We start from the raw sequence: 82345 nt of genomic DNA on the forward strand, positions 1-82345 counted from the left end.
GTGATGGCGGGCAGCGTCGCCCGGGGCAGCTACGTGCCCCCGGCCCTGGTCACCGAACCCGTCCCCGCCGGCACGGACCGCGCCCCGCAGCAGCTCGACGCCGGTGTGGTGGACCAGCTGCGCACCCTCATGGGGCGGGTCGTGAGCGACGGCACGGCGACGGTGCTGAAGGGCACCCCCGGCGGCACGGTGCGGGGCAAGACCGGCACGGCCGAGTTCGGTACCAAGAACCCGCCGCAGACGCACGCCTGGTTCATCGGCTACCAGGGCGACCTCGCCTTCGCCGTCCTCGTGGAGGATGGCCGCAGCGGCGGCGAGGTCGCCGCGCCCGTCGCCAAGGCGTTCCTCACCGACCTCGCGTCGCGGTAGACCACGGAACGGCGCACGACACGGCGCACGACACGGCGCCGGGGGCAAGGGTGCCCGGACCCGCGACGAGGCCCCTCACCGAGTGGTGAGGGGCCTCGTCGTGAAGACTGTGGTTGGGCAGTCCTCGATCAGATCGGGCGAACGGCGTCAGCCTGCGGGCCCTTGGGGCCCTGGGTGACCTCGAACTCCACGCGCTGTGCCTCGTCCAGCGAGCGGTAGCCCGAGGAGTCGATGGCCGAGTAGTGGACGAACACGTCGGGGCCGCCGCCGTCCTGGGCGATGAAGCCGAAGCCCTTCTCAGCGTTGAACCACTTCACGGTTCCCTGTGCCATGGGGTAACTCTTTCCTTCGTAGCCATTGGGAACCCGCACTTTGCAGGGCCCCAGGCTGCCGTACACAACCCCACCCGACGAGATCATGCTCGTCCACAGAAGCGAAAGGCCCGCGCGATGGTGCTGGCGGGCACTTCGTCGACCTGCGAGGAACTGCTTGGTGCAACCGCGAGAGACGCTAGCACGCGACGTGGGCGCCGTGGAGGTGCGGCGGACCAAATTTCGGTCAACCGGGAACTGACCTCCTCATCGGGGTCGGAACCGCCCCACGCGAGGCCAAACCGCCCTCGCCGCAGGCCATCTCATCGGACGTGTCAACCGTTCGGACTGATCCGGCCCAGGTCCCTCACCTGCATCTTTACCGTTCCCTGACCCGGTGCGACAGTTCCGGCCACCCATTCTTCCGGTTGCCCAGGGGACGTCATGCACCTACGCCTTGCCTCTCGAGGAGTCGCCGCGCTCGCGGTCGCCCTCCTCGGAACGTATGCCGCGGGGTCGGCCTACGCCGATTCCATCCCGGTCGTCGACGGCGACACTGCCGCCATGTCCACCACCGACATCGCAGTCTCCGGCTGCACCCTGCCCGTCCAGCGTGACGGGCTCATCACGGTCAAGCGCAACGGCAACGCCCACCTCGCGCCGGGTGCGGACTTCAGCCTGGTCTGGTCCAGCAGCGACACCAACGTCACGGTCCAGCGGACGGACACCACGCAGAAAGTGCCGTCCACCTACGACCAGAACGGCCAGGACTCCTTCCAGGTCGGCATCCGCACGACCATCAAGGCCAGCGCGGCCAGCACCGGGCAGTCCACCGTCTCGGTGAAGGTGACCCAGCCGGGCTACACCACCATGACCGCCGCGTCCTACGCGGTGAGCTGGAGCTGCACCTCCAACACCGCACCGGTGGTCACCATCGGTGGCGTCAGCGACGGTGCCACGTACGAGTACGGCAGCGTGCCGGCGGCCACCTGTGGGTGGACCGACGACCACGACGGCTCCGGCCCGGCGACCCCGACGGTGACCGGCCCGAGCGGCAAGCTCGGCACGCAGACCGTCAGCTGCAGCAAGACCGACTCCGCCGGCCTCGTGGGCTCGGCCTCGGCCAGCTACTCGATCGTCGACACGACCGGTCCGGCCTTCAGCACGGTGGCCGACGTGTCGGCCTCGGCCGTCGACGCCGGCGGCGCGCCCGTGACCTACCCGGCGCCGTCCGCGACCGACGCGGTCGACGGCGACCGCCCGGTGACCTGCGCACCGGCGTCCGGCTCGACCTTCGCGCTCGGCAGCACCCCGGTGACCTGCTCGGCCACCGACCTCAGCGGTAACAAGGGCTCGACCACCTTCGCAGTGAAGGTCGCGGACACCACAGCCCCCGTCGTCACGGTCCCCAACGACGACACCGTCGCCGCCACCAGCCCTGCCGGTGCGGCCTACTCGTACACGGCGACCGCGACGGACGCCGTCGACGGCGACCTCACCCCGGCCTGCGCCCCGGCCTCGGGCAGCACCCTCGCGTTCGGCGCCACCACCGTCACCTGCTCCGCGACCGACAAGGCGGGCAACAAGGGCACCGCCTCCTTCGTCGTCACCGTCCAGGACAGGACGGCTCCGGTCCTCACCGTGCACGAGCCGAAGCCCGTGGAGGCCACCGGCGCCGACGGCGCGGTCGTGGCCTGGGACGCGGCCACCGCGACCGACGACGTCGACGGCACCCGGCCGGTCACGTGTGACCACGCCAGCGGCGCCACCTACCCTGTGGGCAGCACGACCGTCACCTGCTCGGCGGACGACACCCACGGCAACACCGGCTCGGCCACGTTCACGGTGACCGTCACGGACACCACCCCGCCGGCGCTGCACCTGCCCGACGACCTCACCGCGGAGGCGACGAGCCCGGCCGGTGCGGTCGTCGACTGGAAGGCGAGCGCCAAGGACCTGGTCGACGGCGCCGTCGACGTCACCTGCGACCCCGCTTTGGGCACCCAGTTCGCGCTCGACGTGCCCGCCACGGTGACCTGCACCGCGACGGACGCCCACGGCAACAAGGGCATCGGGACCTTCGCCGTCTCCGTCGTGGACACCACCGCGCCGGCCCTGCCGAAGCTGACCGACGTCACGGCCGAGGCCACGAGCGGCAAGGGCGCTGCCGTGGAGTACTCGGTCGACCGGGCCAAGGACCTCGTCGACGGTGACGTGCTGCTCAGCTGCTCGCCCGCCAGTGGCTCCACGTTCGAGCTCGGGAGGAGCACGGTCACCTGCACGGCGACCGATGCCCACGACAACACGGGCACCGGCACCTTCGCGGTGACCGTGCAGGACACCACCCCGCCCGTGTTCGACCCGATCTCGGTCGACACCGTGGAGGCGACCGGCCCGGCCGGTGCCGCCGTCGGCTTCGCGCCGCACGCCAGCGACCTGGTCGACGCGACCCCGGCGGTCGACTGCGACCACGCGTCCGGCTCGACGTTCCCGCTCGGCGCCACGCAGGTCACCTGCACCGCGACCGACTTCTCCGGCAACAAGGCGAAGCAGACCTTCACGGTCAACGTCGCCGACACCACGGCGCCGGTCGTGAGCACCCCGCCGAGCCAGACGGTGGAGGCCACCTCGACGGCCGGAGCGGCCTACACCTGGGTGAAGGCGACGGCGACCGACGTGGTCGACGGCGACCGCCCGGTGACGTGCGACCACGCACAGGGCAGCACCTTCCCGCTCGGTGAGACCGTCGTCACCTGCTCGGCGACCGACCTCAGCGGCAACAAGGGCACGGCCGCCTTCACCGTGACGGTCCAGGACACCACGGCGCCCGCCTTCGGTGCGGTCCAGAACCTCACGGCGACCGCAACGTCCTCGGCCGGTGCCACGGTGACCTACACCAGCCCGACCGCCACCGACCTGGTCGACGGGCAGACGGCGGTCACCTGCGACCGGGCGAGCGGCAGCACCTTCCCGCTGGGCACCACCACGGTGACGTGCAGCTCGACCGACGCCCACGGCAACATCGGGACGACGCACTTCACGGTCGGCGTCACCGTCGCCTGGAGCGGGTTCCTGGCCCCGGTCGTGGACAAGGGCGTCTACAAGCAGGGCAGCACGATCCCGGTCAAGTTCGCCCTCACCGGCGCCTCGGCCGGCGTGACGAACCTGCCGGCCTCCCTCTGGGTGCGCCGCCTGCCGGACGCGGCGGGGACCGGGGCGGTGGCAGCCGTCTCCACCTCGGCCGCCACGACCGGGAACCTGTTCCGGTACACGGACGGGCAGTACCTGTTCAACCTCAACACCAAGCCGCTCGCGGTCGGCAGCTACGAGCTGCGCGTCGACCTCGGTGACGGCGTCGCACGCACCGTGACGATCAGCTTGCGCTGACCCCCTCGGTGGGCGCGGCCCGGGACCTGCTGGTCCCGGGCCGCGTTGCGTCTCCCCTCGGTTCCCGGAGCCCTCAGGTCCCGCGGACCGCGAGCACGGGCGGCCGGTCGCCGCGGATGACGGCCACCATGTCGACGACGCGCCGGGTGGCGCGGACGTCGTGCGCGCGGAACACCGTGGCGCCCAGCCACGCCGCAACGGCCGTGGACGCGAGCGTCCCCTCGAGCCGCTCGTCGGGCTCGAGCCCCAGCGACTCGCCCACGAAGTCCTTGCGCGACAGCGCCTGCAGGATCGGGAATCCGAGGGCCGCGATGTCGGCGGTGTGCCGCAGCACCTCCAGCGAGTGGGCGGTCGTCTTCCCGAAGTCCAGCGTGGGGTCCACGAGGATGCGCTGGGCCGGTATGCCGGCCTGCTGGGCAGTGCGCGCACCGGCAGCCAGGGTGCGCAGCACGTCCCGGACGACGTCGAGCGGGTCGGGTCCGTAGGTCACCTTCACCGGGTCGGTCCGCGGGGGCAGGCCACCGGTGTGGGACACGACGACGCCGGCACCGACCTGCGCGGCAACGCCGACCAGCTCGGGGTCGTGCCCCGCCCAGGTGTCGTTGACGAGGTCGATGCCCACGGTCCCCGCCTCGCGGGCGACCTCCGAGCGCCAGGTGTCCAGCGACAGCACCAGGTCGGGGTAGGTCTCGCGCGCGTGCACGAGGAAGGGCAGGACTCGCTCGACCTCCTGCTCGGCGCTGACCTGCTCACCCTCCTGGCCGGCACGGACCCCGCCGACGTCGACGATGTCGGCCCCGGCTGCGACGTGGGCGTCGAGTGCACGCTTGGCCGAGTCGAGGTCGGCGTGCCGGTTGCCGGCGAAGAACGAGTCGCTGGTGCGGTTGATGATCCCCATGACGGCGGGCCGCGCCGCGTCGAACACCCGCCCGCGCAGGACCAGCGGCGGCGTGCGGGGCAGCGCCAGCGGCTGCGGGTCGGGAGGCGTCACGCCGGCCATCCTCGCACCCACATCCTCGGTGGGTAGGGTCGGCTCGTGGCCTTCGACTTCAGCACCAGCCCCGCCCTGGAGGAGCAGCGCCGCAAGGTCGCCGCCTTCGTCGCGAAGGAGGTGGTCCCGCTGGAGCAGCGGGTGTTCCGCGACGGGATGACCGACGCGCTGCGCCGCGACCTGCAGGGACGGGCCAAGGCGGCGGGCGTGTTCGCCCCGCAGGCGCCGCGCGAGCACGGCGGCGGCGGGTTCCGCTTCGACGAGTCCGCGGTGCTGCTCGAGGAGGCCGGCTACTCCCTCCTCGGCCCGCTCGCGCTCAACTGCGCCGCCCCCGACGAGGGCAACATCCACCTGATCCACCAGACGGGCACCCCCGAGCAGCACGCGGCATACCTGCGCCCGCTCGTGTCGGGGGAGGTGCGCTCCTGCTTCTCGATGACCGAGCCACCGCCCGGCGCGGGGTCCGACCCGTCCGCGCTGCGCACCACCGCGCGGCGGGTCGACGGCGGCTGGGTGCTCGACGGCGACAAGTGGCTGATCACCGGCGCCGACGGCGCGGCGTTCTCGATCGTCATGGCGCGCAACACCGGGGACGACGCCCCCGAGGGCGCCACGATGTTCCTCGTCGACGCCGACAACCCCGGCTTCGTCGTCGGCGACCACATCGACACCATCGACGCGACCGGTGTCGGCGGTCACTGCCGCGTCACGATCCGCGACTGCTTCGTCCCCGACGACCGCGTGCTCGGCGAGCCCGGCCGCGGCTTCCAGAGCGCCCAGGTGCGCCTGGCCCCCGCCCGCCTCACCCACTGCATGCGCTGGCTGGGCGCCGCGCGCCGGGCCCACGACATCGCGCTCGAGCGCGCGGTGGGCCGCGAGCTGTTCGGGTCGCGGCTGGCGGACCTCGGGATGGCGCAGGCGCTCATCGCCGAGAACGAGATCGACCTCGACGCCGCCCGCACCGTCGTCCGGCACGCCGCCTGGCAGATCGCGGAGGGCTCGCGCAGCAGCGAGGAGTCCTCGCGCGCCAAGGTGTTCGTGAGCGAGGCGGTCTGCCGCGTGGTCGACCGCTCGGTCCAGCTGGCCGGCGGCATGGGCACCTCCGAGGAGCTCGTCCTCGGCCGGATCTACCGCGACATCCGCTCGTTCCGGATCTACGACGGCGCCACCGAGGTGCACAAGATGTCGATCGCCCGTCGTGCGGCGAAGCGGGCCGCCGAGCGGCTCGCCGCCCGGGGTGAGGCCGTCGACGGCTCCGGCCGGCACGGCGACGGCGGGCACGACGACGGGGGCCCTGCTGACGGCACCCGCGGCGGGGGCTCCGGCGCGTGAGCGCGCCCGAGGAGGTGCGCGGCATACCCCGCGCGTCGTTCACGGCCTGGGCGGCCGATGCGCTGCCCGGGCTCGGCGAGGACTGGCGTGCGAAGGTCATCTCCGGCGGCCTGTCGAACATCACCTACCGCGTCACCGGGGCCGAGCGGACCGTCATCGTCCGGCGACCCCCGATGGGCAGCCTGCTGCCCAGCGCGCACGACATGGCACGCGAGCACCGGGTGCTGGCGGCCCTGCAGGGCACCGCCGTCCCCGTGCCCGAGGTGCTCGCGCTGTGCGAGGACCCCGAGGTCGTCGGCGCGCCCTTCTACGTCATGGCCGAGGTGACCGGTGACGTGCACCGCGAGCCGGAGGAGGCGGTGGGCCTGACCGAGGAGCAGCGCGACGCCTGGAGCGACGCGCTCGTCGCGGTGCTCGCCGAGATCCACGCGGTCGACCTCGACAGGACCGGGCTGCGCGACTTCGGCCGCCCCTCGGGCTACCTCGAGCGCCAGCTGCGCCGCTGGTCCGGCCAGTGGGAGGCCAGCCGCACCCGCGAGCTGCCCGCCATGGACGAGCTGGTGCGGAGGCTCGAGGCCGGGCGGCCGCAGGAGGGCGAGGTGACGCTCGTCCACGGCGACTACCGGCACGACAACACCCTCGTGCGGGTCGGCCCCGGTGGTCGGCCCGAGGTCGCGGCGGTCGTCGACTGGGAGCTGAGCACGCTCGGCGACCCGCTCGCCGACCTCGCCACCTGGCTGACCTACTGGACCGGCCGCGACGCCGAGGGGCGCCCGCTGATCGTCGGGGCCGGGGTACCGGCGATGCCCGGCTTCCCGTCCGCCGAGGAGCTCGCCCGCCGGTATGCCGTGGCCACCGGCCGCGACGTGTCGCACCTGGACTGGTACCGCGCCTTCACCGACTTCCGCCTCGCCGTCATCGCCGAGGGCGTGCACGCGCGCTACCTGGCGGGCGCGGCGAGCGGACCGGGGTACGACCGCGCGGGCGCCTCGGTGCCGCTGATCGTCGACCGCGCCCTGTCCCACCTGGCCTGACCGGCTTATCAGGAGTCGAAGCCGAGGCCGGCGGCGTCGAGCGCGCGCAGCCACAGGTTGCGCCGGCCCTGTCGCTCGTCGGCGCGGGCGAGCGACCACCGGGTGAGCTCGATCCCCGCCCACGCCAACGGTTCCGGCGGGAACGGCAGCGGCAGCTCGCGCACCATCTGCAGCCGCGTGCGCTCGGTGCTGCGGGCGTCGAGCAGGTCGAGCATGACCTGCGCGCCGAAGCGGGTCGCGCCGACGCCCAGCCCGGTGTAGCCCAGGGCGTAGGCGACCCGGCCGTCGAGGGCCTCGCCGTAGAAGGCGCAGAAGCGGGTGCAGGTGTCGATCGCCCCACCCCAGCGGTGGGTGAACCGCAGGCCCTCGAGCTGCGGGAAGGTCCCGAAGAAGTGCTCGGCCAGCCGGTCGAAGGTCTCGGGCCGCTGGTCGAGCGACGGCCCGAGCCGGCGGCCGTAGTGGTAGATCGCGTCGTAGCCGCCCCACAGGACGCGGTTGTCGTCGGTCAGCCGGTAGTAGTGGAACTGGTTGGTCATGTCGCCGACACCCGCGCGGCTGGCCCACCCGAGCGAGGCCAGCTGGGCGTCGCTGAGCGGCTCGGTCATGAGGACGTAGTCGTAGACGGGCACCGTGTGCAGCCGGACCCGTCGCAGCAGGGACGGGAAGGCGTTGGTGCCCAACGCGACACGGCCCGCGCGCACCATGTGCCCGGTCGAGGTGGCGACCTCGACCCCGGCCCCGTGGCGTCGGAGCCCGGTCGCCCTGGTGCCCTCGACGATGCGGACGCCGAGCGACTCGGCAGCCCGGGCCAGGCCCCAGGCGAGGCGGGCCGGGTCGACCATCGCGGTCTCGTCCCGGTCCCAGACGCCGGCGACGTACCTGGGTGAGTCCAGGTGGGCCCGCACCGCGTCCCGGTCGAGGAACTCCCCCGGCTCGTCGGCCAGCCACTCGACCTGGTGCGGCTCGGTGGCGACCGTCAGCGCGCCCGACCGCCGGAAGTCGCACTCGATGCCGTACCGCGCCACCGTGGCCTCGATGCCGTCGAGGTTCTCCCGGCCGAGGCGGCGCAGCGCATCCATCTCGTCGGGCCACCGGGACCGGCCGTTGGCCTCGCCGTGGGTGAGGCTCGCGGCGCAGAACCCCCCGTTGCGCCCCGAGGCCGCCCAGCCGACCGACCCGGCCTCGAGCACGACGACGTCCCGTGAGGGGTCGGCCTCCTTCGCCAGCACCGCCGTCCACAGGCCGCTGTAGCCCGCGCCGACCACGAGCAGGTCGGTGTCGACCGACGCGTCGAGCGGCGGCCGGGGCGCCGGCCGGTCGGGGCGGTCGAGCCAGAACACCGTCGGCGCCGCGTCGGCGAGGGCAGGGTGCCGTGGCAGCCGAGGACTCGGCAGGCCAGCAGCCGTGCTGGCCCCGGCGTCCCCTGCCGACCGGTGCGTCGCCCTGCGCATCACGCGGCGCCGCCCGCTCAGGCGTCGGCGCCGGTGTAGTGCCAGTCCGCCACGGCGAGCGCCGCGTCGAGGATCGCCAACCCCTCGCGCACCTCGTCCGCCGTCGTCGTGCACGGCGGGACGACGTGGGTCCGGTTGAAGTGGGTGAACGGCCAGAGCCCGCGCTCCTTGCAGGCGGCGGCGAACTCGTTCATCGGCTTGGCGTCGGCCCCACCGGCGTTGAACGGCACGAGCGGCTCCCGGGTGGTGCGGTCGCGCACGAGCTCGACCGCCCAGAACGCGCCGAGGCCGCGGACCTCACCGACCGACGGGTGCCGCTCGGCCAGCTCGCGTAGCCCGGGGCCGATGACGTCCGCGCCCAGGGAGCGCGCGTGCTCGACGATGCCCTCCTCGCGGAAGACCTCGATCGAGGCGACCGCAGAGGCGCAGGCGAGCGGGTGGCCCGAGTACGTGAGGCCACCGGGGAAGGGGCGCGAGTCGAACGTCTGCGCCACACGCTCGGAGATGACCACGCCGCCCAGCGGGACGTACCCGCTGTTGACACCCTTGGCGAAGGTGATGAGGTCAGGCGTGACGCCCCAGTGGTCCACGGCGAACCACTCGCCGCACCGGGCGAACCCGGCCATGACCTCGTCGGCGATCATGACGATCCCGTGCTCGTCGCAGATCTCGCGCACCCCGGCGAGGTACCCCGGCGGCGGCACGAGGATGCCGTTGGTGCCGACCACCGTCTCCAGGATGATCGCGGCCACCGTGTGCGGCCCCTCGACCATGAGCAGGTCGCGCAGGTGCTGCAGCGCCCGCTGCGACTCCTCCTCCTCGGTGCTCGCGTGGAAGCCCGAGCGGTAGAGGTAGGGACCCCAGTAGCGCACCACACCCGGCATACCGGGCTCGGAGGGCCAGCGACGCGGATCCCCGGTCAGGGCAATGGAACCCGCGGTCGCGCCGTGGTAGCTCCGGTAGGCCGCGAGCACCTTGTTGCGGCCGGTGTGCAGGCGGGCCATGCGGAGCGCGTTCTCGTTCGCCTCCGCACCGCCGTTGGTGAAGAACACCCGGTTCAGGTCGCCCGGTGCGATCTCCGCGATGAGGCGGGCCGCCTCGGAGCGGGCGTCGTTGGCGAAGGCCGGGCTGATCGTCGTGAGCCGGGCCGCCTGCTCCTGGATCGCCGCGACGAGCTTGGGGTGCTGATAGCCGATGTTGACGTTGACGAGCTGGCTGGAGAAGTCGAGGTAGCGCTTGCCCGAGTAGTCGGTGAAGTACGACCCCTGCGCCGACGCGATCGGGAGCGGGTCGATCAGCGCCTGCGCCGACCAGGAGTGGAAGACGTGGGCGCGGTCGTCGCGCCGGACGCGCTCCTCCGAGGCCGTGGTGACGACGTCGAGGCTCATCAGCGGGTCCTCGGGAAGCCCAGGTCGACGGACGAGGTCGCCGGGTCGGGCCAGCGCTGCGTGACGACCTTGCCGCGGGTGTAGAAGTTGACGCCCTCCGGGCCGTACATGTGGGTGTCGCCGAACAGCGAGTCCTTCCAGCCACCGAAGGAGTAGTAGGCGACGGGCACGGGGATCGGCACGTTGATGCCGACCATGCCGACCTGCACGTCGTACTGGAACCGGCGGGCCGCGCCGCCGTCGCGGGTGAAGATGGCCGTGCCGTTGGCGTACTGGTTGGAGTTGATGAGCTCCAGGCCCTCATCGTAGGTGTCGACCCGCACCACGGACAGCACCGGCCCGAAGATCTCGTCGGTGTAGACCGTCATCTCGGGCTGCACGTGGTCGAGCAGGGTGGTGCCGAGGAAGAAGCCCTCCTGCGGGTGCTCGCCGGTCCGGCCGTCCACGACGACCGAGGCCCCCGCGGCCTCGCCGGCGTCGACGTAGCCGGCGACCTTGTCGCGGTGCTCGGCGGTGATGAGCGGCCCCATGTCGGTGTCGGGGTCGGCGCCGTCGCCCACGGTCAGCTTGGGCAGCCGCGCCGCGATGGCGTCGACGAGCGGCTGCGCGACGTCGCCGACCGCGACGGCGACGGACAGCGCCATGCACCGCTCGCCGGCCGCGCCGTAGGCCGCCGAGACCACCGCGTCGGCGGCCATGTCGACGTCGGCGTCGGGCAGGACGAGCGCGTGGTTCTTCGCGCCACCGAGGGCCTGCACCCGCTTGCCGTTGGCGGTCCCGCGCTCGTAGATGTACTTCGCGATGGGCGTCGAGCCGACGAAGCTGACGGCCGCCACGTCGGGGTGGTCGAGCAGGGCGTCGACGGCGAGCTTGTCTCCCTGGACCACGGTGAAGACGCCGTCGGGCAGCCCGGCCTCCTTCCACAGCTCGGCGAGGAAGAGGGCGGCCGAGGGGTCCTTCTCGCTGGGCTTGAGGATGAAGGCGTTGCCGCACGCGATCGCGTTGGCGCACATCCACAGCGGCACCATCGCGGGGAAGTTGAACGGCGTGATCCCGGCGACGACCCCGAGCGGCTGGCGGATCGAGTACACGTCGACGCCGGTCGACGCCTGCTCGCTGTGGCCACCCTTGAGCAGGTTCGGCACCCCCGTGGCGAACTCGACGTTCTCGAGCCCGCGTGCGATCTCGCCGGCGGCGTCGGAGACGACCTTGCCGTGCTCGGCCGTGATGATCCGGGCGAGCTCGTCGGTGCGGGAGTGCAGCAGCTCGCGCATCGCGAACAGCACGGCCGAGCGCTGCGACAGCGACGCGTGCCGCCACTCGAGGGCGGCGGCGCGGGCGCTGGCCACCGCGGCGCCGACCTCCTCCACCGAGGCCAGGTCGACCTCGCCGGTCGTCTCGCCGGTGGCCGGGTTGTACACGGGGGAGGTCCGGCCGGAGGTGCCCTCGTGGCGGCGGCCGTCGACCCAGTGGGGGATGCGCGTGGTCATGACGCCCACGATACGAACCAGTCGCTGGTCACACAATACGGGGATTGCTACGGTACAAACCGTGACCGCGATCCTGTCCGCCCTCGAGGAGCGCCTCGAGGAGCCCACCGGCAGGGGGCTGGCCCACGCCGTCTCGGCAGCCGTCCGCGACGGCGTGCTCCGCCCCGGCGACCGGCTCCCACCCATCCGCGTCGTGGCGACCCAGCTGGCCATGTCGCCCACGACCGTCAGTGCCGCCTGGGGGCTGCTGACCCGCTCCGGCACCGTGGCCACGGACGGGAGGCGGGGCACCCGGGTGCTCGACCAGGGGGTCCCCGGCGCCGGGGGCCGGTACCGGACGGCGCTCGACCGGCGCACGGCCTTCGCCCTCGACCTGTCGACCGGCGTCCCGGACCCCGAGCTACTGCCCGACCTCGGCGCAGCCCTGCGCAGCCTGCCGGCCGCACCGGCGACCGGCAGCTACCTCGACGACCCGGTGCTGCCGGACCTCGCCGACCTGCTCCGGACCGACTGGCCCTACGAGGCGGCCGAGCTCACCGTCGCCGACGGCGCCATGGACGCCATCGACCTGGTCGTGCGCACCACGCTGCGCTTCGGCGACCGGGTCGTCGTGGAGGACCCCGGCTTCCCGCCGCTGCTCGACCTGCTGGAGTCCGTCGGCGCACAGGTCGTCGGCGTCCCCGTCGACGACGAGGGCCTGGACCCCGAAGGGCTCGACGGGGCGCTGCGCGAGGGGGTCCGTGCCGTCTTCCTCCAGCCGCGGGCGCAGAACCCCACCGGTGTCGCCACGAGCCAGCGCCGGGCGCGGGCGCTCGCCGGCCTGCTCGAGAGCCACGACGCGCTCGTGGTCGAGGACGACTCGGCATACGGACTGTGCACCGCGCCGCTGGTCAGCCTGGGGCGGTGGCGCGCCTCGCACACCGTCCACGTGCGCTCGTTCTCCAAGGCCTACGGGCCCGACCTGCGGCTCGCGGCGATGAGCGCGCCGCCGGAGGTGCACCGCGCCGTGGCGGCGCGCCGCCAGCTCGGGCAGGGGTGGTCCAGCCGGCTGCTCCAGCAGGTGCTCGTGCGACTGCTCACCGGTGCCGGCGAGGAGGTGGCGCGGGCGTCGAGCGCGTATGCCGAGCGGCGGGCCTCGCTGGTGGCGGCGCTGCGTGAGCGCGGGGTCGAGGTGGGCGGGGTCGAAGGGCTCAATCTCTGGGTGCCGGTCCGCGACGAGACCGCGGCGGTGGTCCGGCTGGCCAGCCAGGGCATCGGCGTCGCCCCGGGACGGCCCTTCCGGGTGGGCGCCGGCGGCGACCCGGGACACGTGCGGGTCACCGTGGGACTGGTCGCGGGCGGCGTGGAGGAGCTGGCCGACGCCCTGGCCGCGGCCGCGCGCTCCGGGGGTTGGGGCGGCGGACGCTGACGCGAGGTCCCGGCGAGACCGGGCCACGCCGCGGTCGGGCGGTCGTGCGGGTCTGGCGGTGGGCCGGGTCTTGCGGTCGAGCGGGTCTTGCGGGTCGGGCAGTCAGGCGGGTCGGGCAGTCAGGCGGGGTGGGGAACCACTCGGCTGCAGACGGCACGAAGGCCGGGCTGCAGGGTTGCCCGGCCTTCGGCCATCCACCCGAAGGTGGACGACTGTGTTAGCCATCCACGCGAAGGCGGACGACTGTGTTCCCCAATCGTCAACGCTAGAGGGCGCCCGGAGGGGACGACTCCCTCAATTGTTGTACCGATGCGACCCCGAACGCACGGAAACGGGCGGATGTGCGCCTGAGGACGGTCCCTCCGCCGGCCCATTCCTGACGGTTCTGCCGCCAACGGCCCTCGCGACCCGACCGCGAGGGCGACTCGTGACGATTCCGGCACGAATCGCCCCGCGGAGTGCGTGGCGCTCCGCGCCCGAACGGGGCCTGGCGGAGGGCGTGGGAACCGTCGCGGCTCGTTCCTCGCCGCTCCTCCCGAATCCCGCATGCTTCATGCGCAGGAACCGGACGGGCCTCGTCCCTCGGCCCGCCCGAACCCTGCGCGCGGAGGGCGTGGGATTCGAACCCACGATGACGTTGCCGCCATAGCGGTTTTCAAGACCGCCGCACTAGGCCACTATGCGAGCCCTCCCTCGAGCCGTCCCGCGCGTTCCGGGCCGACCCGACGTGGCGGCCGGCCGGCGCGCCACCGCCCCGACGGGGCTGCGGCACCGCGAGGACCAGTCGCCGCGCCCAGCCTATCCGCCGACTCCGCCCCTCAGCTTCCGGTCCACGGCCACCACTGCGGCGAGCGCCCTGCCGCCCCTGGGAGCGCGGAACGCGGGGATGCAAACCCGCCGACCCTGCGACCGAGTCGTCAGTGGTTCTCGAAGATCGACAGCAGGGCAGCGACCCGGACGGTCGACTCGGCGGGGTGGCGCAGCCGCATCTCCGGGTCGAGGCGGTAGGTGTTGCGACGCCCGACCCGCTCCTTGCTGATGTACCCGGCGGTCTCCAGGTCGCTGAGGATCGACAGCGTCGCCCGCTCCCCGATCCCCACCTCGGCCGCCAGGTCGCGGACCCGCGCCTCCGGGGACTTGCTGATGGCCACCAGCACGTGGCCGTGGTTGCTCAGAAAGGTCCACTGACGATCCCCTGCCGCGTCCACCAGCCCCACGATAGCCCGAGGTCGCGGCGAAGGGGGCCGACCCGCGCACGCCGCCGGCCCGCTACGGCACAGGCGTCGGCGCGCCGACACCTGCAGTTTGACGCATGCATTGCAATGCATGCATGATTCAGCGCATGTCCTGGTCCTGGTCGACACCGCCCCGCCTCCTCGCTCTGCTCGCCGCGGCCCTCGGCCTGGCCGCCCTGGGCCCCGCCACCGCCGGGCGCCCCTGGTCCGGGGCGTTGGGGCCCGTGGAGGGGGCGGCGTGGCCATGGCGCCTCGACGTCACGGCCAGCCTGCTGCTGGTGTTCGTGGGGGTGCTGACCTGGCTGGTCGCCCGGTTCTGCGCCGTCAACCTGCGGGGGCGAGGCCGGGGCCGGGACGTCGGGATCCTGCTCATTGCCGTGCTGCTCAGCCTGGGGGTCATGGCGGCGAGCGCCAGCATCATCGGCTTCGCCGCAGGCTGGACTACCAGCGGCCTGCTCGTGACCGTCCTCATCGCCCGGGCCGGTACGCCGCGTGCGGGCACCGCCGCGGCCGGCATGCGCCGGTGGCTGCTCGTGGGTGATGCGGCCCTGTGGGCCGGGGTGGGGCTGTGGGCCTGGTGGTTCCCGACCACGCAGCGCGGTTCGCTGGCCACGCCCACGACGGGGTGGCAGGCGACCGTGGTCGCGGCCCTGCTCGCCGTGGCCTGCCTCGCGCGCAGCGGGCTGGTGCCGGCCCACCGCTGGCTCCCGGAGACGGCCGAGGCACCGTCGCCGGTGTCGGCCCTCCTGCACGCCGGCGTGGTCAACGGCGCCGGCCTGTTGGGTGTCGCCGCGTGGCCCGTCTTCGCCGCCAGCCCCGCCGTCCTGGCCTGCCTCCTGGGTGCCGGCCTCCTCACCGTGGTGGTCGGCGCGTGGGCCGGCACCGTGCGCCGCGACGTCAAGGGTCGCCTCGCCTGGTCGACGACCACCCAGATGGGCTACATGGTCGTGCAGCTCGGGCTGGGACTGCCCGGTATGGCGTTCATGCACCTCATCGCCCACGGGTGCTACAAGTCCTGGCTGTTCCTGCGGGCCGGCGGATCGCCCGAACGGCACCGTCACCGGTGGGCGACCAGCCGCCGTCCCCTCCCTCGGTTGGCGGGCGCGCTCGGCGCGGTCGCACTCCTGGGCGCCGCCGGTGCACCGGCGGCAGCGGGGGTGCTGTCCTCCTCGGGACCGACGGCAGTCGTGCCGCTCCTGGTCGCGGCGACCGCCGTCGCCCTGGCCGGGTGGGCCGCGGCCGGCCAGCAGCGCGCCTCCCTGCCGGTGGTGCTCGGGGTGGTGGCCCTCGCCGGGGCGGCCGGCGTGGCATACACGTGGCTCCTGCGGGGGTGGGAGGTCCTGGTGTCGGCCGCCCTGGCGGCGCCGCCCGTCTGGGGCCCCGTCGCCGCCGCCGTGCTGACCGGCGCCTGCGCGGCAGCGGGCCTGGTGCTGGTACGGGGCCGCAGCGCACTGGCGCGGTCCGTGGCGAGCCCCCTCGCCCTGCGGTTGCTCCCGCTGTCCCTCAGCCCCGGCCGCACGCCGCGCGGAACCGTCCCGGACCTCCTCCTCTCGGCGACCCGGCGAGCGGTCACCGTGGAGCCGACCGGCCTCGACCGGTCCCGGCTCGAGGCGGCCGCCGGCAGGGCTGCCGCGACGACCGGGCCTGCCTGGCCGGTGGGGGCGATGGTCGCGGCGAACCCGCTCTCGGCCCTGGAGTCCGTGCCGTTCGCGGACGCGGTGGCGGCCGCCGAGCAGGCCCACGGCAGCCGGGTCCTCCCGGCGCTGGGACGCTACGTCGCCCTGCACGAGTCAGGACGCATCACCGAGGCGCACCTCGACCGCGCCCTTCAGGACCACCCCGACCTGCCGCCGACCGCCGCGGCCCTGGTGGCCGAGACGCGACAGCTGCTCGCCCGGCCCAAGGCCGGGGCGGTCCCGCGACAGCACCGGCGCCTGCGTGAGGTCCTCGCCACCGGGTCGCCGCGTCGGGCGCAGCTCGCCCTCGAGCACGAGGGCGTGTGGACCCAGCTCGCCTGGTCCGACAGTGCTGGCCCGGTGGGCGCGACCGCACCTCGCGGAGCGCGGCGGCCGGACGGGCCCTACGCGCTATGGCGCACCGCGGCCGCGCAGCGGGGCTACGACCGCGTGACCGGGATCCGGGGCGCCTCCGCCTGGGTGCGGTCACTGCCGGAGGACCCCGCGGCCGCCATCCTGGCCCTCGCGACCGTGCTCGGGATCGACGAGCCGGCGCTGGAGGACCACCTGCGGGCCACGGCCACGGATGGCCCCGGCTGGACCGCCCACGCGATGTGGCGCTGTCGTGAGACGGGCCGGACCACGCCACTGCTCGAGCTGCTCGCGCTGCGCCTGGCGCACGACGTCCTCTTCTGCTGGGAGGCGGCGACCGCGCAGGACGACCCCCGCTGGGACGGTGCCGCCCGTGGGGCGGTCCGGGCCCCGGCCCGGGTGGCGGACGCCGACCGGCTCGCCGGGGCGGTCAGGGCGCGGGAGCTGGCCCTGGGCATGGCGTGGCAGCGTGCCCTCGAGGCGGGAGTGCAGGACTGGCTCCTCGACACCATCGACCACGCCCGCCCGCTCGGGGCGGCGCGCACCGGAGCGACCCCCTCCCGCCCGGCCAGCCAGTCGTTGTGGTGCATCGACGTGCGGTCCGAGCGCATCCGCCGCCACCTGGAGTCCATCGGGCGCCACGAGACCTTCGGGGTCGCGGGCTTCTTCGGCGGTGCCGTCCGGCTCACCGACGCCGACGGCAACGTCGAGGACCTCTGCCCGATCCTGCTGCAGCCGGACCACGTCGCCGGCGTGGGCACCCGGACCCTGCGGCTGCGCGAGGCCGTGCACCGGACGGCGACGTCCGTCAGCCGGCACCCCATCGCCGCGCTCGCCGTGGCGGAGGGCGGCGGCTTCCTCTCCGGGGCGACCAGCCTCGCCTCGACGTTGCGGCCGGCGGTGACGCGCAGGGCCGTCCGGACGAGCACGGCGCACGGGGCCCGGGCCGTCGCGCGAGAGCTGCGGCACTCCCCCCTCGCCACCGACCTGACCCTGCACGAGCGGGCCGACCTGGCCCACGGCGCCCTCCTGGCCGTCGGGCTGGTCTCGGACTTCGCACCCGTCCTGCTCGTCTGCGGGCACGGGGCCACCGTCGAGAACAACGCCTTCGCGGCGGCCTACGACTGCGGGGCCTGCGGGGGCCACCCCGGCGTGGTGAACGCGGTCCTCCTGGCGCAGGTGCTCAACGAGCCCGAGGTCCGGGCCGAGCTGGCGCTCCGCGGGGTCCACCTGCCCGACGACACGGTGGCGGTGGCGGCCCTGCACGACACGACCACCGACCGGGTGGAGCTGCTCGGCCCGGTCGAGGACCCCGAGCTCGTGCGCGACCTCGAGGTGGCCGGGGCGCGGGCGGCGCACGAACGGCTGCGCACGCTGCCGCGCCGTCGTCGTGGGGAGACGCCGGGGGCCCTCCCGGCGCGGGCCGCCGACTGGTCCGAACCCGCACCGGAGTGGGGTCTGGCCGGGAACGCCGCGCTGGTGATCGGCCCCCGCTCCCTCACCCGGGGGGCCGGCCTCGACGGGCGCGTGTTCCTCCACTCCTACGACGAGCGCGTCGACCCCGAGCGCACCGTGCTCGAGCAGCTGCTCACCGCACCGCTGGTGGTCGCCCAGTGGATCAACGCGCAGTACTACTTCTCGACCGCTGCGCCGCACCTGTACGGCGCCGGGGACAAGACGACCCACAACGTGGTCGGCGACGTCGGGGTCCTCACCGGCGCCCGCGGGGACCTGCGCACCGGGCTCCCCTGGCAGACCCTCTCCCGCAGCGAGCCCGCGGACGCGGGGCCGGCGCACGACCCGGTCCGGGACCTGGTGCACGAGCCCGTGCGCCTGACGGTCGTCGTCGCGGCCCCGCCACAGGCGGTGGCAGCGATCGTGGAGCGGCACCAGGAGCTGCGCCGGCTCGTGGCCAACGACTGGATCACCCTCCTGGTGGCGACCCCCGAGGGCCGGTACCTCGCCCTCGGCCCGGACCTGCAGTGGCGACACCGCACCACCGGACGGAGCACCCCGGCACCGCACTCACCGGCCGGCCCGTCCCGGACCGCCTCCACGACACCGGCCGGCCCGTCCCGGACCCCCTCCACGACACCGGCCGGGCCCCCGGCACCCGAAGTCACCGACGCCCCCACGCCGGCATCCAACCGGCGCATCCGCACCTCCACCACCCAGGAGTCCTCATGAGCACCACCGCAGTCCCCCACGTCGAGCGCGGCGCCGCCACCCTGACGGCCCCGCCCACCCCGCCCCTCCCTCGGGTCCTCTACTCCGGGCGCCCCGTGGCACTTGCCACCGCCCACGGGAAGGCGTCCGTGCTCGGCGACGTGTTCGCCACGGCCGGGCTGCCCCTGGTGGAGGTCCGGGTCGAGACCGACCGGCTCGGCACCTTCACCGGCGACGTCCCCAGGACGGCCGGCCTCATGGAGACGGCCGTGGCCAAGGCGCGGATGGGGGCGGCCACGAGCGGCCTGGCCCTCAACATCGCGTCCGAGGGCAGCTTCGCGCCCGACCCGGCGACCGGAGCCGTCGTCCAGCGCGAGGTCGTCGCCTGGGTCGACGAGGAGTCGGGGCTGGTCGTGGTCGGGCGGGCGGGCGGGTACGCCCCGTGGGTGCGGAGCTGGACGCTCGCACCCGGCGACGACCCGGGCGTCCTCGCTGCCGACGTCGACCTGGCGTCGCACCGGCTCACGGTCCGGCCGGAACCCCTCGGGCGCGCGGGGGAGGACCGGCCCGACGGTCCGGACCACCAGCGCAGCTCGGACCACCAGCGCAGCTCGGACCACCAGGGCGCCCCGGACCACCACGAAGACCCGGACCACCAGGGCGGCTGGGGCCACCGCGGCGGACCCTCGGCGATCACCAAGGGGATCGCCGACGAGCCGTCGCTGCGGGCCGCCGTGGCGCGGGCGCTGGCCGCGGCGCCCCGGGCGCTCGTCGAGACCGACCTGCGCTCGCACGTCTGCCCCCCGCGCCACCGGGTCATGCGCGAGGCCGCCCTCGACCTGCTGCTGCGGCTGCACACGGACTGCCCCTCGTGCCACCGACCCGGGTTCGGCCCGGAGGAGCGGGTGGGCAGCGCACCGTGCCGCTCGTGCGGGACCCCCACCGACGTTCGCACCGAGGTCGTCGACCGGTGCCCCCACTGCCACCACGCGCAGGGCAGGCCCACAGGAGCCACCAGCGCGGAGCCGTCCCAGTGCCCCTCGTGCAACCCGTGAGGCCGTCGCCCTGAGGCCGTCCGCGTCCCCCGACGTGGACCGCCCGCGGCCGGGGTCCTGCCGGTTGTCGCGGAGGCGGCACCGCAGGGCGGGTAGCGTCGCACCGTGTCCTTGGCCGTCGCCCTGCCCTGCGCAGTCCTGTCCGCGGTCGCGTACGGCACGTCGACCGCGGTCCAGCACCGGGCGGCCCACCGGGGCACCGGCAAGGCGGATGCCCGTGGCGTGGTCCGGCTCCTGCGCGACCCACGCTGGCTGGCCTCGGTCGGTGGGGACACCGTGGGCCTGGTCCTGCAGGTGGTCGCCCTCGCGACGGGGCCGGTCCTCGTCGTGCAGCCGCTGCTCGTGCTCGCCGTCCCCGTCGCCCTGCCCGTGGGCCGGCTGCTGGGCGGTCCTGCCCCCGGCTGGCGCGACTATGCCGCGTGCGCCGGGATCCTCGCCGCCCTGGCCGCGTTCTTCGCGCTCGTCGGCGACCCCGGGCATGCCTCACCCCTGCCCGCCACCGAGGCCGCGTGGGCGCTCGGCGCCGCCATGGTCGCGGGCGGCGCGCTGCTGCTCGCGGTCCGCCGGGGCTCCTCCACGGTCCGGGCCGCCGTCTACGGCGGGGTCGCGGGTGCGGGATTCGGCCTCGTCGGCGTCCTGCTCGACGCGGTCGCCGGCCGGTGGCAGCGGCTGGGGCCGTCCGGCCTCGCCCAGCCCGACGGCTGGGTGCCCCTGCTCGCGCTCGTCCTCGCCGGCGCGGCCGCCCTCGTCCTGACCCAGGTCTCCTTCCAGGTCGGGGCTCTCGGTGCCAGCTTCCCCGCCAGCGAGGTCGCCGCACCGGTCGTGGCGGTCGTCCTGGCTGCCGCCCTCCTGCACGAGCGGCTGCCGGTGTCGCCGGGGCACCTCGCGGCATACCTGCTCTGCGTGGTGGTCCTCACCCTCGGCACCGTGCAGCTGGCCCGGGGGCTCTCCCCGACCGCGCCGGGTGCGGCGGGGGGCCTCCCGCCGCACCCGGCGGCGGGGCCGTCCCACGACCGCCCACCGGCCCCCGGGGACCGCTCGACGAGCCCCTGACCAGCGCCCTTGTTAGGGTCGACGGATCCCCTCAAGGAGGTCGAACCATGGCAAAGCTGTCGTTCATCGCTGGTCTCGCGGCGGGCTACGTGCTCGGCGCCAAGGCCGGCCAGAAGCGCTACCAGCAGATCAAGGGCCGGGCCACGCAGGTGTGGTCCAGCGAGCCCGTCCAGTCCAAGGTCGACACCGTGGTGCAGACGGTCAAGGAGCAGGCACCGGTCGTCGCGGCCAAGGTCGGCGACGCGGCGAAGACCGCCGGCTCGGCCGCGCGCGAGCGCGTGACGGGCGAGCACCTGCCGGAGACGCTGCACCGCGGCACCGACGGCCGGCTGCACGCCGACACCACGGGCTTCGGCCCCGGTCCCGGCAAGCTCCCCTAGCCCCGGGGCACCACCACGCCCCCCACTTGTTGCCAGCAGGTGGTCACGGAGGCGGCCTCAGGCGCCGTCGGTGACCACCACGTGGCAACAAGTGGGGACACCACGACAGACGAGAGCGGCGCGGCCACCCCTGTGGCCGCGCCGCTCCCGTGTCCCCTCACCGCGCGGCCCCCCGACCGCACGTCCTGCCGTTCAGCGGCGCCGCCGGGCGGGTCCGACCGGGCGCGTGCTGGGAACCCCCGACCAGCACCTTCCACGACCGAACCCGCCCGACGACGTGCCCCGAGGGGCGTGGCAGCGACGTGTTCCCAACGCCGGCCGCCGGGACCAGTGGCACCCCTGTTGCCACCGCTCCAGCGTCGGACGACCACCCGGAACCTTCATGCCCCTGCACGACATCCCGGGCGTCCTTCCTGTGTCACCACTACCTCGTCCCCCGACCAGGCTGACGGTGGAAGGAGCACCCGGTCCGGCCCCTGATACCTCCGCTCGAGAAGAAGGTTCGGTGGGCGGCGCGGACGTACCACCCGGTCCTCGGACGTATCACCCGGACCTCGCCGGTTCTCCTGTCAGGTGACGCCAACCTCACTACGCTGACCGATGCACCAGCGCGGTCCGCGCCGAGCCAGGAGAACCGATGACCGCAGACGTCCCACCCCCGCAGGGAGGCCCAGGGCGGATCCCGCGCGTGGCTGTTCCCCGCTCGGCCGAGCGACGGCTCGACGTCCGCGTCCTCGACCCGGCCAAGGCAGTGCGGCTCGACGGCGACGACGCCCTCAGCCCCACGATCTACAGCGGCAACCGGCTGATCGTCCCGGGGCTGCAGACGCGCTCGGCCGACGGGCCCATCCGTGTCCTGTCGCAGATCGCCGAGCGCCTCGGGTACGTCGCGATCCCGCGGGACAACGAGCGGCTCGCCGGGCTGCTCGACCAGTACGAGCTCGGTGCCGAGGTGGACGCGGCAGCCGTGACGGTCGTCGAGTTCCGGCCGCTGCCCGACCGCCCCGTCGAGGCCCCGGACGCCTGGCTCATCCTGCAGACCCTGCGGGCCGAGGACCCGTCCGCCGCCCGGGGGGTCACCCTCAGCCACGTCATGACCGCCTCCGGGTACGGCGACGGGGTGGGCTACGGGGACGGGGTCGGGTACGGCGACGGCGTCGGGTATGGCGACGGGGTTGGCTACGGCGACGGTGTGGGGTACGGCGACGGCGTCGGGTACGGCGACGGCGTCCAGCTCCCCGGCGGCGGCCCCTCCGCCCGGCGGCCGGTGGTGTGGTCCGCCCCCGACCCGCGACCCGCAGACGTCAAGGAGGGACCCGTCGTGGCCCTGCTCGACACCGGCATCGGCGAGCACCCGTGGTTCGAGCACGGTGTGGTCCGGGACGTGGAGGTCGGCGGCCTGCCCATCGGACTGCGCTTCACGCCCGAGGACGACCCGGAGCTCACGGGCTGCACCCTGGACCGGGTCAACGGCGTGCTCGACCGGTGCGCGGGCCACGGCACGTTCATCGCGGGCGTCGTCCGCCAGCACTGCCCGGAGGCGACGCTGCTGGTCGTGCCGGTGATGTACGGCGACGGCGTCGCGGACGAGGCCTTCCTCGTCGAGACGCTCCAGCTGCTCTGGATCCGTCAGCTGCTGGTCCACCGGGGCCGGCACGAGGGGCCGGCCGTCGACGTCCTGTCGCTCTCGCTGGGCTACTACCACGAGACGCCGGGCGCCTTCGACGACGAGCCGGCCTTCGTGTCCGTCCTGCGCGCCCTCGCCGCGACCGGGGTCGCGATCACGGCCGCGGCCGGCAACGGCGGCACCGACCACCCCTTCTACCCCGCAGCGTTCGCGCTGGCCGACGACTTCGACGTCCCGCTGACGAGCGTCGGGGCGCAGAACCCCGACGGGCGGACGGTGGCGGTCTTCTCCAACACCGGGGCGTGGGTGCGGGCCTACCGCCGCGGCACGGCCGTCGTGAGCACCATGCCGGTCACCTTCGACGGGAGCCTGCGGGGCACGCTGTACCACCACCCCTCGCCGAACCCGCCCCGCGGTGCGTCCAAGCCCGACCTCTACTGCGGTGGCTTCGGGCTCTGGAGCGGGACGTCCTTCGCCGCGCCCGCCCTCGCCGGCGAGGTCGCGGCCCACCTGGCCGCCGCACGCTCGGCCGGCGAGGTGGCCGCCCCCGACCCGCAGGAACGCTTGAAGCAGGTCGCCGAGGCGCTCGCCCGGGCCCTCGCCGAGCAGGACGAGAAGGACGGGGGGAGCCGGTGATGCAGGCAGAAGGCGGCACCCGCAGCCTCGCCGAGGAGGCCGCGGCGGCGTTCACGGCATACCGCGACGGGGACCAGGACGCGATGGGCACGCTGGTCGACGCGCTCACGACGCTGCTGTGGCACACGGCGCGGGCCCAGGGCCTCGGGGCCGCCCAGGCCGAGGACGTCGTGCAGAACACCTGGCTGCAGCTGCTCCAGCACGCGCCCTCGATCACCGAGCCGGCCGGCGTGCTGAAGTGGCTGATCACGACCACCCGGCGCGAGGCCTGGGCCAGCGCCCGCAGGTCACGGCGCGAGGACGTCCGCGAAGACCTGACCGACGCGGTGGGGACACCGTCGGCGCACGCCGACGAGACCGTCGAGGTGGTGCTGCGCAGCCAGGAGCAGGGCCTGCTGTGGCGGCACTTCACCGACCTGCCCGAGCGGTGCCAGGCGCTGCTGCGGGTCATCGCGCTGGCCGAGCGCCCGGACTACGCCCAGGTGGCGCAGGCGCTGGGGATGCCGGTCGGCAGCATCGGCCCGACGCGCGGCCGGTGCCTGGCGAAGCTGCGGAGAGCCCTCGTGGGCGACCCGGGATGGGCGGCGTCATGACTTCCGGACCCGACCGGGACGCGGTGACCGGGCCCGTCGAGGGCGAGGACGAGCTCCTCGACGACCTCGACCTGCACGCGCTCGCCACGCTCCGCACACTGTGGCAGGCGAGCGACCCGGTGCCGAGCGGCCTCGCCGACCGGGCCAAGTTCGCGATGAGCGTCGCAGCGCTCGAGGCCGAGGTCGCCGAGATCACGACCACGACGGCCGAGCTCGCCGGGGTGCGCACGACGGCCTACGACCGGGCGGGCACCATCACGTTCTCCAGCGACCGGCTCAGCGCCATGATCACCATCGAGGTGGTCGACGGCACCAGCGCCCGGATCAGCGGGTGGGTGACGACCGGCCCGACTGCCGTCGAGCTGCGCGAGCGCTCGGGCACGCAGGAGACCACCACCGACGAGGCCGGGCGGTTCACCTTCGCCTCGGTCGAGCGGGGGCTCGTGCACCTCGTGATGCGCCGCCTCGACGAACCGACCGGCAAGCCGGTCATCACTCCGGCGATCGAGGTCTAGGAGATGCCATCGAGGTAGTCGATCCCCGGGTGCAGCAGCTGCTGGACCAGGGCCGCCACCTCAACACACTGGGCCGCTTCCGCGAGGCGGAGCGCTGCCTGCGCCGTGCCCTGCGCGTCGCGGACACCCTCACCGGGGCGGACCGCGAGGTCGCGCGGGGCCGAGCCCTCATCACCCTCGCCTGGTCGACGGTGGCCCTGCGCGGTCGCGACCCGGCCCTGGCGATGCTGGCGGAGGTGCGCGGGTCCACCACGTCGCCGAGGCTGCTCGCCCTGACCTGCGTGCAGGAGGCTGTCGTCCAGGTGGCCTGCCAGGACTGGCGGGGGGCCCTCACCGCCCTTGCCGGGCTCGAGCGCCCCACCGAGCTGCTCACGCCGCGCGAGCAGGTGTCGGCGCTGCTCAACGGCGGCCTCGCCCACCTGTCCCTCCTCGAGCTCGAGCCGGCCCGCGCGGAGCTCGAGCAGGCCCTGGCGACCGCCGTCGCCGAGGGGATCCCCGAGCAGGAGTTCAAGGCACGGCACAACCTCGGGTGCCTCGCCTACTACGCCGGCCGGCTGCCCGAGGCGATCACGCTGATGCGCGAGGCCGACGCCATGGAGGCGCCCGTCGGGCGGGTCCGGGCGCAGCACGACCTCGCCCTCGTCCTGCTCGAAGCGGGCCTGCTCGACCAGGCCCGCGAGACCCTCACCCGCGCCCTCGGCGCGGCCCGGTCCGAGGGGCACCGGCTCGAGGAGGCAGACCTGCGGCTCGACCTCGCCATCTGCGCAGTCCTGAGGGGCGAGCCTGCGGCCGCCCGCACCCACCTCGACGCCGCGGTCACGGCCTACCGCGCCCGCGGGGCCCGCGAGCGGCAGCGGTATGCCGCGCTGCTGCGGTCCTCGGTCGCCCTCGCCGAGGGCGTGGCGCCCCGGGGGCTGGACCGCGTGCTCGGACCCTGGCGGGAGGTGGCCCGGCCGGTCCTGCCGGACGAGCGGCTCGCCACCCGCGTCGAGGTGGAGGCCCTGCTGACCCGGGGGGACGTGGCGGGGGCCACCCGGGCGGCGGCACGGCTGGCCGCCCCGGCTCGGCAGGGGCTCGCCGCCGACATGCACGAGCGGCTGCTCGTCGCCCGGGTGGCAGCGGCCCAGGGCGACCGCACCCGCGCCCGGCGCACCGTGCAGGGCGCCCTGCGCCGGCTCACCGACCGGGTCGCCCCCACCCAGAGCATGGAGATCCGCTCCGCGCTGGCCCTGCACGGCCAGCGGCTGGCCGACTTCGACGTCACCGACGCCCTGGCCGACGGCTCGGTCAGCCGCGTGTTCGACTCGGTCGAGCGCTGGCGCGCGGTGTCGCACCGCCTCGCGCCCGTCACCGCACCGGCCGACGCCCGGGTGGGCCAGCTGCTCGCCGAGCTGCGCCAGGCCCGCCGCGACGCGGCGGACCCGGTCGACGGCAGCGACCCGGCCGGTTCGCGGTCGCGGGCCGCCGCCCTGGAGTGGCAGGTCAGCCAGCTCGACTGGGCGACCGCCGAGCGCGGCGACGCGCACGGCGACGGGCGCGGCGACGACCGGCCCACGGCATACCGGACGGTGCGCGGGCTGCTCCGCGACCGGGGCGGGCAGCTGCTCGTGATGTTCGCGCACGACGGCGAGCAGCACGCCCTCGTGGCCACGGGCGCGACCGCCTCGCTGCACCACCTCGGACCCTCGGCGAGGGTCGGGGCGCTGGCCGACCGGCTCTCCCGGGACCTGCGGGCCCACGCGTTCGCCGGCCCCAACCCCGCCCTGCACGCCGCCGTCGGGCGGGCCGTGCAGGAGTCGCTCGGCGCGCTCGGCGCGGCCCTGCTCGACGCCCTCCCGCTGACGGACGCCCCTGTCGTCGTCGTGCCGGGACTCACGCTGCGGTCCGTGCCGTGGGGCATGCTGCCCGGCTTCTCGGGGCGGCCCGTCACGGTGGCGCCGTCGGTGACCCGGTGGTCCGCCCCCCTGCTGCGCGAGGACCGGCCGGCCACCAGGAGCCTCACCGTCACGGCCCTCTCCGGGCCACGGCTGCGGCGGGCCGACCTGGAGGCCGAGCAGGTCGCCGAGCACTGGCGCTCGGCCGGGGTGCCCGCCGGGCTGGTCCGCCAGGCGACCAGCGCGGACGTGCGCGCCGCCCTGGCCGCCGACGGGCTCGTCCACGTCGCGGCCCACGGCACCCACGAGCCGCAGAGCCCGTGGTTCTCCTCGCTGCACCTGGCCGACGGGCCGGTGTTCGCCCACGAGCTGCCGCGCCCGGCGGTGCCCCGTCACGTGGTGCTCTCCGCCTGCGAGGTGGGCCGGATGGACCCCCGACCGGGGGACGAGCCGCTGGGCCTCACCGCCGCGCTGCTCGGCCTCGGGGTGCAGAGCGTGGTCGCGGCCGTGGCGCCGGTGTCCGACGAGGTTGCCGCCGACGCGATGGCCGGCTACCACCGGCGGCTGGCGTCAGGGATGTCCGCGTCGGCCGCGCTGGCCGCCGTGGTGGCGGAGCAGCCCGGGGCCGGGGCGTTCTGCCTCTACGGCACCGACTGGCCGCCGCCGACGCCGCGGTCCCGGCCCGACCGCGGGTCGGTGGACGGGTCGGCGGACGGGTCGGCGGACGGGTCGGTGGAGGCGTCGGTGGACGGCCCGGTGGAGGCGGCGGTGGACGGGCGTGCCGGAGGTCAGATCCAGATCGCCGGGTCGCGGAACATCGCCTCGTAGGGGTCCTCGCGCCCCTGCGGGAAGCGGATCGTCGCCGGCACGCCGGTGGCAATCGCCCCGGACGGGACGTCCTTGACCACCACGGAGTTGGCGCCGATCTGGACGTCATCGCCGATGTAGACCGGCCCGAGGACGCGGGCCCCTGCCCCGATCGTCACGCGCGAGCCGACGGTCGGGTGCCGCTTGACCTTCTCCAGCGAGCGGCCGCCCAGGGTGACCCCGTGGTAGAGCATGACGTCGTCGCCGACCTCCGCGGTCTCGCCGATCACCACCCCCATGCCGTGGTCGATGAAGAACCGGCGGCCGATGACGGCCGCCGGGTGGATCTCCACCCCGGTCACCGAGCGGGTCGCCGTCATGAGCAGCCGGGCCGCGAGCTTCCAGGCGCCACCGCGTAGCCACATCCGGTGCGCGAGGCGGTAGGCCCAGACGGCGTGCAGGCCGGGCGAGTTCAGGGCGAGGTCGAGCCGCGAGGCGGCCGCCGGGTCGCGCGCCACCGCGGCGTCGAGGTCGTCGACGACGCGCAGGCGAGCCCGACGGGCGTAGAGGGCGAGGGTCACGGAGGAAGCGCCGCCGGTCAGTCGAGCAGGTCGGAGAAGAGGATGGTGGACAGGTAGCGCTCGCCGAAGCTGGGGATGATCACGACGATCGTCTTGCCGGCGTTCTCGGGGCGACGCGCCACCTGGTCGGCTGCCGCGAGCGCTGCACCCGAGGACAGCCCGACGAGCAGGCCCTCCTCCGTGGCGGCACGACGGGCCCACGCGACGGAGGTGTCGGCGTCGATGTCGATGACCTCGTCGTAGATGTCGCGGTCGAGGATCTCGGGCACGAAGTTGGCGCCGAGGCCCTGGATCTTGTGCGGGCCGGGCTGGCCGCCGTTGAGGATCGGCGACTCGGCCGGCTCGACGGCGATCATCTGCACCTCGGGCTTGCGGGCCTTGAGCACCTGCCCGACCCCGGTGATGGTGCCGCCGGTGCCGATGCCCGCGACGACGATGTCGACCTGGCCGTCGGTGTCCTTCCAGATCTCCTCCGCCGTGGTCCTGCGGTGGATCTCGGGGTTCGCGGCGTTGGCGAACTGGCGGGCCAGGATGCCGCCCCGCTCGGCGGCGATCTCCTCGGACTTCGCGACGGCCCCCTTCATGCCCAGGGCACCCTCGGTGAGGACGAGCTCGGCGCCGTAGGCCTTCAGCAGGGCCTTGCGCTCCTTGCTCATCGTCTCCGGCATCGCGAGGACGACCTTGTAGCCGCGGGCCGCCCCGACCATCGCCAGCGCGATGCCGGTGTTGCCCGAGGTGGCCTCGACGATCGTGCCGCCCGGCTTCAGCTCCCCCGACGCCTCGGCGGCGTCGATGATCGAGACGCCGATGCGGTCCTTGACCGAGCTCGCCGGGTTGTAGAACTCCAGCTTCGCCGCGACGGTCGCGTCGCTGTCGATGATCCGGTTGATCCGGACCAGCGGGGTGTTGCCGATGAGCTGGGTCACGTCGTCGTAGATGGGCATGGGGCTCCTTGTCGGTATGCCGCGTGCTCCGGGCGCGCCGGAGCGGGGCGTTCGCAGTTCGTCACCCGGTGCAGCGAATCTGGCGTTATGCATATTCCAACAGACGGTTATCCGCCGCCGCAACGCCGGGGAGGCAGCCGCGGACCGCCTGTCACACTTCGGGCGTGGGCGGACAGTACGGGGGCATGGACACCACCACGCCCACCGACGACGACACCCTGGGGGCGCTGCTCACCGCAGCCGCCCCGGCGCTGCCCGAGCTCGACCCCGACCGGACTGCCGGACTGGCCCGGGCCCTCGCGGCCGAGGTCGTCGAGGCCGACCGGACCCTGCGTGGCCGGGTCCGCACCCTCCGACGGCGCCACAAGGTCGCCACCGTGGCGACGGCGGCCGCGATCGTCCTCGTCCCCAGCGGGGCGTGGGCGGCCCAGCACTTCCTCGCCCAGACCGGGACGTACGGCAACCCTGCCGTGAACCCCGACTTCGAGGACGGCTCGGAGATGATCAACCTCTGCGCCAAGGACTTCCCGGAGTTCGTGTCGACGTTGGCTCCCACCAACCTGCCCACGCCTCCCGGGCACTCGTGGGCCGAGTACGCGAAGCGCGTGGCGAAGAACTGGGACGGGGATGGCTCCTGCGCCACGGCGCGCGCGGGCTACGTCCAGGCCACGTCGTTGCAGAGCGACCTCATCACCCAAGCGAACGACGACTGGGGATGTTCCCTCGTGTGGGCCGCTCGGGACGGCGACCCGAAGGGCGCTGCAACCGCCCGAGCCGCGATGCTCGCCCTCGCCGCCGAGGAGGAGCGCATCACCACGATCGAGGGCACCAACGGTATCCAGAGCCCGGACGTCTTCCTGTCCAACTCCCGGCGCCCCGACTTCACGGGCTGCCAGCGATGAGCCGGGCGCCGCGGACACCCGCGGAGCGCCGGCTCGAGGAGCTCGCCGCCGCCCACGGGCCGCGGGTCCTGGCCTACCTCGCCCGGCGCACCACCCCTGCGGAGGACGCCGCCGACGTGCTCCAGGAGGTCCTCACCACCGCGTGGCGGCGGATCTCCGACGCCCCCGACGACCCCGACCACGCCCTCGCCTGGCTGCTGGCGATCGCCCGCCGGACCCTCGCCAACCACCGTCGCGGCCAGGCGCGCCGGCACGACGCGACGGCACGGCTGCGCGTCGAGCTGGCGGGAGGCCCGCGGCCGGGCGCCGAGGACGACGCCGCGGTCGACGGCGTGCGGGGAGCACTGCTCCACCTCGGTCCCGACGACCGGGAGGTGCTCGCGCTGGCGTACTGGCACGGGCTCACCGGCGAGCAGGTCGCCGTCGTGCTGGGGACCACCCCCGCCTCGGCCCGCAAGCGGTTGCAGCGCGCCCGCGAGCGGCTGCGTCAGGTGCTCGACACCGGGCTCGCGGAGTCTCCTGACGGGCGGGTACCGGAGGCGACCGGCACCGGCGTGCGGCACGGGTCACAACGAGGTGAGCGGGCGCTTACCGGCCAGTAGAGTGGCGCGCATGTCTGCCCTCCAGATCGTCGCCCTCGTGGTCTGCGGAGTCGTCACCCTCGTCGCGGTGGCCCTCTTCGCCCGCGTGGTCGGCCAGTTCCTCGCGGTCTTCCGCCTCGGCCAGCCGGCTCCCGGCCGCACCGACGACAAGGCCGCCCGCACCCGCACCCTGCTGCGCGAGTTCCTCGGCCACACGAGGATGTCGCGGCTGCCGGTGGTGGCGGTGGCGCACTGGTTCACGATGATCAGCTTCGGGGTGCTGTTCTTCACCCTGGTCAACGCGTTCGGGCAGCTCGCGAACCCGGAGTTCGCGCTCCCGCTGATCGGGCACTTCTTCCTCTACGAGTGGGTCACCGACGTCTTCGCCTTCGGCGGCTTCATCGGCATCCTCGTGCTCATGGCGATCCGCCAGAAGAACCACCCGCGCAGCGCCGCCGGCGAGGGCGGGCGCCGGTCCCGGTTCTTCGGGTCGACGTTCTGGCAGGCCTACTACGTCGAGCTCACCATCCTCGGCGTCACGATCTGCATCGGCCTGCTCCGCGCCCTGGAGTGGACCCTGGCCCGGCAGCTCGGCACCGGCCAGGACACCGCGCTGCACTTCCCGCTCACCGGCTGGATCGGCAACGCCTTCACCGGCCTGTCCACCGACACCGTGAAGAACCTCATCGTCGTCATCGCGGCGATCAAGATCCTCATCTCGTTCGCGTGGATGATCACGATCTCGCTGCAGCCGACGATGGGCGTGGCCTGGCACCGCTTCCTGGCCTTCTTCAACATCTTCCTCAAGCGGCACGCCGACGGGCGCACCTCCCTCGGCGAGCTCCAGCCGCTGCTGGTCAAGGGCGAGCCGGTCGACTTCGAGAACATCGAGGAGCTCGACGAGGACGCGGCGCTCGGCGTCGGCAAGGTCGAGGACTTCACCTGGAAGGGCCTGCTCGACTTCACGACCTGCACCGAGTGCGGCCGCTGCCAGTCCCAGTGCCCCGCGTGGAACACCGACAAGCCGCTGTCCCCCAAGCTGCTCGTGATGACGCTGCGTGACCACGCGCACGCCAAGGCGCCGTGGCTGCTCGCGTCCGAGGACGCCCGCGGCGAGCTGCCGGAGTCCCTGTCGGCCCTCGCGCAGGTGCCGCTCATCGGTGACACCGGGTATGCCGAGAAGGCCGGCGACGGCGCGCTGGGCACCCACGGCGTGGGGGGCGGCGTCGGCGCGCTCGCGGCATACAACCCGCACGGGCCGGACGCGGTCATCGACCAGGACGTCCTGTGGTCGTGCACCACCTGCGGCGCCTGCGTCGAGCAGTGCCCCGTCGACATCGAGCACGTCGACGCGATCGTCGACATGCGCCGCTACCAGAACCTCATCGAGAGCGCCTTCCCGAACGAGCTCGGCGGCCTGTTCAAGAACCTCGAGAACAAGGGCAACCCGTGGGGCATGGCCGCCCGGGCCCGGCTCGACTGGGCCAAGGACCTGCCGTTCGAGGTCAAGATCCTCGGCCAGGACGTCGAGTCCGCCGACGACGTCGACTACCTGTTCTGGGTGGGCTGCGCGGGCGCGTACGAGGACCGGGCCAAGAAGACCACCCGCGCGGTGGCCGAGCTCCTCGACCAGGCCGGGGTCACCTTCGCGATCCTCGGCGACGGCGAGTCCTGCACCGGCGACTCCGCGCGACGGGCCGGCAACGAGTTCCTCTTCCAGATGCTGGCGCAGCAGAACGTCGAGACCCTCAACGAGGTCGGCGCCACGAAGATCGTCGTCACCTGCGCCCACTGCTTCAACACGATCAAGAACGAGTACCCACAGCTCGGCGGCAAGTACGAGGTCGTCCACCACACCCAGCTGCTCAACCGGCTCGTCCGGGAGAAGAAGCTCGTCCCCGTCGCCCGCCCCGCCGAGGCACCGGCCAAGTCCTCGAACAAGGACGTCGCCTCCACCGCCGCCACGGTCACGTACCACGACCCGTGCTACCTCGGCCGGCACAACGGCGTCTACGCCCCGCCGCGCGAGCTCATCGGCGCCCTGCCCGGCGTCGAGCTCACCGAGATGGAGCGCACCAAGGAGAAGTCGTTCTGCTGCGGCGCCGGCGGTGCACGCATGTGGATGGAGGAGAAGCTCGGCACCCGCATCAACACCAACCGCACCGAGGAGGCCCTCGGCACCGGCGCCCAGCGCATCGCCATCGGCTGCCCGTTCTGCCGGGTCATGATGTCCGACGGCCTCACCGCCGCCCAGGCCGACGGCCGCGGCGAGGACGTCGAGGTCGTCGACGTCGCCCAGATGCTGCTCGCGGCCGTCAAGCGCGGCGACGGCGGCCAGCCCGTCGCGGCCGAGGTGCAGGAGCCCACGCCCGACCCCGAGCCGGAGCCGCAGCCCCAGCCGGCCTGAGGCTCCGCGGGGCAGCCGTCAGCGGCGGCCCCGGCCCGCGTCCGCCCGGAGGCGCGCTTCCTCGTCGAGGAGGCGCCCCTCCTGCGTCGCCGGCGCCGCTCCTCCCCGGGAGGCCGGCCACCACCAGGCGGCCGACAGCTCGGCCGGTGCCTGCGGGTAGGTGTCGAGGAGGTGCTCGACCATCTCGACCAGGGTCGCGTGCCACCGGTCGGTGAGCGACTCGGCGTCCTCGCCGGGCCGTGGGACGAGTGGCTCGCCCACCAGCACCGTCACCGCCGTGCCCCGGCGCAGGCTCCAGCGGCCGCCCACGGTCAGGACGCGGTGCACCCCCCAGTGCGCGACCGGCACGAGAGGGGCGCCGGTCGCGAGCGCGAGGTACGCGGCCCCGCGCTTCACGTCGGCGCGGTCCTTGACGACGAACGCCCGGCCGATCGTGGCCTCGGGGTAGACCCCGACTGCCTCTCCGGCCCACAGTGCACGCAGGGCGTGCCGGCCGGCGACGGCACCGTGGGCCCGGTCGACGGCGATGTGGTGCATGCCGCGCATCAGCCGCCCCGACACCGGCGCGTCGAAGACCGCCTGCTTCGCCATGAACCGCACCAGCCGACCGCGCCTGGTTCCGGCGAGACCGACGACCATGAAGTCGAGGAAGCTGCTGTGGTTGGCCGCGAGGACCACCGGACCCGTGCGCGGGATCCGCCGCGCGCCGACGACCTCGATCCGCAGGCCGAGGGCGCGGAAGAGCCCGTGGCAGGCCGCGATCACGAGGCGGTAGGTCAGGTCGCGCACGCCCGGCATTCGGAGCCGGCGGCAGCCCGGCCTGCCCGGCCTCCCCGGCCTGCTCCGTGGGGACCGCTCAGGCCACCTCGGCCATGAGCGCCGCGAGCTTGGCGCGCGAGGCGATCTCGAGCTTGCGGTAGATGTGCGAGAGGTGGGCGTCGACCGTCCTGGGCGAGACGAACAGCCGGGTGGCGATCTGCCGACTCGTCAGCCCCTCGGCGACCAGCTCGGCCACGGCCCGCTCGGCCTTGGTCAGCGCGTCGAGCGGCGTCACGACGGCGGCGGTCGACTCCGCGAACAGCGCGGTCACCCCGGCGACCCCGTCGGCGGTCAGCTGCCGGTCCACCACCCAACCGGAGGGACAGTCGCGGACGGCGCCCGCGGCGTACGAGACGCCGGGGCGGTCCCGCCCCACGGCCTGCCGGGGCACGCGCAGGGCGGCCGCCGCGCCGGCGACCTGCCGGTGGGCGGGGTTCCCGGCCCGGCGCAGCAGACCGGCGAGGCCGTCGAGGGCGTCGGCAGCGCGCAGCGGCAGGGGCACCTGGCTCGCCCGGCGCAGGGCCGACAGGTACGACGCCCCGGCCTGGCCCGGCTCCCCCAGCTCGACGAGCGCGTCCCCGACGAGCAGCCGGGCCTCGACCGCGTCGCGGCCGAGCTTGCTGCTGTCGGCGAGGACGACGATGTCGGCCGCCAGGCCTGCGGCGCGCGCCGTCTCTCCGGCGGCGAGCAGCTCGCGCGCCTCCTGGAGCTGGACCACGAGGCGCACCGCCCACGGCAGCGCGTCCGACTCCACCTCGGTCCCCGGCTCGCCGGTCACGAGCCGGTGCACGGTGTCGGCGAGCAGGGCGATCCGGTCCTCGTGGATCTCGCGCGCTCCGTCGCGGGCGGCGCGGGCGAGCGACGCGGCCTCCACCAGCCGCCCCTGCTCCCAGGCCACCTTCGCCTGCAGCACCCGAGCGGCCAGCGCGATCCACCGCTCGTCCGGCGGGGGCGCGTCGACGATGAGGCCGGCAAGCCGCTCGGCCTCGTCCCACTCGCCGGTCGAGACGCAGACGTCCATCAGGGTGCGGCGCACCTGGCGCAGGACGTACGGGTCGTCCCGGCCGAGCTCGAGGGTGCGCTCCGCGTCGGCCCGGGCCTGCGCCAGCTTGCCGGCGTCGAGGTGCATCTCGGCGCGGATGGCGGCGGTCCGCGCGATCTCGAGGTCGCGCTGGCGCGGGTCGAGCGCCTCGGCGTGCTGCTCGGCGCGGTCGAGCAGCCGCAGGCCGTCGTAGGTGCCCCGCGCCTCCGAGGCGCAGATGCCGGCGCGCCGGGCGAGCTGGGAGCCGATGAGGGGCGGCCCGTCGCCGCTGTCGAGGACCGACTCGAGCAGGTCCACGGCCTCCCGGACGCGCATCGCGGTGTAGAGGGTGGAGAAGGCGCGGTTGGCCAGGGCGTAGCCGTGCGGTCGCGTCTCGTCCTGGGCGCAGGCGTAGCGCACCGCCATGGCGAGCAGGTCGAGCTCGGCGAGCCACGGCTCGTTGGCCGCGCCGGAGAAGAAGTCGCGGGGCAGCACGCGGTCGGCCCAGGCGACCAGGCCCTCGAACGCGCCGACCTCGTCGTCGGTCTCGGCGGCGAGCGAGCGGCCCACCTCGCGCAGCGGGGCCAGCATCGCGAAGCGCCCGTCGGGGTGGACCTCGACGAGGCTGCGCCGGGACAGCGCCGAGGCGAGCTGGACGGCCTGCGCCCGGGAGACGCCGCAGCCGTGGGCGATGACGTCCAGGCCGACGGGCAGGCCGATCACGGCGAGCCGGCGGAAGCACCGCTGCTGCTCCTCGTCGAGCAGCTCGTAGGACGCCCGCACGGCCTCGTCCATCGAGCCGGCCGGCGCGACGTCGCTGACGCCGACGAGGGCGATCTGCACCGCGAGCTGCTCGATCAGCAGGGGCAGGCCGCCACTGGCCACGAGCAGCCGCCGGATCGTCTCGCCGTGGCTCTCGAGGTCGACGGCGTGGCCCCCGGCGGCCGCCACGCGGGAGAGCAGCAGCTCGACCGCGGGGCCGGCGAGCTCGGCGGAGGGCTCCGGCGCGGGCAGTGGCTGCAGGCGCACGACCCGCTCGTGCGGGCGACCGGCGACGGTCTGGGCCGTGCACAGCAGCCGCCAGGTGTCGGCGTCCTCGACCAGGTCCTGCAACAGCTCGCCCAGCCCGTCCACCGCGTCGACACCGTCGAGCACGAGCAGGACGTCGCGACCGTCGAGGGCGCGCTTGAGCGCCATCGTCTCGGAGTCGCCCGGCGCGACCTCGGCCGCGAGGGCGCTCAGGCAGGCGGCGACCAGGCTCGCGCGGGAGCTGTGCGCGTGCGCCGTCACCCAGGCCGAGCCGGGGACGGCCGCCGCCGCGTGCCGGGCGACCAGCGTCTTGCCGCACCCCGGGGCGCCGGTGAGCGTCACCCAGCGGTGGGTCCCCACGAGCTGGCGGACGTGGTCGATGACCTCGTCACGGCCCATGCAGGGAGTCAGCACCCGTTCAGGCTACCGACGCCGTCGAGCGACATCAGTGGTTTCACCGATGCCCCCGGTCGCCCGGTGCGGGCAGGCTTGGCCGACGCACAGCTCGCGGGACGGGCACGGGAGCGTGGAGGGGCGCATCCCAGGTCGGTCCGGCGCAGGCAGGAGGGGGGTCCTGCCGCGACGAGGCCGGGTGCGGACTCGGGGGGAGTCCGCACCCGGCCTCGTGGTGTGCGCGGGTGCAGGGCGGTCGGATCAGCCCGGGTCGCTCACGTCCGGGTCAGCCCAGGCTGTTCTTGGTGAGGAACTCCTTGGCCACGACGTCGGCGTCCTTCTTGTCGACGACGACCTCCTTGAGCAGGGCAGCCAGGGTGGCGGTGTCGAGCTTGGCCGAGACGGCGTTGAGCGCCCCGGCGATGGTGTCGTTGCTCTTGCTCTTGGTGATGAGCGGGACGACGTTCTGCGCGGCATACATGCTCTTGGGGTCCTCGAGCGCCACCAGGTCGTTGGCCGCGATGTTCGGGTCGGTGGTGAAGAGGTCACCGGCGTCGATCTGGCCGTTCTTGAGCGCGGCCAGGGTGAGCGGGCCACCAGCGTCGAGCGGGCGGAACGACTTGAACTCCAGCCCGTAGATCTTCTTGAAGCCCGGAAGGCCCGTCATGCGGGTCTTCCACTCCGGCGGCCCGCCGACCGTGAGGTCCTGGGCCTTCCCCTTGAGGTCGGCGATCGACTTCACGCCGAGCTGGTCGGCCCTCGACTTCTTCATCACGAGCGCGTCCTTGTCCTCGGCCGCCGACTTGTCGAGGACGGTGAGGGTGGCGGGCAGCGAGGACTTGAGCTCGGCGTAGACCGCGTCGGCGTCGGTCGCCTTGGCGTTCTTGTTGAAGTACTGGGTCAGGACGCCGGTGTACTCGGGGATGAGGTCGATCGAGCCGTCCTGCAGGGCAGGGATGTACGCCTCGCGGGCACCGATGTTGAGCCGCTTGGTGACCTTGACGCCCTTGGCCTCCAGGGCCCCGGCGTAGATCTCGGCGAGCAGCGCGCTCTCGGGGAAGTCGGCGGAGCCGACGGTGACGCCCCCGCCACCCGAGCCCCCGCTCGAGCTGCTGCTGGTCTTGGTCGCGAGCGGGTCGCCACCGGAGCTGCCACAGGCGGCCGTCCCCAGCAGCGCGGCCACGGTGGCCACGGTCACGGTCATTCGGGTCAGCTTCACGGTCGTGCCTCTCGGTTCGGTCGACGGGTCGTCAACTGGATTGCGCGTCCACGGTACGCCGCGCCTCGGGAATCTCTACATCTGAGGGGGTATTTGGTCGCCGAGCCGACGCCCGGCGGCTGTTCGTGCCCCGGCCGGTCAGCCCCGGCGAGACGACGTACCGCTGCACGACGGCCAGGAGCAGGTCGACGACCAGTGCCAGCACCGCCACGAGAAGCGCACCGCCGGCCATCTGCGGGTAGTCGCGGACCTTCTGGCCGTCGATGAGGAAGCGGCCGAGACCACCGGTGCCCGCGACGGCCGCGAGGGTGGCGGTGGCGATCACCTGGAGCGTGGCGGAGCGGAAGCCGGAGAAGATCAGCGGCATCGCGTTGGGGACCTCGACCCTGGCGAGCACCTGCCCGCCGGTCATCCCCATGCCCCGCGCCGCGTCCCGGGCCGCAGGGTCGACACCCTCCACGCCGGCATACGCACCGGCCATGATCGGCGGCACGGCCAGGACGACGAGCACCACGAGGCACGGCACGAGGAACGCGGAGTCGCCCGACAGCCGCGGGAACAGCCACAGCACCATGAGGTAGAGCAGGCCCAGGCTCGGGATCGCCCTGGCCGCGCCCGCGAGGCCGACGACGAGGAACCGGCCGCGACCGGTGTGGCCGACGGCCAGCCCGGCCGGGATCGCGATGAGCGCGGCGACGAGCAGGGACAGCCCGGAGTACCAGAGGTGGGAGAGCGTCTGGGCGGGTATGCCGGTGGGCCCGGACCAGTTCGTCGGGTCCGTGAGCCACGAGAGGAGGTCGTTCATGCGCGCGCCGCCGTCGCCCGGGTCCACGGCGTCAGCAGGCGGGCCGCGGTGACGATGATGCCGTCGAAGAGCAGGGCCAGCGCGACGCAGCCGAGGATGCCCACGACGAGCGGGTCGTAGAAGTCGCGGTTGAAGCCGTCGCTGAAGAGCAGGCCCAGCTGCTGCACGCCGATGATGGTCGCGACGCTGACGATGCTGACGTTGCTGACGGCGGCCACGCGCAGGCCCGCGGCGATCACCGGCACGGCGAGCGGCAGCTCCACGGCGAAGAACCGCTTGCCGCGGGTGTAGCCCATCGCCGTGGCGGCGTTCTCGACGGCCTCGGGCACCGCGCCCAGGCCGTCGGCGACGGTGCGCACGAGCAGGGCCACGGTGTACAGCGACAGGGCGACGATGACGTTGAAGGAGCTGAGGATGTTGTGGCCGGTGAACAACGGCAGGATCACGAAGAGCGCGAGGCTCGGGATCGTGTAGAGCAGCCCGAACCCCGCCGTGAACGGCCCGTAGAGCCACGAGTAGCGGCGGGCGAGCCAGCCCAGCGGCAGGGCCAGCAGCAGCCCCACGACGAGCGGGATCCCGGCGAGGTAGGCGTGCTGGACGCCGAGGTCGAGGACGTCACCGAGGTGGTCGACGAACCAGGTCATGCGACCGGCGCCCCTGGCCGCTCGGGGTCCGCCAGCTCGGGCCGGTCGGTCTCCTCGATCGCGGTCAGCACCTCGTGCGCACGGACGGTGCCGACGAGCGAGCCGGAGTCGTCGACGATGACCCCGCGACGACTGGGGCTCGACAGGGCGGCGTCGAGGGCCGAGCGCAGCGGGCCGCTGGCCCAGGCCACCGTGCCGCCGCGGTGCAGGTGCTCGCTGGTCACCTCGCCGTCGACCCGGCGCGGCTCCACCCAGCCGAGGGGGTGGTTCTGCTCGTCGACGACCAGGGTCCAGTCGGCCTCGAGGCCACGGGTGGACTCGCCGAGGGTGACGGTGCGCTCCGCACTCAGGGGCAGCTTGGGGGTGGGCTGGAAGGACAGGGCGCGGTAGCCCCGGTCACGGCCGACGAAGTCGGCCACGAAGTCGTTGACCGGGTGGGCCAGGAGGTAGGCGGGGTCGGCGATCTGGGCGAGGTGGCCGCCCACCTGGAGCACCGCGACCTGGTCACCGAGCTTGATCGCCTCGTCGATGTCGTGGGTGACGAAGACGATGGTCTTGCCGAGCTCCTCCTGCAGCCGCAGGAACTCGTCCTGCAGCTGCTCGCGCACCACCGGGTCGACGGCGCTGAAGGGCTCGTCCATGAGCATGACGGGCGGGTCGGCGGCGAGCGCCCGGGCGACGCCGACCCGCTGCTGCTGGCCGCCGGACAGCTGCGCCGGGTAGCGCTTGGCGAAGGCCGGGTCGAGGCCGACGCGCTCGAGCAGCTCCATCGAGCGCTTCTCGGTCTCGCGCCTGTCCCGGCCGAGCAGGCGCGGGACGGTGCCGACGTTGTCGAGGACGGTGCGGTGCGGGAAGAGGCCGGCGTGCTGGATGACGTACCCGATGCCGCGACGCAGCTCGGACTCCTTCATCCGGGCCGTGTCGCGGCCGTCGAGGGCGATGGTGCCGGACGTCGGCCGGATCATCCGGTTGATCATCCGCAGCGAGGTCGTCTTGCCACAGCCAGAGGGCCCGACGAGGACGGTGATCTTGCCGGTGGGCGCCTCGAAGCTCAGGTTGTCGACGGCGACGGTGCCATCGGGGTACTCCTTGGTCACGCCGTCGAAGACGATCATGCCGATCAACCTAAACCCTGAGGCGGACAGCCGCCGATCCACGCAGGGGCGCGCGCTGAGGCGCGGGCGGGGCGCGCGCAGGCGGGCGCCGACACCCTGGGCCGGGTGCCCCACCCGAGCGGCGCGGGGCCGCGATACTGGTCGCCGTGGCACCGACCGTCGACCTCACCGGCGCAGACCTCGACCTCGAGGTCCTCGCGCTCGTCGCCGGCGGCGCCACCCTCCGGGCGCACCCGGACGCCGTCGCCGAGGCTGCCCGGGCGCACCGCGACGCCGCCCTCGTCGCCGAGCGTCGGGAGGTCTACGGGCACACGACGGGCGTGGGCGCGGCCCGGGCGCAGCTCACGGGGTCGGACGTCGAGCACGGGGTCCGGCTGCTGCGCTCGCACGCCGCCGGCTGGGGCGAGCCCCTCCCCGAGCCGCTCGTCCGGGCTGCCCTGGCGATCCGCGCGAACCAGCTGCTGGCCGGGGGTTCCGGCGCCAGCCCGGAGCTGGCCGTGGCCCTGGCCGACCTCGCCGGTGGGCCCGCGGACGACCTTCCCGTCGTCCACCGCCACGGCTCGCTCGGCACGGCCGACCTGACCGCACTGGCCGAGGTGGGCCTGACCCTGCTGGGTGAGCGGACCCGGGCCGGCGGCCGGCGGCACCGGGTCCTGGACCTCGCCGCGACCGACGCCCTCCCGCTGCTGTCCTCGAACGCGTTCGCGCTCGCCGAGGCGGCCCTGGCCACGCGCTCGGTGGCGCGCACCGCCCGGGCGGCGAGCACGGTGTGTGGCCTCACCTTCGTCGCGGTGCGGGGCAACCCCGAGGCCTTCAGCGACGCCGCCGCCCGCGCGACCCCGTTCCCCGGCGCCGCGGAGGTCGCCGGGCACGTCCGCGGCCTCGTGGGCGACCAGGGCGTCACACCGGCGCACATCCAGGACTTCTTCGGCCTGCGCACGTGGCCGCAGGTCCACGGCCCCCTCCTCGACTGGTCGGCGAACCTGCGGACCGTCGTCGAGACACTGGTGAACACCGCGTCCGAGAACCCCGTCTTCACACCGGGGCCGGACGGTCCTGAGGTGGCGCACCACGGCGGCTTCCACGCGGCATACCTCGCCCTGGGGGCGGACAGCACGCTGCTGGCCCTCGCGCGGTCCGCCGCCGCCGTCCAGTCGCGCGTCGCGCACCTGCTCACCGGGCGCGAGGGGCTGCCCCTCTTCCTCGCCGACGAGACATCGGGCTCGTCGGGGCTGCTCATCGCCGAGTACGTCGCAGCGTCGGCGGTCGCCGTCGTCCGCCAGGCCGCGGCGACGCCGTCCGCGGTGCAGACCGCGCAGGTCTCGGCCGGCATCGAGGACGACGCGTCGTTCGCCGCCGCCGCCGCCGAGCGGCTCACCCGGGCAGCGGAGGCGTACCGCCGGCTGCTGGCGGTCGAGCTCGTCTGCGCCGTGCGGGCCCTGCGGCAGTCGGGCGTCACTCCCGTGGGACGCCTGGGCGCGGCGCTGGCGCGGTGCGACCAGCTGCCGGTCGACCTGGCGGACCGCGACGTGGCCCAGGACTTCGCCGTCGCGGAGCAGGTCCTCGACGGGTATGCCGCGGAGCCGGTCTAGGCGGACCGCTCCGGCGAGCGGGTCAGGTGGTCGACGAGGAACCGCGCCGACTCGTGGTGCCACCGGCCCGGCTGCCGGAGCATCCCGTGCACGTCGCCGGGCACGGTCCGGTAGGTGACGTCGGCGCCGAGGGCGGCCATCGCGTCCGCCATGGCGCGGGACCGCCGGGGTGAGGTGATGCGGTCCCGGGTGCCGTGCATGAAGAGGACGTGCAGCCCCCGGTGCCAGCGGGCGCGGTCCGTGCCGTCGACCCACGGCGCCAGGGCGGCGATGGCGTGGACCCGCTCGTCGGCGGCGAGGTGCAGGGCCACGCGGCCGCCCATCGAGTGACCCAGCAGGCCGACCGGCACGTCCGGGTGCCGCGCCGCGATCTGCTCGAGGGCCAGCAGGGTGTCGACGAGCGGGCTGGCCTCGTCGTCGTTCCAGCCGCGCACGGCGTACCGGATCGAGGCGACCGCCACCTGCCGCCGGCCAGCTCGGGCCACGGCACGCTCGAACGGCCGCATCCGCCACACCGCGGGCTGCCAGTCGCGGACGGCGTCGTGCCCCCGCTCGCGCCCACCGTGCAGGACGAGGACGACGGCGCGGGGCTGGGCGAGCTCGGTGGGCCAGAGCAGGCGGGAGGCGGGCATGGGACTCCTGGGTCGGGACGGGCACGACGGATTCGCCGTGGCCCGGGCCGGCGGATTGGTCGGCCGGACCCGGGGGTCAGACCTTGCTCGTGTGGAAGTTCTTGAACGAGCGGCTCGCCGTGGGGCCGCGCTGGCCCTGGTAGTGCGAGCCGTACTTGGCCGACCCGTAGGGGTTCTCGACCGGGCTGGAGAGACGGAAGAAGCAGAGCTGGCCGATCTTCATCCCGGGCCAGAGCTTGATCGGCAGGGTGGCGACGTTGCTCAGCTCGAGGGTGACGTGGCCGGTGAAGCCGGGGTCGACGAAGCCGGCCGTGGCGTGGGTGAGCAGGCCGAGCCGACCGAGGCTCGACTTGCCCTCGACCCGGGCGGCGACGTCGTCGGGCAGGGTGACGGTCTCGTAGATCGAGCCGAGGACGAACTCGCCGGGGTGGAGCACGAACGGCTCACCGGCCGCGACCTCGACGAGGCGGGTGAGGTCGGGCTGGTCCTCGGCCGGGTCGATGTAGGGGTACTTGTGGTTGTCGAACAGCCGGAAGAACTTGTCCAGGCGCACGTCGATGCTGCTCGGCTGGACCATCTCGGGGTCCCACGGGTCGAGGACGACCCGTCCGGCGTCGATCTCGGCGATGATGTCGCGGTCGCTCAGCAGCACGGGGAGAGACTAACGCGAGGGCTGTGGCGGGGGCGGTCGGTCCCGCCCGCGGTGTCGGTTAGACTCCTGCCGCACCGCCGGTTCGGCGGTGCGCGCCGATGTAGCTCAATGGTAGAGCGCCAGCTTCCCAAGCTGGACACGCGGGTTCGATTCCCGTCATCGGCTCAGACGCGAAGGACCCCCGAACACGCTTTTCGTTCGGGGGTCCTTCGCGTCTGCACTGGAGGCACGGCGGGAATCGGGAGGAGCCCCTCGGCGCGAAGCGCCCCTCGCGACGGCTCCCGTCATCGGCGGACGCAACGAGCGCGAGGCGGCCCGGGCGAGGGGCGACCTGTTCCAGGTAGCTCCACGACTATGCGTTGCCCCTCAGGACGGGGCAACGCACCGTCCCAGCGACTTGGGCCTGGACGTGGACGGTGCAGGCCCTGGCGACGCCGATGGGCCTACCGGTTGGAGAGGTGCCCCCGATGCCCTGTCCCGCCCTGCCGGGCGGGGACGAGTCCTTCGTGGCCAGTGCGAAGCCGTACTCATCGGACGAAAACGGCCACATCGCCTTGACCTCCGCATTACCTAACGGCTCCTACAGACCATCACAAGATATTCCCCCAGACAGCCGTTCGTCACGCCCCAGATGCCCGAAGACGCAGTGACAAACCCTCCGTACCGTCCAACGCGGGCATCGGGACGCATCCGGCAAGGTCGCCGCCTCCGCCACACGGGCCCGGGACAGAAAGGGAACACGATGTCACGACCCAACTGGCGAGCACCGCTGGTGGTACTCGGCTCGACCGTCCTGCTGGTCGCCGGCGCCCAGGTCGTCGCGGCCCAGCCGTCGGCGGTCTCCGCCACCACCCCGACCGTCATCAACGCCTGCTACCAGAAGAACCAGGGGATGCTGCGGCTGCTGGTCGGCAGCGAGCGGTGCCGTCCTTCCGAGGTCCCCATCAGCTGGAACCAGCAGGGCATCCAGGGGCCCGTCGGTCCCCAGGGCCCAGCCGGACCCAAGGGTGACACGGGCGCCACCGGCGCGACGGGGGCCACCGGCCCGGCCGGTCCCGTCGGACCCGTCGGACCCGTCGGACCCAAGGGCGACACCGGCGCCACCGGACCGCAGGGCCCCTCCGGCATCAGCGGGCTCGCAGGCAAGTCCTGTCCGGCCGGGCAGTTCGTGACCGGCTTCTCGGCCGCGGGAGCGCTCCTCTGCAGCGGGACCACACCTCCGCCGCCCACCTGCTCTGCGGCGACGTTGAGCAACACCATCACGAGCATCAAGGACAACGACTTCGACTCGCACTGGCCCGGTGGGGTCGTCACCCTCGGCACGTCCGCCTGCAACGTCACCCTGGCCCGACCCTCGGGCAGCATCGTGCTCGTCGGCCTGCTCGGCGACGCCTGGCGGATCACCGGGAAGACGGGCTTCGCGAACGCGACGCTGACCGTCAACCTGCCCCAGTGCAACTCCCCGGCGGCCATCCCGAACGTCACGGCCAACCGGCCGTCGTGCTCCTCCGCCTACACCGGCATCCTCGGTGGCAGCCCGTCGACCGCGTCGGTCTCCATCGCGGCCAACTGACCGTTCCCCCGCACGACACGCACCCCCACCCGAGGGGGCCGGTCTCCCCGCCGGCCCCCTCGGCCTTGCGGTCCCCAGGGGGGGCCCGTCACCGGGCGTGCGCCCCGTCAGGACGTGACGGCCCGCACGGTGCCGCGTATGCCGGCCGCCTCCAGCTCCTCGCGCAGGACCTTCCGGAACGTGGCGGCCATCGGCTCCTCGACCGCCCCCTTGCAGTCGACGTACAGCTCGACCCCGTCGGCAGTCACCTTCGGGTCGGAGACGTAGTTGGGCGTGTAGAGGTCGGCCTCGGCGGCCGACTCGAGGGCCGCCTCGTCCTGGTACTCCCTGCCGTGCTCGTCCACCATCATGAAGCGGGCACCGGCTGCGGCGAGCGCCCGGACGACCTTCTCCTCACCGGAGTCGCTGACGACGCGGAGCACTTCGTTCGAGACGCCGACGTCCTCGCGGTAGGCGAAGACGTCCGCGTCGATCGTCAGTCCGTGGCCGCGGTCGGTCTGCACCACCACCGGGGCCGTCCCCTTCGGCTCGGCGAGCAGCCGCACCTGGCAGCCGGACAGGCAGACGACGGCGACGACCAGCAGCGCCGCGAGCCTCACCGGGGCACCGCGCATCAGGCGCCCCCGGCACCCCGCGCGCCGTCACCCAGCACCCCGTCCGCGAGCACCCCGTCACCGAGCGCCCCGTCCGTGAGTGCCCCGGCGACCACGGCGCCCGCCGCGGCACCCGCAGCAGCCTTGGCCGCCGAGCCGTTGCCACCGGCGATCCCGTGCATGAGTCCGTTCAGGTCCACGCCGGTGGCGTCCCGGAGCATCGTCTGCAGCTGGGCGAAGTTGTTGGTCACCGTCTTGGGGAGGGACCCGGCCCCGTCGGTCGACACGACCGTCAGCTTGTCGATGGCCGCCATGGGGGAGGCCAGCTCGCGCGCCACCTGCGGCAGCACCTCGACGAGCATCTGCATCTTGGCCGCCTCGCCGTACTAGCCGAGGGCGTCGGCCTTGGCCTCCATGGTCTTCGCCTCGGCCTGGCCGCGCGCCAGGGTGGCGGCAGCCTCGGCCTCGCCCTCCAGCCTGGTCGCCGCGGCGAGGGCGCCCCGGCGGTCGCGCTCGGCCTCACCGGTGAGCTTCGCGGTCTCGGCCTGGGCCTGCGCCTGGGCGACCTTGGTGTACTTGTCGGCGGCCGCGTTCTGCTCCGTCGTGAACCGGGCGGCCTCCGCGTCCTGCTGCGCGGCATACCGCTTGGCGTCGGCCGGCTTGCGCACCTCGGTGTCGAGCTGGCGCTCGGTGAGCTCGGCCTGGCGCTCGGCGACGAGACTCTGGGCGGTCAGCACCTCCTGCTGCTTGGCGGCTGCGGCGATGGGACCGGCGGCTGCGGCGTTGGCCTGGGCAGCCTCGGTCTCGGCCTTGATCTGGGCCTCGCGCAGCGCGAAGTCACGACGGGAGGCGAGGACCTCCTGCTGGGCGGCGAGCTGGCGCTGCTCGGCGTTGCGCATGGCGTCGGCCTCGGCGATCTTGGCGTCCTGCTCGACCCGCGCGGCCTCGGGCCGGCCGAGGTTGCGCAGGTAGTCGGTGTCGTCGTTGATGTCGAGCACCTGGAAGTTGTCGAGGGTCAGGCCCTGCCCGGTGAGCGCGTGCTCGGTCACCTCGGCGACCTGGGCGCCGAGGGCGGCCCGGTCGCGGATGATCTCCTCGACGGTCAGGGTGCCGACGATGCTGCGCAGGGCGCCGGACAGGGTGCGCTCGGTGAAGGCCGTGATGGCCGCCTGCTGGTTGCCGAACCGCTGCGCGGCGGCCCGGACGGCCTCCTCGGTGCCGCCCACCTTGACGATGGCGATGCCGTCGACCGTGAGCTTGATGTTGTTCTTGGACACCGCGTTCGGCACGCGCAGCTCTATCTCGCGGCTGGACAGGTCCATCACCGACATCTTCTGCACGACCGGCAGGACGAAGACGCCGGCGCCGATCACGACCTTCTGCCCGGCGAGGTCCTCGCCGCTGCTCTTGCGGCCGGTGATGAGCAGGGCCTCGTTGGGCTTGGCGACCTTGTACCGGGACACGACCGCGAGGACCGAGATGATGACGAGCGCGACCAGGGCGACGACGCCGAGGACGACGGGGTTGAGACCGAACACGAGGAGCTCCGTTCTGGGAGGTGACGAGGTCAGAGGGCGCGGACGCGCACGGACGAGCTGGACAGGGAGTCGGTGACAAGCACGTCGGACCCGACCGCGATCGCACCGGACTCCGAGCGGGCGTTGTACTTCTGGCGGTGGCCGCCGATGCGGACCAGCACCTCGCCGTAGGCGCCGTCGCCGATCGCGCTGACGACGACCCCGCGCGCACCGACGAGGTCGTCGGCGCCGGGCGCGCGGTCGGTCGGCGTGTTCGACACGACCTTGGTGGTCAGGCCACCGACCGCTCCCATGGCCGCCCCGGCCACGACGCCGACCACGACCGCGAGCACCAGCGGCGCCCCCATGCTCATGGCGACTGCGCCCGCGATGCCGAAGGCGGCGGCGAAGCCGGCGACCGCTGCGGTCGAGAGGAACCTGCCGGTGAAGTCGACGCCGTCGAGGACCCCGTCGAAGAGGTCCCCGACGACGAAGGTGAGCAGCAGCAGGACGACCCCCAGGCCGCCGACGATCCAGAACGCGAGCACTGTGGTTCCTCACCGGGTCGGGGCCGTCGGCGTCGCGCCCGGGGCCGTGGAGTCGTTGTGACGCCGGGGAAACGGCCCGCGTTCCACGGCAGCGCACCACGGCGCGCCGGCTCGACTCCCCCACGTGTGCCGCCGTTCCTGCCCTTCACCTCAGGCGGCGACGAAGGCGACCGTACGCGGTCGGCCGTCTCCCACGCAGGCAAATGCACACACTCCGGGCAGTGGAGTGCCCACCTGACCCGGCGGGCGCCGAACAATTTGCATTGAGTGCAACTTGGTTCCTACGCTCTCCCGGTGACCGAGATCCCCGTCGACGGGCGCAGCGCCCTGCGGGCGGAGCGCCGCCAGGCGATCCTGGCGGCGACGCGGGAGTTGGCGGCGTCGACCTCGACGACCCGCATCACCGTGGACCAGGTCGCCGACCGCGCCGGGGTGTCGCGACGCACCGTCTTCAACCACTTCGGCTCGTTCGAGGCGCTGCTCGTCGCGGTGTGTGAAGAGGTCCTGGCCCAGGTGACGGCGCAGGTGCTCGACGACATCGCCCGGCGGTCCGGCGCAGGCACGGCCTCGCCGCGCGACCCGGACGCGTCGCTCGACGCCCTCTGCGCCGCCGTGCGCGCCGCCGACCTGCCGACGGCGATGGTCTCGATCGTCCGCCTCATCGCGGGTCTCGGGGGAGACGAGACGAGGGTCGAGGCGATCTCGCAGTCGGCCCTCGACCAGGTCGGTCGCCGGCTCGCCGGACAGGTGCGCGAAGCCGACCCGGGCATCGACGCGCTGAGCCTCGACCTGACCGTCGCGTTCCTCATGAACGGCGTCGGGGTCCTCGCCCACCGTTGGCTCGAGGCCCACGGGGCGCAGCTCACCCCCGCGTCCCGCCGGGCCTGGTCCCGCTCCATGTCCCGGCTGCTCACGCAGGTCCGCACGGGCTACGTCACCACATGACCCAGGGAAAGGAACCGGAGCAGCACCATGGCTGAACTCCTCTACCGCATCGGCCGTTTCGCCGCCCGCCGCCACTGGACCGTCCTGGGGCTGTGGCTGCTGGTGCTCGTGCTGGGCCTCGGCGCCTTCCTCGGCTTCTCGGGCCCGGTCAGCTCCGCCATCACGATCCCGGGCACCCCCACGAGCGCCGTGGCGGCCCAGCTCGCCCGGGACTTCCCCGGCACCAGCGGCGGGTCGGGCAGCCTGGCCTTCACGACGACCGACGGCGCTGCGTTCACCGCCGCCCAGAAGGCGGGGGTGACCCGCCTGCTGCGACAGGTCGACTCCGTCACCGGGGTCCGCGGCACCATCGACCCGTTCGCCACCCAGTCGCAGCTCGAGAGCAGTGCCGGCCAGCTCGAGGCGGGGCGGACCCGGCTGGAGCAGGGACGCACCGCGCTCGCGCAGGCCGAGCAGCAGCTGGCCGCCCAGCAGGCGCAGCTGGACCAGCAGCGCGCCGCCGCCAAGGCGCCCGGCACCCCGGCCGCCGTCACCGCCCGGCTCGAGGCGGCACAGGCGAAGCTCGACGCCGGCCGCAAGCAGCTCGACACCCAGCGGGCCGAGCTCGAGGCCAAGGGCGCGGCGCTCACCGCCGGCCGCAAGGTCGCGGACCTCGCCTCCGGCTTCCGCTTCGTCTCGACGGACGGGACCGCCGCCATCGCCCAGGTGTCCTTCGAGCGCCCGACGAACGAGGTGCCCACGGAGACCAAGACGGCGATCGAGACCCTGGTCGCCCGGGCCGGGATCGACGGCGTCGCCGCGTACCCGTCCCAGGACATCTCGCAGACCGTGCCGTCGGTCCTCGGCCCCGGCGAGGTGGCCGGCGTCCTCGTCGCCGCGCTCGTGCTGGTCCTCATGCTCGGCACGCTCATCGGCGCGGCCCTGCCGCTGGCGAGCGCCCTGCTGGGCGTGGGCGTGGCGACCCTGGCAGCGATGTCGTTCTCCGGCGTCGTGGACTTCCAGTCGGTGACGCCCGTGCTCGGCGTGATGCTCGGGCTGGCCGTCGGCATCGACTACTCGCTCTTCATCCTCAACCGGCACCGCACCCAGCTGCGCCAGGGCATGGGGCTGCACGAGTCGATCGGGCTGGCCAACGGCACCTCGGGGAACGCCGTCGTCTTCGCCGGAGCCACTGTCATGGTGGCGCTGCTGGCCCTCAACATCACCGGCATCCCGTTCCTCGGGCTGATGGGGACCGTCGGTGCGGCGGCCGTGTTCGTGGCCATCGCGGTGGCCACCACCTTCACGCCCGCGATGCTCTCGCTGGTCGGTATGCGGGTCCTGCGCCACCGCGAGCGGGCCCGGCTGACCGGGTCGGCCGGGTCCACCAGCGACGCCGAGCCCACCGGCTCCACCGGCGACGGCGGGACGCACCCGCGGCACGAGGCCAAGGCTGCCGACCGGCCGATGCGCACGAGCCGGGCGGTCGTCACGCTCCTGGTCGGGGTGGCGGCCCTCGCAGTCGTCGCCCTCCCCGCCCTGCAGATGCGGCTGGGCCTGCCCGACGGCTCGAGCCAACCGCGAGAGACCGCGGCCTACCGCGCGTACACGCTGCAGGCGAACCGGTTCGGCGACGGGTACAACGGTCCGCTGCTCGTCGTCGCGGACCTGCCGGCCCCGGTCGCGCAGGCGTCGCTCACGGCCGAGGAGGCCGTCATCGGCACGGCGATCCGTGACACCGGTGACGTCGTCGCGGTCGTGCCGGTCACGGCATCGCGCGCCCGTGACGCCATCGCCTTCCAGGTCATCCCGAAGGAGGGCCCGAACAGCGAGTCGACCGCCGCCCTCGTCCAGTCCCTGCGTGACCTGGAGCCCCGGACGACCGACGGCGGCCGAGTGACGCTGGGGGTCGCGGGCAACGCCAGCGCCAACATCGACGTCTCGCAGAAGCTCAGCGACGCCCTGCCGCTCTACCTCGTCCTGGTGGTCGGGCTGTCGCTGCTCATCCTCGTCGTCGTGTTCCGCTCGCTGCTCGTGCCGGTGACCGCGACGCTCGGCTTCGTCCTGTCACTGCTCGCGTCGTTCGGCGGCCTCACGGCGATCTTCCAGCTGGGGTGGCTGTCGAGCGTCTTCGGCGTGCACGACCCCGGGCCGATCCTGAGCTTCCTGCCGATCATCGAGACGGGGATCCTGTTCGGCCTCGCCATGGACTACCAGCTCTTCCTGGTGTCCGGGATGCGCGAGGCGTATGCCCACGGGGCGCCGGCGCGGGTGGCCGTGCAGCGGGGCCTGCACGCGGGACGGGCCGTGGTCACGGCCGCCGCCATCATCATGACGTCGGTCTTCGCCGGCTTCATCTTCTCCCACGACGCGACCATCAAGCCGATCGGCTTCGGCCTCGCCTTCGGCGTGCTGGTGGACGCCTTCGTCGTCCGCCTGCTCCTCATCCCCACGGTCATGCACCTGCTCGGCGAGCGGGCCTGGTGGCTCCCGCGGTGGCTCGACCGTGCGCTCCCGGACGTCGACGTCGAGGGTGCCCGCCTGGAACGGGAGCACCCCCTCCCGCTGGGCGCACCGACGGACGACGACCCGGATGCCGTGGTGGCCGTGGGTGGCGCGAGTCGCGGCTGAGCCGAGCCGGAAGCCGACCCGGTCGTGCCGGCCCGCCCGTCCTGGCCGGCCTCGGCGCTCACGCCTCGTCGGCACCCCGCACGGCCGACACCGCGAGCAGCGCCAGGGCTGCCGTCCACGCGAGCGGGGCCACCGCCGCGGGACGCCCGTCGTGCAGCACCTTCTCGGGCAGCGACCCCGCTGCGGTCCGGTGCCGGTCGAGCCAGTCCAGCAGGGCAGCCGCCCCCTCGACCTCGCCCGCCTCGGCGTGGGCCAGCGCGAACAGGGCGGTCTGCGGGGTCCAGCTGACCCCGTCCGAGGCCCAGTCCTCCCCCGGAGCGACCCCCCCGGCCGGGCGCCGCAGCACGGCCTGCGCCCGCACGAGGGCGGCGCGGACCGGGGCGGACGGCGGCGCCACGGCATACGGGGGGAAGAGGAAGGCGACCGAGGCGTCGAGCGCCCGGCCGCCCAGCTCCCGGCCGTACCCCGTGACGCCGAACCGTTCGGACACCACGCGGGACACCGCGTCGGCCGCGGCGCCCACCCGCTGGGCGCCCGCGTGGTCGCCGAGGAGCTCGAGCACCCGGAAGCCGTGCGACAGCCCGGCCCACACCGGTGCGGCGATCCCGAGCGTGAGCACGTCCGTCGGCAGCTCCCAGTAGTCCGGGGTCACCGGCGGGAGCCCGTCCGGCCCCAGGTTGTCCACCAGCACGTCGGCGCTGCGGCGCACCAGCGGCTCCAGTTCGTGCAGCACCCGCTCGAGGTCGACGCCCGGCTCGTCGAGCAGCGAGGACACCGCCCACAGCGCCCACGCGGCCCCGTCGAACTGACGGGGCCGGCGGTCCGGCGGTCGACGCGTGACCGGGTCGTAGCGCGCCTCGAACCAGCCGTCCGCCGCCTGCACGTCCTGCAGGAACCGCAGCTGCGCCACCGCCTCCGCGGGGAACCCGCACCGGGCCAGCGCGACCGCGACGTGGGCGCAGTCGCGAGGCCAGACGTACCGCCACGGCGTGGTCCACGCGGCCACCGACGCCGGCAGCCCGTGGGTGAGCACGCGCAGGTCGAGCAGCGCCGTGCGGGTCATCTCGGACCACCGGCCGGTCCCGCGGACCCAGGCGGCGGCCGAGCCGAGGAACTGTGCCTCGGCGTCGACGAGCCGTGCGGCGTCGCGGTCGGTGTGCAGCACCCGGGTGCCCTCGACGAGCAGGTCGGCGCGCCCCACCGCGACGGGCGTCCGGGCGCCCGCGGCACCGAGCGCCACGGCCTCGGAGTACAACGGCAGGTCGCGCCGGCCCGCGCGCTCCCGGGCCGAGAGCACGCCGAGCGAGGCGACGGCCGCTCCACCGAGGCCGCCTGCCACCACGACCCGCCGTGACGGACCCCGTGCAGCACCCACGTGCGCAGGTTATGCCGGACCTCCCGGCTTGTCCGCTGGGTTGTCAGGCGGTGTGGCGCAACGGTGGCGGCGCGACGACCTCCGCCGGCAGCACGAACACGGCAGCGTCGCACGTCGTGCAGCACAGCCCGCCGGGCCGGCCCTCGTCGTCGACGGGCAGGAGCAGCTGCTCGGCGCCGCAGTCCTCGCACCAGGCCTGGACCGCGTGCAGCAACAGCACGTCAGCGAGCGGATCCATGCCACGAGGGTGGCACGGCGCCGGGAGACGCCGGCGGTCCCACGCCGGTCGGCCTCTGCCGGGGTCAGTCCCCTTCGCGCGAGCGCTGGGGGGCCTGCGCCACCCGCTCGGTGACGACCAGGTCGGGCACCACCGGCTCCTCGGCGCCGGGGGGAGGCGGCACCTCCGGTGTCACGGGCGGGAAGGTGGTCCCGTCGGGCTGCAGGTGCGAGTGGTAGGTCTCCATCGGGTTCTCCGTATCCTCGGCTCGCCTTCCACCCTGCCGCGGGGTCACGCCCCGCGCCACCCCTGTGACCCTGCGACGATGCTGTGGATCGGCTCAACCCGGGCCCTCCGCGGCGAGCGCGGACGCAGCCCTCCCGCCGTCGTCGGAACCGTCCGCAGGCACCCGCAGGCAAGGCCTGGTCCGGGCTCGGGTGCGGGCGGCGACCGCCGCGACGAGCTCTGCCCGGCTCAGGGCACCAGCCACACGAGGACCGTGACGAAGCCGATCACGGCGCACACCACGAACAGGCCGGCGAGCACGAGCGCCACGACGACGGCCGCGTCGACACCTCCGGAGCCCTCGCCCGGGGCCACGGCAGCCGCGGACTCGACCGGGGGGATGGCGGCAGCCCGGCGCCGCAGGGCGTCGACCCGCTTGTTGCCCTCGTGCTCGCGCACGGGACCGGGCAGGCTCAGCCACATCTCCGGGAAGTGGTCGGCGTACCGCTCGCGCCAGGCGTCGACCGCGGCGTCGACGTCCTCGCCGCGGCGGCTCGTCCCGAACCAGGCCGCGCCCGCCGCGGGCAGGTCGCGCATCGCGTACTGGACCTCGCCGAGCAGCTCGAGCGCCTCGGTGTCGTAGGCGTCGGCCAGGTGCGCGACGAGCCGCTCGCGGGCCTTCCACTCCCGCCCGTGCGCCAGGTCCGCGCGGGCCTGCGCGACGGCACCCCCGCTCCCGCTTCCCGGGGTCCCGGACGCCTGGTTGCCGGGACCCCGGGGCTGCGCGGCGCGGGCGGGGCGCGGGTCCCCGTCGGCGGCCGTCGCCCGGCCCGGCGTGTCGTCGCTCACCCCCGGAAGTATGCCGCGTGGGGGCGGGTCAGGCGGCCGGCGGCACGGCGTCGGGGTCGGCGAGGTCGACGACCACCTCGTTGCGCCGCAGGAACCACGGCTTGAACGGCGGGTCGTACCGCAGCCAGCGCGGCGCCCCCACCACCGCGAGCCCGGCCTCCTCGACCGACCGCAGCAGGCGGTCGCGGTGCATCTCGAAGGCCGAGCCGCTCCAGCGGCCGGAGTACCGGATCGCCGCCGTGAGGCTGGGGGGCACCGCCCGCAGGCTCACCCGCTGGTCCGTCGGCTCGGGCGCGGTCTGCGCGGTCAGGCTCGAGGGCAGCACGAACCCCACCGTGAAGGAGGAGCCGGTGCCGTCGCGGCCGCTCTCCTGCTGCACCACCGGGGCGGTCATCGCCACCTGCCGACCTCCGGCCTGGCCCGCGCCCGGCCCGCCACGGGCCCGTTCCTGCATCACCGGAGCCGTCATCGCCACGGACGCCCGCCCCCGGTTCTCCCCGCGGATGTACGCGAAGAGCGGGGCGAAGGCGACGTTCCCGGCGCCGCCGAGGGAGCCGCGGATCGTCACCTCCGCCACGGCATACGAGGGATAGCGGCGCAGCTCCACGCCGTCGCCGAGGTGGCCCACCACCTCGTAGGGCAGCTCTTCGGTCACGGTTCGAGGCTACGCGCGGACGGCGGGGCGGCACAGGTCACGGCCCGGCGGGGTTGCATTCGTTACTGGTGAGTAGCACCATGGATGTTACCGGCTGGTACGGGCCGGTGACACCGACGTCCGAGCGTGGAGGTGCCCCGGTATGGGCCACTACAAGAGCAACCTGCGAGACCTCGAGTTCAACCTCTTCGAGGTCTTCGGCCGTGGCGAGGTGCTGGGCAGCGGCCCGTATGCCGAGGTCGACGCCGACACCGCCCGCGAGATGCTCAAGGAGGTGGCCCGGCTCTCGGAGAACGAGCTGGCCGAGTCCTTCGCCGACGCGGACCGCAACCCCCCGGTCTACGACCCCTCGACCTACTCGGTGACGATGCCCGAGTCGTTCACCAAGAGCTACCGGGCCTACGTCGACTCCGGCTTCTGGAACGTCGACGTGCCGGGGGAGCTCGACGGCACCGTGGTCCCGCCCAGCCTGAAGTGGGCCATGAACGAGATGGTCCTGGGCGCCAACCCGGCGATCGCGATGTTCGCCGCGTCCTACTCCTTCGGCAAGCTGCTCTACCTGCTCGGCAACGACGACCAGAAGAAGCTGGCCCGCTGGATCGTCGAGAAGGGCTGGCACTGCACCATGGTGCTCACCGAGCCCGACGCGGGGTCCGACGTCGGCGCCGGCCGCACCAAGGCGGTGCAGAATGCCGACGGCACCTGGAACGTCACCGGTGTCAAGCGGTTCATCACCTCGGCCGAGTCGGACATGACCGACAACGTCGTGCACTTCGTGCTGGCCCGTCCCGAGGGCGCCGGCCCCGGCACCAAGGGCCTGTCGCTGTTCATCGTGCCCAAGTTCCAGGTCGACCTCGAGACCGGCGAGCTGGGCGAGCGCAACGGCGCCTACGTCACCAACGTCGAGCACAAGATGGGCCTGAAGGTCTCGACGACGTGCGAGGTGACCTTCGGCGACAAGGAGCCGGCGATCGGCACCCTGCTCGGCGACACCCACGACGGCATCGCGCAGATGTTCCGGGTCATCGAGCACGCGCGGATGCTGGTGGGCACCAAGGCGATCTCGACGCTGTCCACGGCCTACCTCAACGCGCTCGACTACGCCAAGCAGCGCGTCCAGGGCGCCGACCTGACCCAGCAGGGTGACAAGTCCGCGCCGCGGGTCACCATCACCCACCACCCGGACGTGCGCCGCTCGCTCATGACCCAGAAGGCGTATGCCGAGGGGCTGCGGGCGCTCGTGATGTACACGGCGACGCAGCAGGACCTCGTCGACCAGGCGCTGCTCGAGTCCGGCTCGGACGAGCTCGCCAAGGGCAGCCCGGCCGAGCTGGCCGAGCGCGTCAACGACCTGCTGCTGCCGATCGTCAAGGGCGTCGGCTCGGAGCGGGCCTGGGTGCTCCTCGGGCAGGAGTCGCTGCAGACCCTCGGCGGCTCGGGCTTCCTGCAGGACTACCCGATCGAGCAGTACATCCGTGACGCCAAGATCGACACCCTCTACGAGGGCACGACGGCGATCCAGGGCCTGGACTTCTTCTTCCGCAAGATCATCAAGGACAAGGCCCAGGCGCTCACGTCGATCGCGATGCAGGTGCAGGAGTTCGCCAAGGACCTCGGTGCCGACGGTGGGGCGCTCGACCGCGAGCGCGAGCTGCTCGGCCAGGCGCTCGAGAACGTCCAGGGCATCCTCGGCTTCATGGTCGGCGAGCTGATGAAGTCCGACCCGCGCCAGGAGGGCGGCGACCTCGCCAACCTCTACAAGGTGGGCCAGAACACCACGCGGCTGCTGCTCGGCGCCGGCGACCTCGTGATCGGCTGGCTGCTGCTGCGCCAGGCCGAGGTGGCCACCCGGGCGCTGCAGTCCGGTGAGGCGTCGGCGAAGGACCGCGACTTCTACGAGGGCAAGGTCGCCGCCGCCTCGTTCTTCGCCCGCACGTTCCTGCCCAAGCTCGCGGCCGAGCGCGCCATCGCCGAGGCCACCGACAACGCGCTGATGGACGTGCCCGAGAGCGCCTTCTGACGCACGCACGAGGAAGGGCCGGCTCCCCACGGGAGCCGGCCCTTCCTGCGTGCGGCGCCCCGGCCGTGGGACGCGGCGAGGGCGGCACCACGGCTCGTGGTGCCGCCCTCGGGGAGCGGATCGGGCGCGTCGCCCGGCGGCGTCAGAGCCGGTTGTCGCGGTCCACGTCGACCTCGTCGACGCGGGTCCCTGTGGCCGGGTCCTGGTGGCTCACGCGGCGCGCGGAGTAGCCACCGGCGGCGGTGCGCCGGGTCAGCACGAGCGACAGGAGGATCGCCAGGATGCCCGCGACGATGCAGATCCAGCCGACGGCGTGGACGCTGAGCACCCCGCCCAGGCTGGCGTCACCGGTGTAGGCGAACGTGATGATGGCGCCCACGACGAGCAGGAAGATCCCAAGTCCGATGTACATGTTCACTCCAGGGGTCCGGCGGGTCCAGGGTTGACCCGCTCCTGTCGACTGTAGTGCTCCCGGCCCTGACCTGCAGGGACGCCGAGGCCACCACCCGAGCGCCTGCACGGACGTCTGCTCACGGACGAGGGTGTCACTGCGCGCGGACCCGCTCCCTGCCCAGAGGCACGGGCATCTGTGCGCAGACCTCCGGGCTGCGTCAGGCCGTGCCGCGCAGGTCGAGGGTGAGCGAGCCGGGGGCGCCGTCGACCAGGACGACGGGGATGCCCCAGTCCTGCTGGTACAGGTGGCACGCGGCGTGCTCTGGTCCCTCGCCGGTGACGGGGTCGCCGTCGCACGAGGCCGCCTGCACCGAGATGTGCAGCACCCCGTCGACGACCGAGGGGTCCAGCACGAGGTCGCGGGTCAGGCCCTGCGCGCTCCCGGCTCCCTCGCGCAGCAGCGCCTCGGGCGTCGCCGACACCATGAGCCGGGTCGGGTCGCCCCACCGGTGGTCGAGCTTCTGGCCCGTCGGCGGGGTGAAGGCCACCTCGAGGCGCACCGCGCCGGGCGCCAGCTCGGTGCGCGGCCGCTGCGTCTGGTGGGCGAGGCCGTCTACGCGGGTCGCCCTGTCCGGCAAGGGGATGCGGACCAGCTCGTGGGCCGCCGACTCCACGACGACGAGTCGGGTCTCGCCGTCCTCGGCGCGCTCCACGACGGCGTCGGACGGCTCGCGCAGGCCGGTCGCCAGGGTGCTCACCTCGCCGGCGACGGGGTCGAACCGCCGCACGGCGCCGTTGTACGTGTCGCTCACGGCCACCGAGCCGTCGGGCAGCACCGTGACGCCGAGGGGGTGCTGGAGCAGCGCCTGCGCGGCCGGCCCGTCCCGGTGGCCGAAGTCGAACAGGCCGGTGCCGACGTGGGTCGTGACGGTGAAGCCGTCGTCGGTGACGTCGAGCGAGCGCAGGGCCGACGTCTCGGAGTCGGCCACCCACAGGCGGGTCCCGTCCTCCGACGCGGCCAGGCCCGACGGCTGGGCGAACCACGCCTCGTCCGCCGCGCCGTCGCGGATGCCCTCGGCCGTCGTGCCCGCGAGCACCGCGACCGTGTTGTCCGCGGGGTCGGTGGCCAGGTGCAGCGCCCAGAGCTGGTGGGTGCCGGCCATGGCGACGACGACGCGGTCGAGGAACCACGCGGCGTCCCACGGCGTCGACAGGTCCTGGCGCAGGGCCGGCCCGCTGCCGGAGCGTTCGCGCAGCTGTCTCCCGGTGCCTGCCAGCACCGTCCACGCGCCGTCCGCGAGCCGCAGTCCCTTCACCTGGTGGTGGACCGAGTCCGCGACGACGACGTCGTAGCCGACGCGCTCGGCCACCTCGGCGGGCAGCCGGAGCAGGCCCTGGGGCTCGTCGAGCCGGCCGGGTCCGTCGCCGTCGTGGTCGGCGAACCGCCGGCGCTCGGTCTGCAGGTCGGTCTCGAGGTGGACGACGTCGTGGTGGGTCGTGTCCGAGACGAGGAAGGAGCCGTCGTCGAGGGCGACCGCCTTCCCGGGGAAACGCAGCGCGGTCGAGGCGGCCGGCGGCGGGGCGTACGGCGAGTCGCCCTCGCGCAGCGTGCCCTTGGCGCGGTGCTCCTCGACCAGCTCCTCCACGAGGACGGTGAGCCCGTGCCCGTGCCCCTCGCCGGACATGGAGGCGACGATGTACCCCTCGGGGTCGACGACGACCAGCGTCGGCCAAGCACGAGCGGTGTACGCCTGCCAGGTCACCAGGTCGGGGTCGTCGAGCACCGGGTGGTGCACGGCGTACCGCTCGACGGCGGCCGCGAGGGCGTCCGGGTCGGCCTCGTGCTCGAACTTGGGCGAGTGGACGCCGACGAGCACGAGCGAGTCGGGGAACCGCTCCTCCAGCGGCCGCAGCTCGTCGAGGACGTGCAGGCAGTTCACGCAGCAGAAGGTCCAGAAGTCGAGCACGACGACCCGTCCGCGCAGGTCCGCCAGCGACAGCTCCCGGCCGCCGGTGTTGAGCCAGCCGCGGCCCCGTAGCTCGGGTGCGCGCAGCCGGGTGCGAGTCACCACGCCGGGCTCCTTCGTGTCTCGTCCCAACGGTCGGTCCCCTCCTCACGTGTTCGGTCACGGTCCGGCGCGGCGGACCGACGCTGTCGGTGCGCCGCGGTGTCATGGTGGAGGTGGCACGAGCTGCCGTGGTGACGATTCGGCGACGACGGCAACCCGCCCCGCCCCTGGTTCGTCATCCCAGTCAGGAGGTGTCTTCGATGAAGCACAGGGGGACCAACGCGACGAGGCCGGTCGCGCTCAGCACCGCCGTCGCGGTGCACCGACGAGACCACGTGCACACCGCCGGCCAGGTGTGCCACCCGCACGTCGTCGAGGTGATCGGCCTGGGCCACAGCGCCATGGTGGTGTGCCACGACTGCGGTTCGGACACGGCCTTCATGCACGCGCGCCGCGCCGACCTCGTGGCCGAGCGGCACCGGCGCATGACCGCCTGACCGCACGGACGCCACGGCGACGAGCGCGGCCCTCACCTGTGTCGACCACACCGGCGCCGAGCACACCGACTCAGCCCTCACAGCCGTCGGTCCGCCAGCACCGGGAACTGCTCGCGCCAGGCCGCCACGGCGTCGAGGTCGACCTCGACGCTGAGCACCTGCTCGTCCGTCCCGGCCATGGCGAGCGCCTCGCCGGTGGCGGAGACGACCTGGGAGTGCCCGCCCATCGGGGTGCCGGCGTGCGTGCCCGCCGTGTTGCAGGCGACCACGACGCACTGGTCCTCGACCGCCCGCGCGTGCGCGAGCAGGGTCCAGTGCCGCACCCGGGCCGCCGGCCAGGCGGCGGGCACGACGAACAGGGTCGCTCCTGCGTCGACCTGCCGCCGGTACAGCTCGGGGAAGCGCAGGTCGTAGCAGGTCGACAGCCCGGCCCGGACGCTCCCTCCGTCCGGCAGCGGGACGTCGACCACCACGACGTCCGTGCCCGCGTCCATGAGCCGCGGCTCGCCGGCACCGAAGCCGAAGCGGTGGATCTTGCGGTATGCCGTGAGCAGGCTGCCGTCCGCGGCGTAGACGAGCGAGGTGTTCCAGAGCCCGTGGCCGTCCGGGCCGACCTCGCCGTCGGCCGGGCGCTCGACGATCGACCCGGCGTGGAGCACGACGCCGGCGTCGCGCGCGGCCGCGGACATCGCCCGCCCGACCGGGCCGTCGACCGGCTCGGCGCGCTCCGGCCACTCGCGGTAGGCGAACCCGCCCGGGGCCCACAGCTCGGGCAGGACCACGAGGTCGTGCCCGGCCTGGGCGCGCACCAGGTCCGCGACCCGCTCGACCCGCTCCTGCACCGGCTCGGCGTCGCCGTAACCGACCTGCACCACCGCCACCCGCATCACTGACCTCGTTCCCCACGCCGGCGCAGCTGCGCCAGGTGCGCGTTGTAGGCCGCGAGCTCGGCATCGCCGTCGCGGTCGGCCTGCCGGTCGCGGCGGGTGCTCTCGGCCCGGTCCGAGCGCACCCAGGCGACCGCCACCATGAGGGTCAGCGCCAGGGTCGGCGCCTCGCCGATGCCCCAGGCGATGGCACCCGCGCGGTGCTGGTCGCCCAGCGGGTCGGTCATCCACGGCAGCTTGAGGGTCTCGAAGAAGTCCGGCGCCAGGACCGTGGTGCTGCTCGTCATCACCACGCCGAAGAAGGCGTGGAAGCTCATCGTCGCGAACAGCACGACGAGCAGCATCAGCGGCGGCCACTTCCGCGGGCCGGGGTCGACGCCCACGAGCACCCACACGAAGAGGTACCCGGTGAGCAGGAAGTGCAGCAGCATCAGCACGTGCCCGGTGTGCGTGCGCAGGGCCAGCTCGAACAGCGGCGAGTAGTAGAAGATCGCGAGGCTGAAGAAGAACAGCGCGGCGGCGACGACCGGGTTCGACAGCACCCGCAGGGCCCGGGAGTGCACGACCTGGAGCAGCACCTCGCGCGGGCCCCACGTCCGGTCGTGGCGGGCGGGCAGCGTGCGCAGCGCCAGCAGGATCGGGGCGCCCGGGACGAGCAGTAGCGGCACCAGCATGGCGACGACCATGTGCATGACCATGTGCAGGGAGAAGAGCACGCGGCCGTAGACGCCGGGGGCGCCGCACACGGCATACACGAAGACCAGCCAGCCGAGCACCCACACGATGGTGCGGTGGACCGGCCAGGCGTCGCCGCGGCGGTGCAGCCGGACGACGCCGGCGAGGTAGAGGCCGACCGCGACCGCGGCCACCGCGACCCAGAGCCACTCGGTGGTCCACGTCGTCACCCAGGAGGCGCCCGTGAGGGGCGGTGGCTCGGGGTAGCCGGTGAGGATGAACGAGCGGCTGGCGTCGGGCACCTGGGCGTCGGGGACAGGGGGAGCCGACCGCGACAGCGCGACGGCGGTGCCGAAGGCCACCCCCATGACGACGAGCTCGGCGACCACGAGGCGGATGAACGCCACCGTCGAGCCGGGCCCGGCCAGCCGCGGGAGCAGGGCGCGCCGGTGGCGCCACCCGGCGAGCCCGAGCAGGACGAGGGCGAGCGTCTTGACCAGGACGAGGACGCCGTAGCGGCTCGCCAGGTTGCCGAGGTCGCCCACGCGCAGGTACGCGTTCTGGACGCCGGAGAGCGCGACGGCGACGAAGCACCAGAGCGCCACGGCCGAGAAGCGGGTGGCCGTCGCGGCGAGGTCGCGGCCGAGCAGCGGGCGCAGCAGCGCCAGCCCGAGCAGGCCGCCCACCCAGAGGGTGGCCGCGACCAGGTGCACCGCGAGGGAGTTGACCGCGGTCGAGTGGTCCGTGGCGCCGGCGGCGTGCCCCGCGAGCGCCAGCGGGAGCAGCGCCCCGACGGCGAGCGCGAACAGCCACGCCATGGCCGCACGGCTGGTCGCTAGGAGGGCCCCGACGCTCACGACGACCGCGACCATGGCCGTGATGAGCTCGACCCGCACCGGCAGGAACTGCCAGGCGAAGGTCGTGAACTGCCGGGCGAAGCCGGGGTCGGTGAGCGCGATGCCGATCGAGTCGGCCATCGTCAGGAGCGCACCGGCCACGGACGCCAGCGCCCACACGGCCGCGGCCACGCCGGCCAGCCGGGTGGCCGTCTCGCGCCGGCGTGTGCGGGTGGTGTCGGGGACGAGGAAGGCCGCGTGCAGCAGCAGCCCGACGGTGGCGGCAGCCGCCACGTCGTGCACGACCCGGGCGTAGAGGACACCCCAGCGGACCAGCGGACCGGGGTCCGCCACCGCGGCCGCCACGGCAGCCTGGCCGACCAAGGCCGCGAGCGACGCCGCCACCAGGCCGGCGACCACCAGCACCCACACGGGGAGCCGGGTCGGCACCCGGGCGGGCGTGGTCACGGACGTGCTCATGCCGACAGCCTAAGTAGGGTGGGTCCATGCCATTGCACCCGGCAGCCCCGGAGGACCTCGCCGGCCTCGTCGCCGCGTACGAGCAGGCGGCCCAGGCCGTCGTCGACCTCGGGCGCAGCTGCCGGGACGAGGACTTCCTGCGACCCACCGCCCGCGAGGGCTGGACCGTGCGTGACGAGGTCGCCCACGTGGTCGCGGGAGACCCCGCCCACCGCGCGGGGGTGAGCGCGCCCAAGCTGGTCTCCGAGCTCGAGCTCGTGGCCGAGCGCCGGGTCCGCGGGCTCACCGAGCACCCCGACACGATGGCCGCCCTGCGCCATGACGTCCTCGAGGCGTGGGTGGCCGAGCAGGACATCCGCCAGGCGCTCGGGCGCCCCGGTGACCTCGACTCCCCCGCTGCGGCCCTCTTCATGGAGGAGCTGTTCGCCCGCCTGCCCGACCTCGTGGCCGAGAGGGCAGCCGTCCCGCCCGGCAACGTGGTCATCCTCGAGGTGACCGGCCCCGTGCTCGGCCGCGCCGGCGTGTGGGTGGAGTCCGGCGACGACGGGCAGCCGCGCGGCATACCCCTCTTCTCCGGCGTCGCGCACGACGGCGACCCCCAGGACGTCTTCACCACCATCACCCTGTCGACCGACGCGGTGACGCGGCGCGGCGCGGGTCGCGGCAGCCTCGAGGACGTCCACTACACCGTGCACGGCGACGACGACGTCGCCCGGCGCGTGCTGGAAAACCTTCCCTTCACCTCCTGACGACCGCCCGCCCGGGGTCGGCCGTTCGGGCCCCCCGGTTTTGCACGGTTCCCGGACCGGCGTAATACTTGTATGCCGCAAACAAGTATCCGACCGGAAGTTCCCATGTCCAACCCCAGCCAGCCCCTCGACCGGGCCACCGCCGAACGGGTCAGCCTCGACCTGGTGCGCCTGGTCAAGCTGCTCAAGGCCGTCCGGCAGCACGCCCCCCGCCTGCACCCGGCGGTCGACACGATGGCCTACCCCGTGCTGTTCAACCTCGCCGCCGAGGAACGTCGGGTCTCGGCCCTCGCGGAGTGCGTGCACTCCGACATCTCCACCACCAGCCGCCAGGTCAGCACCCTGGTGAGCCACGGCCTGCTCGAGAAGGTCAGCGACCCGGAGGATGGCCGGGCGCAGGTGGTCCGGCTGAGCCCCGCGGGGCACGACCTGCTGGACCGGATCACCGAGCAGCGCAGCGCCTGGTTCGAGCACCTCCTCGAGGGGTGGACGGCGCGGGAGGCAAGCGATTTCGCCGACCACCTCGAACGCTTCACGGCTGCCCTCGAGCGGTCGTACCTGTCCTCACCCACATCCACCACGTCCCCGACGGAGCACTGACACCATGGCAGCAACCGCCAGCGCGCAACCGGAGCACGGCGCCCTCACCCACCGGCAGATCGTCACGATCCTCGTCGGCCTGATGATGGGCATGTTCCTCGCCGCGCTCGACCAGACCATCGTCGCGACCGCCATCCGCACCATCGCCGACGACCTCAAGGGCCTCGACCAGCAGGCGTGGGCCACGACGGCCTACCTCATCACCTCGACCATCGTGACGCCGCTCTACGGCAAGCTCTCCGACATCTACGGCCGCAAGAAGTTCTTCTCCACGGCCATCACGATCTTCGTCATCGGCTCGGTGCTGTGCACCCTGTCGCAGTCGATGCTCGAGCTCGCGTTCTTCCGCGCGATCCAGGGCCTCGGCGCCGGCGGGCTCTTCTCCCTGGCCCTGGCCATCATCGGCGACATCGTGCCGCCGCGGGAGCGGGCCAAGTACCAGGGCTACTTCCTCGCGGTCTTCGGCACCTCGAGCGTCCTCGGCCCCGTCATCGGCGGGTTCTTCGCCGGCCAGAGCACCCTGCTCGGCGTGGACGGCTGGCGCTGGGTGTTCCTCGTGAACGTCCCGATCGGCATCGCCGCCCTGGTCGTCGTCGCCCGCACCCTGCACCTGCGCCACACCCGCCTCGACCACCGCATCGACTGGTGGGGTGCGGTCACGCTCTCCCTCGGCCTCGTCCCGCTGCTGCTGGTCGCCGAGCAGGGCCGTGACTGGGGCTGGGGCTCGGGTCGCTCGGTCGCGTGCTTCGTCGTCGGCGCCGTCGGGATCGTGTCGTTCCTGCTCGTCGAGCGGGCCATGAAGGAGGAGGCGCTGCTGCCCCTCACGCTGTTCACGAACCGCACCGTCGCGGTCGCCTCCGGCGCCTCGGTCCTCATCGGCATGGCGATGTTCGGTGGCCTGGCGTGCCTGCCGCTCTACCTGCAGATCGTCAAGGGCGCGTCCCCGACCGAGGCCGGCCTGCAGCTGCTGCCGCTGACCCTGGGCATCATGAGCGGGTCGATCCTGTCGGGCCAGCTCATCAGCCGCACGGGGCGCTACCGCCGGTTCCCCATCATCGGCGCGGGCCTGCTCACCGTGTCGCTGTTCGTCTTCCACTACGTCCACGCCGACACCCCGCTGTGGCAGACCATGATCGTGATGGTCTTCTTCGGCGTCGGCCTGGGCTTCAACTTCCAGCCGCTCACCCTGGCCGTCCAGAACGCCGTGTCGCCGCGGATGATCGGGGTGGCCACCTCCTCGGCCACCTTCACCCGCCAGATCGGCGGCACGCTCGGCACCGCGGTCTTCCTGTCGATCCTGTTCTCGACGGTGGGCGACAAGATCGCGATCGCCCTGAAGCAGGCGATCCCCACGCCCGAGTTCCAGACGGCGCTCAAGGACCCGGCGAACGCGGCCTTCGCCAAGCAGCTGCAGGCGTCGCAGGCCTCCGGCGGCGGGGGCGGGTCGAGCACCGGCGTGCTCAAGGACTCCTCGTTCCTCACCAACCTCGACCACCGGCTCGCCAAGCCGTTCCTCGAGGGGTTCTCCAACTCGATGGACATGGTGTTCCTGGTCGGGTCGGGTGTGATGGTCGTCGGGTTCCTCGTGATGCTGTTCCTGCCGCACGTCGAGCTGCGTGGCGGGTCGGCGTACTCCGAGCGAGGCGCCTCCGACAAGGCGGACGCCGAGCGCGCCGCCGCGGGACACGAGGCCACGGTCGCCCCGCCTGCGATGGGTCACTGACGGCGATCGGTCACTGACGGCGTCACCGCCCGCCACCGCAGGACGAAGGCCCCGCCCGCTCCCGAGGGAGCGGCGGGGCCTTCGTCCTTTGCGGGATCGTCGCCCGGGGGTCAGCCCCAGACGAGCCCGCGGGCCGGGTCGGCGAGGATGGCGCCGACGTCGGCGATGAACCTGCTGCCGAGCTCGCCGTCGACGAGCCGGTGGTCGAACGACAGCGCCAGCTGGGTCACCCAGCGCGGCTCGATCGTCTCGGTGCCGTCCGGGGCGGTGACCACCCACGGCTGGCGCCGGATCGCACCGAACGCCAGGATCGCCGACTCACCCGGGTTGATGATCGGCGTGCCGGTGTCGACGCCGAAGACGCCGACGTTGGTGATGGTGATCGTGCCGCCGGACATCTCGGCCGGCTGGGTGCGCCCCTCGCGCGCGGTGGCGGTGAGCGCGCCGATCGCCTCGGCCAGCTGCCGCATCGACATCTGGTCGGCGTCCTTGATGTTCGGGACGATCAGGCCCCGCGGGGTCGCGGCGGCGATGCCCAGGTTGACGTAGTGCTTGACCACGATCTCCTGGGCGGCCTCGTCCCACGTCGCGTTGATCTCGGGGTTGCGCCGGATCGCCACGGTCATCGCCTTGGCCAGCACGAGCAGCGGCGTGACCTTCACGTCCCTGAACTCGCGGTCCGCCTTGAGCCGCTCGACGAGCTCCATCGTGGCGGTCGCGTCGATGGTGACCCACTCGGTGACGTGCGGCGCCGTGAACGCGCTGCCCACCATCGCCTGCGCCGTCATCTTGCGGACGCCCTTGATCGGGATCCGCGTCTCGCGTATGCCGCGTGCGGCCTGGGCGCGCGCGCCGGCTGCCGTGGACGGGTCGTTGGCGTCGCCGTCGGCGTAGCCCATGTAGCTGTCGTCCTGCACGGCCGGAGCCACGGTCCCGGCACCCGAGGCGTGGGCCTCGACGTCGGCGCGGGTGATGATCCCGCCGTCACCCGATCCGGCCACGGAGGCCAGGTCGACGCCGAGGTCCTTGGCGTACTTGCGCACGGGCGGCTTGGCCAGGGCGCGGCCGCCACCGGCGCGGGCAGCCGGGACCTCCGGCGCGGTGGCCGGCGCAGCTGTGGCCGCCGCGGCGGGGGCCACCGGGGCGGAGACGACCGCGGCCGGGGCGGGCGCAGCGAGGCCGGGGGCCGTGCTGGTCAGCCCGGTCGGCGCAGGGGCGCCTGCACCGGGCTTGCGCGGGCGACGCTTGGCCTCGGTCTGCTTGACGCCGTAGCCGACGAGGACGGCGGTGCGACCGGTGGACGTCGTCCCGCCGATCTTGCCCTCCTCGATCTCCTCCTCCTCGGCCTGTGCGGCCGCGACCTCGGCGGCCAGTTTCGGGGCCGGGCTGCCCTCGAGCCCGGGCTCGACCGGTCCCTCGGCGGGCGCGTCCTGCACCGACGTCGGGGCACCGGCACCGGCGCCACCGGCGGTGTCGACGGCGATGATCGGCGTGCCGACCTCGACGGTCGAGCCCTCCTCCACGAGCAGGGCGGTGACGGTGCCGGCGAACGGCACGGGCAGCTCGACCAGCGACTTGGCGGTCTCGATCTCGACCACGATGTCGTTGACCTTGACCGTGTCGCCGACCTTGACGTTCCAGGTGACGATCTCGGCCTCGGTCAGGCCCTCGCCGGGGTCGGGAAGCTTGAACTCACGAACGGACATGGGTGTGCGCGCCCCTCTCAGAAGGCCAGCGAGCGGTCGACGGCGTCGAGCACCCGGTCGAGGTCGGGGAGGAACTCCTCCTCGAGCTTGCTGGGCGGGTAGGGCAGGTTGTACCCACCGACCCGGAGCACGGGCGCCTCGAGGTGGTAGAAGCACTCCTGCTGCAGGGTCGCGGCGATCTCCGCCCCCATGCCGAGGAAGGTCGAGGCCTCGTGCACGACGACGGCCCGGCCGGTCTTCTCGACCGACGCCGTCAGCGCGGGGACGTCCAGCGGGGACAGCGAGCGCAGGTCGATGACCTCCAGGTTCTTGCCCTCCGCCGCGGCGGCCTCGGCGGCCTGCAGGCAGGTCTTGACCATGGGGCCGTACGCGACGAGCGTCGCGTCGGTGCCCTCGCGGACGACGTTGGCGCGCAGCAGCTCGCGCGGTGCGCCGTCCTCGGCGACCTCGCCCTTGTCCCAGTACCGCCGCTTGGGCTCGTAGAACAGCACCGGGTCGTCGGTCTCGATCGCCTGCTGGATCATCCAGTAGGCGTCCTCGGCGTTGGAGCAGCAGACCACCTTGAGGCCCGCGGTGTGCGCGAAGTACGCCTCGTTGGATTCCGAGTGGTGCTCCACCGCGCCGATGCCGCCGCCGACGGGGATGCGGATCACCATCGGCAGCTTGACCTTGCCGAGCGAGCGGGCCCGCATCTTGGCGACCTGGCTGACGATGTGGTCGAACGCGGGGTAGACGAAGCCGTCGAACTGGATCTCGACGACGGGCCGGTAGCCGCGCAGGGCCATGCCGATCGCGGTGCCGACGATGCCGGCCTCCGCGAGCGGGGTGTCGATGACGCGGTCCTCGCCGAAGTCCTTCTGCAGGCCCTCGGTGACCCGGAAGACGCCGCCGAGCTTGCCGATGTCCTCGCCCATGAGGACGACCTTGGGGTCGCGCTCCATGGCGGCGCGCAGGCCCGAGTTGATCCCCTTGGCGATGGTCATGGTGCCCATCAGTGGCCCCCCTCCTGCTCGAAGCCGGCGTGGTAGGCGGCGAACTCCCTGCGCTCTGCCTCGACGACCGGGTGCTGCTCGACGTAGATGTGGTCGAACATCGAGTCCCCGGTGGGGTCCTGCATGCTCAGGCACCCCTCGCGGACGTGCGCGGCGAGCTCGTCGGCCTCGCGGTCGACCTCGTCGAAGAACGCCTGGTCGGCCTTCTTCTCGTGCACGAGGTAGGACTTGAGCCGCTCGATCGGGTCGCGGTGCTTCCACACCTCGACCTCGGCGGAGACGCGGTACTTGGTCGGGTCGTCCGAGGTGGTGTGGGCGCCCATGCGGTAGGTGAACGCCTCGACGAAGGTCGGGCCCTGGCCCGACCGGGCGGCGTTGAGCGCCTGCTGCGTCACGGCATACACGGCGAGGACGTCGTTGCCGTCCACCCGGACGCCCGGGAAGCCGAAGCCCCGCGCGCGCTGGTAGAGCGGGATGCGCGTCTGCCGCTCGTTGGGCTCGGAGATGGCCCACTGGTTGTTCTGGCAGAAGAACACCACGGGGGCGTTGTTGACCGCGGCGTAGACGAACGACTCGTTGACGTCGCCCTGCGCGGTGGCGCCGTCGCCGAAGTAGGCGATGACGGCGGCGTCGCGGTCCTCGTCGCCGGTGCCCACGGCACCGTCGCGCTGGATGCCCATGGCGTACCCGGTCGCGTGCAGCGTCTGCGCCCCGATGACGATCGTGTAGAGGTGGAAGTTCTTCTCGTTCGGGTCCCAGCCACCGTGGTTGACCCCGCGGAAGAGGCCCAGGAGGTTGAGCGGGTCGACCCCGCGGCACCAGGCGACGCCGTGCTCGCGGTAGGTCGGGAAGGCGTAGTCCTGCGGGCGCAGCGCGCGGCCTGAGCCGACCTGGGCGGCCTCCTGGCCGAGCAGGGAGGCCCAGATGCCGAGCTCGCCCTGGCGCTGGAGCGCGGTGGCCTCGGCGTCGACGCGCCGGATGAGGACGAGGTCGCGGTAGAAGCCGCGGAGGTCCTCGTCGCGCAGGTCCTTGACGTACTCGTCGTACTCGGTGTTCTCGACCCGCTGGCCCTCGGGCGTGAGCAGCTGGACCATCTCGGGCCCGCCGTCACCCACCTCGGGCACGGGTGCGGTCAGCTCGGCGATCACGTCGCCCTCATGGTCGACGCTGGTGGCGTCGGCGACAGCGTTGTCGCTCACAGGCACTCCTTCTTCACCCTGGCGGGGTCCCCGCCGGTGTCTGGCGGCATGGTGGTGTGGCACTGCTTGTGGCGGCGCTCACATGTGGCCCTTGCACGGCCAAGATATCCGCAGCAGCCGGGAATCTCAGAATCCGGACCGGGACCCTGCCCGGCCGCGGCATCTGGGCCGTGCTCCGCGGGGAGGCGGCCGCCGGGGGACGGGGAGGCGCCGGGCCGCGGAGGAGCAGGCGACCGGCCCGTGCCGGGGTGGCGGCCGGGCCGCGGAGGTCAGCCGGACTGGCCCAGCAGGGTCGCCTCGGCCGCGGTTGCCGAGGAGGTGGACGGCACCGGCGTGCTCGTGGGGGCGGCCGTCGTCGTGCAGGACGAGGTGGGCGTCGGCGAGGCGGTCCCGGCCGACGAGGGGGTCGTCGTGCCCGAGCTGGTCGGGCTGGTCGTCGACCCGGACGGGCACGCGGCGGTCGTCGTCGAGGAAGACGGCGTGGTCGTGGCCGTGGCCGAGGTCGTGGGGTCCGTCGTCGAGGTCGTGCTCGAGCTCGTGGTGGTGCTCGTGGTCGACGGAGAGGTGGTGCTGGTCGGCGACGAGCTCGTGTGCGACGAGGTGGTGCTCGTCGCGGTCGCCGAGGTCGTCGCGGCCGTCGTGGGGGGCGCGGTCCGCGTGCGCGAGGCGGTCCTCGGCGTGCCCGTCGGGGACGAGGCGGCGGAGCTGGTGCTCGGGCGGGTGGTCGGGGCCGAGGGTGACGCGGACGGCGGCGGCGCGAGCGGCGCGGGCTGGACCGACGGCGGACCCACGAGGAGCGCGGCCGAGATGGCGACGCCGCCGCCGGTGGTGCCGAGCGCGTTCGGGGTCATCCTCGGCACCAGCGCCAGGACGGTGGCCAGGTAGGCGGTCGAGTGGTTGTAGGACAGGATCGCCGCGCGCAGGTCGGCGGGGGCCGACAGGTCGCGGCCGCCGGCGCAGAGGTAGTCCGCAGCGCTCTGCGACGCGTCCACGATGTCCTGGGGGTCGGCGACGCCGTCGCCGTCCGCGTCGACGCCCCAGCGCGCCCAGGTGGAGGGGATGAACTGCATCGGCCCGACGGCACGGTCCCAGACGGGGTCGCCGTCCCACCGCCCGTGGTCGGTGTCGGGGATCCGCGCGAACCCGTTGCCGTCGAGGACCGGCCCGAGGACCGGCGGGACGGCCCGGTGGCGCGAGTCGAGGGTGCGGCCGGCCAGCGACCCGGACTCGACCTGGCCGATCGCCGCCAGCAGCCTGGGGTCCAGGTGGCACGACGCCGGGACGGCGGCGGCCGCGGAGCGGTAGGCGGCCCAGAGGTCCGAGCCGACACCGACGGAGGAGCCGGGAGCGACGGGGAGTCCCACCAGCACGACCGGCGAGAGGGGCAGCACGACCGGGGACGGGGCGACCGCCGCGGTCGCCGGGGCGACGGCAGTCCCGGGGGTGCGTGGGTCGGCCTCCTGCTGCCAGCCGGGAACCTGGGGCGCGGACGCGGCACCACCCGTCCCCGGGGTGCCGGCGTGCGCACCGGCTGCGTCGGCCTCCTGGCCGGGCGGCGCGGAGGCCGCCCCCACCAGCAGGGCGAGGAGCAGGAGAGTCGGGCCGGGGCGCAGCAGCCGGCGCAGGGAGGGGAGCCGGATCACCCGCGGGTCAGGCGTCCGGCCCGGCATCTGCACGTCCTGCGTCGAGGTCACGTCACGCTCCCACCCCGTCGAGCCTGGCCACGGTCGTCCTTCGACCATGCCCCGCCCCTGCGCGGCCCAAACACCTGCCGATGACGTAGACGAGCCGACCCGGTCAGCCCACCCCGGTCAGCTGAGCTGGGACTGGGTGCGCCAGAGGTCGATGCCCGCCTCCACGGCGTCGCGGTCGATCTCCTCGAGCTCGGCGTCGCTGAACCGCAGGTTCGCCACGGCGGCCGCCGAGTCCTCGAGCTGGGCGACGCTGGACGCCCCGATGAGCACCGAGGTGACCCGCTCGTCGCGCAGCACCCACGACAGCGCCATCTGGGCGAGCGACTGGCCGCGCTCCTGGGCGAGGTCGTTGAGCTTGCGGACGTGGGCGAGCGCCTCGTCGGTGAGCAGGTCCGGCGACAGCGACTTGCCCTGGCTGGCGCGGGAGCCCTCGGGGATGCCGCCGAGGTACTTGTCCGTCAGCATGCCCTGCGCGAGCGGGCTGAACGCGATGCAGCCGACCCCGCGCTCGCCGAGGGTGTCGAGCAGGCCCCCCTCGACCCAGCGGTTCAGCATCGAGTAGCTGGGCTGGTGGATCGTCAGCGGCACGCCAATCTCGCGCAGGAGGTCAGCCGCCTGGGCGGTGAGCTCCGGGCCGTAGCTCGAGATGCCGGCATACAGCGCCTTGCCCTGCTGGACGATCGAGGCGAGCGCCCCCATGGTCTCCTCGAGCGGGGTGTCGGCGTCGGGGCGGTGGCTGTAGAAGATGTCGACGTAGTCGAGGCCGGTGCGCTTGAGGGTCTGGTCGAGGCTGGCGACGAGGTACTTGCGCGAGCCGCCGTCGCCGTACGGGCCGGGCCACATGTCCCAGCCGGCCTTGGAGGAGATGACGAGCTCGTCGCGGTACGGGCGGAAGTCGTCGCGCAGGTGGCGGCCGAAGTTGGTCTCGGCGGCGCCGTAGGGCGGCCCGTAGTTGTTGGCGAGGTCGAAGTGGGTGATGCCGATGTCGAAGGCGCGGCGCAGGATGGCGCGCTGGGTCTGCAGCGGCTTGTCGTCCCCGAAGTTGTGCCACAGACCGAGGCTGACGGCGGGCAGCCGCAGGCCGGACTGGCCGACCTTGCGGTAGGGCATGGGGCCGTAGCGGTCGGGGGAGGCGAGGTACGGGGGGAGCCAGGTGTCGACCATGGCCCCCACCCTAGGAGGCGGGGTGGTCCGTGAGGAACTGGCCCGCGACCTTCACGAGCAGGTCGTTCGCCTCGGTCTCGCCGATGGTGGCGCGCACGCCGTCGTCGCCGTACGGGCGCACCGTGAGCCCGGCCTCCTGGGCGGCCCGGGCGAAGGCGGCCGAGCGGTCGCCGAGGGCGAACCAGACGAAGTTGGCCTCGGTGTCGGGGATGAACCAGCCCTGGCCGCGGAGCAGCTCCACGACGCGGGTGCGCTCGGCCACGAGGGCGTCGACCCGCTCCTTCAGCTCGTCGAACGCGTCGAGAGAGGCGACGGCAGCGGCCTGCGCGAGCGAGTTCACGCCGAAGGGGACGGCCGTCTTGCGCAGCGCGCCCGCGACGGGCTCGTGCGCCACTGCATACCCGACCCGCAGACCGGCCAGGCCGTACGCCTTGGAGAACGTGCGCAGGACCATGACGTTGGGGTGGGCGCGGTAGAGCTCGAGGCTGCGGGGCGCGTCCTCGCCGGTGACGAACTCGACGTACGCCTCGTCGATCACGACCAGCACGTTGCGAGGCACGGAGTCGACGAACGCGGCGAGCTCGGTGTGCGTGACCATCGTGCCCGTGGGGTTGTTGGGGGTGCAGACGATGACGACCTTGGTGCGGTCGGTGATGGCGGCACGCATCGCGTCGAGCCGCTGGCGGGCGTGGTCGTCCAGGCCGACCTGGACGGACTTCGCACCGGCGAGGGCGGTGACGATCGGGTACGCCTCGAAGGAGCGCCAGGCGTAGACGACCTCGTCGCCGGGGTCGCACGTGGCGGCGATGACCTGCCCGAGGACGCCGACCGAGCCGGTGCCCGTGGCGACGTGCTCGACCGGGACGCCGAGCCGGTCGGCGATGGCCTGCGAGAGCTCGCTGACGGCCATGTCGGGGTAGCGGTTGATGTGCGTGGCGGCGTCGCGGACGACCTCGAGGACCGACGGCAGCGGCGGGTACGGGTTCTCGTTGGAGGAGATCTTGTACGCCGTGACGCCCTCGCGGGCGGCGGCCGGCTTGCCGGGGACGTACGCGGGCACCTGGTCGAGGGCGTCGCGCAGGCGGACCGAGGCGTTCGCGCCCGAGGAGCTGGAGGTCATGGCGTCACTGTATGCGGCGCGGCGCCACCGGCGGGCTCGCACTGGCAGGGGCAGGCGGCCGGGCAACCGGGCCCGAGGAGGCACTCGTCGTCGCACGAGCACGGCGCGAAGGCGGGCGCGGGACGGACCTGTCGCTGCCTGTGCCGGGCCGCGAGGGCACGCAGGGCGGTGGAGGTCGGGTGGTCGGTGCTCGCGCGCTCTGCGGCCGCCGCGTCGGGGCGCGCGAGATCGACGGCGCGGCTGGGGCGCAGGGAGTACCAGGCTCGTGGTGCCGGCCGGTCGAACCGCTGCCCGTTGCCGCGGTTGGCCGGCATCGGCCACGGCGGTGCGACGTCGAGGTGGGCGGGGAAGCGGCGACCGGCGTTGTCGCGGACGGCGTCGGGATCGAAGGGCAGGACCTCCTCGCCACCACCGTCGACGACGGCGAGCCGGAGTCCCGCGGCCGACAAGGCTCTGACGAGCATCGGCAGCGGCACCGCCGCCGCCCCCGACTCCCAGCGGGCCACCGAGGACTGGTGGACCCCCAGTCCCGCCGCCAGCTCACGCTGGCTCAGCCCCCCAGCCGGCGAGCGCGAGGCAGGTATGCCGCAGCGTCGAAGTCCTCCATGCCGCAAGGATGCCGGCCGGTACCGACAGCGCGCCCGTGCGGCCTCTGGGGCGCAGGACTGGCGGGAGGGCCCGCGCGGCACGAGCCGGCAGCGGCCGGCAGGCAGCGGGCACTGGGCAGCGGGAGCCAGCGGGCACCGGGCAGCGGGAGCCAGCGGCACTGGGCAGCGGGAGTCGGCGGCCGGTAGGCAAGGGGAGGCGGCGCCCGGGAGAGGCGGCGAGGCTGGGGCGGGGGAAGCATGTCCACGGAACTGCGGCACTGATGCGCAGGACGCATCAGTGCTTCAGGGCGCCGCCCCACTCACCCACAGCCACCGCCCCAGCGATGCACCACGCGGATCAGTGCCGCGGTCGTCGGTCGCACTCACCCACAGCCACCGCGCCAGTGGCGCACGGGACGGATCGGTGGGCGCGGACGCCGCCCCCTACCCGGGCATCCCCACCGCGGCAGTGATGCACGGGAGGCGTCAGTGACGCAGCACGCGCGCGATGCACTCCCAAGGGCGGGTGCAGGGATGAGTGGGAGGACTGGGGTGGACGGGCCGGTGCAGGACAAGGTCGGGGACGCCCGGGCGGGCGACGCTGGGTGCCCGGCACTGGGTGCTCCGCGCCGTGCGGATCAGTCGTCGTCGTCGGGGAGGACCCAGCCGAGGACCATCGAGACGATGGTGATGACCAGCGCTCCGAGGATCGCGTCCCACCAGAAGTGGTCGATGACGAACGACAGCCCCAACGGCCCCGACACCCACTCGGTGAGCTGGAGCATGAACGCGTTCACCACGAAGGTGAACAGCCCGAGCGTCAGCACGATGAGCGGGAAGCTGAAGAACTTGGCGATCGGCTTGACGACGGCGTTGATGAGGCCGAAGAGCAGCGCGACGAGCAGGACGGTCGCGAACTTGGACCCGAACTTGCCCTCGCCGAACGAGATGCCCGGCACGAGCCACGCGGCGACCCACAGGGCGACGGCGTTCACCGCGATCTTGATCAGGAAGTTCATGGGCCCGATCGTGCCAGAGGGATGCCGCCATCCGCTGACCGCGCGGCGGCGGGTCGCCGACGTCTCGCGTTTGCCACGATGGCCCCATGACCGACGTCCCCTCGAGCGCACCCGACCTCACCCACGTCCGCCGCATGTGGGACGACGACCGGGCCAGCCGCGCGCTCGGGATGCAGGCGCTCACCATCGAGCCCGACCACGCCGTCGTCTCGATGGCGGTGACCGAGACGATGGTCAACGGCCACGACATCGCCCACGGCGGCTTCATCTTCACCCTCGCCGACTCGACGTTCGCCCTGGTCTGCAACTCCGGCGGTCGGCTCACCGTGGCCGCCGGAGCCGACATCACCTTCGTCACCTCGGCCCGGCTCGGGGACGTCCTCGTGGCCGAGGGTCGCACCCGGGCGGCCTACGGGCGCAGCGGGCTCACGGACGTGACGGTGACCCGCGAGTCCGACGGCGCGGTCGTGGCCGAGTTCCGCGGTCGCTCCCGATCGCTGCGTGGCTGAGCCCTTCCCCCGACCCCGACCGGAACGAGCGCACCGTCGGCGTCGCTGATCTCGCCGCGCGGTATGCCGCATTTGTCCCTAGGGTGCGCGGCATGCGACCGATGAAGCTCGTTGCCGTGGCCGCCGCGCTCGCCGCCGCCACGGTCGGACTGCCCACAGCGGCCACCGCCGCCACCGCCGCCCCCTCGACCCTCCCGTCGGTGACCGGCGCCGCGCCGGGCCCCTCCGCCGGGCCCACGTCCGGCCCGTGCGCCTACACGCCGCTGGCGGACCAGACGTACTCCACCTGGGTCGGCCTGCCCCAGGACCCCCGGCACACACCCGCGACCGGCACCCAGCAGGTCACCCTGCGGACGAACCACGGCGACATCCCGCTCGTCCTCGACCGCGCGCTCGCCCCGTGCACCGTGCAGAGCTTCCTGTTCCTCACCCACCGGAAGTACTTCGACGACACCGTCTGCCACCGCCTCACCGCCTACCAGACGCCGCCGTTCGCGCTGTCCGTCCTGCAGTGCGGCGACCCGCTCGGCACCGGTTGGGGCGACCCCGGGTACGCGTTCAAGGACGAGCTCGCCTCGGCCCAGGCCCTGGCGAACTGGCCCGGCTTCCCCGACGGCAGCCGCAAGAACTACCCGCGCGGCACCCTCGCCATGGCCAACGGCGGCCCGGACACCAACGGCAGCCAGTTCTTCCTCGTCTACCGGGACAGCCGCCTGCGCCCCGACTACACCGTCTTCGGGCACATCACCGAGGCCGGCATGAAGGTCCTCGACGAGATCGCCGCCGCCGGCATCGACCCGGGCACCGACGGCACCCCCGAGGACGGCGCCCCCGCCACGCCGGTCCGGATCGAGCGCGCCAAGAGCGGCCGCTGACCCTCCACCCGTCCGAGGACGAACCTCGGGCCGACGCCGTATGCCGCGTGGCCGCGCACGGGCCGCGCGGCATACGGTGTGCGCATGCGCGTCCTCGTCACCGGCGGTGCCGGCTACATCGGTTCCCACACCGTGGTCCAGCTGGTCGCCGCGGGGCACGACGTCGTCGTGGTCGACAGCTTCGCCAACGCCAAGCCGACCGTGGTGCCGCGGCTCGAGGCCCTGATCGGCGGCCCGCTCGAGGTGCACGCCTTCGACCTGACCGACCGGGACAAGACCGAGTCGCTGTTCGCCGAGCGGCAGTTCGACGCGGTCATCCACTTCGCCGGGCTCAAGGCGGTCGGTGAGAGCGTCGAGGTCCCGCTGGAGTACTACCAGAACAACCTCGACTCGACCTTCGCGCTCGTGCGCGCGATGCAGCGGCACGGCTGCTTCACGCTGGTCTTCTCCTCCTCGGCGACGGTCTACGGCGACCAGGCCGAGCCGCCGTTCACCGAGGACCTGCCCACCGCGGCGACCAACCCCTACGGCTGGACCAAGGTCATGCAGGAGCAGATCCTGCGCGACGTCGCAGTCACCGACGAGCGCTGGCGGATCGCGCTGCTGCGCTACTTCAACCCGGTCGGTGCCCACGCGTCGGGCACCATCGGCGAGGACCCGTCGGGCATCCCCAACAACCTCATGCCCTACATCGCCCAGGTCGCCGTCGGGAAGCTGGAGAAGCTGCGCGTCTTCGGCGACGACTACCCCACGCCGGACGGCACCGCCCTGCGCGACTACATCCACGTCGAGGACCTCGCGGCGGGGCACGTCGCCGCCCTGACCCGGCTCGGCACGACCGACCAGCGGGTCTGCACCTGGAACCTGGGCACCGGGCACGGCACGAGCGTCCTGGAGGTCCTGCACGCGTTCGAGCAGGCGTGCGGCCACGCGCTGCCGTACGAGGTGGTCGGGCGCCGCGCCGGCGACATCGCCGCGTCCTTCGCGGACGCCTCGCTCGCCGAGTCCGAGCTGGGCTGGAAGGCGACGCGCACCATCGAGGACATGTGCGCCGACCAGTGGCACTGGCAGCGCGAGAACCCGCTCGGCTACCCCGACTGAACCGCGCGCACGACCCAGTCGAAGAGCGCCTGCTGGTGCGGGACCCGCTCGGCGTCCACCTCGGGGTGCCACTGCACCGCAAGCACCCTGCCGTCGGCCGACTCGAACGCCTCGACGCACCCGTCGGGTGTCGTGGCGCCGAGCACCAGGCCGTCCGCCAGCCGGTCGCAGGCCTGGTGGTGGTTCGACCAGCCGCTGCGTGAACCGCTCCCCACCACCGACTCCAGGAGGGTGCCCGGCACGACGTCGACGTCGTGCGGGTTGCTCGCGTGCGGGACCGACGTCTCGTCGTAGTGCTGGTGGATCGTGCCGCCGAGCACGACGTTCAGCACCTGCATCCCGCGGCAGATCGCCAGCACCGGCACCCCGGCGGCGACCGCGGCCCGGGTGACCGTGATGTCCGCGGCGTCCTGCTCGGGCAGGGGGTGGACCTCGCGCGGGTGCACGTCCGGGACGCCGAACGGCCGCAGGTCGAGGTCGTCTCCGCCCTGCAGGACCACGGCGTCCGCGACGGCCACCAGGGCCTCGGCCCGCTCCGCCGTGTCGGGCCAGGCCAGCACCGGCTCGCCCCCCGCCCGGCTGACCGCGTCGAGGAGGGTCCGGGGCGCGAAGACGCCAGGCCGCTCGCGCCCGTCGATGACCCCCGCCCAGCGGGCGGGGACGAGGACGAGCGGGCGGCGGGCACGCGGCATACCGGCGACCCTAGCCAGCCGGGCGAGGCGGGTGCCGCAGGTCACAGCCGCGCGGGACCTTCGGCCCTGCCGACCAACCTACGACGCGGCGTAGTATTTACTACGGAACGTAGTAGCACTGATCCGAGCCGCGGCTCCGACCGAGCAGCAGCGCCGACCCGACGAGCCCCGGAGCATCCCCGATGGACAACCTCGACCTGGCGCGGTGGCAGTTCGCCATCACGACCGTGTACCACTTCCTCTTCGTACCCATCACGATCGGGCTCTCCGCGCTCGTCGCGTGGTACCACACGGCGTGGGTCCGCCGGCACCGGCCGGACGACCTGCGGCTGGCCAAGCTGTTCGGGAAGCTCTTCACCATCAACTTCGCCCTCGGGCTCGTCACCGGCATCGTGCAGGAGTTCCAGTTCGGCATGAACTGGTCCGACTACAGCCGGTTCGTCGGCGACATCTTCGGGGCGCCGCTGGCGATCGAGGCGCTGCTGGCGTTCTTCCTCGAGTCGACCTTCCTCGGGCTGTGGATCTTCGGCTGGGGCCGGATCCCGGAGAGGCTGCACGCCGCGTGCATGTGGATCGTTCACGTCGGCACGTTGCTCTCGGCATACTTCATCCTCGCCGCGAACTCGTTCATGCAGCACCCGGTCGGCTACCGGTACAACCCGCAGACCCAGCGGGCCGAGCTCACCGACTTCGTCGCCGTCCTCACCAACAAGGTCCAGCTCGTGACCTTCCCGCACGTCGTCGCCGCGGCCTACATGGTCGGTGGGGCGATGGTCATGGCCGTGTCGCTGTGGCACCTGCGCCGGGCCGACGTCGGCGAGGACGCCCCCATGTACCGCCGCTCCACCCGGCTCGGCGCCTGGGTGACCCTCGTGGCGGGCTTCGCGGTCGCCGTGAGCGGCGACATCCAGGGCAAGATCATGACCGAGGTCCAGCCGATGAAGATGGCGGCGGCCGAGGCCCTCTACACCTCCTCCGCCGGCAACGCGCCGTTCAGCCTCTTCACGGTCGGGTCGCTGGACGGGAGCCAGGAGAAGTTCTCGATCACCGTGCCGGGCCTGCTCAGCTTCCTGGCCACCGGTCGCTTCGACGGCAGCGTGCAGGGGATCAACGACCTCAAGGCCCAGTACGCGACGCAGTTCGCCGGCAGCCCGCTGACCGCCGACGCGACCTACGCGCCGAACATCCCGCTGTCGTACTGGATGTTCCGGCTCATGATCGGCGTCGGCATCCTCGCGATCCTGATCGCGCTCGCCACGCTGTGGACCACCCGCGGCGACCGGGTCCCGCGCGCCCGCGCCTGGCACTGGCTGGTCCTGGCCGCACCCCTGCTTCCTTTGGTGGGCAACAGCTTCGGCTGGATCTTCACCGAGGTCGGGCGCCAGCCGTGGCTGGTCTTCGGGGTGATGACGACCGCGACCGGGGTGTCGCCGTCGGTGTCCGCCGGGGAGGTCGTGACGTCGATGGTCGTCTACACGCTGCTCTACGGCGCGCTGGCCGTCATCGAGGTCAAGCTCTTCCTCGCCTACCTGCGTGCCGGGGCCCCGCCGTTCGAGGAGCCCGCCACGCCACAGTCCACCGACGAGGACGCCCCGCTGGCGTTCGCGTACTGAGACCTACACGTAGAGAACGGATTCCGTCATGGAGCTCAGCACCGTCTGGTTCATCCTCATCGCGGTCCTGTGGACCGGGTACTTCGTCCTGGAGGGCTTCGACTTCGGGGTCGGCATGCTGCTCCCGGTCCTCGGCCGCGGCCGGGACACGCAGGACACCGAGAAGCGCCGGCGCGTCCTCGTCAACACCATCGGCCCGGTCTGGGACGGCAACGAGGTGTGGGTCCTCACCGCCGGTGGCGCGACCTTCGCCGCCTTCCCCCACTGGTACGCCACGATGTTCAGCGCGTTCTACCTGCCGCTGCTGCTCATCCTCGTCGCGCTCATCGTGCGCAACCTCGGGTTCGACTACCGCGGCAAGCGGGACGACGTGCAGTGGCGCCGCCGCTGGGACCTCGCGATCGTCATCGGCTCGGTCGTGCCCGCCCTGCTGTGGGGCGTGGCCCTGACCAACGTCGTGCGCGGGCTGCCGATCGCGGCGAACAAGGAGTTCACCGGCAACCTCTCCACGCTGCTGAACCCGCTGTCGCTGCTCGGTGGACTCGTCACGCTCGGCCTGTTCCTCACCCACGGGGCGTTCTTCACCGCCCTGAAGACGACCGGCGACATCCGGGCGGACGCCCGGCGCATCGCGATCCGCACCGGCGCCGTCACCGCGGTCCTCGCCGTGGCCCTGCTCGGGGTGCTGGGCTTCCAGCAGGGCAACGGCTGGTCCTGGGCGACCACCGTGGTCGCGGCGGTGGCGCTGCTCGGCGCCCTGGCCGCCGGGGCGCGGGGCCGCGAGGGCTGGGCCTTCACCGGCACGTTCGTGACCATCGCGATGGCCGTCGCGACGTACTTCCTGCTGCTGTTCCCCGACGTCATGCCGAGCACGACCAACGCCGCGTGGTCCCTGACGACCGCCAATGCCTCGAGCACCGACCGGACGCTGACGATCATGACCTGGGTCGCGGTCGTCTTCACACCGCTCGTCGTGGCCTACCAGGCGTGGACGTACTGGGTGTTCCGCAAGCGGATCGGCACCCAGCACATCCCCGCGCCGGCGATGCACTGAGGCGCGGGTGCCGATGCGTCCGTTCGACCCCCAGGTCCTGCGCACCGTCCCGGAGGCCCGGCGCCCCCTGGCCGTCCTCGCGGCGGTCGGGATCACCCAGGGCGTGGCGACCGTGGCGACGGCCTTCGCCCTCACCGCGGTCGTGGTCGCGGTGGTGCGCGGCACCCCGCTGGCGGCGCCCGCGGCATACCTCGTCGGGCTGTTCCTGGTCCGCGGGCTGCTCGCGCACACCGCCGAGCGGGTCGCGGCGCGCGCCGGCACCACGGTGAGCTCGGCGCTGCGCCGACGGCTCGTGGTGCGCTGGCTCGGCGGGCGGGTCGAGGACCGGCCGGACCCGGCGACCGCCGTCACCCTCGCCACGTCGGGGTCGGCGAGCGTGGAGCCGTATGTCGCGCGCTTCCTCCCGGCGCTGGTCACCGCCGCGGTGGTCCCTGCCCTCGCGGTCGTCGTGATGGTGGCGGTCGACCCGCTGAGTGCCCTCGTGGTCGTGCTGACGCTGCCGCTGCTGCCTGTCTTCGCCGCCCTCATCGGAGCCACCACGCAGGATGCGACGCAGCGACGTTGGCAGGCCCTCGCCGGGCTGAGCGGTCACTTCCTCGACGTGGTGCGGGGGCTCCCGACCCTCGTGTCGTACGGGCGGGCGGAGCGCCAGGTGGAGGCCGTGGGCGAGGTGAGCCGGCGGCACCGGGTCGCGACGCTGGCGACCCTGCGGCTGGCGTTCCTCAGCTCGGCGGCGCTGGAGCTGCTCGCCAGCATCTGCGTCGCGATCGTGGCGGTCCTCGTCGGCATCCGGCTGACCCACGGCACGGTCGACCTCTCCACCGGCCTGCTCGCGATCCTGCTCGCACCCGAGGCGTACTGGCCGGTGCGGCGCGTGGGCGCCGAGTTCCACAACGCCGCCGACGGCGCGCAGGCCCTCGCCGACGCGACCCGGGCGCTCGCCTCGCCCCAGCCCAACCGGACCGAGCCGAACCCGACCGAGCCGAACCGGCCCGAGCCCGGCCGGCTCGCGCCGAGCGGCGCACCCCGCGTCTCGGCGCGGGGACTGGCGTACTCCCACCCCGGCACCGAGCGCCCGACCTTCACCGACCTCGACCTCGAGGCCGGCCCCGGCCTCACCGCCGTCACCGGCCCGTCGGGCATCGGCAAGACCACGCTGCTCGAGCTGCTCGCCGGGCTGCGCACCCCGACGGCCGGGGTGGTCCGCGCCCCGGCCACGCACCTCGTGACGCAGCGGCCGTTCCTCACCTCCGGCACCGTCCGCGACAACCTCGCCCTCGGGACGGGCGCCGACACCACTCCGGGCGCCGTCTGGGAGGCGCTGCGCGGGGTGGGGCTCGACGGTGTCGTCGCCGCGCTCCCCCACGGCCTCGACACCCCCCTCGGCGACGACGGCCGCGGCCTGTCCGCGGGGCAACGCGCCCGGCTCGTCCTGGCCCGCGCTGCGCTCTCTGACGCCCCGGTCGTCCTGCTCGACGAGCCGACGGCGCACCTCGACGACGCGTCGATGGCCCTGGCCCACCGGGCCATCCGCGCGCTCGCCCGGTCGCGGTGCGTCGTGGCGGTGACCCACCGGCCCGAGCTGGTGGCGCTCGCCGACGCCCACGTCCACCTCGGGGCCGAGCGGCTCGAGGCACAGGAGGTGCTCGCCCGATGAGGCTCTTCACGCCCCGCACCGTCCTCGCCGGCGTGCTCGGCGCGGCCGCCCTGTCGTCCGGGGTCGCCCTCACCGCGACCTCCGGCTGGCTGATCGTCCGGGCCAGCGAGCGCCCGGTCATCCTCACCCTGCTCACGGCGATCGTGGCCGTGCGGACGTTCGGCATCGCGCGCCCGGTGTTCCGGTATGCCGAGCGGCTGAGGTCGCACGACGCGGCCCTCGACGAGCTCGCCGGCCAGCGCACCCGGCTGTATGCCGCACTGGTGCCCCTCACCCCCGCCCGGCTCGTGCGCCGGGGCAGGGCCGCGATGCTCTCCGGGGTCGTGGACGACCTCACCGACCGCGTCGAGGCCCAGGTCCGGGTGGCCGTCCCGTTCGTCGCGACCGCGGTCACCGGCGTCCTCACCGCGGTGCTGTGCGCGCTGGTCGACCCGCGAGCCGGGATCGCGGTCGGTGGCCTGCTCGTGGTGGCCGCGGCCACCACGACGCTGGCGTGGTGGGTCGAGGAGCGAGGGCACGACGACCTCGTCCGGGCGCGCGCCGAGGCCACGGCGGTCGGTGAGCTCACCGCCACCCAGGCCCTCGACGTGGCCGCTGTGGGGGCCGGCCCGGCAGCCCTCGCCTCGCTCGACAGCGCCCACGACGCGCTCGCCGGGGCGGTGCGGCGCCAGAGCCGGGGCAGGGCGGGCGCCGCCGCGGCGCTCCCCGTCGCCACGGCCGTCGCGACCCTGGTCTGTGCCGCGGTCGCGACCTCGAGCGACCGGCCCGCCCCCGTGCTGGCCCTGCTCGTGCTGGCGCCGTTCGCCCTCGCCGAGGTCCTCAGCCCGCTGCCGGACGCCGCCCGCGCCCTGGCGACCGCCCGCGCCGCCGGGCGGCGGCTCGACGCGCTCACCGACGCGAG

General features: G+C 73.8%; 70 protein-coding genes and 2 tRNA genes (1 of these 72 only partly in view). 33 read left to right on the plus strand and 39 right to left on the minus strand.

Annotation, left to right across the window (positions count from 1 at the left end):
• Window positions 1-369, plus strand: partial view of a penicillin-binding transpeptidase domain-containing protein gene (locus ACYVDO_RS06990; RefSeq protein ID WP_460934123.1) — the final stretch only. The gene continues 1551 nt to the left of window position 1, outside the view; the window shows 369 of its 1920 coding nt (coding positions 1552-1920); the start codon falls outside the window, past its left edge; its stop codon occupies window positions 367-369.
• Window positions 370-497: 128 nt separating this feature from the next.
• On the opposite strand, the gene ACYVDO_RS06995 is transcribed toward ACYVDO_RS06990, so the two are convergent.
• The gene (locus tag ACYVDO_RS06995) at window positions 498-701 is read right to left on the minus strand and encodes a cold-shock protein (protein WP_056915917.1); all 204 of its coding nucleotides are present in this window, start codon (window positions 699-701) and stop codon (window positions 498-500) included.
• Window positions 702-1124: 423 nt separating this feature from the next.
• Between ACYVDO_RS06995 and ACYVDO_RS07000 the strand changes: the two genes are divergently transcribed.
• Window positions 1125-4067 (plus strand): HYR domain-containing protein, encoded by a 2943-nt coding sequence (locus ACYVDO_RS07000; protein ID WP_460934125.1) that lies wholly within the window; start codon window positions 1125-1127, stop codon window positions 4065-4067.
• Between the two features lie 73 nt (window positions 4068-4140).
• Here ACYVDO_RS07000 and folP read toward each other — a convergent pair whose 3' ends face one another.
• A complete protein-coding gene (gene folP, locus ACYVDO_RS07005) occupies window positions 4141-5067 on the minus strand; it encodes a dihydropteroate synthase (protein ID WP_460934127.1) in 927 nt (308 codons plus the stop codon).
• Between the two features lie 36 nt (window positions 5068-5103).
• Between folP and ACYVDO_RS07010 the strand changes: the two genes are divergently transcribed.
• Window positions 5104-6390, plus strand: coding sequence for an acyl-CoA dehydrogenase family protein (locus ACYVDO_RS07010; protein WP_460934130.1), 1287 nt, complete (start codon window positions 5104-5106; stop codon window positions 6388-6390).
• Window positions 6387-7424, plus strand: a complete 1038-nt coding sequence (locus tag ACYVDO_RS07015; RefSeq protein WP_460934132.1) for a phosphotransferase family protein — start codon at window positions 6387-6389, stop codon at window positions 7422-7424. The genes ACYVDO_RS07010 and ACYVDO_RS07015 overlap by 4 nt, the downstream gene beginning before the upstream one ends.
• Before the next feature lie 8 nt (window positions 7425-7432).
• On the opposite strand, the gene ACYVDO_RS07020 is transcribed toward ACYVDO_RS07015, so the two are convergent.
• The 3 genes from ACYVDO_RS07020 to ACYVDO_RS07030 all read right to left on the minus strand — a co-directional run bounded on the left by ACYVDO_RS07020 (window position 7433) and on the right by ACYVDO_RS07030 (window position 11753).
• Window positions 7433-8764: an NAD(P)/FAD-dependent oxidoreductase gene (locus tag ACYVDO_RS07020; protein ID WP_460934134.1), complete on the minus strand. Its 1332-nt coding sequence runs from the start codon at window positions 8762-8764 to the stop codon at window positions 7433-7435.
• A gap of 128 nt (window positions 8765-8892) precedes the next feature.
• The gene (locus ACYVDO_RS07025; protein WP_460934136.1) at window positions 8893-10263 is read right to left on the minus strand and encodes an aminotransferase class III-fold pyridoxal phosphate-dependent enzyme; all 1371 of its coding nucleotides are present in this window, start codon (window positions 10261-10263) and stop codon (window positions 8893-8895) included.
• Window positions 10263-11753 (minus strand): CoA-acylating methylmalonate-semialdehyde dehydrogenase, encoded by a 1491-nt coding sequence (locus ACYVDO_RS07030; protein WP_460934138.1) that lies wholly within the window; start codon window positions 11751-11753, stop codon window positions 10263-10265. The genes ACYVDO_RS07025 and ACYVDO_RS07030 overlap by 1 nt, the downstream gene beginning before the upstream one ends.
• Window positions 11754-11814: 61 nt before the next feature.
• Between ACYVDO_RS07030 and ACYVDO_RS07035 the strand changes: the two genes are divergently transcribed.
• Window positions 11815-13161 carry an aminotransferase class I/II-fold pyridoxal phosphate-dependent enzyme gene (locus ACYVDO_RS07035; RefSeq protein ID WP_460934140.1) on the plus strand — a complete coding sequence of 449 codons (1347 nt, stop codon included), beginning with the start codon at window positions 11815-11817 and terminating at the stop codon, window positions 13159-13161.
• A 605-nt stretch (window positions 13162-13766) separates the two neighbouring features.
• Here the strand turns inward: ACYVDO_RS07035 and ACYVDO_RS07040 are convergent.
• Together ACYVDO_RS07040 and ACYVDO_RS07045 are read right to left on the minus strand one after the other, a co-directional pair.
• Window positions 13767-13853: transfer RNA gene (locus ACYVDO_RS07040), tRNA-Ser, on the minus strand.
• Between the two features lie 225 nt (window positions 13854-14078).
• Window positions 14079-14369 carry a helix-turn-helix transcriptional regulator gene (locus tag ACYVDO_RS07045; RefSeq protein WP_460934142.1) on the minus strand — a complete coding sequence of 97 codons (291 nt, stop codon included), beginning with the start codon at window positions 14367-14369 and terminating at the stop codon, window positions 14079-14081.
• Between the two features lie 134 nt (window positions 14370-14503).
• Between ACYVDO_RS07045 and ACYVDO_RS07050 the strand changes: the two genes are divergently transcribed.
• The 8 genes from ACYVDO_RS07050 to ACYVDO_RS07085 all read left to right on the plus strand — a co-directional run bounded on the left by ACYVDO_RS07050 (window position 14504) and on the right by ACYVDO_RS07085 (window position 27171).
• Entirely contained in the window at window positions 14504-18631 is a 4128-nt protein-coding gene (locus ACYVDO_RS07050; RefSeq protein ID WP_460934144.1) for a putative inorganic carbon transporter subunit DabA, read from the plus strand.
• Window positions 18628-19665, plus strand: a complete 1038-nt coding sequence (locus tag ACYVDO_RS07055; protein WP_460934146.1) for a DUF6671 family protein — start codon at window positions 18628-18630, stop codon at window positions 19663-19665. The genes ACYVDO_RS07050 and ACYVDO_RS07055 overlap by 4 nt, the downstream gene beginning before the upstream one ends.
• Before the next feature lie 105 nt (window positions 19666-19770).
• Window positions 19771-20718 carry a DMT family transporter gene (locus tag ACYVDO_RS07060; RefSeq protein WP_460934148.1) on the plus strand — a complete coding sequence of 316 codons (948 nt, stop codon included), beginning with the start codon at window positions 19771-19773 and terminating at the stop codon, window positions 20716-20718.
• Between the two features lie 47 nt (window positions 20719-20765).
• On the plus strand, window positions 20766-21098 hold the full coding sequence (locus ACYVDO_RS07065; RefSeq protein ID WP_460934150.1) for a YtxH domain-containing protein: 333 nt from the start codon (window positions 20766-20768) through the stop codon (window positions 21096-21098).
• 688 nt (window positions 21099-21786) lie between these two features.
• Window positions 21787-23361: a S8 family serine peptidase gene (locus ACYVDO_RS07070; protein ID WP_460934152.1), complete on the plus strand. Its 1575-nt coding sequence runs from the start codon at window positions 21787-21789 to the stop codon at window positions 23359-23361.
• The gene (locus tag ACYVDO_RS07075; RefSeq protein ID WP_460934154.1) at window positions 23361-23954 is read left to right on the plus strand and encodes an RNA polymerase sigma factor; all 594 of its coding nucleotides are present in this window, start codon (window positions 23361-23363) and stop codon (window positions 23952-23954) included. Before ACYVDO_RS07070 ends, ACYVDO_RS07075 begins: the two co-directional genes overlap by 1 nt.
• Window positions 23951-24469, plus strand: a complete 519-nt coding sequence (locus tag ACYVDO_RS07080; protein ID WP_460934156.1) for a hypothetical protein — start codon at window positions 23951-23953, stop codon at window positions 24467-24469. Before ACYVDO_RS07075 ends, ACYVDO_RS07080 begins: the two co-directional genes overlap by 4 nt.
• A 29-nt stretch (window positions 24470-24498) precedes the next feature.
• On the plus strand, window positions 24499-27171 hold the full coding sequence (locus ACYVDO_RS07085; protein WP_460934158.1) for a CHAT domain-containing protein: 2673 nt from the start codon (window positions 24499-24501) through the stop codon (window positions 27169-27171).
• On the opposite strand, the gene cysE is transcribed toward ACYVDO_RS07085, so the two are convergent.
• Both cysE and cysK read right to left on the minus strand, forming a co-directional pair.
• On the minus strand, window positions 27132-27731 hold the full coding sequence (gene cysE / locus ACYVDO_RS07090; RefSeq protein WP_460934160.1) for a serine O-acetyltransferase: 600 nt from the start codon (window positions 27729-27731) through the stop codon (window positions 27132-27134). The genes ACYVDO_RS07085 and cysE overlap by 40 nt on opposite strands.
• 17 nt (window positions 27732-27748) lie before the next feature.
• Window positions 27749-28675: a cysteine synthase A gene (cysK, locus tag ACYVDO_RS07095; RefSeq protein ID WP_460934162.1), complete on the minus strand. Its 927-nt coding sequence runs from the start codon at window positions 28673-28675 to the stop codon at window positions 27749-27751.
• A 164-nt stretch (window positions 28676-28839) separates the two neighbouring features.
• Here cysK and ACYVDO_RS07100 point away from each other — a divergent pair, with 164 nt between their 5' ends.
• From ACYVDO_RS07100 to ACYVDO_RS07110, 3 genes are read left to right on the plus strand one after another with little or no spacing between them, the layout of a single operon-like run.
• Complete coding sequence (locus ACYVDO_RS07100) at window positions 28840-29577, plus strand: hypothetical protein (protein WP_460934164.1); 738 nt, start codon at window positions 28840-28842, stop codon at window positions 29575-29577.
• On the plus strand, window positions 29574-30179 hold the full coding sequence (locus ACYVDO_RS07105) for an RNA polymerase sigma factor (protein WP_460934166.1): 606 nt from the start codon (window positions 29574-29576) through the stop codon (window positions 30177-30179). Before ACYVDO_RS07100 ends, ACYVDO_RS07105 begins: the two co-directional genes overlap by 4 nt.
• 10 nt (window positions 30180-30189) lie before the next feature.
• Window positions 30190-32565 carry a (Fe-S)-binding protein gene (locus tag ACYVDO_RS07110; RefSeq protein WP_460934168.1) on the plus strand — a complete coding sequence of 792 codons (2376 nt, stop codon included), beginning with the start codon at window positions 30190-30192 and terminating at the stop codon, window positions 32563-32565.
• 18 nt (window positions 32566-32583) lie between these two features.
• On the opposite strand, the gene ACYVDO_RS07115 is transcribed toward ACYVDO_RS07110, so the two are convergent.
• From ACYVDO_RS07115 to ACYVDO_RS07140, 6 genes are all read right to left on the minus strand, one after another.
• On the minus strand, window positions 32584-33354 hold the full coding sequence (locus ACYVDO_RS07115) for a lysophospholipid acyltransferase family protein (protein WP_460934171.1): 771 nt from the start codon (window positions 33352-33354) through the stop codon (window positions 32584-32586).
• 67 nt (window positions 33355-33421) lie between these two features.
• Window positions 33422-35848 carry a helix-turn-helix transcriptional regulator gene (locus ACYVDO_RS07120; protein ID WP_460934173.1) on the minus strand — a complete coding sequence of 809 codons (2427 nt, stop codon included), beginning with the start codon at window positions 35846-35848 and terminating at the stop codon, window positions 33422-33424.
• A 265-nt stretch (window positions 35849-36113) separates the two neighbouring features.
• Window positions 36114-37046 carry an ABC transporter substrate-binding protein gene (locus ACYVDO_RS07125; protein ID WP_460934175.1) on the minus strand — a complete coding sequence of 311 codons (933 nt, stop codon included), beginning with the start codon at window positions 37044-37046 and terminating at the stop codon, window positions 36114-36116.
• A gap of 31 nt (window positions 37047-37077) precedes the next feature.
• Window positions 37078-37851, minus strand: a complete 774-nt coding sequence (locus ACYVDO_RS07130; protein WP_460934177.1) for an ABC transporter permease — start codon at window positions 37849-37851, stop codon at window positions 37078-37080.
• On the minus strand, window positions 37848-38495 hold the full coding sequence (locus tag ACYVDO_RS07135; RefSeq protein WP_460934179.1) for an ABC transporter permease: 648 nt from the start codon (window positions 38493-38495) through the stop codon (window positions 37848-37850). Before ACYVDO_RS07135 ends, ACYVDO_RS07130 begins: the two co-directional genes overlap by 4 nt.
• Window positions 38492-39610, minus strand: a complete 1119-nt coding sequence (locus tag ACYVDO_RS07140; RefSeq protein ID WP_460934181.1) for an ABC transporter ATP-binding protein — start codon at window positions 39608-39610, stop codon at window positions 38492-38494. Before ACYVDO_RS07140 ends, ACYVDO_RS07135 begins: the two co-directional genes overlap by 4 nt.
• 146 nt (window positions 39611-39756) lie before the next feature.
• On the opposite strand from ACYVDO_RS07140, the gene ACYVDO_RS07145 reads away from it, so the two are divergent.
• A complete protein-coding gene (locus ACYVDO_RS07145) occupies window positions 39757-41202 on the plus strand; it encodes an aromatic amino acid lyase (RefSeq protein WP_460934183.1) in 1446 nt (481 codons plus the stop codon).
• On the opposite strand, the gene ACYVDO_RS07150 is transcribed toward ACYVDO_RS07145, so the two are convergent.
• A complete protein-coding gene (locus tag ACYVDO_RS07150; protein WP_460934185.1) occupies window positions 41199-41834 on the minus strand; it encodes an alpha/beta fold hydrolase in 636 nt (211 codons plus the stop codon). The two genes, ACYVDO_RS07145 and ACYVDO_RS07150, sit on opposite strands and share 4 nt — an antisense overlap.
• Window positions 41835-41910: 76 nt before the next feature.
• Window positions 41911-42486 carry a dCTP deaminase gene (gene dcd, locus ACYVDO_RS07155; protein WP_460934187.1) on the minus strand — a complete coding sequence of 192 codons (576 nt, stop codon included), beginning with the start codon at window positions 42484-42486 and terminating at the stop codon, window positions 41911-41913.
• 94 nt (window positions 42487-42580) lie between these two features.
• Between dcd and ACYVDO_RS07160 the strand changes: the two genes are divergently transcribed.
• Together ACYVDO_RS07160 and ACYVDO_RS07165 are read left to right on the plus strand one after the other, a co-directional pair.
• Window positions 42581-42651 (plus strand) — tRNA-Gly (locus tag ACYVDO_RS07160).
• A 577-nt stretch (window positions 42652-43228) separates the two neighbouring features.
• Entirely contained in the window at window positions 43229-44059 is an 831-nt protein-coding gene (locus ACYVDO_RS07165; protein ID WP_460934189.1) for a hypothetical protein, read from the plus strand.
• Between the two features lie 107 nt (window positions 44060-44166).
• Here ACYVDO_RS07165 and ACYVDO_RS07170 read toward each other — a convergent pair whose 3' ends face one another.
• From ACYVDO_RS07170 to ACYVDO_RS07185, 4 genes are read right to left on the minus strand one after another with little or no spacing between them, the layout of a single operon-like run.
• Window positions 44167-44673 carry a hypothetical protein gene (locus tag ACYVDO_RS07170; protein WP_460934191.1) on the minus strand — a complete coding sequence of 169 codons (507 nt, stop codon included), beginning with the start codon at window positions 44671-44673 and terminating at the stop codon, window positions 44167-44169.
• Entirely contained in the window at window positions 44673-45020 is a 348-nt protein-coding gene (locus tag ACYVDO_RS07175; protein ID WP_460934193.1) for a hypothetical protein, read from the minus strand. Before ACYVDO_RS07175 ends, ACYVDO_RS07170 begins: the two co-directional genes overlap by 1 nt.
• Window positions 45021-45038: 18 nt before the next feature.
• The gene (locus ACYVDO_RS07180; protein ID WP_460934195.1) at window positions 45039-46190 is read right to left on the minus strand and encodes an SPFH domain-containing protein; all 1152 of its coding nucleotides are present in this window, start codon (window positions 46188-46190) and stop codon (window positions 45039-45041) included.
• A gap of 29 nt (window positions 46191-46219) precedes the next feature.
• A complete protein-coding gene (locus tag ACYVDO_RS07185; protein WP_460934197.1) occupies window positions 46220-46717 on the minus strand; it encodes a hypothetical protein in 498 nt (165 codons plus the stop codon).
• Window positions 46718-47011: 294 nt separating this feature from the next.
• On the opposite strand from ACYVDO_RS07185, the gene ACYVDO_RS07190 reads away from it, so the two are divergent.
• Together ACYVDO_RS07190 and ACYVDO_RS07195 are read left to right on the plus strand one after the other, a co-directional pair.
• Window positions 47012-47662, plus strand: coding sequence for a TetR/AcrR family transcriptional regulator (locus ACYVDO_RS07190; RefSeq protein ID WP_460934199.1), 651 nt, complete (start codon window positions 47012-47014; stop codon window positions 47660-47662).
• A gap of 27 nt (window positions 47663-47689) precedes the next feature.
• Window positions 47690-50272 (plus strand): MMPL family transporter, encoded by a 2583-nt coding sequence (locus ACYVDO_RS07195; protein WP_460934201.1) that lies wholly within the window; start codon window positions 47690-47692, stop codon window positions 50270-50272.
• 58 nt (window positions 50273-50330) lie between these two features.
• Here the strand turns inward: ACYVDO_RS07195 and ACYVDO_RS07200 are convergent, their stop codons facing one another.
• The 5 genes from ACYVDO_RS07200 to ACYVDO_RS07220 form a co-directional block, all read right to left on the minus strand.
• Window positions 50331-51647 (minus strand): glycoside hydrolase family 15 protein, encoded by a 1317-nt coding sequence (locus ACYVDO_RS07200; protein ID WP_460934203.1) that lies wholly within the window; start codon window positions 51645-51647, stop codon window positions 50331-50333.
• Between the two features lie 43 nt (window positions 51648-51690).
• Complete coding sequence (locus tag ACYVDO_RS07205) at window positions 51691-51885, minus strand: hypothetical protein (protein ID WP_460934205.1); 195 nt, start codon at window positions 51883-51885, stop codon at window positions 51691-51693.
• Between the two features lie 64 nt (window positions 51886-51949).
• Window positions 51950-52111 carry a hypothetical protein gene (locus ACYVDO_RS07210; protein ID WP_460934207.1) on the minus strand — a complete coding sequence of 54 codons (162 nt, stop codon included), beginning with the start codon at window positions 52109-52111 and terminating at the stop codon, window positions 51950-51952.
• 227 nt (window positions 52112-52338) lie between these two features.
• Window positions 52339-52938 (minus strand): hypothetical protein, encoded by a 600-nt coding sequence (locus tag ACYVDO_RS07215; protein ID WP_460934209.1) that lies wholly within the window; start codon window positions 52936-52938, stop codon window positions 52339-52341.
• A gap of 28 nt (window positions 52939-52966) precedes the next feature.
• Window positions 52967-53593: an SOUL family heme-binding protein gene (locus ACYVDO_RS07220; RefSeq protein WP_460934211.1), complete on the minus strand. Its 627-nt coding sequence runs from the start codon at window positions 53591-53593 to the stop codon at window positions 52967-52969.
• A gap of 142 nt (window positions 53594-53735) precedes the next feature.
• On the opposite strand from ACYVDO_RS07220, the gene ACYVDO_RS07225 reads away from it, so the two are divergent.
• Window positions 53736-55613 (plus strand): acyl-CoA dehydrogenase, encoded by a 1878-nt coding sequence (locus tag ACYVDO_RS07225; protein ID WP_460934213.1) that lies wholly within the window; start codon window positions 53736-53738, stop codon window positions 55611-55613.
• A gap of 142 nt (window positions 55614-55755) precedes the next feature.
• Here the strand turns inward: ACYVDO_RS07225 and ACYVDO_RS07230 are convergent, their stop codons facing one another.
• The gene (locus tag ACYVDO_RS07230) at window positions 55756-56025 is read right to left on the minus strand and encodes a DUF6458 family protein (protein WP_460934215.1); all 270 of its coding nucleotides are present in this window, start codon (window positions 56023-56025) and stop codon (window positions 55756-55758) included.
• A 199-nt stretch (window positions 56026-56224) separates the two neighbouring features.
• Window positions 56225-58078 carry an NHL domain-containing thioredoxin family protein gene (locus ACYVDO_RS07235; RefSeq protein ID WP_460934217.1) on the minus strand — a complete coding sequence of 618 codons (1854 nt, stop codon included), beginning with the start codon at window positions 58076-58078 and terminating at the stop codon, window positions 56225-56227.
• A gap of 197 nt (window positions 58079-58275) precedes the next feature.
• Between ACYVDO_RS07235 and ACYVDO_RS07240 the strand changes: the two genes are divergently transcribed.
• Entirely contained in the window at window positions 58276-58512 is a 237-nt protein-coding gene (locus ACYVDO_RS07240) for a hypothetical protein (protein ID WP_460934219.1), read from the plus strand.
• Window positions 58513-58589: 77 nt separating this feature from the next.
• On the opposite strand, the gene ACYVDO_RS07245 is transcribed toward ACYVDO_RS07240, so the two are convergent.
• Window positions 58590-59399 carry a carbon-nitrogen family hydrolase gene (locus ACYVDO_RS07245; protein ID WP_460934221.1) on the minus strand — a complete coding sequence of 270 codons (810 nt, stop codon included), beginning with the start codon at window positions 59397-59399 and terminating at the stop codon, window positions 58590-58592.
• Window positions 59399-61390 (minus strand): cytochrome c oxidase assembly protein, encoded by a 1992-nt coding sequence (locus ACYVDO_RS07250; RefSeq protein WP_460934223.1) that lies wholly within the window; start codon window positions 61388-61390, stop codon window positions 59399-59401. The genes ACYVDO_RS07245 and ACYVDO_RS07250 overlap by 1 nt, the downstream gene beginning before the upstream one ends.
• Window positions 61391-61416: 26 nt before the next feature.
• Here ACYVDO_RS07250 and ACYVDO_RS07255 point away from each other — a divergent pair, with 26 nt between their 5' ends.
• The 3 genes from ACYVDO_RS07255 (at window position 61417) to ACYVDO_RS07265 (ending at window position 64462) form a co-directional block, all read left to right on the plus strand.
• Complete coding sequence (locus ACYVDO_RS07255; protein ID WP_460934225.1) at window positions 61417-62139, plus strand: maleylpyruvate isomerase mycothiol-dependent enzyme family protein; 723 nt, start codon at window positions 61417-61419, stop codon at window positions 62137-62139.
• Window positions 62140-62244: 105 nt separating this feature from the next.
• On the plus strand, window positions 62245-62739 hold the full coding sequence (locus tag ACYVDO_RS07260) for a MarR family winged helix-turn-helix transcriptional regulator (protein ID WP_460934227.1): 495 nt from the start codon (window positions 62245-62247) through the stop codon (window positions 62737-62739).
• Between the two features lie 4 nt (window positions 62740-62743).
• Window positions 62744-64462, plus strand: a complete 1719-nt coding sequence (locus ACYVDO_RS07265; protein WP_460934229.1) for an MDR family MFS transporter — start codon at window positions 62744-62746, stop codon at window positions 64460-64462.
• A gap of 110 nt (window positions 64463-64572) precedes the next feature.
• On the opposite strand, the gene ACYVDO_RS07270 is transcribed toward ACYVDO_RS07265, so the two are convergent.
• The 8 genes from ACYVDO_RS07270 to ACYVDO_RS07305 form a co-directional block, all read right to left on the minus strand.
• Window positions 64573-66168, minus strand: a complete 1596-nt coding sequence (locus ACYVDO_RS07270) for a dihydrolipoamide acetyltransferase family protein (protein WP_460934231.1) — start codon at window positions 66166-66168, stop codon at window positions 64573-64575.
• A 17-nt stretch (window positions 66169-66185) separates the two neighbouring features.
• Window positions 66186-67160 carry an alpha-ketoacid dehydrogenase subunit beta gene (locus tag ACYVDO_RS07275; protein WP_460934233.1) on the minus strand — a complete coding sequence of 325 codons (975 nt, stop codon included), beginning with the start codon at window positions 67158-67160 and terminating at the stop codon, window positions 66186-66188.
• Window positions 67160-68359 carry a pyruvate dehydrogenase (acetyl-transferring) E1 component subunit alpha gene (gene pdhA / locus ACYVDO_RS07280; RefSeq protein ID WP_460934235.1) on the minus strand — a complete coding sequence of 400 codons (1200 nt, stop codon included), beginning with the start codon at window positions 68357-68359 and terminating at the stop codon, window positions 67160-67162. Before pdhA ends, ACYVDO_RS07275 begins: the two co-directional genes overlap by 1 nt.
• 269 nt (window positions 68360-68628) lie before the next feature.
• A complete protein-coding gene (locus ACYVDO_RS07285; protein WP_460934237.1) occupies window positions 68629-70053 on the minus strand; it encodes a lytic transglycosylase domain-containing protein in 1425 nt (474 codons plus the stop codon).
• Window positions 70054-70170: 117 nt separating this feature from the next.
• The gene (mgrA, locus tag ACYVDO_RS07290) at window positions 70171-71217 is read right to left on the minus strand and encodes an L-glyceraldehyde 3-phosphate reductase (protein ID WP_460934240.1); all 1047 of its coding nucleotides are present in this window, start codon (window positions 71215-71217) and stop codon (window positions 70171-70173) included.
• Between the two features lie 10 nt (window positions 71218-71227).
• Window positions 71228-72337: a histidinol-phosphate transaminase gene (hisC, locus tag ACYVDO_RS07295; protein WP_460934242.1), complete on the minus strand. Its 1110-nt coding sequence runs from the start codon at window positions 72335-72337 to the stop codon at window positions 71228-71230.
• Window positions 72334-73203 carry a helix-turn-helix domain-containing protein gene (locus ACYVDO_RS07300; protein WP_460934244.1) on the minus strand — a complete coding sequence of 290 codons (870 nt, stop codon included), beginning with the start codon at window positions 73201-73203 and terminating at the stop codon, window positions 72334-72336. The genes hisC and ACYVDO_RS07300 overlap by 4 nt, the downstream gene beginning before the upstream one ends.
• Before the next feature lie 359 nt (window positions 73204-73562).
• Window positions 73563-73943 (minus strand): phage holin family protein, encoded by a 381-nt coding sequence (locus ACYVDO_RS07305; RefSeq protein WP_460934246.1) that lies wholly within the window; start codon window positions 73941-73943, stop codon window positions 73563-73565.
• Window positions 73944-74029: 86 nt separating this feature from the next.
• On the opposite strand from ACYVDO_RS07305, the gene paaI reads away from it, so the two are divergent.
• From paaI to galE, 3 genes are all read left to right on the plus strand, one after another.
• Window positions 74030-74452: a hydroxyphenylacetyl-CoA thioesterase PaaI gene (gene paaI / locus ACYVDO_RS07310; RefSeq protein WP_460934248.1), complete on the plus strand. Its 423-nt coding sequence runs from the start codon at window positions 74030-74032 to the stop codon at window positions 74450-74452.
• Window positions 74453-74544: 92 nt separating this feature from the next.
• Entirely contained in the window at window positions 74545-75327 is a 783-nt protein-coding gene (locus ACYVDO_RS07315) for a peptidylprolyl isomerase (protein WP_460934250.1), read from the plus strand.
• 84 nt (window positions 75328-75411) lie between these two features.
• A complete protein-coding gene (galE, locus tag ACYVDO_RS07320) occupies window positions 75412-76428 on the plus strand; it encodes a UDP-glucose 4-epimerase GalE (protein ID WP_460934252.1) in 1017 nt (338 codons plus the stop codon).
• On the opposite strand, the gene ACYVDO_RS07325 is transcribed toward galE, so the two are convergent.
• Complete coding sequence (locus ACYVDO_RS07325; protein ID WP_460934254.1) at window positions 76416-77120, minus strand: gamma-glutamyl-gamma-aminobutyrate hydrolase family protein; 705 nt, start codon at window positions 77118-77120, stop codon at window positions 76416-76418. The genes galE and ACYVDO_RS07325 overlap by 13 nt on opposite strands.
• 182 nt (window positions 77121-77302) lie before the next feature.
• On the opposite strand from ACYVDO_RS07325, the gene ACYVDO_RS07330 reads away from it, so the two are divergent.
• The 4 genes from ACYVDO_RS07330 to ACYVDO_RS07345 form a co-directional block, all read left to right on the plus strand.
• Entirely contained in the window at window positions 77303-78733 is a 1431-nt protein-coding gene (locus ACYVDO_RS07330) for a cytochrome ubiquinol oxidase subunit I (RefSeq protein WP_460934256.1), read from the plus strand.
• A 28-nt stretch (window positions 78734-78761) separates the two neighbouring features.
• The gene (gene cydB, locus ACYVDO_RS07335) at window positions 78762-79787 is read left to right on the plus strand and encodes a cytochrome d ubiquinol oxidase subunit II (RefSeq protein WP_460934258.1); all 1026 of its coding nucleotides are present in this window, start codon (window positions 78762-78764) and stop codon (window positions 79785-79787) included.
• Between the two features lie 13 nt (window positions 79788-79800).
• Window positions 79801-81444, plus strand: a complete 1644-nt coding sequence (gene cydD, locus ACYVDO_RS07340; RefSeq protein WP_460934260.1) for a thiol reductant ABC exporter subunit CydD — start codon at window positions 79801-79803, stop codon at window positions 81442-81444.
• Window positions 81441-82345: ABC transporter domain-containing protein (locus ACYVDO_RS07345; protein WP_460934263.1), on the plus strand; the 905-nt coding region annotated here is incomplete at its 3' end. The genes cydD and ACYVDO_RS07345, both read left to right, overlap by 4 nt.

This window comes from Phycicoccus ginsengisoli, assembly GCF_054779295.1.

What these genes read in the sequence shown, in the direction of transcription:
- ACYVDO_RS07255 (WP_460934225.1), top strand. Translation starts at nt 61,417, where the DNA reads ATGCCATTGCACCCGGCAGCCCCGGAGGACCTCGCCGGCCTCGTCGCC.
- ACYVDO_RS07105 (WP_460934166.1), top strand. Translation starts at nt 29,574, where the DNA reads ATGAGCCGGGCGCCGCGGACACCCGCGGAGCGCCGGCTCGAGGAGCTC.
- ACYVDO_RS07265 (WP_460934229.1), top strand. Translation starts at nt 62,744, where the DNA reads ATGGCAGCAACCGCCAGCGCGCAACCGGAGCACGGCGCCCTCACCCAC.
- ACYVDO_RS07315 (WP_460934250.1), top strand. Translation starts at nt 74,545, where the DNA reads ATGCGACCGATGAAGCTCGTTGCCGTGGCCGCCGCGCTCGCCGCCGCC.
- cydD (WP_460934260.1), top strand. Translation starts at nt 79,801, where the DNA reads ATGCGTCCGTTCGACCCCCAGGTCCTGCGCACCGTCCCGGAGGCCCGG.
- folP (WP_460934127.1), bottom strand. Translation starts at nt 5,067, where the DNA reads ATGGCCGGCGTGACGCCTCCCGACCCGCAGCCGCTGGCGCTGCCCCGC.
- ACYVDO_RS07000 (WP_460934125.1), top strand. Translation starts at nt 1,125, where the DNA reads ATGCACCTACGCCTTGCCTCTCGAGGAGTCGCCGCGCTCGCGGTCGCC.
- ACYVDO_RS07230 (WP_460934215.1), bottom strand. Translation starts at nt 56,025, where the DNA reads ATGTACATCGGACTTGGGATCTTCCTGCTCGTCGTGGGCGCCATCATC.
- ACYVDO_RS07130 (WP_460934177.1), bottom strand. Translation starts at nt 37,851, where the DNA reads ATGAACGACCTCCTCTCGTGGCTCACGGACCCGACGAACTGGTCCGGG.
- ACYVDO_RS07030 (WP_460934138.1), bottom strand. Translation starts at nt 11,753, where the DNA reads ATGACCACGCGCATCCCCCACTGGGTCGACGGCCGCCGCCACGAGGGC.
- ACYVDO_RS07050 (WP_460934144.1), top strand. Translation starts at nt 14,504, where the DNA reads ATGTCCTGGTCCTGGTCGACACCGCCCCGCCTCCTCGCTCTGCTCGCC.
- ACYVDO_RS07205 (WP_460934205.1), bottom strand. Translation starts at nt 51,885, where the DNA reads ATGGATCCGCTCGCTGACGTGCTGTTGCTGCACGCGGTCCAGGCCTGG.
- ACYVDO_RS07055 (WP_460934146.1), top strand. Translation starts at nt 18,628, where the DNA reads ATGAGCACCACCGCAGTCCCCCACGTCGAGCGCGGCGCCGCCACCCTG.
- ACYVDO_RS07330 (WP_460934256.1), top strand. Translation starts at nt 77,303, where the DNA reads ATGGACAACCTCGACCTGGCGCGGTGGCAGTTCGCCATCACGACCGTG.
- ACYVDO_RS07075 (WP_460934154.1), top strand. Translation starts at nt 23,361, where the DNA reads ATGCAGGCAGAAGGCGGCACCCGCAGCCTCGCCGAGGAGGCCGCGGCG.
- hisC (WP_460934242.1), bottom strand. Translation starts at nt 72,337, where the DNA reads ATGACCTCCAGCTCCTCGGGCGCGAACGCCTCGGTCCGCCTGCGCGAC.
- ACYVDO_RS07140 (WP_460934181.1), bottom strand. Translation starts at nt 39,610, where the DNA reads ATGATCGTCTTCGACGGCGTGACCAAGGAGTACCCCGATGGCACCGTC.
- ACYVDO_RS07305 (WP_460934246.1), bottom strand. Translation starts at nt 73,943, where the DNA reads ATGAACTTCCTGATCAAGATCGCGGTGAACGCCGTCGCCCTGTGGGTC.
- ACYVDO_RS07210 (WP_460934207.1), bottom strand. Translation starts at nt 52,111, where the DNA reads ATGGAGACCTACCACTCGCACCTGCAGCCCGACGGGACCACCTTCCCG.
- ACYVDO_RS07260 (WP_460934227.1), top strand. Translation starts at nt 62,245, where the DNA reads ATGTCCAACCCCAGCCAGCCCCTCGACCGGGCCACCGCCGAACGGGTC.
- ACYVDO_RS07195 (WP_460934201.1), top strand. Translation starts at nt 47,690, where the DNA reads ATGGCTGAACTCCTCTACCGCATCGGCCGTTTCGCCGCCCGCCGCCAC.
- ACYVDO_RS07275 (WP_460934233.1), bottom strand. Translation starts at nt 67,160, where the DNA reads ATGGGCACCATGACCATCGCCAAGGGGATCAACTCGGGCCTGCGCGCC.
- ACYVDO_RS07175 (WP_460934193.1), bottom strand. Translation starts at nt 45,020, where the DNA reads ATGCAGATGCTCGTCGAGGTGCTGCCGCAGGTGGCGCGCGAGCTGGCC.
- cysK (WP_460934162.1), bottom strand. Translation starts at nt 28,675, where the DNA reads ATGCCCATCTACGACGACGTGACCCAGCTCATCGGCAACACCCCGCTG.
- ACYVDO_RS07110 (WP_460934168.1), top strand. Translation starts at nt 30,190, where the DNA reads ATGTCTGCCCTCCAGATCGTCGCCCTCGTGGTCTGCGGAGTCGTCACC.
- ACYVDO_RS07080 (WP_460934156.1), top strand. Translation starts at nt 23,951, where the DNA reads ATGACTTCCGGACCCGACCGGGACGCGGTGACCGGGCCCGTCGAGGGC.
- ACYVDO_RS07135 (WP_460934179.1), bottom strand. Translation starts at nt 38,495, where the DNA reads ATGACCTGGTTCGTCGACCACCTCGGTGACGTCCTCGACCTCGGCGTC.
- ACYVDO_RS07245 (WP_460934221.1), bottom strand. Translation starts at nt 59,399, where the DNA reads ATGCGGGTGGCGGTGGTGCAGGTCGGTTACGGCGACGCCGAGCCGGTG.
- ACYVDO_RS07225 (WP_460934213.1), top strand. Translation starts at nt 53,736, where the DNA reads ATGGGCCACTACAAGAGCAACCTGCGAGACCTCGAGTTCAACCTCTTC.
- ACYVDO_RS07240 (WP_460934219.1), top strand. Translation starts at nt 58,276, where the DNA reads ATGAAGCACAGGGGGACCAACGCGACGAGGCCGGTCGCGCTCAGCACC.
- ACYVDO_RS07270 (WP_460934231.1), bottom strand. Translation starts at nt 66,168, where the DNA reads ATGTCCGTTCGTGAGTTCAAGCTTCCCGACCCCGGCGAGGGCCTGACC.
- ACYVDO_RS07065 (WP_460934150.1), top strand. Translation starts at nt 20,766, where the DNA reads ATGGCAAAGCTGTCGTTCATCGCTGGTCTCGCGGCGGGCTACGTGCTC.
- paaI (WP_460934248.1), top strand. Translation starts at nt 74,030, where the DNA reads ATGACCGACGTCCCCTCGAGCGCACCCGACCTCACCCACGTCCGCCGC.
- mgrA (WP_460934240.1), bottom strand. Translation starts at nt 71,217, where the DNA reads ATGGTCGACACCTGGCTCCCCCCGTACCTCGCCTCCCCCGACCGCTAC.
- ACYVDO_RS07150 (WP_460934185.1), bottom strand. Translation starts at nt 41,834, where the DNA reads ATGCCCGCCTCCCGCCTGCTCTGGCCCACCGAGCTCGCCCAGCCCCGC.
- ACYVDO_RS07170 (WP_460934191.1), bottom strand. Translation starts at nt 44,673, where the DNA reads ATGCGCGGTGCCCCGGTGAGGCTCGCGGCGCTGCTGGTCGTCGCCGTC.
- ACYVDO_RS07025 (WP_460934136.1), bottom strand. Translation starts at nt 10,263, where the DNA reads ATGAGCCTCGACGTCGTCACCACGGCCTCGGAGGAGCGCGTCCGGCGC.
- ACYVDO_RS06995 (WP_056915917.1), bottom strand. Translation starts at nt 701, where the DNA reads ATGGCACAGGGAACCGTGAAGTGGTTCAACGCTGAGAAGGGCTTCGGC.
- ACYVDO_RS07250 (WP_460934223.1), bottom strand. Translation starts at nt 61,390, where the DNA reads ATGAGCACGTCCGTGACCACGCCCGCCCGGGTGCCGACCCGGCTCCCC.
- cydB (WP_460934258.1), top strand. Translation starts at nt 78,762, where the DNA reads ATGGAGCTCAGCACCGTCTGGTTCATCCTCATCGCGGTCCTGTGGACC.
- galE (WP_460934252.1), top strand. Translation starts at nt 75,412, where the DNA reads ATGCGCGTCCTCGTCACCGGCGGTGCCGGCTACATCGGTTCCCACACC.
- ACYVDO_RS07165 (WP_460934189.1), top strand. Translation starts at nt 43,229, where the DNA reads ATGTCACGACCCAACTGGCGAGCACCGCTGGTGGTACTCGGCTCGACC.
- ACYVDO_RS07325 (WP_460934254.1), bottom strand. Translation starts at nt 77,120, where the DNA reads ATGCCGCGTGCCCGCCGCCCGCTCGTCCTCGTCCCCGCCCGCTGGGCG.